Here is an 81102-nt window from a genome sequence, read left to right as displayed (position 1 = left end):
ACGGCGTTACGGCGTTTTTTCAGGACCTCGACATACCTGATGTATGCCTTCGCCCCTGAAAAACCACCATGCCTTAGCCATCCTCTGAGTTTTTGCGAGTGCATCAACCTTGGCTAAGTTATTTCCAATTTCCATCTCATTTGGAGGGCTCATGCAATGATGGCGCGGTCACTGCCGGGATATGCCTGTACCTTCCTGATCCTCTCGTCACTCCTTTTTTGCCTTCCGGCCTGCGGTACACGTTCCTACCGGCTGAAAAACATCGCTAAATCGGATGTCGACCTGGTAGCCGATGCCCATTTCCGCGAGGCTGACGAGCTGCTGCGCACCCTGATGATCAAGCTGTACAAACGCAATCCACGGGAGCTGGCGGGGACGCCCGGCAAGACGATCAAAAGTCGATTGCTGCAGGTTTTCGGGACATCTCCCATGCCGCCTTCGGCCGAACTGGGCAACCGCACCAGTATTGCCGCCATGGATCTCTGTTTCGATCCCGGCTTTGATGGCGACCGTGTTTTAGCCCTTGTGGCGGGCCTCAGGGGGATGATGCTGGAAGCCTACGACAATCGCCGTGAGCAGTTTCTTTTCGATTCTCTGGATGAACAGAAGCTCTATAACAGCGCCCGCAATATCGAAATCGTGGTCTGGAGGCTGAGCAATCGGTTGAATGAAGCGGGAGCACCCTTTTTGCGAACCAACAGTCTTCCCGGCGAGGAGGCGAACCTCAGTTTCGAGAGGCTCTTCGGCAAACTCATCGCCATCCAGGACATGATGGCTCACGTCACTGCCGATCGCGGTAATCGGACCATCAACAAGGTGGTGCATAGCATCGCCTCCTCAGCTCTCTTCCCCATCGGTCTTTAGCAAGATGTCTGTCAGCGAACCGATGACCCTCCTCACAGATTACCTGCTGGCGGCCCTGGTGCTGGTATTCGCTCTGCGGCTGGGCCGCAGCGGACATCCGGGGCAGATGTCGACCCGGATGTGGTCTCTGGCCTTTTACGCCTCGGCGGCGGCGGCTCTGGCCGGCGGCACCTATCACGGCTTCCTCCTTTATCTCTCCCCCCCGGCCGCTGTGCTGCTCTGGAAAGTCACGGTGTACGCGGTCGGCCTGGCCAGTCTCTTTCTCTTCGCAGGAGCGATTTTCGCCGCCGTGGCCGAAACCCAACGACGCGTGCTCCTTGTCCTTGCCGGCTCCAAATTCATCCTTTATGCCGCCTGGATGGCTACCCACAACGATTTCCGCTATGTCATCTACGATTATGTACCGACCCTGATATTTGTTCTCCTGCTGCAGGGGTTCGCATTTTGGAAGAGACGGGAAGAAAGCGCCCCCTGGATCGTCGGTGGAATCATGGTCTCGTTCGTCGGTGCCGGCGTTCAGGCGTCAGGGTTTGCCCTGCATGCCCACTTCAACCACAATGATCTCTATCATGTCATACAGATGGGGGCGTTCTGGCTGCTCTATCAAGGAGGACTTCTGCTGCGAGACCGATGAGAGGCCGATGAAAAACGCCCACCTGCGGCGTTCCCCTCATCCTTCTTCAACGACGTACCTTCGGTACGCCTTATTCAGAAGGATTTCGGGAGCCTTGCATCCGGGCATTTTTGATCGGCCTCGGCAACATGGCAGAAATGCCCGAAATTGGAGATTTTCTCCCTCTCCCGAAACCTTCAGTGGATCAGGCGCTTTCGCATCCGCGCAATCGCCAGGGGGAAGAAGATCAGGCAGAAGACGGCCAGATATGCGGCACTCCAGGGAAGCGATGGGTCCCAGTACCCCAGGACCACGGCCCGGCTGAGATCGACCAGGTGGGTGAGGGGAAGGAGGCGCGCCAGCATCCCGGCCCAGAGGGGGAGGTTCTCCAGGGGGAAGAAGGTGCCGCTGAAGAGGAACATGGGGGTGATGAAGAGAAATATCGGGATGTTGAAGGTCTCGATGTTCGGGACGATGCTGGTAAACACCATGCCGACGGCGGCGAAGGCCAGTCCTCCCAGAACGGCCAGGGGAATGAGCAGGAGTCCCGAGGGGTAGTGGACCAGGCCGAAAAGACTGACGACAAGCAGCATCAGGACGGCGGCGATGACCGACTTGGTCGAGGCCCAGACGATCTCGCCGGTGATGATCTCGGTGAGATTGAGTGGGGTGGCAAGCATGGCGTCGAAGGTCTTCTGATAGTACATGCGCACGAAGGAGGAGTAGCTGGTCTCGAAAAAGGCGTTGTACATGATGGTGATCGCCAGCAGGGACGGTGTGATGAAGGCGACGTAGGAGATCTCGGCGCCGCGAAAGGTGAAGGTCCCCACGAGGGCGGAGAGGCCGACTCCGAAGGCGGCCAGATAGAGGAGCGGTTCCAGGAGGGGAGGAAGGAAGCTGATCTTCCAGGTGCGGCGGTAGACGGAGAGATTGCGCTGCCATATCCGGATGAAGCGCCAGGAAAGGTCCGTTCTCTTCATTCGCGCAGCTCCCTTCCTGTCAGGCGCAGAAAGACGTCCTCGAGCGTCGCCTGCCGCAGAGTGCATCCCTCGCGGCAGAAATCATTGGTCAGCCGCTCGAAAAGGGTCTCATCGGCCCCCTGGTAGATCAGCAGGCGGTGCCCCAGATCCTCGAAGGCGATCTTGTGTTCCCGGAGAAAGTTCCGCACAGCGCCGTCCGGCGCGGCCGCTTCGATGACCTCCCCTCCGACATGCCGGCGGACCAGGTCGGCCGGTCTTCCTTCGACCAGCACCCGGCCATGGTCGATGATGATCAGACGATCGCAGAGACGTGCGGCCTCTTCCATGTAGTGAGTAGTGAGAAGGATGGTCATTCCCCGCCTTTTGAGCTCCTCGAGGCGGTCCCACACCTGGTGGCGGGACTGTGGGTCGAGGCCGGTGGTCGGCTCATCCAGAATCAGCAGCTCCGGCCGGTTGATCAGGGAACGGGCCAGGACCAAGCGCCGCTTCATCCCTCCGGAGAGTTCCTGGATGCTGGAGCCGGCGCGTCCTTCCAGGCCGAAGAATCGCAGCAGGGTGTCGGATTCGGCCGCGGCCTCGTCGGCGGGGAGATCGAAATAACGGGCGAATACCCGGAGGTTTTCAAAGACGGTCAGGTCGGGATCTAGATTGTCCTCCTGCTGGCAGATGCCGATCCGGTATTTGAGTTCTCGCAGGTTGGCTGTCAGGTCGCGGCCGAAAATCCGCAGATTGCCGTCGGAGGGAGGACTGTAGCCATAGAGCATGCGGATGGTAGAGGTTTTGCCGGCGCCGTTGGGGCCCAGCAGGCCGAAGCATTCTCCCGCCTGGACGCCGAAAGAGATGTCGTCGACGGCCGTTAAGGCGCCGAAGGTCTTGCGCAGGTTTTCGACCTCGACGACGGCCATGGGCTTCAGTCGCGGTAGCGTTTGAGCAGGTCGCCGTAGGCGTCGATGCGGCGGTCGCGCAGGAAAGGCCAGATACGGCGCACGGCTTCGCTGCGGGCTGGGTCGATCTCCGCGATCAGGATCTCTTCGGCCTCATCGCCCGCCCGGGCGAGAAGCTCTCCCTGGCAGCCGGCCACGAAGCTGCTCCCCCAGAACCGGGAGCCGGCGGTGTGGCCTGTGGGATCGGCCTCGAAGCCGATGCGGTTGGCGGCGACGACCGGAATGCCGTTCGCCACCGCGTGGGCGCGCTGGACGGTCATCCAGGCCTCGCGCTGGCGCTGCTGCTCTGACGCTTCGTCGTTGGGGTCCCAGCCGATGGCGGTGGGGTAGATCAGGATTTCGGCCCCGGCCATGGCCATCAGGCGCGCCGCTTCGGGATACCACTGGTCCCAGCAGACCAGCACCCCGAGTCGGCCGACGGAGGTGTCGATGGGATTGAAGCCGAGATCGCCGGGGGTGAAATAGAATTTCTCGTAATAGCCGGGGTCGTCTGGAATGTGCATCTTGCGGTAGACGCCGGCGATGGAGCCGTCCCTCTCCAGGACGACGGCGGTATTGTGGTAGAGTCCGGGCGCGCGTTTTTCGAAGAGTGAAGCGACGATCACCACCCCGAGCTCTTTAGCCAGTGCGCCGAAGATCTCGGTACCGGGGCCGGGGATCGGCTCGGCTTGGTTGAAGAGGTCAGTATTTTCGCTCTGGCAGAAGTAGAGACCGGCGTGCAGCTCCTGCAGGACGACGAGCCCGGCCCCCTTTGCGGCCGCTTCGCGGATGCCGGCGAGGCTCTTGACAATGTTCTCTTCACGGTTCGCCGTGCAACTCTGTTGGATCAATCCGACTTTCAGGTTATTCATTGTCTTTCCATTTTGTTCAGGATTCATTTCTAGTCAGCTTTGCAAACCTGAAACGCTCAACACGCCCTTCGGCAACTGCATGGTGACGCAGTGGAGCGAGCCGTGCTGGAGGATCAGGGGGAGGCAGTCGACACCAATGATAGCACGATCGGGAAAGGCCTGCCCGACCGCATCGAGGGCCGCGGCGTCCCGGGCATCCCGGTAGGTGGGGACGAGGACCGCACCGTTGATGATCAGGAAGTTGGCGTAGGTGGCGGGCAGGCGCTGCCCCTCCTCGTCGAACCGGGGAGCCGGCCAGGGGAGGGGAATGAGGCGGTAGGGGGCGCCGGTGGGGGTGCGGAAGGCCTTCAGCTCTTCGGCCATCTGGCGCAGGGCGGCGAAATGCTCATCCTTCTCGTCGTCGCAGACGACGTGAAGGATGGTGCCGCCGGGGCAGAGCCGGGCCAGGGTGTCGACGTGGGAGTCGGTGTCGTCGCCGGCCAGATAACCGCTCTCCAGCCACAGAATCCGCTCGGCGCCGAGGCGCTCATTCAATTCGCGTTCGATATCGGAGCGGGAGAGATGCGGGTTGCGGTTGGCGTCGAGCAGGCATTCGGCCGTCGTCAGAAGTGTCCCTTCTCCGTCGCTCTCGATGGCCCCCCCTTCGAGGATCAGACCCTGGGCCGTGCAGGGGAGGTCGCAGAAGACCCCCGCTTCGTGCAGGCGGCGGGTGATGCGGTTGTCGAGGTCGGCTGCAAACTTGAGTCCCCAGCCGTTGAAGCCGAAGTCGAGGAGCAGGGGGCGGCCGGACTCGAAGACGGTGATCGGGCCGAAATCGCGGCTCCAGGTGTCGTTGGTGGGAAGCTCGACGATGGAGATCCGTTCCATCCGGGCTCCGCTTCTCCGAAGCCGGTCGCGGACCCGCTCCTCCTCGGGAGCGACGATCAGCACCCACTCGAAGCGGCTGATCTCGCGGGCGATATCGATGAAGACCGGCTCCACCACTTCCAGTTGGGGGTGCCAGTCGCTGTGTTCGTGGGGCCAGGCGAGCAGGACGCCGTCCTGTTCTTCCCATTCGGCCGGCAATCTTCTTTTCATCTTTCCTCGGTTTCGAATTTCGTTGTTCTGCTGGCGCATCCTATTAAAAACCGCCGATTTTTGCAATTCTTTCCTGCCGTTCACATCCCGCTGAAGCGATCATAAAGGTAGGTCGCAATGCCCCCGAGTGCGGCTGCCGAGGCGAGCGCCATGATGGCTCCCCGGACGGCCGGCGACAGATGCAGCGGCTGCCATCCGGAGCGCCAGGGGAATTCACCGGCATACCGTCGGCGCATTTCCGAGGCGGTGATGAGAAAGGTGAGCCAGAGCGCCGCCAGGGCGAATCCACCCATGACGGAGCTGAACCAGTCGATGCCGAGGTAAATATGGGAAAATCCGATGAGAAGCGCAACAAAGGAGCCGCCTAGAACGAGGTTGAAGCGGGTTTTCCAGTTGTTCACTGTATCCAGAAGCATGTAGACGAGAAGACCATAAAAGACCAGGGAGAGAAAGGCGTGAGCGCTGGGAAAGCCGGCGGAAAAGGATTCCAGAGCCGACGAAGCGGCCTCTGGCCGGGAATAACCGAAAACGGCGGTCAGCACCAGCACGAGAAGTTTGCCCCCTGAGGTGCCGGCGATAACGATCACCGCAGAGAAATCACGGTTGTTGAGGACCAGCCAGAGAAGAAGGAGAAATCCGACCATGGCGATGACCGGAATGCTGCCGAAGTGGGCGATGACGGAAAAGATCGTATCGGCCAGGGGATGGTGAGCCTCCCGCAGCAGGGCGTAGATCTTCCGGTCCAGGAGAAGCAGGGGCTGATAAAGCTGAACGGCTCCGACCAGCCAGAGAAAGAGTGCGGCAAAAAGGGCGCTGAAGGCAAAGCCTGTGGTGAGATACAGTCCCGATCCCCTGCGCAGGGTAAATCGCTCGGCGAGAGCGTTCCAGACCCACGGATTCCTGCTCCGGAAGGCGGCGACCCGGGGCCTTGAGACAAAGCTCCCCCAGCTTCTCCGGCATCTGAACCAGACCCTGACGCCGAGATCGGCGAGGCGAGGTGCGATCCAGCGCCAGAAAAAGGCATCGATAGCGAAGAAGACGACGATCAGGGCGATGAAGAGACTGAACCGCCCGGTCCAGATCTGCACCATCTTCCAGCTGGCGCCGAAGAAATAACCCAGCCCCGGGTAGGCCAGCCCCCAGAGGATGCCGCTCACCAGCGCATAGAGAATGAAGGGGAGGGGCGGCATCCGGGTGCTGCCGGCGACGAAGGGAATGAAGGGGCGGAGAAAGCCGACGAACCGGCCGATGAAAACGCTTTTGCCGCCATGGCAGGCGAAGTAGAGCTCTGCTTTCTGCAACAGATGCAGCCGGCTTTGAAACAGCTTTTTCTGACGCAAAGCCTCGCCGAGGCGGCCTCCCAGCCAGTAGCTGAGAAGGTCCCCGAAAATAGCTCCCAGGGCGGAGGCGATCACCAGGAGGTGGTAGCTGCCTTTTCCATGGGCAGCCAGAAAACCGGCCACGACGATCAGGACGCTGCCCGGGACGAGGATGCCTACTCCGGCCAGGGATTCCAGAAAGGATATGAGCCCGACCAGCAGATAGTAGGGTCCCCCCGAAGGGAGCCATCCGAGAGTTTCCTGGAGCCATGATTCCATTTGCCATTCCGCACGATTGCTTCCATTTTAGCAGAGCCCGTCCGAAGCTCCGAACGATGAGCAAGGGGTACGGATTCACCCCGTAAAGCGCTGGTGCCAGGCGTCGAAAACGATCACCTTGTGTTCTCCATAACGGAAGAGACTGCTGCGGAGCTCGTCGACGGTGCGTTCGCGATTGCCGGCGGGAGTGGATTTGGAAAAGAAGAGGTCGGCATAGGCGACGATCTCTTCCTCCACGGTCCGGGGCAGCATCTCGCGCATTGGCAGGGGAATGCCCTGCTCTCGGATATCCTCGAGTGTCAGGCCGACGCCGATGTGCCTTTCGCAGACCAGGGCGTGGCGGGGCAGCCCCTCCCGCTCCAGAATCTCGCGGCCTAGAATGCCATGACAGATGTAAGGGTGATCGCCAAGACAGCCGATTCGCGGGGCAGAGGTGAGGAGGATGCCTATGTCATGGAGCAGGGCGGCCTCTTCCACGAAGGAGACGTCGATCGATCCGTGATTTTCAAGCCGGCGCGCGACGGCAACGGCTTTTTCGGCCACCTGGGTGCTGTGACGAAGCAGAATTCGATGGGAGTCGGTACCCGGCGGGTAGTATTTTTCGATCAGAGCTAGAGGATTCATGAGACCAGAATACAGAACACAGAATAGAGAATAAAGTCTAAATGCCACGAGCAAGCCTGCATTCTGTATTCTGTTTCCAGTATTCCAGCGTCCTTATCCAGCACCCTGAAGGAATCGGCCATTTCTACAAAAATGAATTGATAGGTGTCGAACCACTGTGGCGGAGCGGAAAACTCAACGGTAAAGGCTCGCAGGCGGGCGGTGATGAAATAGACAAGGATGACGCGGTCCGGGGTGCGGCCCATGACCCGAAGGGCGGGCGTTCCTCCAGGGCCTTCTATCTGCTCTTCGGAGGTGATGACGAACCCGGAATGTGCCGAAGCGAAGTCACGCAGCATCCGGTCGTACCCTCCGGGCACCTCCGAGGGTGAAAGGGAGGTGACCGTGGCCATGACCTCCGCCGCTCCGTCTTCTCCGGTGGGCGGTTTCCAGGCGACGGACGAGTATCCCCTCCGGATTTTAATCCAGGCGGCGGGGTACGCCATGGCGAAACCGTTCGGAGTGTCGATGTAGTAGGTTTCGACGTATTCCTGTCCGTTGTCTCCTCCGGATTTCGGCATGCAGCCCGTGAGGATGATGAGGATGGTAACGGCCAGAGTATACGGCGTGAGCCAGCGGACAGGTTTCATGATTCAATTATGCCATAACCGTGAAATCCTCTATAATTGGATCGAAAGGGAGGGCGCAGATGGATAGGGATATTCGCTTGTATGGACATCTCATCGACAACCAGGTCCTCTCGCGGGTCCTGGACGCGATTTCGGTCGCCGGCGCGACCCACGAGATTCTTTCCCTTCGTGTCGGCCGGACCCGACAGGATGCCAGCGAAGCGGTTCTCCGAATCTTCGCCGAGAACGCCCGGCTCATGGAAAAGGCCGTGAGTCTCGTCCGGGAGATGGGGGCCGAGCTGCTTGATTCAGCCCCCGCGGTTTGCCAAACCGCACCGGCCGACGGCGTTTTGCCGGAGAGGTTCTACGCCACCACCAATCTCCCCACAGAAGTGCTGGTGGATAAGGAATGGATCACCGTGGATGGCGAGGAGATGGATCTGGCGGTGGTGGTCTCACCGGAACGGCGCTCGGCACGCGGCATTCCCATGGCCGAGGTAAGAAAGGGAGAGCTGGTGGTGGTCGGAGAGCAGGGAGTGCGGGTGCGCACCCTGCCTCAGGAGTCCGCATCGCCGGAATTCCGATTCATGGCCAGTGAGGTGTCGGCCGAAAAGCCCAAAGGCCCCCTGCTTCACCGTGTCCTGCGCACCATGCGAAGGGTGAGGGAGGAAGGAAAAAAGATTCTTCTGGTCGGCGGTCCGGCCGTTGTCCACACCGGCGCCGCCCCGATTCTTGAGAAGCTGATCCACGACGGCTGGGTGGATATCCTCTTTGCCGGCAACGCCCTGGCCGCGCACGATATCGAACAGGCCCTTCTCGGCACCTCGCTGGGCGTGCCCGTGGACAGCTCTTCCCCTCTTCCTGCGGGCCATGCCCATCACCTGTGGGCCATCAACGCGATCCGCCGGGAGGGCTCCATTGCCCGGGCGGTGGAGTCGGGGCTGCTCAAGAAAGGGGTGATGCATGCCTGCGTCAGCCGCGGGGTGCCTTTCGTTCTGGCGGGATCGATCCGCGACGACGGTCCCCTTCCCGACGTCATCACCGACGTTCTCGCCGCCCAGCAGGCCATGCGCCGGTACGTCCCCGCCGTCGGCATGGCGATCATGGTGGGGACCACCCTTCACTCCGTCGCCACCGGCAACCTCCTCCCCGCCCGGGTTTTCACCGTCTGCGTCGACATCAATCCCGGGGCGGTCACCAAGCTGCAGGACCGCGGCAGCCGCCAATCGATAGGGATCGTCATGGACGCCGCCTCGTTCCTCGAGCAATTGGCCGCAGGGCTGAAAAACGAATAACCATTCTCACGCGAAGCCGCGAAGAACTCGAAAATTTCCAAAAAGATTCGGATTTATTTCGCGACTTCGCGTCTTCGCGTGAGATAAAAGAATTTGCCATTGGATCTGCCTATGGGATGAATAAGAAATATCGAAATTATCACTTGGACTACCGGCAGGAATTCTGTTATTTTCTGAGCCCAAATTGAGCTTCTATCTGGAGGAGTACCATGAAAAAATGTTTTGCCCTGTTGCCGGTCCTGCTGTTGACCTGTTCTCTCGCCGTTCCGCAAGCCGGTGCGGCAAGCCGTTCAGGACAGATTTCCATGGAGTTCGATCTCTCCGGCCACGCCAGTGGGGAGGAAGCCCGACTCTGGATCCCGTATCCGGTATCGGACAATGACCAGAAGATCGGCGAGATCCGGCTCTCCGGCGACTATGCCGAAGCAGCGGTCTATACCGACCGGACTTTTGGAACCCCCATGCTCTTTGCCCGTTGGGACGAAGGCGCCAAGAGCCGTCGACTGAATCTCTCCTTCGCCGTGGAGCGGCAGGAGGTGATCCGCCGCGATTTTCCGACCAGGGAAGCCGCCTGGGACCCGGCCGATTATGCCTTGTATCTGGCCCCCACCCGTCTTGGCCCCATCGACGGTCAGGTGAAAAAACTGGCCGACACCATCACTGCAGGACAGACCACGGTTCTCGGCAAGGCCCGAGCCATCTACGACTGGATCATCGAGAACATGTACCGGGACCCGGAAACCCGGGGATGCGGTAGCGGCGACGTCTGCGTCCTTCTGGAAAGGCCCGGCGGCAAGTGCGCCGACATCAGTTCCGTCTATATCGCCCTTGCCCGGGCGGCGGGAGTGCCGGCCCGAGAAGTTTTCGGAATCCGCCAGGGAAAAGAGCCCGTGCAGGATATCTCAGGATGGCAGCACTGCTGGGCCGAGTTCTATCTGCCCGGCTACGGCTGGGTCCCCGTCGACCCCGCCGACGTGAGGAAAAAGATGCTCGTGGAAAATCTCAAGCTCTCCGATGCTGCGGTCGCCGAAGCCAGGGCGTATTTCTGGGGCGGCGTTGATCCCTACCGGGTGAAATTGGGCGAGGGGAGGGATCTGATCCTTAATCCGCCGCAACAGGGCGAGCCGGTCAATTATCTGATGTATCCCTTTGCCCAGATGGGGGGGAAAACCCTCGACTGGCTGGACCCGGCAACCTTTAAATACATGATCACGTACCGGGAAAACTGAGACTCGCTATTTTGGCGGCAGGTTAAAAAAAGGGGACGGTTCCTTGGGGAGCCGTCCCCTTTTTTCGTGAGGCGTGAGGCGTTGTCAGGAAGTGATGTTTGTGCTTCTTTGGAATGGAAGGTTTTTAAGAAAAAGGATAGAAAGGGGCAGAAGGAGAAGGAGGAGCACGGCCGCCGTGAGCAGAAAGGTCGGCCGCAGTCCGGAAGTATCCGCCAGGTGGCCCACCAGCGGGCCGCTGATAACGAAGAGAAGGCGGAAGATCAGAGATTTCAGGGAGAGAAGGCTGGCCCTGTTTTTGCGCTGGCCGGCGATCTGGAGCTGATTCCTCAGCATCGGTCCCTGCAGGCCACGCATGGCGGTAAGAAGGTAGTAGAAGAGGAATCCCCAGACCCCCTCGACCAGCCCCAACCCCAAATATCCCGCCGCGATCAGGACCAGGAAGAGGATGGCCATTCCCCGGTTTCCGAGGTGAAAGCTAAAGCGGTGACTGACCAGGGAAAAAAGGGCGACGGTCAGATTGGCGCCGGCCCAGACGGGCCCGAACCAGGCCAGAGGCACGCCGCTCTGCTGCATGTAGGGCTGGATGAGCCATACGGGAAAGAAGGAGGATAGCCCGAGCACGGCGGCCAGCAGAATGGTGTAACGAAGGTGCCTGTTGTCGATGAAGGCCAGGCGGCAGGTCTGCAGAGCTTCGGCAAGGTGGGATTGGACGGCGGAAGATTTCTCCGCGGGCGCTTCGGCCAGGGTGCGGCAGATGCCCAGAGCGACCACCCAGACGCCGATCTGGATCAGAAAGGGGAGCAGAGGGGCGGCGGCATAGAGAACTCCGGCAAAAAGGGCCCCGGCCGCTTCGCCGCCCTGGGCATAGCCGGTCATGCGGCCGTCGTAGCGGGCGTAGAACTCCTCATTTCCTTCCGCGCGCAGGGTCTCGAAGAGCAGGGCGCTGTCGGAGCCGCTGATGAAGGCGTAGGAGATCCCCAGCAGGATCTCGGCAAAAAGCACCTCGGCAAAGGAGCCGGCCAGCGTGTAGGCCGTCCACCCAGCAATGCCCAGCACCGAGGCCAGATTGAGGGAAACGCGGTACCCCAGGCGGTCGCTGAGATAACCCGAAGGGTATTCCATCAGCAGGGTGGCCAGGGAGAAGATCCCCTGCAGCAGAAGGATCTGCGTCAGGCTCAGGCCGATGTGATCCTTCCAGAAGAGGGTGATAATGGCCATGGGAAACAGAGCCATCTTGAGGAAGGAGAAGGCGTAGAGCTTGGGGATGTTAGTCAAGGAAGGGACGCGGGATGCGGAACGCGGGACGCGAAAAAAACGGGCGCGAAGGCATTTCTCGTTCCGCGTCCCTCGTCCCTCGTCCCGGATTCATGCCCAATGAATGCAGGCCACGGGGCAATTGTCCATGGCTTCCTCGATCTTTTCCTCCGGGGCGCCGGCGGGATTGTGGACGCCCGACTTGCCGTCTGCCTGCATTTCAAAAACCTCGGGGCAGATGTGGGTGCAGACTTCACAGGAGATGCAGGCTTCTTTGTCGACGACGGGTATGCGGGGCATGGGATTCGGGTTCCTTTTCCATTCAAAAAGTGGCTGAATACTATCAGCTAGCGTAGGTCTTGACTACCCAGGATTCTACCTTCGACAAGTTTTTTTGTAAAACAATATACTTTCCTGTAAAATCCCAAGCAATTAAAAAAGCTTGGAGAAATATCTCCTCCGAATAACCGATTTCGGATGCAGGGCGAGGTCCGAAGTGACATAAAATGCCAACGTCTTTAGCCCTTTGACCACGACTTTTTCAATCAAGACAAGCAAGAGAGTGCCAGGTGCAAAAAGCGACCGGTCTTCGGATTGAGATCATTGTAAATATTTCGCTCCTTTTAGCCGCTGCACTTCTGTTTTCTGGATTTCTGCTGCTCAAGTTCGCCGAACAGGAACTGGTCACCCAGAGAATAACTGGTTTGACCGGAACGGTGGAAATCATCTCCCGCGCTCTCTCCGTTGCTCTTCGGAATGAACAGGATCTAAAACCCGAAGACTTGCTGCAATCCGGCTTAGCAGAAGGAGCGCTTGAGAGTTGGCAACTGGTGGATCGAAACTTGATTCCTCTTGCCGGGAGTTCCCGAAAAGAGAATCCACCCTTAGAGAAGAGTGAATTTCTCCGGATAAGGTACGCCGTTGAACCAGCAGTGCAAGCCCATTACCCGCTAGCCTGGTTTCCTTTTGTCGAAGCCCCGGAAAGTTATCTGCTCATAACGAGCCCTTTGCGGGATCGAGATGAATTTGTCGGCGCCCTTCAGGCTAAATTCTCCCTGACGGATCTGCGGCTGCGGATGATGTCCGCATACAAGCTGTTTTTTCTTTATTTCGCACTCTACGGTACGGTTCTGGTCCTTTTCGGTATCTATCTGCTGAGCCGAACGGTCGTCCGCCCTGTACTGAGTCTACAACGGGGAACGCAGCAGGTTGCCGCGGGTGATCTGGACCATTTCCTCTCGATGGATGGACCAAGGGAGATCGCAGATCTGGCCGCCTCCTTCAACGCGATGATCACGTCTCTCAAGGATAGCAGGGAAAAGACGGAGACCACCATTGTTTCTCTTCGCCAGGCGAATGAGGAGCTGCGGCGGACGAGAGACGATCTCATTCGGTCGGAGAAAATGGCTTCCGTCGGCCATCTGGCGGCGGGCATGGCTCATGAGATCGGCAATCCCCTCGGTGCGGTGGTCGGATATCTCGAGCTGTTGCGGAGCGAGCTCCCTCCGGGAAGGGAGAAGGAAATCCTGGTGCGTTCCCTGGCCGAGGCACAGCGAATCGACCGACTGGTCAGGGATCTTCTCGATTATGCCTCTCCCGTCGCCGCCCCGCCGGAATTGCTGGATCCGGTGACCGTGCTGGAAGAGGCCAGGGATATCCTGGTTCATCAGGGTGTTCTTGCCGACTTGAATCTCATCGACAATCTGCCCTCTTCGCTGCCTCTCGTATTCATTGCCCGTCATAAGCTGCTTCAAGTGTTCGTCAACCTGATTCTGAACGCCCGGGACGCCTCCTCCCCGGGAGGAACGATCCGCCTCGCGGCGGGGGTGGACGGTAATGAAGTCCGGCTCTCCATCGCCGACGAGGGGATGGGGATGAGCCCGGAGGTCATGACCCACATATTTGATCCCTTTTACACCACCAAACCACCTGACAAAGGAAAAGGCCTCGGGCTTTCGGTCTGCTACAGGATAGTTGAGGAAGCAGGGGGCCGGATAGATGTCCGTTCGGCAGAAGGAGAGGGGAGCACCTTCACTGTATGGTTGAGAAGGGCGGTGATTGATAATGACAAAGACTGATACCGCAAAAGTTCTGGTGGTGGATGACGAGTCACCGATGCGCCACATGCTGCGTCTGGTCCTGGAGAAGGGCGGATACAGGGTTTACGAAGCGGCGGACGGAGAGACGGCGCTCGGATTGATGGAACAGGAGCCCTTCGGCCTGATCCTTTGCGACATCCGCATGCCGGGGATGGACGGCCTCTCCTTCATTCGGGAATTCACCAAACGACAGAGTCCGGCCACCCTGATCATGATGAGCGCCTACGGGACGCTGGACACGGCCATCGAATGCATGAAGCTCGGAGCTTACGACTACATCTCCAAACCCTTCAAGCCCGACGAGGTGATCCTGACCCTGAAAAAAGCCGAGGAGCGGCTCGGCCTCAGGCGTGAGAATGCCCTTCTGAAGGAGGAATTGGCAAGAAGCGGTGCGATAAAAGGGATTGAGGCCATCGTTTTCCGAAGCGACGCCATGAAAGAGATCCTTGCGCTGGTCCGCAGACTGGCCGACTCCTCTTCTTCCGTCCTGATCACCGGGGAAACAGGTACCGGGAAGGAACTGATTGCCCGGGCGCTTCATGCCGAAGGGAACCGCAGGAAAAAACCGTTCTTTGCCGTCAACTGCAGCGCCATAACCGCCAGCCTGATGGAGAGCGAACTCTTCGGACACGCCCGGGGTGCCTTCACCGGCGCCGAACAGGAACAGCAGGGGCTCTTCGGGGCTGCCGACGGGGGAGTGATGTTCCTGGACGAGATCGGTGAGCTGCCGCTGGAGCTTCAGCCCAAGCTGCTGCGCGTTCTGCAGGAAGGGGAGGTGCGCCGCGTCGGCGAGACCCGACCCCGCAAAATCGATGTCAGGATGCTGGCTGCCACCGCCAGGGATTTGCGGGAGGAGGTTGACCATGGGCGATTCCGTGAGGATCTCTATTATCGTCTGAATGTCGTTGAACTGCACCTTCCTTCCCTGAGGGACAGGAGAGAGGATATCGCGCCTCTGGCCGAGCATTTCCTCCGCAAAATTGCCACTCGCGAGAAGCGTTCCGTTCCTTCCCTGGCCCCCGATGCCCTGGAAATCCTGCGGAGCTATCATTGGCCGGGGAATATCCGAGAGCTGGAAAACTTCCTGGAGAAAACTCTGATCTTCTGCCGCGATGCGGTGATCGAGAGCTCAGCACTTCCGTGGGAAGTCCGCCGGCGGGAGAGGGAAGCAAACGGAGAATACTCTCTCAAGCAGGCCTCCATGCGGCTGGAGCGGGAGTATATCCGTAAGGCTCTTTCGGTGACCGGCGGGAACAGGACCCAGGCGGCCAGGCTTCTTGAAGTCAGTCTCCGCGCTCTTTTGTACAAGATGAAGGAATATGGAATCGAATGAATCGATGGATTCTCTGAATCTGCGCAAAAATTGCGTGGTTCGCTGACTTTTGGTCCTGACCGGAATAAATAACTCTTATCATTCAAAACAGTTAGAGTCGCAAGTTATTCCGGCACATAATTTGCTGGGTCCCTTCTGTGACAGCATGATCCTTCAAAAGGATGAGGAAATGGGCAATCTCATAAAATGTGAAAAAGGTTTCACTCTGGCTGAAATGCTGGTGGCGATTACGATCTTGGCCATCAGTCTGCTTGCGGTGGCCGGGATGCAAATTACCGCTATCGGGACCAACTCGGACTCGAATACCCTTACCGCCGCGACCGCCCTGACAGAAGGAATCATGGAGGAGATTCTGGCCTGGGATGTCGATACCCCGGTTCTGAATAGCTCCTCATCCGGAAATCTGTGGGATTTCTTCCCCGAAACCGCCGGGGTGCAGAGCACAAGAACATTTGGCACCGCCGGCACCTACAGCGCTACCTATTCCGTCGTGGCCAATGCCAATGGCGTGACCAACCTGACTCAGATTACCGTTGTCGTCACCGGAATAGATTCGGGAAACAGTAATCGTTCGATTACCCTCGTCGGGTTCAAGAGGCTGGTATGAAAAGGAATTCTCAAAAAAGGGAGGAGCGAGGATTCACTCTGGTCGAGATTCTCATCGTAATGGCAATGATGGGCCTGGTGACTATGGCCATCATGAGTCTCTATCGAAATACCAGAGACTCCGCTTACACACAGGATGAGGTCGTGGAGCTGCAGCAGAACCTCCGCATCGCCATGGACCACATCGCCAGGGATATCCGGATGGCAGGGTTCATGGTCCCCATGGGCAACACTCCTATTTCCAATGCCCCAAGTAATCCGGTTACGGGCGACCGCTTCACGATCCGGACGGCCTCGGCCGCCGGCCGGTCGCTCCGGATCGACGATGATACGACCGTGACCCCTGCGAGCGAGGAGTACGTCATCCCCCAGCCCTCGCCTCCCGGCGGCGATGCGAACAAGGCCCGATTCACCGTGGGCTCGGCGGCCATGGTCGATCTCTTCGAGGCCGGTGATTTCGTGCGCATCATACGTCCTCCCAATCAGAGCCAGCCTCTTTCATCCCAATTCGTTGTGACAAATAGAGATACGGTCAACGGCAGAATCATCCTCTCGGGATTTTCCGCAGCCTTGACAGCCGAATCCAAGGCCAATGAGACCTTCAAGTCAGGCGACGTCATCGTCCTGACAGATGACACTGTTAATGTCCCGAACACCATCGAGTATTTCCTCGAGGCTGGAGAAGTCAATAGAAGGGAAAACAGCCAAGGGGCTCAGGTAGTGGCCTCCGGGATCACGAGTCTGGTCCTTACTTATCTCATGGACGATTCCCCTGAAGCAACCGCTGGCGTCGCTTCGAACAGGGATGAGATCAAGGCGGTGCGGGTGACGATCACGGGGACGGCTGACAGCTTCCGCGAGGGGCAGTTCTTCGCGGGAGACAAGACCAGGAGTATCACGAACGTGATCATGCTGAGGAACAGATAGGGGGCAATAATGCGTCATCAGGCGGAATCTGAAGAATTTAAAAAAAGAGAGCCTTCGGCCGTTTGCCGGTGCCTTGGGAATCAGAGAGGAATCGCGCTGGTGCTGGCTCTCACCATGCTGGCGGTGATGAGCATCCTCGGCGCTCTCGCCCTGTCGACGTCGACTTCGGAGATCGGGATATCAGGGAATTACCGGACGGCCAAGGAGGCTTTTTTTGCGGCCGAGAGGGCCGTGGAGTACGGATACACCAATAAGGATATTTTCGACCGCCCGACAACGGATTTTCCCGTTGCCCTGACTGGCGATTACGCGACCCACATCGCCGTTGGAAACAGCGGCTTGAAAAGCGGGGAAATCAACCAGGTTGATTACCTCACCAGCGGCGCACTGCCGCCGGGAACCGGCTCGGATCCCACCATTTTTCAGGCCCGCTACTACATTGTCACGGTGACGGCCCAAGGTCCAAGAAATTCAACGGTCCGCGTCGAATCCCAGGTTTCGCGAATTGTTCCAAAATAAACCCGAGCAGACGGAGTATATCGATGAAACGCTATTCAATGATCTTTTTGCTGTGCCTCGGCAGCGTCTTGTCCGCTCCGGTTTCCGCACTGGCGTCGCTCGATCAATTCGTGGGTGATTCGGCCATTTATAGCGCCACCACCGAATATCTTCGGCCCAATGTTCTGTTCGTAGTCGATAACAGCGCGGGAATGGAACAGTCCGGCAGCCGAGAGGTGTATGATCCGGTTCAAACCTATCCGGGCAGCTATGTCAACAATAAGGTTTATGAGCGCAAGACGGCCACCGGGGGCGTCATCAATTATGTACAGTATATCGATGACGTGACCACCGATGTCACTTGCAGCGACGCCCAGACCGCATTGCAGACGACCGGATATTTCGCCGGTCCGTTGAAGAAGAACGATGGCAGCTGTACCGCCAGTCAGTCGGGGAACTTTTTCCTGGGAAACCTCCTCAACTATATCAATACGCCCACCGGCGCATGGCAGGCTGAGACGGTTTACGCCGTCGGCGATTTAATCCGGCGGGTTGAGAGTGGTACTCACTACATCTATGAATGCACCGTGGGAGGCACTTCCGGTTCGACCGAGCCGACCTGGCCGACCACTTCCGGAGCCACGGTCACAGACAACGAGGTTACCTGGCAGGTGGCGAATCCCGCCTGGACGGCCGACACTGCTTATGAGGTCGGCGACCTGATAAGGAAGGCTATCGACGGGACCGATTATATCTTTGAATGCTCCGTCGCCGGCACTTCAGGTTCGACTGAACCGACATGGCCCACTTCACCGGGCTCTTCCGTCACGGACGGAGGGGTGACCTGGGCTCTCCCCGGCGATATTATCGACATGGTCAAGGACACCCTCGCCCAAGTGGTGCAGGGGGCCCGTCCAAGCGTGAATTTCGGGCTGATGGTTTTCGGCGACAACAACGCAGGGGGCAAGGTGCTTCGGCCCATTCAAAAGATTGCACTCACCGACCCTGATGACCCCGGCACCGTGCCGGTGGACGACGGTCCGACCAATTATTCCGCACTGCAGACCGCGATTGCCGGCATCACTCTTCTGGGTTCCAACAACCAGCCGGTAAACGAACTCTTTCACGACGTCTCCTATTATTTCACCGGCCATAACGACAGCAGCAACAAGATCGCCAGCGACAACGTGTCTTATCCCTACCCTGTCGGATATACCTGCCAGAAGAATTTCATCATCGTCCTGACCACCGGGGCCACCGATACCAACAACCCGAAGACTCGGGCGATAGGGGATCTCGACGGCGACGGAAATCAGGGCTTCGTCGACGACCTCACCAAGTATCTTTACGAAACCGACTTGGACATTAGTACCGATTATACCGAGCGCATACAGACCCATATCATTCAGCTCCTAACCCCCGAGGTGATGCGCCTTAAAAGGGCTACCGATGCCTCGCACGGTCGGGGTGACTATTTTCACGTCAATAACTCAAACGAACTGACCGAGGCGCTGCTCAATGCAATGGCCAATATCGTAAATGAGTCGGATACCTCCTTTGTCGCTCCGGTCGTTCCCACCAGCCCCGAAAACCGCACTTACAGCGGCGAGCGCGTCTACCTCGGGTTTTTCAAGCCGATCTCACAGCGCCCCTGGCACGGGAACCTGAAGAAATACGGCATCGACGACCAGAACCGCATCGTCGATAAGAACGGAGTCGAAGCGACTCTCGCAGATGGAAGCTTCAATGCCTCGGCCGTTTCCTTCTGGAGCACCACCACCGACGCCGGGATCGTGGAGGAAGGAGGCGCCGGCGAGATTCTGCTCCTGCGCAATCCTTCCACGCGCCTGATCTATACTAATACGGGAACCTCCACAGACCTGACCGACAGCTCCAATCTCTTCAACAGCACCAATGTCAGCGCCGGGGACCTGGGGGTGGCCGGTGACGCGGCAAGGGATTCCCTCATCGACTTCATCTACGGCTATGATGCCTACGACGATGACGGTGACGGAACGTACGGCGATCAGATCAATGGCGAGAAGCTGGACTGGATACTGGGCGACATCCTCCACTCGAAACCGCAGATCATCAACTACAATCATTATGCTTTTACCACGGCCAACGAAAACAACTGCTCCGTCAACAAGACCATGATCTACGTCGGGACCAATGACGGCATGCTTCATGCTTTTCGCGACTGCGACGGCGGTGAGGCGTGGGCCTTCATTCCCGACAATGTGGTTCCCAACTTAAAGGAGCTTGGCGAGCGGCCGACCCAGCACACCTATTTTGTCGATTCCTCGCCGGTCTCCTACATCTTCGACAAGGATAATGACGGAAATATCGGCCCTTCCGAGGCGGCCGACGGCGACAGCGACAACGGCTCCGACGACAAGGTGATAATTTTGTTCGGACTGAGGCGGGGAGGGGATGCCTATTACGCTCTGGACGTCAGCAATCCAGCTTCGCCTTCCCTGCAATGGCACATCCATTCAGGCACTTCTGGCTTCGAACGGCTCGGTGAAACCTGGAGCGAGCCGCAGCTCGGCAAGATGAAGATAGGAACGGCTCAGAAGGTCGTCGCCTTCTTCGGCGGAGGATACGACACCTATGAGGACAGCCGCTTCGGTAATCGCTGGATGTTCCCTTTAGCCTATGACGTTCCCGAACAGGGAAGCGGCAGCGTCGGAAGCCTGTCGACCTATAATCCCTCTGACATTCCGACTGGAACGACGCGGACGACTGGCAGGGCCGTCTATGCCCTGGAGGTCGCCGATGTGACCAGCGGAGTTCCGGTTGTCCCATCATCCCCCACGCTGGTGAAGGCCTTTCATCCGCTTTATCATGCCGCTTTGAAGTACGACTACGCGTTTGCTTCCGATATCGCGGTGCTGGACACGGACTTTAATGGTTTAATCGATCGTCTCTATGTCGGCAACACGGGCGGACAGATATGGCGTTTTGATGTGGGTAACACCGATAAAACCACTTGGACCCAGAAACCGATCTTCTGGGACTACTCAGGCGCAAAGTTCTTCTACCGGCCCTCAGTCACCTTTGAGCACGGCTACACTTTTCTTTTCTTCGGAACTGGCGATCGGGAGCACCCCCTCAATACCGGAACGGTCAACCGTTTCTACGCCTTCAAGGACAGAAATTACGCTGACATGAAATGGTACACCGATTCGAATTTCAAGGACGTCACCCTAAATGAATTGCAAATCGATACGACCTCCGCGGAAACAATTGACGATATACTCAATGGGAACGATGGCTTGAATAACGCAACCAATCTTGGCTGGTACATCCGTCTCAACCGGCGCCCCGGAGAAAAGGTTCTCGCCTCCCCCCTGGCGTTCAACAAGGTGGCCTATTTCACCACCTATACCCCCAACAGCAGCCTTTCGGTCGACCCCTGTGAGCCGGGGAACCTGGGGGTATCGCGTCTGTATGCGGTGGATTACAAGACTGGCGAAGCTGTGTTGAACTTCGCGAATGCCGATACTCCCGATACCAACAATGATCTTGAAGACACCGACAATAACCGTCGAGCCCTCAGCAAAGACGGAAAGGTGCTCCGCCGGGATGACCGGGAAATTACCCTGGGTGTGGGGATCCCTTCCGGACTTGTGGTGCTCATGCCCCCGAGCGGCGATGCCAAACTGCTGATCGGTTGCGGTGGCGGCCTCTGCAGCGAGGATCCTGTCACCGGAGGGACCATTGTCCCCATCTACTGGTTATCGTGGTGATTTTGATGCTGAACAGCCTGAAAAATAGAAACTCTGCCGCACTGCTTCTGATTGCCTTTTTTCTTTTCAGCGGCGGATGCAGTGGCCAGGAGGAATCCCCCATTCAGGGAGCAATCTCGAGAGGGCAGCAATCCGAAGCTGTCGTTGTTTCCCCTGAAAAAGGGGAGCCAGCGAGAATACTTTCAGTCGCCTTGTTTCCCACTAACCCTCGGGTCGGCGATGCCCTGCAGGCGGTGATCTCGGGGAAAGAGAAGGGAGTGACAATTCGGTGGATGCGCAATGGTGAACTCCTAGAAGGGCAGATGCAGGCCATTCTTCCCGCGCACAATTTCGTGAAGGGAGATACGATTGCGGTGGCGGTTGAATCGGAAGACCGTCAGTCTCAGGCTTCCATAACAATTCTCAACAGCCCGCCGGAGGTGATTTCGATTCCCTTTGCGAATCCATTTGTCGTTTGCGGCACGGATATCGTCGCCGAACCGGAAGCTGTAGACGAAGACGGCGATTCCGTCTATTTTAGGTACGCCTGGTCGATCAACGGTGAAGAGGTCATCGGAAATGACTCCCCTCTGCTATCGGCTGATAGCTTCTGCAAAGGAGACCGGATTGCCCTCGAGGTCGTCCCCTACGACGAGGATGGACCCGGGAAGGCCTTCCGGGGAAAAGGATTCGTGATTCCCAACTCACCGCCGGCTTTCGTCTCGACCCCCCCTCTTCAGTTCAAGGAAAGGATCTATGCCTATGAGGCGCGGGCGGCAGACCCCGACGGCGACCGGCTGGCCTATTCTCTCGAATCCGCCCCTTCGGGCATGACCATCGACAATGCAATCGGCGACATCCGATGGCCGATCGAAGCAGGCTCCGCCGGAGAACACCATGTGAGAATAGCGGCCCGGGACGAGGAGGGGATGAACGCTTTTCAGGAGTTCACGCTTTCCCTTGAGATCGCCGCCCAGGAGGAAAATTGAAAAAGCAGGTTGGCTTTACCCTTATAGAAGTCATCATCGCCATGGCGATTATCGGTATTTTGGCGGCGCTGGCCACCCCTCCTTTCCTGGACTGGATGCGAAACGCCCAATACAAGGAGGCGGCCCGGAATGTCGCTTCCATGCTGCGGGATGCCAGGGCAAGGGCGATCAGTCAGAACCTGGAACATGAAGTCGCTTTCGATCTGGCATCGAACAACTACATGTTGCGGAGAGGGAATAAGGCATACGGTACGCGCATCTATGCCTCGTATCCCGGTGACTGGACAATCATTTTCAGCGGTATCGAAGTTCCGGAAGTGGTTGATTTGAAAGGTGAGATCGGGTGTACAGAAGACGCGAGTACCAATTACAAGTTGCAGTTCAATCCCAACGGTTCAGCGGGGGGCACCGGTTGGTATGTTTGCATTCTGGATAATAACGGAAACAATAAATTCAGGACCGGTATCGCCTCGACTACAACCGGGAGGATCACCATAGAGAGATGGCAGGGCAGCAGTTGGCAATGAGAAGAAGCACTTACGGCAAGCCAGTCGCAATAGCCTACTCGCCTCAATTAAAAAGGGCCGGTAAATGCCGGCCCTTTTTAACGCAAATAAGAGAGATGAATGGAGGCGTATCAGTCAGGCATCTGCGGTGACGGCGGCATGGGCGGAGCTGGTTCTGTTGGTTCGGCCACGAGAACATCGCCGTCCAATTGCACGAAAACCGCATTGCCTCCCTGCCCTTTGAGGGTGATCTTGATCTCGTTTTCAGGCTGAAGCGTGATTTGCTTCATGGCCATGGGAGTGGGGCGTAAATCCGATGAAGATATGACTTCCGTGCCATTGATCATGATGGAAAGATTCTTGACTTCGCCGGAATCACCTTCGCCATTCTTGACAAGCAGTCGGAAATTTCCCGCTCCAGGCGGAACTATGAAGCGGTCAGTGTAGGCGACCGGAGCACCCTTTTCCTTTTTGAAAACCTTTGGTCCAAAGAGAGCAATGGTTTCGGAAAAAGCCTGTCCAGCAAAAACCATCATCAAGGAAACTAGGAAAATGGGGATGATCTTCATCTTGGCGGTTTTCATCATGCCTCCTGGTCAGTGGGTGTGAAAAAATATGATCTATTTGGGCATTCTATCTTGCATTCATCGCTTTAATTATTCAGCAATTCTAGTGCCATACTCAAACGGACTCATTGGATTCCAAGATTACTCCTCAATTTAAAAGGATTTATCAGTAGGCACTCAGTAATTGTCGGGATACACCATAAAGGAATTAACATCAGCTTTTTCTTTGCGTGTGTAAGTAGGTGGCGATTTAGCGGTTTCGTGTGCCCTTATTTGTCACGAGGGTCATTAGGGCTTCCAATCACGATTCATTCTCACCCCCCTGGTTTTATAGCTGCATGTCTTGCTTCCCCCTGTGTTCAGATTCATTCTACTTAGCTTTTCCCTTGCAACCCCTCCATTGATTTGGCATAGTAACTCTCTCTATTTCCAGTAAAAAGAGGGAGTTTTAGCATGGCCAAAATCGTTCCTTTTCGTGCTTTGCGTTACAATCCCGCCAAAATCGGGAACCCTGAGCGCGTCATGGCGCCCCCCTACGATGTGATTTCTCCGACGCTGCAGGAGGAGCTTTACCGGCGTGACCCTCATAATGTCGTGCGGCTCATCCTGGGCAAGACCGGTGAGGGGGACAGCGAGACGGACAACAGGTATACACGCGCCGCCGCCGATTTCCGGAAATGGCAGGAGGAAGGGGTGCTGGTGCGCGATTCCGAGCCCTCCCTCTATCTTTACGACCAGGAATATCCCCTCGAGGATGGCGAGACGGTGGTGCGCAAGGGGTTCATGGCTCTGACCCGCATCGAGGACTTCTCCTCAGGGGTGGTCAAGCCTCACGAGAAGACGCTCGCCGGTCCCAAGACAGACCGCCTGCACCTGACCAAGGCCTGCTCCGCCAATTTCAGCCCCATATTCTCCCTCTATTCCGATCCCTGCTGCGTCCTCGAGTCGCTGACCCGCAAGGAGAAGGAGCGCGGTCCGGACCTGGAGGTCACCGACGACGACGGGGTGAAGCACCGGCTATGGCGGGTAACCGATTCTGGTATCCAGCAGAAGGCGCAGGACCTCCTCGACAGCAAGCCGCTTTTCATTGCCGACGGCCACCACCGCTATGAAACCGCCATCAACTACCGCAATCACATGCGGGAGAATCATCCGGGTTACACGGGAAAAGAACTGTTCAATTATGTCCTGATGTATTTTGCCAATATGGAAGACCAGGGAATGCTTATTTTTCCCACTCACCGCCTCCTTTTCAATCTGACGGACTTCAGCCTCCCACCCTTTCTTAACGCACTGGAGGAATTTTTCGAGGTGGAGACGTGGACGATCGATCCCCGGGATCCCGAAGCCCGCCGGGAGGCTCGCCGGATTCTGCAGGAGAAGGGGGAGGGAAGGCACGTCCTGTCTCTTTTCGCCGGCGGGGAGACTTTGTACTTCCTGATTTTGCGGGACGAGAGCATCATGGACCGCTTTTTTGACGAGAAGGCTCCCAAGGCTCTGCGCACTCTCGACGTCTCAATTCTGCACCGTCTCATTCTCGAGAATCTGCTGAATATCACCCCCGAAGCCCAGGAACAGCAGACCAATCTGAAATACGTCAAGAATTTCGACGATCCTTTCGAGCTGGTTCAGGACGGAGAGTTCCAGCTTGCTTTTCTGATGAATGCCACCCGCATGAGCGAAGTGCGCGACGTGGCCAACGCCGGGGAAAAAATGCCCCAGAAGTCGACCTATTTCTATCCCAAGCTTCTCACCGGCCTGGTCATCAACAAGATCGCCGAAGGAGAGAAGGCGGAGTAAAATCAGATAAAGGGTAAAAGGCTGAAACCTTGAACCTTGAACCTTCGCGGAGGGTTAAATGGAAATCATCGGTATCGATATCGGTTTCGGTTTTACGAAGGCGACGAACGGCAGGGAGTCCCTGGTTTTCAAGTCGGTGCTGGGAGAAGCGACGGAGCTGCAGTTTCGTGAGCAGATTCTTGTCGATGCCGCCGACGAGGAGCATTTGCAGGTGGAGGTGGACGGTAAGTCCTACTTCGTGGGAGAATTGGCGGAGAGGCAGAGCAACGTCCGTTTTTTCACCCTGGACCAGGCCCAGTTCATCAGCTCCTTCGCCAAGAGCCTGGCCCTCAGTGCCGCCGCCCGGTTGGTCGGCGGGTATATTCCCGTCAATCTGGTGACCGGTCTTCCCATCGGTCATTACCGCCAGCACAAGGACGAACTGGCCAGGATCCTCCAGGGCGAACACAAGGTGGCCGTCACCGGGGCCGACGGCAAGCGCGAGGAAAAGACCGTCAACGTCAACAAGGTGCGGGTGATTCCCCAACCCTTCGGCTCACTGTTCAATATGATGCTTAACGATCTGGGAGACCTCGGCGACAAACGGCTGGTGCGGGAGAAAATCGGGATCATTGATGTGGGTTTTCGCACGAGCGATTATACCGTTTCCGACAAGATGCGCTATTCGGAGAGAGGGAGTCGCACCACCGATTCCGGCATCGCCCGGGCTTTTACGGTCATCGCCACCAAGCTCCGGGAAAAGAGCGGGGTCAATGTCGAGCTCTACAGGCTCTATGAAGCCGTGGATCGCGGCAGCATCAAGATCCGAGGCAAGGAGTACGATCTCAAGGGAATCACCGAGCAGGTCTTCGGACAGCTCGCTTCGGCCGTGGCCAATGAAGTCGACCGATTGTGGGTGGATGATTGGGACATGGACACCGTGGTCATCACCGGCGGCGGCGGGGCGGTTCTGGCCAAATATCTGCAGCCCCTGCTGCATGGCCATGTGACACCCGTTGATCCGGCCAAGGACGCCCGGCTATTCAACGTGCAGGGCTACTGGAAGTTCGGCAAACACCTCTGGGCCAAAGGCCAGGTCCCGGCACCGCAAGGGAGTTGACGGTTTCACGAAGTCCGCTGATCTGAACATCATCCATGAGGGTCTGTTCGCCATGCCTGTCTCCCCGGTCGACCTTCTCAAGTTTCTCGAAAAACACGCCCGCCGCCCTCTCTCCCTCCGGGAAATACTGGATCAGTTCCCCGTTTCCAGAAAAGAGCGTCAGGCCGCAGTCCGGATGCTGGATGCTCTCGTCCATGAAGGAGCGGTCGTCCGCAATCGTACAGGGCGTTATTCCCTGCCCCGGCAGATAAACGTAGCCGTCGGAACGATCTCTGCGCACCGCGACGGCTACGGCTTTGTCTCCGTTCCTTCCGGGGAGGGAAGCGATGTGTTCATCCCGGCCCGTTTTATGGGGGAGGCGATGCACGGCGACAAGGTCATGGCGCGGGTGGAGCGTCGGGGGCCGGGAGGCAAATCTGAAGGGCGCATTCTTGAGGTGCTGGAACGGGCGCATCTTACCGTGGTCGGCCGCTTCGAACCGGGTCGCCGGTTCGGTTACGTCGTGCCGCTAGATCCCCGTATCACCCACGATATCTTCATCGCCGAGGATTCCCAGGCCCAGGCCGGCCAGATCGTGATCGTTTGTATCGATGTTTATCCGAGCAGAACCCGCAATCCCGAAGGAACGATCGTAGAAATCCTGGGTGATCCCGATGATCCCGAGGTGGAGATCCTCACCATCGTCCACAAATACGGATTGCCCTACCGTTTTCCGCAGGAGGTCCTGGACATTCCCGTTCCCGATCAGGTTGCGCCAGGAGATCGTCGGGGTCGGGAGGATCTGAGACAGCTCCCTCTTGTGACCATCGATGGAGAAACGGCCAGGGATTTCGACGACGCGGTCGCGGTCCGCCGCGAATCGGAAGGACAAATACGCCTCTGGGTCGCCATTGCCGATGTCGCCCATTACGTCGCGGAGGGGACACCGACGGACCTCGAAGCCGTAGAGAGGGCCACCAGCGTCTATTTTCCCGGCCGCTGCATCCCCATGCTCCCCGAGGCCCTGAGCAACGGCATTTGCTCCCTGAATCCCGGGGTGGAGCGGCTGGCCATGACTGCCGAAATGCTCTTTGACCGGCATGGGAAGAGACTGGAGAGTCGCTTCTATCCAGCGGTCATGCGCAGTGCGGCGCGCCTGACCTATACCGAAGTGCGGAACATGGTAGTCATGGAGGACCGGGAAGTCATCGGGCGCTATCCCGCCATTTATCCAGATCTGAAGGTAATGGAAGACCTGGCCCTGCGGCTGACGGGGATGCGCCGGAATCGCGGAAGTCTTGATTTCGACCTACCCGAGGCCGAGGTGGTTCTTGATCTGCGCGGCCGGCCCGAGGACATCGTGCGTTCGGAGCGGAATCTCGCCCATCGCATCATTGAGGAGTTCATGCTGGCGGCCAACGAGGCCGTCGCCTCCTTCCTCACCGAACATGAAGCCCCCCTCCTGTACCGGGTTCACGAGCCTCCCGAGATGGAGAAGCTGCTGGCGTATCAGGAGTTCATCGCCCATTTCAACTACGGCCTCGACCTCAGTCGCGGAAGTGTGATGCCGGCCCAGCTGCAGAAACTTCTTGCGGAGGCGGAGGGGAAGCCCGAAGAAAAATTGCTCAACCGGGTTCTGCTTCGGAGTATGAAACAGGCCCGTTACGCTCCCGAAAATGCGGGACATTTCGGGCTGGCAGCGGATCTCTACTGCCATTTTACGTCACCCATCCGCCGGTATCCCGATCTGCTGGTTCACCGCGTCTTGCGGGAAGTCCTGCAGAAGGACCATCTTCCCGCTCGGCGACGGACACACCTGCAGCGGGTCCTTCCGCGCCTGGGAGAGCATACTTCCCAGCGCGAGCGCCGCGCCATGGAGGCCGAACGGGAGATCATCGATCTGAAGAAGTGCCAGTTCATGGAGCACCGGACCGGGGAGGAATTTGCGGGATTGGTCTCGGGCGTACAGCCGTTCGGGTTGTTCGTTGAACTGGAAGACATCTTTGTTGAGGGGTTGGTGCATATCTCCACTCTGGCCGACGATTTTTACCATTACGAGGAAGATCGCCACCGGATGGTCGGGCAGAACCGCCGCCGGATCTTTCAGGTCGGAGACGCGGTGAGAGTCAGGGTCGTCAAAGTAAATCTGGAACGCCGGGAAATCGATTTTCATCTGGCGGGGGAAGAACCCGGAGAAAAGGAAAAAGGAAAAAGACAAGAGGAAAAAGTTAAAAGGAAAACGGCTAAAGGTAAAAGGCCCGAGACTAAAGGCAAAAGGCTCAGGTCCAAAGGTAAAACTTCGAACCTCGAACCTTGAACCTTGGACGCCTAATCATGCGAATCATTCACAATTTAAACGAACTCACTACTCCCCTGCCAAATGCCGTTGTCACTATCGGAAACTTTGACGGCGTGCATCTCGGGCACCGGGAGATTTTCCGCCGGGTCGTGCGCCGGGCGAGGGAGTGCAGCGGGACGGCGGTGGTCTTCACGTTTTCGCCCCATCCTCTCAAGCTGCTTGCTCCGGAGAAAGCGCCCCGTCTGATCAATACCGATGCCGAGAAGGAGGTGTTGATCGAGGCGTCCTGCATCGACGTGCTGATTTGCGTCCCTTTCACACGCGAGATGGCGGACCTGCCCGCCTCCCGTTTCGTCGAAGAAATTCTGGTGAAGAAGATAGGGGTGCATCATCTCATCGTCGGTCATGACTACGCTTTCGGGAAGGGCCGTGAAGGGGATGTCCGTTTCCTGCGCCGGAAGGGAGAATCTCTTGGATTTAATATGGAAATTCTCGATCCGATTGCCAGAAACGGAATCGTATTCAGCTCCACCCGCATTCGTCGGCACCTTCTCGAAGGGGATGTGACTCGGATGGTGGATCTTCTCGGGCGGCACTTTACCCTGGAAGGGGAGGTGGTTCATGGCGCCAAACGAGGGAAAAAACTCGGCTTTCCCACGGCCAACCTGCGGACCGATAAGGAACTGCTGCCTAAACCAGGCGTCTATGCCGTCAAGGTCCGACGTGGTGAAGAAGTGCTGAACGGGGTAGTAAACATCGGCTGCAATCCGACGTTCCGCACCGAAGGACTTTCCGTGGAGGTCCACATCCTTGATTTTCACCAGGAGATTTACGGCGAATGCCTGCGCCTCTATTTCGTGGAGCGTCTGAGGGATGAGATGCTCTTTCCGGATACCTCCGCGCTCGTAACCGCTATTGCCGCCGATATCGAGCGCGCCCGGCATATCCTTGAGCATGCAAGGATCGTTGAATACCGTGAATATCTCGACTGTGGTATGAATGCAGATGGAAGGTGAAAGAAAAAAGGTAAAAGGTTGAACCTTGAACCGGTGTTTGCAGGCATGTCCTTTGCACACGTGGACAGGACCCGGGGAGCATCAACCGCCGGGCAGGGGGTCCCCCTGCCGGCACGTGCATCTTGACAGAGTCCTCGGCCTTTTTATAAGATGATAGATTGAATTAATTCTTCAGGAGAAATCCCCCTTTTCATGACAAGTAACCGACTCGGAGAACTGCTTCTTCGGAACAAGCTGATTAATGAGGTTCAACTCTCAAAGGCCCTGGAGGAGCAAAAGGTCCAGGGAGGGCGCCTGGGCGCCAGCCTCGTCAAGCTGGGCTTCATCAAGGAAGAAGACCTCGCGGCCTTTCTTTCCCGGCAGTACGGCGTTCCCTCCATCAATCTTTCCGAGTTCGAGATCGATCCCGCCGTCATTCAACTGATTCCCGCCGAGGTTTCTCAGAAGTATCAGATCGTCCCCATCAACCGGGCCGGTTCGACCCTGATCATCGCCATGAGCGATCCGTCGAACATCTTCGCCATCGACGACATCAAGTTCATGACCGGGTACAACGTCGAGGTGGTCGTCGCCGCCGAGGCTTCCATCAAGGCCGCCATCGACAAGTACTACGACCAGAGCGCATCCCTCGCCGATGTCATGGAAGATCTCGAGGATATCGACCTGGAAATCGTGGAAGAGGGGGACGATGTCGATGTCAGCGACCTGGCGAAGGCCAGCGAAGACGCTCCGGTCGTCAAACTCTGCAACCTGATTCTGACGGACGCCATCAAGAAAAAGGCCTCCGACATTCATATTGAACCCTATGAGAAAACGTTCCGTGTTCGCTACCGCATCGACGGGGTACTTTATGAGGTGATGAAACCGCCGATGAAGCTCAAAAACGCCATTACCTCCCGGATCAAGATCATGGCGGAGATGGATATCGCCGAGCGGCGGCTCCCCCAGGACGGGCGAATCAAGATCAAGCTCCCGGGCGGCAAGGATATGGATTACCGGGTCAACTGCCTGCCTACCCTGTTCGGGGAAAAAATCTGCTGCCGTCTTCTGGACAAGTCCAACCTGCAGCTCGATATGACCAAGCTCGGGTATGAGGAGGAGGCGCTCAAATTCTTCAAGGCGGAGATCAGCAAGCCCTTTGGAATGGTCCTCGTCACCGGTCCCACCGGATCGGGGAAAACCGTTTCCCTCTATTCGGCCCTCTCCGAGCTCAACAAGACCACCGAAAACATCTCCACCGCCGAAGATCCGGTCGAGTTCAATTTCGCCGGAATCAATCAGGTGCAGATGCACGAGGAGATCGGCCTCAACTTCGCCTCGGCTCTGCGCGCCTTTCTGCGCCAGGATCCCGACATCATCATGATCGGTGAAATTCGCGATTTCGAGACGGCGGAGATCGGGGTCAAGGCGGCCCTGACCGGCCACCTGGTCCTCTCGACGCTGCACACCAACGATGCGCCCAGTACCATCAACCGCCTGCTCAACATGGGAATCGAACCCTTCCTGGTCGCCTCGGCGGTCAACCTGATCACCGCCCAGCGGCTGGGCCGGCGGGTCTGCTCCGAATGCAAGTCGCCGGAAGATGTACCCAAACAGGCTCTCATCGATGCCGGAGTTTCGCCGGAAGAGGTCGATGAGTTCGTCTGCTACAAGGGTGCGGGGTGCCCCGCCTGCAACGGCACCGGCTACAAGGGGCGGATAGGCATTTATCAGGTCATGCCCATGTTCGAGGAGATTCGTGAACTTGTCCTGGCGGGTGCCAATACCGCCGAAATCAAGCGGGAATCGATGCGCCTGGGGATCAAGACCATGCGTCAGTCGGCCTTGACCAAGCTCAAGGAAGGAGCCACTTCTTTCGAAGAGGTGCTGCGCAGCACGGTGGGGGATGATTAAAACCTGACTTCGTGAGGATTACACCTCACCCCTCACGCCTCACGCATTTAAAAGGACTTAATTGAATGGCCGATATCCACCAGCTCCTGAAAACCATGGTTGAACAGGGAGCATCCGATCTCCATATCACGACGGGCACTCCGCCTCAGCTTCGCATCGACGGCAAAATGGCGCCCCTGAAGCTTCCGCCCCTTCAGGCCATGGAGACCAAGCAGCTGTGCTACAGCATCCTGACCGATGCCCAGAAGCGCAAGTTCGAAGAAGAGAACGAGCTCGACCTCTCTTTCGGCGTCAAGGGGTTGGCTCGGTTCCGCGGCAACATCTTCATCCAGCGTGGAGCCATGGCCGGCGTTTTCCGGCGCATTCCCTTCGAGATCCTTACCTTTGAACAGCTGGGCCTGCCGCCGGTCATAAAAACGATTTCCAATAAGCCCAATGGACTGGTGCTGGTGACCGGCCCTACGGGGAGCGGCAAGTCGACGACCCTCGCCTCCATGATCGATGCGATCAACCGGGAGCGCCGCGAGCATATCGTCACCATCGAGGATCCCATCGAGTATATTCATCCGCACAAGAACTGCGTCGTCAACCAGCGCGAAGTCGGAGCCGATACCCAATCCTTCAAGAAAGCCCTCAAATACATCCTGCGCCAGGACCCCGATGTCGTTCTGCTCGGAGAACTTCGCGACATGGAGACCATCGAGGCGGCGCTTACCATCGCCGAAACCGGCCACCTCTGTTTCGCCACCCTGCACACCAACTCCTGCGTCCAGACCATCAACCGGATCGTCGACGTTTTTCCGACCAATCAGCAGCAGCAGATCCGGACCCAGCTCTCCTTCGTGCTGGAGGGGGTTCTCTCCCAGACTCTCATTCCCAAGCTGCAGGGGCGGGGGAGGGCACTGGCCCTGGAAGTGATGGTCCCCAATATGGCGATTCGGGCTCTTATCCGGGACGACAAGATCCATCAGATCTATTCCCAGATGCAGATGGGGCAGGATAAGTACGGCATGTTGACCATGAACCAGTGTCTGTTCATGCTTTATCACAAGAAGCAGATCTCCCTGGAGTCGGCCATGCTTCGCTCCCCGGAGGTTGAAGAACTGAAGCAGATGATCGCCAACCCGGCCTCGGTGCTGCGACGCCCGACCCCTGCGGCACCGGGCCGGGGCTGAATAATCCGTGAAGGGTGAGTAGACCAATCACCTATCACCGCTCTAGAAGTTGAGGTGACAGATGCCCAAGTTTTCCTGGGAAGGTAAGACCCGCACCGGCGCAATACAGAAAGGCGACATGGAGGCAGCCAGCGAGGCCGTGGTCACAGCCCAACTGAGGCGCCAGGGGATCATGCCATCCAAGATCAAGGCTCGGGGCAAGGGGCTGGACGTGGAGATAAAGATCCCCGGCATGCAGCCCAAAGTCACTACCAAGGACCTGGTTGTCTTCACCCGCCAGTTCGCCACCATGATCGATGCGGGACTGCCGCTGGTGCAATGCCTCGACATCCTGGGCAAGCAGCAGGACAACAAGACATTCAAAAAAATTCTCACCACAGTGAAGGAGAGCGTGGAGTCGGGCTCCACCTTCGCCGACGCTCTGAAAAAGCATCCTAAAGCTTTCGACGAACTTTATGTCAACCTGGTGGCGGCGGGGGAAGTGGGGGGAATTCTCGATACCATCTTGAATCGCCTGGCAGCCTATATCGAGAAGGCCCTCAAGCTGAAGAAGCAGGTCAAGAGCGCCATGACCTATCCGGCCACGATCGTTGCAATTGCCGTCCTCGTCATCTCGGTCATTCTGGTCTTCGTCATTCCTCAGTTCTCTAAGATGTTTGAGGATTTCGGCAGTGCCCTGCCGACACCGACTGTCATCGTTATAAATCTCAGCAATTTCATCCAGGATTATATCCTGGCGATCATAGGTGCCATCGTAGCATTAATCGTCGGATTCAAGCGCATCTACCGGACCAAGAAAGGTCGGGAGGTCATTGATGACTTTGCTCTTAAACTTCCTGTCTTCGGTGTCCTGATCCGTAAGGTGGCGGTCGCAAAATTCACCCGCACTCTGGGGACGATGATGTCCAGCGGCGTGCCGATCCTCGACGGCCTCGATATCGTGGCCAAGACGGCCGGCAACAAGACGGTGGAAAAAGCTATCTACAAGGTCAAGCAGAGCATCAGTGAAGGCAAGACGATCGCGGAGCCCTTGACCAGTTCCGGGGTTTTCCCTCCCATGGTTTGTCAGATGATCTCCGTCGGTGAACAGGCCGGCGCGCTCGACACCATGCTCAACAAGATCGCCGACTTCTATGACGACGAAGTCGATGACGCCGTGGGCAATCTTACCGCCATGATGGAGCCGCTGCTCATGCTCTTCCTCGGTACAACAGTCGGTGGGCTGGTTATCGCGATGTACCTCCCGATATTCAAACTTGCCGGCGCGGTCGGCGGGTAATGACTTCGGCATGGGGAAAGACTCGGGTTCAAAGTTCAAGATAGATCCTTCTCGCAGGCAATTGAGGTGGTTCCTCTTTTTCAGGGTTCTGATCATTACCCTTTTCCTGGGGGGAGCCATTGTCTATCAGCTGCGCAGCGGCTTGCAGAAGCCCCACCCGGTATTGCCCTTTCTCTATCTGCTGGTCGGCATCTCCTATCTGTATGCGCTGCTATCAGCTTCGGTTCTCCCTCTAACCCGTCGCCTGCGTCTATTCACCCAGGCCCAAATTGTATGGGACCTGCTCTTCGTTTCTTCCTTGATTTACGTGACCGGCGGAATTGAGAGTCTCTTCTCTTTTCTCTTTATTCTGGTCATCATCAGCTCCAGTGTTTTTTTAACCCGCAAAGAGGTTCTGCTCGTCGCCTCGGCTTCGGCCATTCTCTATGGCAGTATCCTGGATCTTCAGTATTACGGGTACCTTCCCCTGGTCGGAGGGTTGTATTTCCCCGAGCAGATCAGTGATCGGGACGTTTTCTTCGCGGTCTTCGTAAACGTCCTGGCCTTTCTCCTTACCGCTCTTTTAAGCGGTACCCTGGCGGAGCGTTTGCGTAGAAGCGAACTTGCTCTGGAAAAAAAGGAAATCGATTACGAGGAGCTGGAAAATCTCAACCAAACCATCCTGTCCAATATCAGCAGCGGCCTGATGATCGTCAACTCGCGGGGGCGAATCCGGTCCTGGAATGCCGCCGCTGAAAAGATCACCGGCTACTCTCTGCAGGACGTCTATGACCGGGAGGTGCGGGAGGTTTTTCCCCATCTAGCGGTGTATAATGGTGAGTTCAGGGTCATCAGCCGGGGTGAGGGCCGTTTTCCCGATCAGCGCGGAACTCAGAGGGTTCTCGGCTACGCGTCCTCCCTGATCAAGAATCCACAGGATGAGACCCTCGGTCTCCTGATCACGTTTCAGGATCTCACCCATGTGAAACAACTCGAGGAGCAGCTCCATCGGGCCGACCGACTCGCCGCCGTCGGACAGCTGGCGTCCGGCATGGCCCATGAGATACGCAATCCCCTGGCAGCCATCAGCGGTTCGGTTCAACTGCTCATGGAAGGAGATCACCTCACCGACGAAAACCGCCGTCTAAAGGGGATCGTCGTCAAGGAAGCGAACAGGCTCAGCGATCTGCTCACCGATTTTTTGCTTTTCGCCCGGCCCTCGCCTCCCCGTTTCGAGTCGGTGGACGTTTCGATTCTATTGGATGAACTGGCCGATATGATAACTGCTGATTCCCGTTTCTCGGGTTTAAAAATTTCCCGGGAATATCCGCCTGGGAGAAGGATGCATCTCGATCACCGCCTGTTCAGCCAGGCCCTGTGGAATCTGGTCATCAATGGCGCCGAGGCGATGGAGGGAGAGGGCACGATGCACCTCGGCATCTCGCCGGATGCGAGGACGGTCTATGTGGAGGATTCCGGACCGGGCATCCCCGGGGAAATCCGTGACAGGATATTTGATCCCTTTTTTACCACGAAAGAGCGGGGAACGGGATTGGGCCTGGCCACAGTGTACTCCATTGTTGAAGCGCACGGCGGCAGAATCGAGGTTGCGACGGCGCCCGCCGGCGGAGCCCGGTTCTCCATTCATTTGCCGGATGCGACGACTGAGTTCAAGGATAAAACTGGTTCGTAACTAATCTTCAGCTCGTGCATCGAGTCGCAGGAATCAGGCCTAAGGCAATAGATTTTCTGAAGATCTGCACTAATAAATGGATTGGACAAATGGCCAATGATCAGTGACCGGAAAAAATATCATATTCTTCTGGTGGACGATGAAGAGAGCATGCGGGAATTTCTCTCCATCATGCTGCACCGGGAAGGGTATCGCGTCGATGCCGCCGCCGATGGAGCCCAGGCGATTGCGCGCCTGAAGGAGCAGGATTACGACCTGATCATCAGTGATATCAAAATGCCCCGGGTCGGTGGTCTTGAACTTCTGGCCCATGTCAGGGAACGTGCTCCCGAAACGGTCATGATCATGATCACCGCCTTTTCCACCACCGAAGAGGCGGTGGAGGCGATGAAGCAGGGGGCCTACGATTACATCACCAAGCCCTTCAAGAATGAAGAGATCCGGCTGATCATCAAAAATGCACTTGAGCGCAAGGCCCTTCGTCAGGAGAATATCGCTCTGAAAAAAGAGCTGGGCCTGCGCTACTCCTTCGCCGGGCTGGTCGGGAAGAGCAAGAGCATGCAGGTGGTCTACGACCTCATCCAGAAGGTCGCTGCGAGCAGCGCCAATGTATTGGTGACAGGGGAAAGCGGCACCGGGAAGGAGCTGGCGGCCCGGGCGATCCACTACAACAGCGGGCGGCGCGACAGGCCCTTCGTCCCCATCAACTGCGGAGCGATCCCCGAGAATCTCCTCGAAAGCGAGCTGTTCGGCCACGAAAAGGGGTCGTTTACCGGCGCCATCCAGCAGAAGTCCGGTCTCTTCGAAGTGGCCGACGGAGGCACCCTGTTTCTGGATGAGATCGGCGAACTTCCCCAGATGATGCAGGTGAAATTGCTGCGCGTGCTGCAGGAGAGGGAGTTCCGCCGTGTGGGCGGGACGAAGAACATCCAGGTCGATATCCGTCTTGTCGCTGCCACCAATAAGGATCTGCAGGACGAGGTGGCTTCCGGTGATTTTCGCGAAGACCTTTTTTACAGATTGAACGTCATCCAGGTCGCGCTGCCCCCTCTGCGGGAGCGGCGCGAGGATATTCCCCTCCTCGTTGAGCACTTCTGCCGGAAAATATCGGGCAAGGATTCCGTGACGGTCACCGAAAAAGCGATGCGTCGCCTGCTTGATTATCCCTGGCCCGGCAACATCCGGGAGCTGGAAAACGCCATCGAGCGCTGCCTGGTCCTGAGCCACTCCGAGGAGCTGACCGAAGAGTGCCTGCCCCTCTCCCTGCAGCGGCAGGCTCCGGAGTCTGGCGGCCCCATGACCGAACTCCCTGAAACCGGCCTGGACTTGGATGCCTACCTCGGCGATATTGAAAAAGACATCCTCCTCAAGGCTCTGGACAGGACAGGAGGGGTGCGCAAGAGAGCGGCCGAGCTGCTGGGGATCACCTTTCGTTCGATTCGGTACCGGCTGGCGAAGTTCGGGATTGATGCGGATGGGGAGGATGAGTGACAATTATTGTCAGGCCAGGTTGACATTCTTGGGACAAGGCGAAGTGAACTTCTTTTTTCCATATTGAACTCTTTGCTAACAACTTAATTTAAAATCTTTTTTAGCAACAAGTTGGGCATGAATGGCCTGGCACGCCTATTGCTTAAACATGGAGCGACATGACGGAATGTTCAGCCCGAAATCCTGGACGAGATTCGTCCACAATACAAGGAGGAAAAAACATGCTTAAAAAGTTTCGTAAGAACGAAAAAGGTTTCACTCTGATCGAGCTGCTGATCGTTGTGGCGATCATCGGCATCCTGGCGGCCATCGCCATCCCGCAGTTCTCCAGCTATCGGCAGAAGGCGTTCAACTCCGCCGGCAACAGTGATCTGAAGAACACCAAGACCGGTTTTGAAGCATTCATGGCGGAAACCCAGGTATACCCCGCCGCCCTTGACGCCCGATAAATTTCGTCAATACTTTCTCAAGTCGGAGGATAAAGTGAAAAAAATATCCATTCTTGCCGTTCTCTTCGTATTCATCGCCTGCAACGTCTCCTTTGCGGCGGCTCTCGCATCGGGTGGTACTACCACCACAACCGGCCTTCAGGTTTTCGGCGGTGTTGATGCCGATGATGCAGCCGGCTCTTCCAGCGTCCTTCTCGGCAAGATGTCGAAAGGAGTTTACTTCGGGGCCGCCTACACTACTGGAGGGTATGCTTGTGCGACCAAGCACACCAGCGGCAGCAAGGCTTACGGCACCGCCCACGACTCCACCGCCATCTATTTCCAGGATATCGGCACGGCTGCGCTCTCCACTGTGACCCCGAGTGCTGCCTCAAACACTGCCTTCGGTTCCGCCTGGACCGCGATGTAATCTCGTTACGCAGCATCATAAAGACCGGCGGAAGATTGACTTCCGCCGGTCTTTTTTGTTAGGTTAAAAAATGCGTCAAGTTGCGGTCCTTGTTCAAAACCATTTGCGTGCCATCATGCGCGACCGGGTGCTGTATGCCGTCCTCGGGGTCGCCTTGGCCATGATTCTCCTGGTGCCGGCGCTGAGCAGCTTTTCCATGCGCCAGGTCCAGGAGTTGGCAGTTACCCTGTCCCTTTCGACGGTCTCCGGAGTTCTCCTGGTCGTCACCCTGCTTCTTGGCGCCTCCTCGATCTGGCGGGACATCGAGCGACGCTACACGACCTCGGTTCTTACTCTTCCCATCAGTCGGGCGGCCTTTCTACTTAGTAAATTCACCAGCATCGCCTTCTTTCTTGTTCTCTGCACGATCGTGCTCGGATGTGGGAGCGCTGTGGTCATCCTGATCGCGGCGAATTCCTACCCCTCCGATATCCCGCTCCATTGGGGCAATATCACTGTAGTCCTCGCTGGCGATATTTTTAAATATCTTCTGCTTGCGGCGTTCGCCCTTTTGCTATCTTCTGTCAGTACCTCTTTTTATCTCCCCTTTTTCGGTACGCTGATCATCTACTTCTGCGGCAGTGCCTCTCAGGAGGTCTTCGAATATGTCTCCGCCGAATTCGGCCAGGGGATGAGCCCCATCGCCGCCAAGGTGGTCACCGTGGCCTATTACCTGCTGCCTAATCTATCCGCCTTCGATTTTCAGGTGGAGGCAGTTTACGGCCTTCCCATATCTTTTGAGGGGGTATCGTTTGCTTTTCTTTATGCCCTGGTCTATACAGGTATCCTGCTGGGACTTGCGGTGTTTGCCTTCGGTCGACGGGAACTGCCATGAGGTGGCGTCTCGCCTTCGCCGCTCTGGTTGTGGCGTATGCGCTATTGATTTCACCCTTTACCCAATATCTTAAAAATCGCCCGGTGGAGGTGAAACTCGGCTATCTACCCCATCCTCAGTTGCTTAGAGTCGCGAGCGGGGAGCATCGCCCCACGGTCGCTGGACTGGCAGTTGTGCGGGTTCTTTTTTATTTCGGCACGATCCTGCAGAAGCTTCAGGAAAACGTCGTTATTCAACCCGAATTCTACAACATGTACAAAACGCTTCAGGGGGCGGTGCATGTCGATCCCTACAATATGGATGCCTATTATTTTGCCCAGGCGGCCTTTACCTGGGAGGTAGGGCGCGTGAACGAGGTGAACCACCTCCTGGAAAAAGGTGTGGCGCATCGTACATGGGACCCCTGGCTGCCGTTCTACCTGGGCTTCAATTATGCATATTTCCTGAACGATTATTCGAAGGCCGCCTCCTACATGCAGCATGCTGCTGAGATTTCCGGCAATCCGTTGTTTGCTCAACTCGCGGCCCGCTACTTTTATGAGTCGGAGCAATCCGCTATGGGCCTGGCATTTCTAGAAACCATGATCCGCACCTCCAAGGACAAAGTGGTGCGACAGGCCTATGAGCTGAGGTATGAAGCCTTAACAGCGGTCACGGTTATCGAGGGAGCTTTGGAAGTGTTCCGCACGCGTTTCGGAGAGCTCCCATCCGAGTTGTCCCTGCTGGTTCGGTCCGGGCTGCTGTCTGAGTTGCCGGCCGACCCTTACGGCGGAACGTTCTATCTCGATGAACAGGGAAAGGTGCGGAGCACAAGCCAGTTCGTCACCTCATCCAATGATGGCTGATCAGGAACTTAAAATGAAGCCGATCGAAATCGAAGAGTTATCGAAGACCTTTCGCGGGAAAAAAGGACGAAGAGTAGAAGCTCTGAAAGGCGTAAGCCTTTCGGTCGCCGAAGGGGAGGTTTTCGGTTTTCTTGGTCCCAACGGCGCGGGGAAAAGCACCCTGATCAAAGCTTTGCTCGGGCAGATCCGCCCGAGCGGCGGGGTTGCCCGCCTCTTCGGCCGACCGACCGGGACAGCGGAGGCCCGTGTGTGCGTCGGCTATCTGCCGGAAAACCCGTCATTTTACGATTTTCTGACCGCTCGGGAATACCTCGACCTCGTTGGACGCGCCTTCGGGCTGCCGCCCGCCGTCCTTCGCCGCGAGTCGGAACAGGTTCTTGAGACCATGTCCCTTACGGAGGCGGCCAACCGTCCGATCCGTGGCTATAGCAAGGGAATGGTGCAGCGGCTCGGGCTGGCGCAGACGCTCTTTCATGATCCGGACCTCTTTATTCTCGACGAGCCGATGAGCGGCCTCGACCCTGTCGGTCGGGCGCTCGTCAAGGAGATTATTCTCGATCTCAAGAAGAAGGGAAAAACGGTCTTCTTCAGCACGCATGTCATTGCCGATGTGGAAGCAGTCTGCGACCACGTGGCGATCATCGCCGCCGGCACCCTGCAGGCCATCCATGACGTCGAACAGGTGCTTCAGAGCGGCATCGAAGGATACACGGTACGGGTCGGCGGAGTTTCACCCGGCGCCATGTCCGAGTTTATCGTCACCGAAATAAGCGAAGGGCGTATCGATGCCTCCGTGCCAAGAGAGCATTTCCAGGAGTTCATGGAGCAGCTTTTCATCTGCGGTGGGCATGTCCTGCTCATCGAACCACAGCGTCGGAGCCTAGAGGCCCTTTTCCTGGAGATCGTAGGCCGGACATCATGAAAGCCCCTCGTACCGGCATACAGGCCCTAGGGCTTGCTGCCCTGGTCATTGTAATTTTTTATCCCGTGATTTCGGCTCCACTCAATCCCGTTGACGACCGGGCCATCGTCCAATGGCTGCATGACACGGAAGGTTCCGGTGCATGGAAAATCCTCACCCATGCGACGGATTATTTCTACCGGCCGGTTCTGCTGGCTACCTATCTGCTCGACATGAAACTCTGGGGGGCGGAAACCAGCTTCCTGCATCTGGAGAATATCCTTCTTCATGCCGCCAATACCCTTCTTCTCTTTGCCTGTGCACGCATCGTGGTTAACCGGTTCTTTGACGAGGCGATCTGGCCCCCTTTTCTGGCGGCCCTTCTCTTTTCCATCCATCCGGTCAACACGGAGGCGGTTAACTGGATTGCCGCCAGAAGCGATCTACTGGCCGGCTTCTTCGTCCTTATCGCCGCGATGCTCCTGCTATACGGGCTTGCGACCATCCGTCCCCTCTATGCGTATCTGTCCGTGCTGCCCTTGGCTCCCGGTTTCTTTTCCAAGGAAACGGCCGTATTTTTTGTTCCGGCGGCTTTGGCTATTATCCTGCTTTTTGAGGAACCACGTCCCGCCTCACCTCGGCCCAAGCTTATCGAGCGGGTGAAAGAACGACTTCCGTTTCTTTTTCCCTTTTTGATCCTCCCACTCTTTTATATCGCCGTGCGGGGTGGTTTAGCCCGGGATGCCGGAGCAGGACTGGTGCGCCAATTTATCGGTGAACGGGAACTGGGCCTGACGACTGTTCTGCAGACCATTTTTACAGGTTTCGGCTTCTATTTCAAAAAGCTGCTGATCCCCTGGCCACTCAATTTCACAATTTTTGAAGTGCCCGGATACTATTTCTGGGTGGGACTGGCTGTTTTCTTGCTGCTGGTGTACTGCGTTTTTAAGTGGAATATCATCGGTGGCCTTTTTCTTGCATCTGCATGTGTGGGAACTTCGGCGATCGTGGTCATGCTGCTTAGTCCGGCCTGGACCCCGGCAGCGGAACGCTACCTTTATCTCCCTTCGGCCTTTTTCTGTCTCGCGCTGGTGATCGTCGGACACCGGCTGGTCCTCCGTTTCTCGTTCCCGCGGGCCGTTCCGTTGGTGCTGACCATCTTCTTCGCGGCCACTGCCTCTGCCACCGTGCATCGAAACCTGGTCTGGCAGGACAATGTGCATCTGTTTGAGGATTCGGTGAGGAAATCCCCTAATTTCCCCTTTGCCCGCTCGGTATTGGCCAGTCTGCTCATGGAGTCGAGGAGAGAAGCGGAAGGAGTGGCCATCATCCGATCCAATACGGCCCCGGAAGGGTTGCGAAATGCCGATTTCCTCGACCTGAAGCGGGCCGAACTCCTCCTTCATGAAAGAAAATATGAAGAAGCCCGAGCGCTGATCATGGATAAGCGCCAGAGAAAAGGACAGCTCTACTACAATTTTCAGAAGCTACTGATTACGGTGGACCGCCAGTTGCTGGAGAGCCGCACTGGCCGGGAGCGACAGGAAATCGTGGAAGAAATCATCCTGCTCCTCCGGGAACTCATTCAGGTAACTCGGGACCCACATTACTATTATCAGCTCGGACGACTTCATCTGCAGGAATCCGATAAGGCGAATGCCGCGCTGAATTTCCGTCTTGCCGCCGAGCAGGCGCCCGAGGGCTCTTCCTACAAGGACGCCGCGGCCAAGCTTGCCGCGAGACTGTCGGTACCATGAATATTATCGATTTTGTCAGACTGCTGAGACCATGGCAGTGGCTGAAGAACCTGATGATCTTTTTCCCGCCACTGCTGAGCGGCGCGTTAATTCATTCCGGTGTTGCCGAACGCGGCATTCTGCCCTTTGCCGCGTTCTGTTGCGCATCCAGTGCATCATACGTCTTCAACGATCTGGCCGACCAGGATCGCGATGCCCACCACCCTGACAAGAAGAGCCGACCGCTTCCGTCCGGTAGGGTGTCTAGAACGGCGGCGGCGCTCCTCTGCTGCGTCTTGTTGGCTTTGGCAGTTGTAATCAGCTGGCGCATATCCTCTGCGTTCATCGCCTATATCATTGTATATCTGATGGTGTCGGCATGTTACAGTATGTATCTGAAGAATCTGCCGATAATTGATCTTTTCTGTATCTCGCTGGGATTCGTTTTGCGTCTTTACGGCGGCGGCGAGGCCTTCGATGTCTATATTTCCGACTGGCTTTTTCTTACCGTTTTTCTCCTGTCGATTTTCCTGAGCGTGGGTAAGCGCTACAGTGAGAGGCGCCACTTGGGAACCGCGGCGGGAGATCACCGCCGCACCCTTGAGGAGTACCCCGATGGTTTCCTGGAAAGCGCCATGTACCTTTCCGGCGCGGCGGTACTGGTAACCTATTCCATTTATGCCATTTCCACACCTCTTCTGGTTTATACTGTGCCCCTTTGCATGTTTGGGCTTTTGCGATATCTGATGCGCATCAAATCCGGACAAAGTGGAGACCCCACCGAGGCTCTTATAAAGGATGTTCCTCTACTGGCCACCGGCACTCTCTGGATATTGATGGTGGGATGGAGCGTTTATCAATGAGTACCTACATACTCCTGCTCAATTGGAACGGCTGGAAGGATACCATTGAATGCCTGGAGAGCATCTTCCGGAATGTGCCGGCGGAAACCCGGGTCATCGTTTGTGATAACGAGTCGACGGATGGCTCCCTGGAAAGGATCCAAGCGTGGGCTAATGGGAATATGAATGTCCTCGTCCCTGTTGAGCATCACTTCAAGGCTTTGTCGTGGCCCCCAATACCTAAACCGATCAGGTATCGGATCTACGAACGTGATGAGGCCGAGCGGGGAGGGGATTCCTATGACGAAGCCAAGTTGGTGCTTATTCGAACGGGAGGCAATCTAGGGTTTGCCGGAGGAAACAACGTCGGTCTTCGTTATTTCTTGTCCCGGGAGGATTCGGATTATATCTGGCTGCTGAACAATGACACTGTCATCGCGCCAGGTGCGCTGGATGCTTTGCTCATCCGGATGTCTGAGCGCCCCGATGCCGGCATATGTGGTTCGACCCTGCTGCGTTACGATGTTCCTGAGCAGGTGCAGGCACGCGGTGGTGGCTGGTATTGCAAGTGGATCGGCCTTCCTTGGCATCTAGGGCAGCTCGGACGGGCAGGAGACCGGGTGGATGTGGGACGGATAGAGCGCCGGATGAATTATGTGGTAGGCGCATCTTTATTCGTGTCTCGTTCCATGCTGGAGAAGGTGGGTCTCATGTGCGAAGACTATTTCCTTTTTTTTGAGGATACCGACTGGTCCCTGCGCATTCGCGGACGGTTCGCACTGGCCTATGCGATCGAAAGCCGTGTTTATCACAAGGTGGGACGAAGCATCGGGACGAGCAGCCTGCCGAGCCGAAAGAGCTATATCTGCGATTATTACAACATGAGGAATCGTTTGCTGTTCACTCGGCGTTATTTTCCCGCGGTGCTCCCTTCCATCTACTTCTCGCTGATGATCGCCATGCTGATTCGTGCACTGTGCTGTAAATGGGAGCGGGTAAGGTTAATCTGGCAGATTATTACAGGCCAAAAGGTTAACCCCTGTCATCCGGTAAGATGAAAAAGATGAAGATCACCATCGTTACAGTTAATCTCAATGGTAATCGTTTCCTCGCTCAGGCTATCGACAGCGTGCTGCGGCAGGATTACCCTGAACTCGAGCATATTATCATCGATGGGGGTTCAACGGACGGTAGCCTCGCCACGATTGAGCAGGCAGCCGGTCGCGACCAGAGGATTTCATGGACATCCGGATCCGATCAGGGGATCGCAGATGCGATGAACAAGGGGATTAGCCTGGCGTCGGGTGATGTTGTCGGTTTTCTTCATAGTGACGATTGTTATCCTACCGCAGATGTCATCACATCCGTTGTGGCAGGTTTTGAAGGCAGCCCGGGCGCAATCTGGCTGACCGGCGGCATCGATTTTATCAACGCCCAGGGGTATTGCTTTCGAAGTTTCCCGGTGCGGACCTACAACTATAATCGCCTGCTTCGGTCGAACCAGCTCTTTCACCCCGCCACCTTCGTCCGAACGGACATCCTACGCCAAAATCAATTCGATCCGAATTTGAAACTGGCGATGGACTATGATCTCTGGCTACGTATTGGATCTTTATCGGCACCGGTTCTGCTGGATCGTTCCCTGGCCTGCTTTCGGGTGCATAGTGGGAGTTGCTCGATCCACTATTCGGATGCCGCCCTTGTTGAGGAGTATGCCATTCGACGCCATTATTTGCGTGCAATGGGGCAAGTAGCTTTTCCGCATTACCTGGCGTGTCTAGTCAAGCGGGTTCTCAATCGAGCCTTTGTTCACGGCCTGCTGAAGGCGGGTTCGCTTGAGAGACGATCATGCCCAAGGTGAGTGTAGTCATCCCTTGCTACAATCTGGGACTCTATCTGGATCAGGCGATCAGGTCGGTTCTGGCCCAAACTTTTGCTGACTTTGAAATCATTGTGGTAAATGACGGATCGACCGATGCGGAAACCCAACGGATTCTTCAGGAGGGGGAATGGCCCCGGACCCGTGTTATCCACACACCTAACCGAGGGGTGTCCGCGGCACGCAACTTCGGTATCGCCCAAGCCTACGGTGAATATGTACTGCCCCTCGATGCCGACGACCGGATCGGTCCGAATTACCTGCGGCAGGCTCTCGAAATCCTTGATGAACAGGCCGAGGTCGGAATCGTCTATTGCGGTGCGGAGCTGTTAGGGGAGTTGAATGGACATTGGATGCTCCCGGAATTTTCCCTGTCGCATCAGCTCCTCGACAATCTGATATTTTCGGCCGCCCTGTTCCGTCGTGCCGATTGGCAGGCAGTCGGCGGCTACGCGGAAGGCATGCAAGCTGGCTGGGAAGACTGGGATTTCTGGAACCGTCTGCTGGGACTCGGTCGCGAGGTCGTGAAGCTGCCCGGCGTACAATTTTACTATCGTATTCGCCGTGATTCGCGTGAACGTTCCTTGAGCCCGATGGCCAAATCTCGGCTGTTACTAAAGATGCTTTCCCGGCATCGGAAGCTTTATTGGCGGCATGTCATAGATATCGTGAAGATATTGCGCGCCGGGGAGCGGCGGCGCCCCGGTTCGATAAAGGTAGAGTAATGCAGCAGCAGGAATGGACGATTGAAATCCCTGTACGCAGACGAGTATTCTCACTGGGCCTGCGGGAACTCTGGAGATATCGCGATCTGATCATGCTATTGGTTCGGCGGGATTTTGTAGCGGTCTATAAACAGACTATTCTCGGGCCATTCTGGTTTTTGTTGCAGCCGTTGATGACCACTCTGATTTTTACGATCGTCTTTGGCAATATCATTGGCATTTCGACCGGCAGTGTCCCAAAGGTCCTTTTTTATTTGTCCGGGGTGACCATCTGGAACTTTTTTGCCTCCAGTCTTACCAAGAATTCGGAGATGTTCATTGCCAATGCGGGCATTTTCAAGAAGGTTTATTTTCCTCGACTGGCTGTGTCGGCGGCGGCATTAATCGTCCATAGCGCCACCTTTCTGCTGCAATTTATTTTATTTGCACTGTTCTGCTGCTATTTTTGGCTCGAAGGGATGCCGATCCGTCTGACGGCGGCGACCCTGCTGTTGCCGCTGCTTTTGATGCAAGTGGCCGCCCTGAGCTTTTCGGTCGGCATTCTTGTTTCGTCCCTGACCATCAAATACCGGGATCTGACCTTCCTTACCGGATTCGCCGTGCAGCTCTGGATGTACGCAACTCCAATCATCTATCCCGTAAGTCTGGTTCCGGAGAACTGGCAATGGCTCTACGCGATCAACCCGATGGTCTTCATCGTCGAGTTCTTTCGGCATGCCTTCTGGGACACCGGCCCGGTCGATTTCACCAGAATGGCATTCAGCCTGCTCGAGACGATCATCCTGTTTTTTGTCGCCATCAAAGTCTTCACCCGCGTCGAGCGGACCTTCGTCGATATGGTCTGAGCCATGAGTGATCCGGTCATCCGCGTGGAACATCTGACCAAGGCCTACCGGCTGGGGGTCATCAATCACGGCACCCTCCGGCATGACTTGGAGAGTTGGTGGGCCCGCCTGCGCGGCAAGGATGACCCGCACACCAAGCTGGGAAGCGAAAACAAATCTAGTCCCATCGGGACCTTTCTGGCCCTCGACAATATCAGCTTCGACGTTCAGCGCGGCGAAACCCTCGGTATCATTGGCTGCAATGGTGCCGGAAAATCGACTCTGTTGAAGATTTTATCACGGATTACCGATCCAACCAGCGGCCGAATCAGGCTCAAGGGAAGAGTGGCCAGCCTGCTCGAAGTGGGAACGGGTTTTCATCCCGAATTGACCGGTCGCGAGAATGTCTTTCTCAACGGTGCGGTGCTGGGGATGACCAAGGCCGAAATCGTCCGATGCTTTGATGAGATTTTGGCCTTCTCCGGAGTGGAGAAGTTCATCGATACTCCGGTGAAACGCTATTCGTCTGGGATGTATGTACGCCTGGCGTTCGCGGTCGCGGCTCATCTCGAACCGGAGATCCTGATTGTCGACGAGGTGCTCGCCGTCGGGGATGCTGAATTCCAGAAGAAGTGCCTGGGCAAGATGGCTGAGGTCGGTCGGGCAGGGCGCACAGTGCTGTTTGTCAGTCACAACATGAACGCAGTCAACCGGCTCTGCCAGCGGGCCATCCTGCTGTGTGACGGCCGGATCGTCGACCATGGCCCTACGGAGAACATCACCTTCCGCTACCTGCAGCAGGGGGGGGGCGAGGAACATGCCAGCGCGGACTTCCCAGACGATCCCGCCAACCCCCACCAGGTACTGTCGGTCCGCCTGACCCATGCAGACGGCCGTCCCCTTGACCGGCCGCTTCAGGTGCATGAACCATTCGCAGTTCACCTGGTCTATCGGTGCCGGGAGCCCCTCCCGGGCGGCTACGCCGTTCTGCTGCTCAAGAACCACCTTGGCGAGATCGTCATGCTCTCGGACAACCGCGACAGTAAGGATTCGGTCAGCCTGGAAGGGAAGGGGACCACCAGCCTCGAAGTTGTCTTCCCTGCGCCGTTGCTAACCCCTGGAAGCTACACGATTTCAGCCTCGGTAGCCCGGCCGCCGCTCGGCACCATCAATGTCCGGGAGCATGCAGTATCGTTCAAGGTGGTGGACACTGATGGAATCCGGCAGAGCCGCTCCGGCACTATTTATCAGCCACTGATCTGGCGTAGTGAGGGTTGACCACCGGGCATGCCTAATTGCATCAATAGGACAGCACATGATCTGGAACAAGCTTTTTGAACAATCCGGAAGCGGGGCTGCAGAGGCCCTGGTGATTGCAGAAGCGGGGGTCAACCACAACGGCGACCTCAATCTGGCCCTGCGGCTCATCGAGGCTGCACACGCTGCGGGAGCCGATGCGGTCAAGTTTCAGACCTTCCGCGCAGCCGAGGTGGCGACCGCCGGAGCGCCGAAGGCTCGCTACCAACTGGTGGTCACGGACATGGCCGAGAGCCAATTGGCGATGCTGCAGAAGCTGGAGCTGGATTTGGCCAACCATCGCGAGTTAAAAGCCTGCTGCGACCGTCTCGGTATAGAGTTCCTTTCAACTCCCTACAGCCTGCGGGACATTGAACTGCTCGAAGATCTGGGAGTGTCGGCGTTCAAGGTCGCCTCGGGGCAGATAGTCGAGCCTGATTTCTTAAGCGCGGTGGCCCGGACCGGCAAGCCGATCCTTCTCTCGACCGGGATGGCGACCTTGGCCGAAGTCGATGCGGCGGTGCGTACCCTCCGCGCGGCCGGTAATGATCGCCTGGTGCTGTTGCAGTGCACGACCAATTATCCCTCGCGGCTCGAAGATGCCAACCTCCGTGCTATTCCGACAATGGCTGCGGCCTTCGGCACGGTCATGGGCTATTCCGATCATACCTGCTCGGACACGGCCTGCCTGGTCGCCGTAGGCCTCGGTGCCCGAGTGTTCGAGAAGCATTTAACCCTCGATAAGACCATGCCCGGACCGGACCATGCCGCCTCTGCCACTCCGGACGAACTGCTGAGGCTGATATCAGCCATTCGGGAGGCCAGCCAAGCCCTAGGCTCTGGACGCAAGGAACCGTGCCCCGCCGAGGCGGAAAATGCCCGCAATATGCGCCGCAGTTTGGTCGCTGTGCGTCGCATTCGCGCGGGCGAGGTCTTTACCGCCGATATGCTGGCCTGCAAACGGCCGGCCACCGGGATCCCGCCGATGCTGGCCGGTGAACTGCTCGGCCGGGTTGCCGTCTGCGATATCGAAGCGGATACTCAGCTCGACTGGAGCATGTGCGGGGGGCGCTCATGAAGGATCTGCAAATCCGCCCGCTCGGTCTGGAGGATGCCGAAACACTCTCGGCTTTGATGACCTCCGGCGATGTCGGCTACAGCGGCTATTTCCTCCCGTTCGAAACTTCCGCGGACAGTCTTGCCCGTCGGCTGGCCGAAGCCCGTAAGGACCGTTACTGGGGGGTCTGGTTCGATCGAAATCTTGCCGCTTTTTTCATGCTGCGGGGGTTCGATGAAGGGTATCACCGGCCCTCCTTCGGGGTCTATATCGGCCAGACATACGCCGACCGTGGTCTGTCGCGGCTGGCGATCAATTATGCCATCAGCTGGTGCCAGCTTAATGGGGTCGCGGCTCTGATGCTGAAAGTGCACCCGGACAACCGTTTTGCACGGCGCTCATATGAGAAGGCCGGCTTCAAGGATATCGGCATCTGCCTGAACACCGGTCACCTTGTCATGGAACTGCGCTGGGCTGAATGATGGCTTGTTATCTGTCGACGGCTGCGTTCCCAACCCGCGACTTGCGCAAGGTCCTGACCACGAAGATCGGCCGCATCGGTCTGGAGCTCTCTTCGGGCCTCGATCCTATAGAGGATCCTTTCGCCCTCTTGCAGGCGGCCGGCGACAGGCGATTTCTGGTCCACAACTATTTTCCTCCGACTGTCGAGCCCTTCGTGCTCAATCTGGCTTCTGTTGATGCTGTGATCCACACTCGCAGCGTTCAACTCTGCCGGACAGCCATTGACCTCTGTCGCGAGCTTGGGGCGCCGTTCTACAGCGTTCATGCCGGCTTCGCCATGCACATGGCCCCCGATGATCTGGGACGTCCCGCCCGGCAGAGGCAGTTGGGTCCGGCGGCGTTTTTCGATCGAGATGCGGCTTACCAGACCTTCGTCGCAACCGTCCGTGATCTAGCAGAATATGCCCGAAGGCAGGGTCTGATGCTGCTGATTGAAAACAATGTGGCTGCGTTGAACAATCTCGATTCCTTTGGCACCTGTCCCCTGCTGCTGGCCGAGGTCGACGAACTTGAACGGTTTTTTCAAGACATTGATCATTCGCAGGTGCGGCTTCTACTCGATGTCGGCCATGCCAAGGTCTCTGCGCGGACCTTCGGCATCAGCCCGGAAAGCTATTTCGAGCGGCTCGGTCCTTGGATCGAGGCGCTCCACCTGAGCGACAACGATGGAAAGTCCGACACCAACCTGCCGTTCGACGCCTCGGCCTGGTTCTTTCCTTATCTGGCTGGATGCCGGGGCCGAACAATGGTCATTGAAGTGACATCACAGCCCCTGTCGCGGTTGCAACTGCTGGCAGGTCAACTCGAGCCCTTTCTTGTTTGATGGTGCATACACGTTTATGACGCGGGATCTCAGCAAAACAATTATCAAGGTCGGCGCAACCATCCGTGATGCAATGGCATCCATCGACCTGACGGCCCATGGGGTCGTCTTCGTCCTTGGGGGTAATACCTTGGTCGGCATTCTGACCGACGGCGACATCCGCCGCGCCCTGCTGGGCGGTGCCAGTCTGACCGACCCGGTCGAACGCTACATGAACCGGGATTTCGTCTCAGGCTCGGTCGCTACGGGGAACCAGGCCAACCTCAAACTGCTGAACGAGCGGATTCGGACCCTTCCGGTAATCGATGCACAGGGGCAGCTGGTCGAAATCCTGCACTGGGCCGACCTGTATCGGCTTCCGATCATGGAACCGGATCTGCAGGGGAAGGAACTGGAATACGTGGTCGATTGCCTGACCAGCAACTGGATCTCCTCGCAGGGGCAGTATGTTGAGGACTTCCAGCAGGCGTTCCGGAGCTATCTCGGTGGCTGTCATGCCCTCTGCGTCAGCAATGGTACCGTTGCCATCCACCTGGCCCTGGTGGCTCTCGGCATCGGTTCTGGCGATGAGGTGATCGTCCCCGATCTGACCTTCGTCGCTCCGGCCAGTATGATTCTTCACACGGGGGCTAAGCCGGTACTAGTGGATGTTGATCGTCGAACATGGACTATCGATCCATCTGCTGTCGAGGCGGCTATCACCAGCCGGACCCGGGCAATCCTTCCAGTTCATCTCTATGGCCACCCCTGCGACATGGACCCGCTCCTTGAGATTGCTCGAAAGCACGACCTTTATGTCATCGAGGATTGCGCAGAGGCTTTGGGCGCCGAATACAAGGGGCGAAAAGTCGGTACCTTCGGCGATATCGGGACCTTCAGCTTCTTTGCAAATAAGGTGATCACTACCGGTGAGGGTGGAATGGTCGTCACGCGGAATCCGGAACTTCACCATCGGATGATGCTGCTGCGTGACCACGGCATGTCGCGGGAGAGGCGCTACTGGCATCTGCAGGCTGGCTTCAACTACCGGCTCACCAATATTCAGGCGGCCATCGGCCTGGCCCAGATGGAGCGGATCGAAAAATTCCTAGCCTACCGAGACAAGGTGATCAAACGCTACGACATGCAGTTGGGCGGCCTGCCGGGGATCGTCCTGCCGCCTCGGGAAGCCTGGGGCCGGAACATCTTCTGGCTCTACTCGATACTTGTCGACGAGACGGCCTCCGGCATTGATCGCGACAGTCTAATGTCCCAGCTCGCCGTCTATGGCATCGATACCCGGCCGTTCTTCCATCCGGTGCATCAGCAGCCGCCGTATGCCGACGGCGCGGCGGTGAATTGCCCTAATTCCACTTGGCTGGCGGCAAGCGGCATGAGTCTGCCGACGTCCAACAACATCAGCCTAGACGATGTCGATCGGGTCTGCAAGGCAGTCCGCTCTATTTTGGATAGTTCCACAGTTTTCCGGCACCATGAGCGGGGCTGAGAGGCTTATGCAATTTGAGGAGAAGGTAAGCGCATGATCAACGGCCTTAAAGTTCTCGCTATCATCCCCGCCAGGGGCGGCAGCAAAGGGCTCCTCGGCAAAAACATTCGTCCACTCGGCGAAAAGCCGCTGCTTGCCTGGACCATTGAGACGGCCCGCCAGTCGCGGTATATCGACCGTCTGGTGCTTTCTTCGGAGGACGCGGAGATCATTCGAATCGCCCGGGCATGGGACTGCGAGGTGCCATTCGTGCGCCCGGCCGAATTGTCCCGGGATGAAACTCCGGGAATTTTGCCGATTCTACATACACTCGCCCGCCTGCCGGGATACGACCTGGTCGTCAAACTGCAGCCGACATCGCCGCTACGGAGCGCCGACGACATCGACGCCTGCATCGAGCGCTGTACCCGTTCCGATGTGCCCGCCTGTGTATCGGTGGTGGAGGCGGTCCAAAGCCCCTACTGGATGTACGGCCTCGATATCGCGGGCCGACTGGAGCCGCTGCTGCCGCGTCCGGAGGGTTTCGAATGCCGGCAGACTCTGCCGAAAGCCTACGCCCTTAACGGGGCCGTTTACGTCGCCTCGATTCCCTGGCTGATAGAGAGCGAGAGCTTCCTGGCCAGCCATACCGAGGGTTATGTGATGCCGGTCACACGGTCGGTGGATGTCGATACGGAACTCGATTTCCTGGTTTGCGAAGCAATCTTGCGTTACCAGGTCCTGGGTCTTTCTATTGAGTGAGGCCAATAATTTTCATCATGAGGACATGGATTTGGAACGCGCACTAGGCAATCTAAGCACTTCTGAAGAGGTAAGACTGGTCATATGGGATCTGGACGATACCTTTTGGAAGGGAACTCTAGCCGAGGGGCCAATTGAATATGTTCAAGCCAACCATGATCTTGTTATCGAATTGTCGAAGCGTGGGATAGTCAATTCAATCTGTTCAAAAAACATTTTTGAAAATGCAAAGGCTGTTCTGGAGGATGCCGAAATTTGGCCGTACTTCATCTTCCCCCTTATCAATTGGGAGCCGAAGGGACCAGTAATTGAAAAATTGATCAAAGAAATACAACTCCGTCCAGAGAATGTTTTATTTATCGATGACAATCCTTTGAATCTGGAGGATGCAAAATTCTATGTACCCGGTATTCAAGTCGCTTCTCCCTTGAATATTGATGGAATGCTTGGCCTTACCTCATTTCAAGGCAAATATGATCCTGATCTTTCTAGACTTCACCATTATAAGATACTTGAAACTAAACAATCAGACAAAAATCTGGCTGTCAATAGCAATGCCGATTTTCTTCGACAATGTGATATTAAGGTGACTATCAAAGAAAATTGCTTATCCGAAAAGGACAGGATTCTGGAGTTGATCAACCGCACCAATCAATTGAACTTTACCAAGGTTAGGCTTGATGAAGAAAATTTATTGAGTTTGTTTAACGACATAAATATTGAAACAAGATATCTTCATGTCGTTGATCGGTATGGTGATTATGGCGTTTGTGGTTTTTATTCTTTACAAGGGGGTCAGTTACAGCATTTTTTATTCTCCTGTCGCGTCATGAATATGGGAATAGAAGATTGGATCTATCACAAACTTGGAAAACCTCATATCAGCATTCAAGGAGAAGTCGCCTCGTCCCTTGAAAATAAAATGCCCCCAGACTGGATCCGGGAAGTTGCTGAAATATCACCCTCTGTTAAGACACGTCGCAGTTTCCCAAAGCATAGAATACTCATCAAAGGGGGATGCGACCTAGAGCAATTATCAACTTATCTGACTGATTCATTCCGAATAGAAACGGAATACAATTATCCCTCCGAAACAGGTTTTCCCATTCATACGGAGCATACTGAAATTCTAAAACGTTGCAATTCTGGGACACTTGAATGTTTCGCTGAGGTTATTGACAGACTGCCTTTCCTCAACCGTAATGCTTATAGGACAAATTTTTTTCAACGCCGTTGGGGAATACGAGTTTACAGCATATTAATGGATTATACCCAAGGGTTGTATCGATACCAGAATACCAGTCTGATTGTGCCGTTCGGCGATTTTCTTATCGATATCACGCAATCCACCCATTGGATGCGTTATCTGCAGAAGTATGAAGATAAGGGGATAGATGAGAACTTTTTCTATTGGTTTGCGGAGAATTTCGTTTTCATGGGAGGAATGTCGGCCCAGGAATTGAGCGAAAATCTAGAATGGATGAGAAGAAGGATTCCTCAAGATCGTCAACTTATAATATTAAATGCCTCTGAAGTTAAAATCATGCATGATTTTGAGACGAATCGTTGGCAACATCACCATGCACTTAATCAGGTTGTTGACAATTTTGTGAAAACGCACGAAGAAAATACAAAATTGTGTGATGTTCGTAAACATGTCAGATTCTGCCAAGATGTAACAGATAATATCCGCCATTATAATCGTGAAAGATATCTCGATATTGCCGATGAGCTTATTGCCATACTGATGGATTGCAGTGTTGTCGAGGAAAGTCAGGTGTCTAAAATAATCAGAAGCTTAGGATTAGGGCGTCGATCTGGGTAAATATTTCGAACAGGGGATTCGTTTGCAGCGAGCAGAAATTTTATATATATTGACCAAATATGAAAGAGCACATGCCGTTGACACGTACAAGGCTTTCGGATGGCATGCGTGGCCCCTGATGCGAATTCTGGCGGCATACCGAGCGTTGCAGACCCCCTTCCCTGCGGGGATGGATAGGGGGCCTGTATCTTCACCAACTCCCGCGCCGCCGATTGCGACCAGGATCAGACAGTATTTCGATCGTTTCCAGGAGGGGGGGGCCGATGCCCTGGCGGATGCCGTCATATTGACTTCATCCGGTTACCGGATTCGCACCGACCGCTGTTACTATGATGTGTTCAGCGACCCGCTTCGTGAACTACTGCGGCGCCACGATATGAACACTATTGTATGGGAGCATGGGGGCACGTCGGTCCCACGCTGTTCGTCTTCGGCCCGGATATCCCCGATTCTCGGTACCCTGATGTCTTCGACGGCTGCGCGCGGGCCGCTGCAGCAGCCGGTTTGGTTTGGAGATTATCAGGAACTGACCGGATGTCTCTGCAATGAACCGCTCGACTGGCCTTCTCTGGAACAACAGATTCTCCACCTGCAGCAACGCAGCTTGTTGTTTGAGCAATGGCTTCGCCGGGCCGGTGCAAGACTGCTGGTCAACGTCTGCTGGTATGACCCTATTGCCATGGCAGCGACCTTGGCCGCCCGGCGCTGTGGCATTCCCGCCATTGACTATCAGCATGGCCTCCAGGACGAAAGTCATATCGCCTATGTCGGCTGGGATCGGGCTCCAGCGGGCGGATTCGAATTGGTCCCGGATTTTTTCTGGTGTTGGGGCGAAAACCAGGCCGAGCGCTTGCACCGTGCCAACCCGGCGTTTGAGCGACATAGCGCCACTCTGGCTGGAGGCTTCCAGTGGTTCAATCTCTGCCGCGCCGGAGAAATGCCATTTCTCTCCAAGGAGTTCAAGGAGGCTCGCCGCCACTTTGCCAATGATTCTCGAATAATCCTTGTCACTCTGCAGAAGAATACCGATTTCCACGCCCCGATCATTGCGGCGATGGCTTTCAGCCCCCCTGAATGGCGATGGCTGGTACGTTTTCACCGGGGTAGTGATGAAGCCGAAAAAGCCGCACTTCGTATCCTGTATAGGAAGGAAGGAGGGGGGCGGGCCGAGTTCGGATTGGCGAATGAATGCGCCCTCTATACCCTTCTTCGATTTGCCGATGTGCATGTGACCGGCCATTCGACCTGTTGCTTGGAAGCGCTCGGTTTTGGTGTGCCGACCGTAACGGTAAGCAAGGAGGGGCGGCGGGCATTCCGGTCCCTGATCGAACAGGGGGTTGTTTTCCATGCCGAAAACGAAGGCGCGCTGCTGGCGGGAATCAATGCTTTGGCGGCGGTCGCTGCACAGCGCTGTCGGGACACTGTCGAGACAACCTTTGCACCGGCATCGGCCGGTGATGCCGCGCTACGGACTCTGCTGGCGGCGGTGCGGGACAGGCGGGGGACAGCATGATGCGCGTCTGTTTTGTAACCCACTATCATACTCTTTACGGTGCCAACCGCTCCCTGCTCGACTTGATAGATGGACTGACGCCATTAGGAGTCGCTTGTCATGTCATTGCCCCATGTCATGGTCCGATAACCGAGGAGTTGGCAAAGCGTGAAATCCCTTGTGTTATTGCACCCATGGAGTGCTGGGTTTCGTTGCCTGGAATTGCCGTCTTCAGTGGGATTGGCCGGAAATTTAAGTTATTTCGCGCGTCAATTCAAAAATTGTATAAAAATCGAAATTTACTGCCAAGGCTTGTTCATCAGTTGAAAAACTGGCAGATTGATCTGGTTTATACAAACAGTTCGGTTACGCCACTGGGTGCTATGCTCGCCTCACAACTCAAGTGCCGGCATGTGTGGCACCTTCGTGAATTTTGTGATTTGCATTACGGTTTTCAATATGATTTTGGCAAGTGGTGGACGCAGGCGGTCATTCGTCGCGCGGATGCACTCGTTGCGATCAGTAAGGCCATGGCACATTACTACACCGGTGGAGCAGAGTGGTCCCACATGCACCTCATCTATAATGGAGTGCTAAGCAGGGACGGGTTTGATATTTTGTACAAAGAGTGCCGAGCGAAGCCTTCGTCAACAGGGCAATATTCCTTCGCCATGATCGGCAAGCTATGCGCCGCCAAGGGACAGGAGACTGCAGTTCGTGCCCTGGCGCTGCTCAAACATGATTTTCCGCAGGCGCGTCTGTCGATTGCCGGCGAAGGAGAGATGGAGCCGCTGATCCGCCTGGCCAATGAACTGGGCATCGGGGATAAGGTTAGCTTCCTCGGCTACGTCAGTGACCCTTACCAGGTTTACCGACAAGCTGATGCACTCCTCATGTGCTCCAGGTATGAAGCAATGGGAAGGGTGACGGCCGAGGCGATGTCGGCCTGTTTGCCGGTGATCGGCTATGACCAGGCCGGAACTTCCGAAATCATTGAACACGAGAGGACCGGTTTGCTCTATCGTGGCGGTCCTGCCGAACTTGCCAGCTGCATGAGGCGGCTTCTGGAACAACCGGAGTGGGCCGAGCAGTTGGGTAAGAACGGCTGGGACGTCGCCCGGTCCCGTTTTTGCATTGAGGATTATGCCGAACGCATACACAATGTCTTGCTCAACCTGTTGCAGCGGAGGGCCTCCTCATGAGGACCTGGAAAGTGTGTGCCGTATGGGCGTGAGCCCCGAACTTTCCATCGTCATCGGTTCGTTCAACCGCAGACCATTCCTGGTTGCCGCTATCGAGAGCGTCCGGCGGGAATTGACGCGCGGCGGCTTGGCCGCTGAGATCATTGTTGTCGATGGCGGCTCGGTAGATGGTTCGCTGCAGTGGCTCATCCGGCAGAAGGACATTGTCACCATCTCCCAGCACAACCACGGCGAGTGGCGGGGGCGACCGATTGTCCGCCGCTCCTGGGGCTACTTTATGAATCTCGCCTTCAAGGCGGCCCAGGGGCGCTACGTATGCATGCTGAGTGACGACTGCATGGTGGTCCCGGGGGCGATTCGCAACGGCTATGAACTTGCCGAGAGCGAGCGTCGATCTGGACGAAAGCTCGGAGGTGTGGCCTTCTACTGGCGCAATTGGCCAGAACAGCAGAAGTACTCCGTGTTCCGGTTCTATGGCGTTCTCAATGTCAATCACGGACTCTACCTGCGCGAGGCTCTTGCTGAGGTCGGCCATGCCGAGGAGGAGCTCTATCGTTTCTATTATGGCGACGTCGACTTGGCTTTTAAGCTCGACCGGGCCGGTTACGCCATCATCCCATCGCCGACCTCGTTTATCGAGCACTACATGCATGTCGACAAGCAGGGACGCGCGGAGAACTTTCGCTTCGACGACGAGGACGGCCGGAACTTCATCGACAGGTGGCAGAAGGTCCATGGACTAGGCCGCTTTGCCGCTGAGAACCGTGCACAGGTCGACAGCATTGAATTCAGTGACCCGCAGCAGACATCCCGGGCTTTTACCCGACCGGGCATGCTTGCCCGCCTGCTGGGTCGGTTCAAGTGTGAGAAATGAAGAACAAACCGAAAATAGGGATTTTCCCAAACCCTTATCATGAGGATAAATGGGCCGCGGAGTATAACCCGGTCTTGCGCAGTTGGGCCGATGCTATCGCCAGTGAAGGCTACGAAATCATCGGTCTGTCGTTGGACGAACTCATCGATTGCCGAAGATTACTGGACCTGGACATCAAGATTCTGCACCTGCACTGGCCGGAGTCGATCCTCTCCCGATTTCTTGGCTTGGCCTTCTATGATCGCAAAAAGCTGCTGCTCGATTATCTGCTGATCAAATGGCGGCTTCATGTTTGGCTGCGAAAGGTCGAGAGGTTAGGTATTCCGGTAGTCGTGCAGATTCATGAACTGGTTTCCCACCAGTACCACGGCAATACTTTGTTGAAGCGGCTCGACAGCTACTTTCGCCGAAAAATCTATAATTTGAGCCGGGCGGCCCTGACTCAGGAGTATTCCAGTTTGCCGTGCATTGAAGCGTTCTACGGCAAAAAGCTATTCGGCGTCACCTTCTTGGGCGACTATAAGGAATTCCACGGCCCACCGGTCGCACGGTCCGCGGCGCGAGCATTTCTAAAGATCCCTTTGGAGCCGAAACTGTTCGTTTATCTCGGTACGGCCCGGCCGAACCGGAACCCGAAAAGGATCATCGAGCTGTTCAACCGCCTTGATCAGGAGAATGCCATCCTGGTGGTGGCGGGGATGCATGACGAGAGTTACAGAAGTCTCGGCACTTCGGCGAAGATTCGTTTCTTAACCGGGATGCTCGACAACGATGCAATCAGAAACATCCTCTCCGCCGCCGACTTTTTGGTCAATGACGCCGACGAGTACCTGACCTCGGGAGTCTTGCGTTGCTCCATGAGCTACGGCGTACCGGTGATTGCATATCGCTACGGTGCCTCCATCGACATGGTGGCCGGTGCCGTGATCGATATTGATCGGACCCCCCGCGGCCTTGATCGGAGCATCGCCACTGCCTTGCAGATGGAAGAGGCTGCTTGGGCCGGGCTGCACGAACAGGCCCTGCAGCGCGACCGGGAGCGTGCCTGGCAGCAGTGCGGCCCGGAGTGCCATCGCATCTACACGGCCATTCTCAGTCTGGAATGGACCGGTAGAGAGGTGTCCGGGGATGACTGACCAGCACTGCCGGGCCTGCCGGCACCCCCTGGAGACGGGTCTCGACCGCTACCTGTTCTGCAGCAACTGCGGCAGTGCGAACTACTTTTCGGCCGCCGGCGCCGAGTCCGACAACTGCGCCTATTTCAACGCGTTGCACGGAGATACCGGGCGCCGGCCGCTGTTCCAGCGACAACAATTTTATCACGCTTGCGAGGCTCGCTACGTCCGCTGGTTCGCCGCCGGAGAGAGGGAAGGGTTCACGGCGCTGCTAGAGGAGATCGAAAAACGCATTCTTGCCGCCGGCATCGCGGTTGAGGTCGGCTTCGGTAGCGGCGCCGAACTGAAACGGCTGCTCGATGCCGGGGCCAATCTCTATGGTCTCGACCTCGCCGACACGGCGGTCGACGCCTTTCGGCGCCGGCATCCCGACTATGCCGGGCGGGTTGCCTGCGGAACCCGACTCGACCGCCCGGTCGACCTGGTCTATTCAAATGCCCTGTTTGAGCATCTCGACCGGCCCGACCATTTCCTGACCAATCTCGCAGCGACGCTCTCCCCAAATGGCGTACTGGTGCTCCGTCTACCAGTGATCACGGCCAGAAATGTGACGCTGGATGCGACCGCCGTCGACATCAATTTCTGGCGGCCGTGCCATCGTGTCCTTTATACGATGAGAGGGTTGGCGCAGTTGCTGGAACGATATGGTTTTAGAATTATCCGGCATGCCGCCTTCCATTACTATGGCTATCGGGTGATGAACCGCATGCTCCAAGCTGGTTATGACGATATCCGGCAGGTGCGCAACCCCTATCACTCCATGCGGGGTCTTCAGTCCGATAAAACCTACCGTTTGCTGCTGCTGAAGGCGTTCTTCACCCGGACGCTCTGCGCTGAAATGGCGATCATCGCGCAACACGGCGCCGATGACAGGGAACGAGGCCCCGATGATGCTTGACCAACGAAAGGATCGGCGACCTAGGGTCAGCGTGCTGCTGCCGTGTTACAATGCCGCCCCCTACCTGGCGGCTGCACTGCACAGCCTACTTGCCCAGACCTTCGACGATTTTGAACTGATTGTCATCGATGACGGATCGACCGATGACACCCCCGCGATCATCGCAAGCTTCACCGATCCGCGCCTGCGCTGCTACCACCATGCAAACCGGGGGTTGGCCGCAACCCTCAACCGTGGACTTGAACTGGTCGGTGGCGACTACATAGCGCGCATGGACGCCGACGACGTCTCCGCACCCGAGCGTTTTGCCCGGCAGGTCGCCTACCTCGATACGCACCCGGAATGTGGCATGGTCGGCACCTGGGCTCGGATCATCGAGGGGGAACGCTTGACCTCCCGCTGCTTAAGACCTCCGCCTGAGGATGCCCTGATAAAATTCGACCTGCTTTTCTATAACCCGCTGGTGCACAGCTCGATGATGATCCGCCGCGAGGTTTTCGACCGGGTCGGCCCCTACGCCACCGTGGAACAGCGGCAGCCTCAGGACTACGAACTCTGGTCGAGGATCATGCCTCACTACCGTCTGGCCAATCTCCCGGAACTGCTGCACGATTACCGGGAAGTGCCGACCAGCATTTCGCGGAGCCGTAAGCGCGACCTGACCACGCAGTTGGAGATGCTCAATCGGGCGAACCTGGCCTGGGCCGCAGACCGGGCGGCGGACGACGCCGCCGTAACCGCGTTGGCGCAACTGGCCCGTGGCCACCGGCCGCCGGTGATGCCCTCTATCCGGGAGCTGACGGTGCTGATGCAGGCTGTTGTCGCTCGGCTGCGCGGGTCGGACGAGGCGGTTAATGCCCGTCTAGCCGAGTTGGCCATGCAGCGACTGGAGAATGCCCGCTTCCTGCACTACACGTATTGCTACGGCAATGGCCCGGGCCGCCTGCTGCGCCTGTTCGATACCGTATTCCGCAAGCCTGGGCGGATCCGTGAGGGACTCTGACAATGAAGATCCTGCACACTGTCGAATCCTACCCTCCTGCTGTCGGGGGCATGCCTGAGGTGGTGCGCCAGCTTTCCGAACGCTTGGTGGGTTTAGGCCATGCCGTGACAGTCGCCACAGGACGTCACGCCAGCCGCGAAGGGACGACCCGCAATGGTGTCACCATCGCCGAGTTCAACGTCTCCGGCAGCCTCGTGCGCGGCCTACAGGGGGAGGTCGCGACCTATCGTGAGTTCGTGATCGGCGGCGATTTCGACATCGTCACCAATTTCGCAGCCCAGCAGTGGGCCACCGACGCCCTGCTGCCGGTGCTGGATAAAATCCCGGTCCCCAAGGTTTTCGTACCGACCGGCTTCTCCTACCTGCACGACGCGCGTTACCTCGAATACTATCGCGCCATGCCTGACTGGCTGCGGCAGTATGACATGAACATCTTCCTCTCGGACCGCTACCACGACGTCGATTTTGCCCGTAGCCACCACATCGACAACCGGGTGCTGATCCCAAACGGCGCTGCCGCCGACGAATTCCTGCCCGCACCACAGGTGGATATCCGGACCGAACTTGGCATTCCTCGCGAACACGCCCTGATCCTGCATGTCGGTGCCCACACTGGGCTGAAGGGGCACGCCGAGGCGATCGGTATTTTCGGCAAAAGCCGCCTGCGCCATGCCACGCTACTGCTGGTCGGTAGTGACAAAGGCACGGGAACCGGCTGCATTGATGAGTGCCGCAGGTCGGGTTGGCACGCACGGCTCAACCCGCTCTGGCGTATCACCGACCGACGGCTTCAACTTCGCGTCCTGGACCGGGCCGCGACAATCAACGCATTTAAGGCCGCGGATCTGCTGCTCTTCCCGTCGCGGATTGAATGCTCGCCCGTGGTCTTGTTTGAGGCGTTGGCGGCGCGAACGCCGTTTCTGACCACCGACGTCGGCAACGCCGCCGAGATCATCGAATGGTCGCAGGGCGGCGTGCTGCTCCCCACGCGCCCTGATGAAGACGGTTTCCGACGTGCCGATATCAGCGGCTCGGCCTTGCAGCTCGAATCTTTGTGGTACGACCCAGCGCGCCGGCAACGTCTTGGCGAGTCCGGCTTTGCCGCCTGGCGGGAGCGGTTCACCTGGGAGAGAATCGCCCTGCGCTACGAGGAGCTGTACAGAGCACTTCTCCAGGGGCGGACACGGGAGGGGGGACAATGAAGATTCTCGTCGTCATCGGTACCCGCCCCGAGGCCATCAAGATGGCTCCAGTGATCAAAGAGATTGTATCCCGGCCCGGCTTTGCCTGCCGGGTCTGCACCACCGGGCAACACCAGGAAATGCTGCAGCAGGTCTTGCAAGTGTTCGACATTGTCCCGGACAATGCCCTGGACCTGATGCAGCCAGATCAGTCGCTCTCCGCGCTGACCGCCTCGGTGCTGAACGCCCTCGATCGGGTACTTCTGGAGAACACTCCCGATCTGGTGCTGGTCCAAGGCGACACGACCTCGGTCTTGGCGGCGGCACTGGCAGCTCGGCACCGTCACATCCGGGTCGGCCATGTTGAGGCGGGGTTGAGGACTTGGGACTGCGAGAACCCTTTTCCGGAAGAGATTAACCGCCAGTTGGTCACCCGCCTGAGCGCGCTGCACTTCGCGCCGACCTGGCAATCCGCCGACAACCTGCTCAGGGAGGGGATCGAACCAACGAGCATTCACGTCACCGGCAACCCGGTGATCGACGCCCTGCACGTCATTCTGGCGCAGTCGCCCCCGCCCTGCTTTGACGAACTGCTCGAAGCGGACCGGCGGCTGATCCTGATCACCGCCCACCGGCGCGAGAACTTCGGCCACCCGCTTGAGGAGATTTGCAATGCCGTGGCGGAACTGGCCCGCCGTCACCCTGATCTGCAGTTCGTCTATCCTGTACACCTCAACCCGAATGTCCAGAAGACGGTAAAGAGTATTCTCCACGAGCGACCGGGGGTAAAATTGCTTCCCCCGGTCGATTATGTCACACTTGTCCATCTCGTGCGGCGCAGCACGCTGATTCTGACTGATTCAGGGGGAATCCAAGAGGAGGCGCCCAGTCTCGGCGTGCCGGTACTGGTGCTGCGCGAAACCACCGAACGCCCTGAAGGGGTGGCGGCAGGGACGGCCCGCTTGGTCGGCACCGACCGCGCGAACATCATCGTGCAGGTGGAGAGCCTTCTGCACGATGCGCAGGCCTTGCGCGCGATCCGCGCCATTCCCAACCCGTACGGTGACGGCTGCGCCGCCCGGCGCATCGTCGATGTACTGGCCGGGATGACGACGTCAGAAGCGGGGGAGGGGCTGAGCTCCGGCAATGGAACGACGACTGGCGACCTGGCACCGTACATTGCTGGACCTGAAGGATCTAAGCGAATATGAGACGCTGGGCCGTGACCGATCTGCGCTGGGCGAACTGGCGCGACATGGAACTGCCGCTTTGGCGGCAGTGGAACAGTCGAAACCCGCTACCGCCGAACTTCTGGCAGCGGATCTGGGAGTACCCCTATCTGGTCAGCCGGGTTCCCGCAGCGACCCACTGTCTCGATGTCGGCGGCACCTATCCGTTCGTGCTGTTCAAGAGTTTCCCCGCAGCCTGTTCGGTTGACTGCCGGGACCTGAACCGCCTCGATCACCCTTTGCATCACCAGAAGTGGCCTGATGGACGACTGATCATCAGCGACGCCACGGCGATCCCGCTGGAGGACGACGCCTTCCCCTACACCTTCAGCATCTCCGCCATAGAGGAGATGCCCGACCCGATTGCGGTGCTGCGCGAGATGCTGCGTCTTGCCCGCCACCGTGTCGTTGTCACCATGGATGTCAGCGAGAATCTAGGCCTGTCCCGCACTCAGACCCGCGAGTTGGAGCAGTTCTTGGGAGTCACCATTCCCAGCCTGCCGAATGACAGCCTGACCTCGGTTGATCCCCAACTGGCCCGCTTCGGGCAGCGACAGACTGACGTGTACCGCCACATCCGCGTGCTAGGCATGACCTTGGATGCGCGTGACGAACCGAAAAGTATGGCCATCCTGCTTCCGCACTGGGAGAGCTGGACCTTTCTGCGGCCTTGTCTGGAAAGGATGCAAGCCCGGCGTAATAAGAATCTTGACGAACGCATCTATGTGCTGGACGATGCCAGTGGTGACGGCAGTTACGAGAAGGCCCGCGCATACTTTGCCGGTGACGAGAGGATCATCTTCAACAGGTTCGAGCGTCCAAATAAAAATCATGATGCCGATGTGGGATTATTGCTCGATTACGGCCTTGATTTGGTGCAGGAGCAATACGTAGCTATGACCGATGCCGATGCCATGCCGTTGATTGATGAATGGCTCTCCTTCCCGATCTGGCTGATTGAGAAATACGGTTGCAGTTCGGTCGGTCTCGACACGGGGCTGTCCACCGGTTATGCACGTCGCGATACAGCCCGGAACTGGTGGCAACCGGCCACAGGTTACACTCCGTCTGCTGGTCTTTACGATAATGAGTCGTTCACCTGCACCAACAACCTTTACCGAGTCATGCCGACCGCTCTGGCACGGGTGGCTTCTGAACAAATCGGCTTCACTCGGGCGACCCCCGGGGGTGAAATGCCAATTGGCGACCGCCTGCGGCGGCGACTCCGCCGGATGCGGGGTCTTCCTGAGCCGAATCCGCGCCATCCCTACCTGCCCGGAGGATGCGACAATGGGGTAGCGGCTAACCATTTCCTGGACATCAACCACATGGGGCCCAAGTTTAACCTCCCCCTGACCAGCTACATCGGCTTGACTCCGAAAGACGGGGCTTTCGGCCAGAACATCTGCGGCCTGCTATTCCACTTCGCCTTGAGTACTCGGGCACTTTCCCGTGAACGGCGTGAGGTCTGCGACCCCGGCGGCAGTTTTAACTACTGGGTAGATCAACTGCAAAGGGCGGCGGATGGGGATTCCCAAGTCATCAACGATATGATTGCTGCCAGCAGCCGGTTTCAGCCGGGCGGTTATGACCGATCGGTACCTAAGGCCTGGTACGAAAAGGAGTTCGAGATTATTCAGAAACTGCTGCAGCAGTTTCGCGATGAACAGAGGGAAACGGTGTGACAACATTTCTGTACAGACTAATGGCAGCGCATCGGGGGCGGTTATGATCATTGTCCGACTGATGGGCGGACTTGGCAACCAGATGTTCCAATACGCTGCGGCCAGGCGATTGGCATTGCAGCACGATGCCGAACTGGCCTTTGACTCCGGATATTTCGCTCAGGCGCCACCGGAGGATACGCCGCGCCGTTATGAGCTCGGCCATCTAGGGATTCGCGCTCGGTTCGCCGGCCCCGACGAGGTCGCTGAGCTGAGCGGCCGCTGCCGCGACTGCTGGCAAAGGATGCGGCTGCACCTGCGACGGTTGTCTGGTTTCTCCCATTACCGATCACACATTGTCAAAGAGCGGACGGGGCGGTTCGACCCAGAGGTGCTGACCCTCCCGGATAATGTCTACCTGCAGGGATACTGGCACTCAGAACGTTACTTCAACGATCAGGCCGAGATCATCCGGCGGGAACTGGCCGTCCGCACTCCGCTGGTTGGCCAGAATCTTGAGCTATCCAAACATATCGGGCGTGTCGATGCAGTGGCTGTCCATGTCCGCCGAGGTGATTACGCCACCAGCGGCAAGACCAGAGCCTTCCACGGACTCCTCTCGCCTTCTTACTATGCCAACGCAATGTCTGCGCTTCGTGCCCAGGTCACAGACCCGCACATTTTCGTTTTTTCAGACGATTCTGAGTGGGTTGCCAACCACCTGCGGCTGGATGTTCCGACCACATACGTAAATCATAACCCTCCCGATCGGGGCCACCTCGATATGCAACTCATGAGTCTCTGTCGACATGCCATCATTGCCAACAGCTCGTTCAGTTGGTGGGGGGCCTGGCTTATTGACAATCCCGATAAGGTCGTAGTCGCCCCGCAACGTTGGTTCGCAGAGCCTGACCGGCAGACGGCGGACCTCCTTCCGGCTGGCTGGCTGCAGGTTGCCAATGACTGAGCAGAAGTCGCAGGCGCCGGTGCGCGTGACAGTCCTGATGCCGGTCTACCAAGGCGCGGCTCATCTGGATGCCGCTCTCGACAGCATCCTTGACCAGACCTTCGCCAATTTCGAGCTGCTTGTGGTTGACGACGGCTCCACCGACGATAGCACCACCCGGGTTACGGCCCGCAGGGACGAGCGTATCCGACTGCTTCGGCAGCCGTACAATCTCGGGCTGGTGGCGGCTCTCAATCGGGGTCTCGATGAGGCGCGCGGTGAATACGTCGCCCGCATGGACGCCGATGACATTAGCCTGCCGCAACGCCTGGAAAAACAACTGGCCTTCATGGATGCCAATCCGGATGTGGGTATCTGCGGGACTTGGATGGAGGCGTTCTCTCAGGAATCGAAAATCCAGTGGCAGTCACCGGGAACTCATGACGAGATCCTGTGCCGTTTGCTTTTTGAATCGGTGCTTTACCATCCGACCGTTATGTTACGCAAAGCGCTGGTCGATAAATATGGCCTGCGATATAACAAGCATTATCCTTATGCAGAGGACTACGAACTCTGGAGCCGCTGTGCCCGGTTATTCAGGACAGCGAATATGGGGGAGGTGCTGCTCCGCTACCGGATTCATGGCGAGAGCATCGGTGGTCGCAGACGGCAGGAAAAGCTTGCGACCGCAAGCAGGGTACGAAAGCGATCGTTGGAAGAATTGGGCCTGACTCCAAGTGTCGATGAAATGGCCATCCATGATACTCTAGCGCTTTGGGATACGCAAACCGACCGGAAGTTCCTCGAGCGGGTTCATGCCTGGTTATTGCGTTTGCAGGCAGCCAATCAGAAGCAGGCGATCTATACCGAACCTGCGTTTAGTGCTATGCTGGCCCAACGTTGGTTCTATACCTGTGAGCAGTCGATCACCCTTGGTGCGGTGGCTTATCGTGCCTGGCATAATTCCCCGTTTAAACAAGTTTATCGCGCCCCATGGCAGCAACGGTTGCAGTTCTGGCGTCGATGTTTGCTGGGAGCTAGATGATGTCAGCGACAACGCCGATGAATCCTGCATGCCGTTATAAGGTTGCAATCGCAGCGCCATCAGCGCCCCCCGCCCGGATTGGTGGGGTGGCCAGCGCCCACTATAACCTTTATAGTGCACTGGCAGGGGTTGGCTGTCTTGCAACTCTGTTGACATATAACGAGCCTGAACAGCGTCCGGACGAACCGGGCATCATCCGTGCCGGGGCGTCGGCGAGGATGAGGTCACTACTCGGTCTGGGTGTCACGGCTTATCTGAGGTTGCACGGTTCGCGGCAGATCGCCTACCAACTAAATGACATCATCGGCTCGATCCCCGGTGCCCTGCGGATGAAGCGGCATCTCCGACACATTGATCCCGATATTCTGATTATCCCCGATCGCGGAGCTCCCGGGCTGTGCCTTCCCAAAGCCTGGGCAACTGTAATCCAGGTTGTCCACCATGTGCCGATGCGTTTTGTTGCGGAGCCGTCTTTTGGAGCCTTCTGTAAAGTTGATGCGGTCAAAGCCACGGCCCTCGAGCAGAAGGCCTTGAAGACTGTTGACCTTGTTGTCTGCCCGTCGGACTACATCCGTAAAATCTTTCGGGAGGTTTATCGATTCGAAGGGGAAGCTGTAGTCATTCCCAATGCAGTCGATGTCGCCCTGATCCAGTCTATCGAAGTAAACGATGTTCGCCGACATTTACGGCTTGCTCCGGAGGCTCCGGTAGTATACATCCCTTCCGCTGGCAGTCCCTTGAAAGGGTCAGGCTTTATACCGGAGATCATCCGTTCCCTCGCCAGTGATTTCGCTGGTCCGATTGGATTTTACCTGTCCGGGAATATCGATGCCAAGCTTGTATCGGAACTGGAAAGAGTTCCCGAACATGCACGAATTTATATGCCCGGCCAGACCAGTCATTGCGAGACGATCGCTTTGCTTAAATCCTGCTCTTTCGGGGTATCGCCGACGCTGATCGAAAATTTTAGCATGGCGCTCCTGGAAGCCGGTTGCTGCGGGGTGCCGATGGTCACGTTTGATGTCGGTGGTAATCGCGAACTTATTGCAGACGGCCTGAGCGGCTTTCTGGTACAATGTCAGGATTTGAGGAGTCTTCTGTGGCGATCCAGCAGTTTGCTCCAGCGGGGTCTGTGTGAGCGCATGCAAGCATCCACAATGCAACATGTGACACAACATTTCAGCACGGAAGTGATCGCTAAGCAGTATCTGATCCTATTTGATTCCGTAACCAGAATCACCGGTGAGTCGTGACAGGTATGGATCTATCCATCGAAAGAGTATTTCAGGTACTTGATCTGGCAGTGTCGGATTTGCAGGAACACCCGATTGATCTCCTGAACATTGGCGATCATGACGGTGAGCGGGCATACTTGGAGAATGCGCGCCCTTCTTATCGCAGAACATTGCTCGATGTGACCAAGGTATGCGCAAGAGAAAAGACTCAAAACCGGCCTATACGAGTTCTGGAAATCGGCGCATTTCTCGGTGTGGTCAGTTTCTCTCTTGCACGGCTCGGCATGCAGGTGACGGCCTTGGATATTCCTGAATTTATGACGAACGAGCGCTTGCAGGAGCGTTACCGTCAATTTGCCATCGGACCGGTCGCCTTCAATCTGAAGGACTATGAGCTCCCCTTCGATTCTGGCAGCTTTGATGTTGTGATTATGTGCGAAACCCTCGAGCATCTGAACTTTAATCCGCTGCCGGTGATTGCCGAGATCAACCGCGTTTTGCACACTGATGGACACCTGTATCTGGCTTTGCCGAACCTGGTTTCGTTGCCCAACCGGATTAATTTGCTGCGCGGGCGATCAATCCACAATCCAATTTCGGATTTTGCCGTTCAGCTCTCTGCTCGGGCGAACATGATCGTTGGTCTTCACTGGCGGGAATATACCCGGAGCGAACTTCTGGAGATGCTTTCGATGACTGGTTTCAAATGCATCAGTCACGTCTACGAAATGCCTGTCAGGGCTAGCCGCCTTGCCTCATTGTTATATCGCTTGTTTCCGACCTTGCGCCCGGGGCAAAACCTGTTGGCAAAAAAATGGCAGAGCACACGATGTCTTTTCTCTACACAGAGACGACCATGGCCTGATGGTGGGATGATGGAATGACTTTGCCCCAACTGCAGACCCCGATCGTGCTGATAATTTTTAACCGCCCAGAGACCACCATGCGGGTTTTCGACGCGGTCCGCCAAGTCCGCCCGGAGCGTTTACTGGTCATAGCCGATGGGCCGCGTCCCGATCGCCCGGGAGAGGCGGCCCTTTGCGAGCAGGCAAGAGCGATTCTAAATACGATTGACTGGCCCTGCCAAGTGGATACCAATTATGCGGCCGCCAATATGGGCTGCGGGCACCGGGTCTCGAGCGGTCTGGACTGGGTCTTCAGCCTGGTCGAAGAAGCGATTATCCTCGAAGATGATTGTCTGCCGGCTCCTACTTTCTTCCCGTTTTGTGTGGAACTGCTCAACCATTATCGCGAAGAACCACGGATTGCTCAGATCAGCGGATCAAACTTTCAGTTTGGTCGCAAGCGAGGAGAAGATAGTTATTTTTTCTCACGCTTCAATCATGTGTGGGGATGGGCCACATGGCGCAGGGCATGGTTGATGAATGACAACGCCATGGGGGACTGGCCTGTTTGGCGTGCCGAGGGGAAGCTGGCGAGCGTTCTGCCGGGTCAGGCGGAAGTCCGGTACTGGACGGATGTCCTTGACAAAGTCGCGGCCGGGGAGATTGACAGCTGGGCCTGTCAGTGGACTCTGGCCTGCTGGAGTCACGGCTTGCTGACTGTTTTGCCGAATTTTAATCTTATCTCAAATATTGGTTTCGGCCCCGCCGCCACACACACAACGGAAGAGAGCCGCTTTGCCGAGATCCCAACTTCGGAGATGCTGTTCCCACTCAACCATCCTGCGGACATTCAGGTTAATAGACAAGCTGATGCCTTCACAGGGCGTATTATGTTCAGAAAGCTCACATTCTTCCGCAAGCTGATGATTGTGTTTCGAGGTCTTGGATAATGCATTGTCCGATCTGTAATGCCGAAACTGAGGACTTTGGCAGCATGCAGGTTCTCGGCCGTCATTGGGCAGTCTATAGGCATTGTCCGCAGTGTGCATTCATTTACGTAAACGAGCCTTGCTGGCTTGAAGAAGCTTATGCGAGACCGATTACCTGTAGTGACGTCGGCATGGTGGATCGCAACCTCCGGTTCGCAAAAACCACACGAGTAGTGATTGAATGTTTGTTTGGCCGGAACGGCCGATTCCTCGACTTTGGCGGCGGGTCGGGTCTCTTCACCCGCCTGATGAGGGATGCAGGTTACGAATTCTTCTGGTATGACCGGCATTGCCAAAACCTTTACGCTGACGGATTTGCCGCAGATCTCAATAGTGGCGAACGATATGAACTCCTGACAGCAGCCGAAGTCTTTGAACATTTTCCGGATCCACTTGCAAGCGTGCGGAAGATGGCCGAACTTTCTCGCAATATCCTATTTACTACTCAGCTCCTTCCAGACCCGCCCCCGCCACTTGGCACGTGGTGGTACTATGGCGCAGAACATGGCCAGCATATTTCGTTTTTTACTCGAAAAACCTTGCAGATCATTGCCGATAAACTGGATTTGCATTATGCCACCAACGGTCACAACCTCCATTTGTTCAGCGCGAGACCGGTCTCAGATACCACGTTTAAAATACTTATCTGCATTCCTGTTGTATCCCTGCTAGGCTTTATTTTTCGTCGCCGTTCGTTGCTCCCGCAAGACTTTCAGACCAGCGGTGGTAAGGGAGAGTGATGATGCGGGTCGCTCTAAACCTGCTTGGCTATACTCCAGGGCGCGGAGGGGTCGAAACCTACTTGGTCAACCTGTTTCGAGCTCTGCAGGAGGTGGATACGCACAATGAATATCTGGTGCTATGTGATCCTATGGCCGCAGCCGGTTTCCGCTCTTCTCTCCCCAACTTCAAACTGCAACTGCACGCCATTGAGAAACCGAGCCTAAACTGGTTTCTGCGCGGCTTGGGACGACATCTTGGAGGTTTTGATCTGCTGACCCGGCATTTACAAGGGCTGCCTGTGGATGTCATGCACCATCCCCTGACGACCCTGAATCCCCAAGGATTGCCATACCCTGCCGTATTGACATTCCACGATATGCAGCATGAATTCTTTCCCATGCTGTTCTCCACCATGGAACTCAATCGCCGGCATAGAGAATACCGCGCCTCCGTCGAGCAGGCCCAGGCTGTCATTGCCATCTCGCAGCATGTCAAGGATAGCCTTGTTGAACGTTATGACGCTTCTGCCGAAAAAATCCATGTAGTCCATCACGGCTGTTCCAGCCGGTTCGAGCGGATCGGTGATCCGGAACGCTTGGCTGTTGTGGTTGAGAAATACTCACTCCAGCGGCCATTTATGATTTTTCCGGCCGCGACCTGGGCACACAAGAATCACCTCCTACTCCTTAACGCGGTATATATCATGGTTCAGCAGAGTCGTTTCGATGGTGAACTTATACTGACCGGTGTGCCCATGGATTTCCATGGCCAAGTTTTAAGCGAAATTCTCCGATTGGGTTTGGAACGGCAGGTGCGTTGGCTTGGCTATGTCCCGGATGAAGACTTACCGTGTATGTACAGCCTGGCCAGGCTCATGGTATTTCCGTCCTTGTTTGAAGGCTTCGGTTTGCCGGTGATTGAGGCAATGGGATGTGGCTGCCCTGTTGCGGTGGCCCGGGCCACCGCCTTGCCTGAAATCGCCGGCGAGGCCGCGTTCTATTTTGATCCCTATTCTGCAGAGGATATTGCAGCTACCTTGCTTGAAGTCTGGGGGGATGAGGCGCAACGGAACCATATGGCTATATCGGGTTTGCAGCGTGCCAGTGATTTCAGTTGGTATAACGCGGCTCGAAAGACCATTGATATTTATCAGAGGGTATATAAGGGTAAGTAGATTAATGTCGCGATGGTATTCTCGATATTTCCGAATACAAAATCCTCAAAAGCAAATTTGGGGAGGAGGGAATTGATTATCCTTGCCTGTAAAAATGGACAGCTTGGCAATCGCCTGGCTTATTTGAGAGCATTTATGGCCATTTCGCTCGAATACAATATCCCAATTGTTAATTTGACATTCGATGAATATGCTGAATCTTTCGAGGGCTCCAACGGAAATGCTCTTTGCGGATGTCCGGGAATACTTCTTCCTCGGATTGTTAATAGAATTTCCTATGTGATTCTTAATGCCCTGGAACCGTTCCTGAAAAAAATCGGAGTCTATTTTGGCCTTAAGGTGGCCCAGCCAGACGAGCGCGGATGTTTCTCTTTTCTCGATGAAGCACTCCGGCAAGAAATAAAAAAACACTCCGTCCTCTTTTATGCTGGGTGGCCTGTAGTAAATTCGCAGGTTTTGGAACGGCATGCGGATACGATAAGGGATTATTTCTCTCTCATCAAGGGTAAAGCTCACGTGGTTGAGGATTTTGTTTCGGCCGCACGGGAGAAATGTGATTTTTTGGTCGGGATTCATATCCGGCAGGGTGATTACAGGATTTGGCAAAACGGAAAGTTTTTTTTTGAAACCCATCGTTATTTAGAACTTATGAGGAAAATAAGGCAAAATCATCTAGGGAAGAAGATCTTATTCATAATCTGCAGCAATGAATCACAGGATTGGGACCGTTTCGGTGAGTTTGAGTATCTGAGAGGTCATGGCGGCGAAGTTGAAGATATGTATATTCTTGCGCGATGCGATGAAATATATGGACCACAAAGCTCTTTTTCTGGTTGGGCCTCTTTTTATGGCAAGACTCGTCTTTTCTGGGTTAAAAATCCTGAGACCTTCGATGTGGTTGAAGTATAAAGTATTAGTGTATTTTCCATGTAGTGATATCGCCACCTTACCGCAAGCAGGATTAAAGGAATTTTTGTGTCGATTAAAACCGGTCTGCTCAAGTTAGTTGATAACTTTTTCGGTCGATTTCTGACTTCTTGTCTTCCGCCACCGAACAGTCTTATTCCAGGCAGTCTGTCTTCGATCCTGTTAATCCGTCCCGGGGGTATCGGCGACGCCCTGCTCCTGTCTATGACTGTTGCCGCCCTGCATAAGTATTTTAGGGACGCCACCATTGATGTGCTTGCGGAAAAGCGAAACGCCAGAGCATTTGCCCTGATGCCCGGCATTCGTGAAGTTTTCACTTACGACGATCCCTCTGACCTTTGTACTATCCTACGCCGCCGGTACGATATCGCTGTAGATACGGAACAATGGCATCGCTTATCCGCTGTAGTCTGCCGTCTTGTACGCTCGTCAATAAAGGTCGGTTTTGATACCAATGAGCGACGCCGTATGTTCACGCACCCGATCCCATATCTGCCAGATCAATTTGAGTCGGAAAGTTTCTTTAATCTACTTGGGCCTCTTGGGATTGCAGATGATTTTTTAACGAACAACGACCTTCTTATAGTGCCGGAGGCTGCTCAGCAGAAGGTAGCCTCAATTCTTAGTGATATTAAGCAATTACCGCTTTTGGCACTTTTCCCTGCTGCCAGTATTCAAGAAAAACGTTGGGATCCCAGGAAATTCCGGGAGTTTGTCTGGTGGTGTAATGAAAACGAATTACAGGTGGTGATATTGGGAGGGAAGCATGATCGGGCTTTGGGTGAATATGTTGCCGCCAGAAATGCCTTAAATCTAGCGGGGCTGACCAGTCTTGAAGAATCAGCAGCTGTAATGGAGAAGGCGGCAATTGTTGTCAGTGGCGATTCAGGGATGCTGCACTTAGCTTTTTGTCTGGATCGACCCACTGTATCTATCTTCGGTCCCAGTAATGATATTAAATGGGCACCTCGTGGAAGCAAACATATCATTGTAAAACGTGGATTATCTTGCTCCCCATGCAGCAGGTTCGGAAATACGCCGAAATGTCTCAAGGGAGTGCAATGTCTTCAGGAGATTTCAGTCGAAGAGGTAATCGCTGCCACTGAAGCTCTCCTAGCGCGCAATATGCAAGGAAATAGATTCTGATGTTCCTGTATTTTTTACTGGTTTCCTTTCTATTCGGGAGCATCATCGGCTCCTTCCTCAACGTCTGCATCTACCGCATCCCGGCCGGCGAGTCGATCGTCCATCCTCCTTCGCGCTGCCCTGCCTGCGCGGCGACCATCCGCTGGTATCAGAATATTCCCATCTTCAGCTACATTCTGCTGCGGGGCAGATGCGCCGGATGCAAGGTTCGGATCTCCCCACGCTACCCGATGGTGGAAGCCCTGACAGGACTGCTCTTCGCCCTGATCGTCTATCGTTTCGGACCGCAGCACTTCGTGCCGGTTCTGTGGCTCTTCGCCGCCGCCCTGGTGGTCATCACCTTCATCGATCTCGATCATCAGATCATCCCCGACGTCATCAGCCTGCCCGGCATCATCATCGGCTTTCTATGCTCCTTCCTCATCCCCTGGGTCTCCTGGACCGATTCTCTCCTCGGCATCCTTCTCGGAGGAGGCAGTCTCTTTGCCGTCGCCGCAGGTTATGAGCTGCTGACCAAAAAAGAAGGGATGGGCGGGGGGGACATCAAGCTTCTGGCCATGCTGGGGGCGTTTCTCGGATGGAAGGCCGTTTTGCCGACCATCTTCATCAGCTCCCTCCTGGGATCGCTGGTCGGTATTCCGCTGATGATGATAAAAAAGGCCGACCGCAGGCTCGCCATTCCCTTCGGCCCTTTTCTGGTGACGGGAGCAATGGTCTATCTTCTCTGGGGACCTGCACTGATCCACTGGTATCTGTCTCTTTTCCGATGATCATTTCCGATTTTTCGCGAAAATAAAATCTTTTGGCATCTCTATATATTGGGGGGTGGCTTTTATTTATTCCACTATATGATGTGATCTTTCCTTTCTTTAAGAATTATAAGAGCTTATGCTCCTATAATTAGTTGACACATCATTTAATTTACATATAATTAGGTCTAATTTCCCTTAATATTAAATATTGGAATGTGAAATGGAACAGAACAGGGTCAGGAAAATCCGTGAATCCCTTTTGATGAGCAAGGCGGAACTGGCCCGCAAGGCGGGCATCTCACCTCTTACGGTTGATCGCATCGAGAAGGGGGCAGCCTGTCGTCTGGCGACCATGCGCAAGATAATTCTTGCTCTCGGCCTGGACCTGGAGGACCGCGAGAAAGTCTTTCCGGAGCAGGGTGAGTAAATGGTACGTCCCTTGCTGGTATGACGGGACACCTTGCCGCACATTCCTTTTTGTCAACGCTCCAGGCAGGATTTCATAGATGCTATTTAAGACGAAAAAAGACATCATCGGCATCGACATCGGATCGAGTTCGGCCAAGCTGGTTCAGCTGCGGGAGGCGAAAGGGGTTTACCATCTGGTAAATCTCGGCCTGGCCCCTCTGCCCCCTGAGGCCATTGTCGACAATGCCATTATGGATTCGAGTTCGGTCGTCGAGGTGGTCATTGGCTTGGTGAAAAGCCTGAAGGTAAAGACGCAAAATGTCGCCACCTCCATCTCCGGTCATTCAGTGATCATCCGCAAGATTCTGCTTCCCATCATGACCGAGGAGGAAATGGAGGCGTCCATTCAGTGGGAAGCCGAACAGTACATTCCATTCGAGATTTCCGAGGTCAATCTCGACTTTCAGATCCTCGGTCCCGACGTCAACGATCCTTCCCAGATGAATGTCATCCTGGTGGCCGCGAAGAAGGATTTCGTCAACGATTATGTGGCGGTGTTCAAGGAATCCGGCCTAAACCCTCAGGTCATGGATGTCGACTGCTTCGCTCTGGAGAACGCGTTCGAGATCAATTACGGCTTTGAAACCGAGGAGAATGTCGCCTTGATCAACATGGGGGCGAGCGCCATGAATATCAATATTCTCAAAGGCGGAGAATCGGTCTTCACCCGAGATATCCAGGTCGGCGGAAACATGTTCAACGAGGAAATTCAGAAACGACTCGGTTTAGGGAGCGAGGATGCCGAAGCGGTCAAGCTGGGTTTAGAGATTGAAGATGTCGACCACGCTTCCGTCACGGAAGTCATCACGGACGCTGCCGAAACCCTGGCCCAGGAAGTGCAGCGGTCTCTTGATTTCTTTTCCGCGACCTCCGCGGATGAAAAGGTCCAGAAACTCTACCTTGCCGGCGGGGTTTCCAAAACGCCGCAGGTGCAGGCTGCCCTTGAACGTCGGTTGGGCATGTCGGTGGAGGTGCTCGACCCCTTCCGTCAAGTCGTGGTGAATGAAAAGGAGTTCGACCCGGAATACATCCGCTCCGTCGGCCCCCTCTTTCCCGTCGCGGTCGGACTTGCAATGAGGAGGATGGGCGACAAATGATTCGTATCAATCTTTTGCCCGTAAAGGCCGCCCAGAAGAAGGAGATGCTGCGAGGGCAGTTGATCATCCTTCTGGTAGCTGTTGTTGTGGTTCTGGCCGGCTGCATAGGCGTCTATGCTTCCCTTCTTGGCAAGATAGACGATGAGAAAGTGGAAATTGCTAAAATCGAAGCCGAAATCAACACTCTCAAGAAAAAAATAGGGGAAGTGGGGCGCATCAAGAAACTGCAGAAAGAGCTGCAAGGGAAACTCGATGTGCTCGGCAAGATCAAAGAAGGACAAACGGGTCCGGTTCACCTGCTGGATGAATTAAGGAATGCTTTGCCGGACAAATTATGGATAACTACTTTCAAGGAATCGGGGGGGAATATTTCTCTCCAAGGTGTAGGATTGAATGAACCGGCGGTTGCGCAATTTTTACAAAATCTCGAATCCTCCCCGTATTATCAGAACGTCGAGCTTAAAGTGATTGAGCAAATTTCCGCTTCAGGTAGTAAATTGCAGCGCTTTGATGTGACCTGTAGTGTACAAACGCCTCCTAAAGAGGATGCAAATCAATAATATAGGGCGTTGAAATATGAATCCTCGTATTGAAAAAATTCTAAAGTTTCCCGCCTATCAGCGTATTATAATCCTGGTTGCGTTTTTACTTGTTATCGTCGGTGGTTTCGTTTATCTGCTTTATTTGCCTAAACTGGAAGAGCATCACAACTTACAGGACCAGCGTGCAGCGCTCCAGGCAAAGCTCCAACAGGACCAGCGCATTGCCAACGATCTGCCAAAATTCCAGGCAGAATACAAAAAAATGCAAGAACAGCTAGCGCAAACCCTCTCCGAACTTCCGAATGAGAAAGAAATTCCTTCGCTGTTGACCAGCATCTCTTCTCTGGCCAAGGACAACGGATTGGATGTTCTTCGTTTCAGACCAGGGGGAGAAGTAAAAAAGGGGTTTTATGCAGAAGTGCCTGTTTCTCTTCAACTGGTCGGTTCCTATCATGATGTAGCTTTGTTTTTTCAGGCAGTGAGTGATTTATCCAGGATCGTTAACATCAATAATCTGAGTATGGGCAGCCCGAAAACCGTCGGAGGACAGACGATCCTTTCGATTGACTGTTTGGCTACGACTTTCCGCTTCCTTGAAGGCTCCTAGGAATGCAAAGGAAAGGGAAATTTCCGATAATGAAACGCACTTTACCTTTCTTCGCCGTCCTTCTGTCGATGCTTTTATGCGCTGGTTGTGGTGAAGAGATACCGGAGACCTCTCCTGTTCCTCCTCCGACCAAGAAGGCTATATCCTCTCCCCAGAAACCGGTGGAGAATTCTGCGCCCTCTGAAAAGATTTCTGAACCAGCGCCTCCGAGATACAGATACGATCCGACGGGACGCGATCCTTTTGAATCTCTGCTCAACGTAAAACAACCTATATTGCCGGAGCGAGCACTTACACCTCTTCAGAAATTCGATATCGGCCAATTGAGGCTGATTGGCGTGATCATAGGCAAAGGGGAGCCAAGAGCCATGGTAGTGGCCCCCGATGGTAAATCGTATATCCTGAAAAAAGGTATCAAGGTTGGCAAAAACGATGGAACCGTTATCGGAGTAACTCGAGATGCCGTCGTCGTTCAGGAACGTTATATTGATTTTTCTGGAGAGGTCAGGACTGTTGTCCAGGAAATCATGCTTCCTAAGAGGGAAGGAGTTGAATAAGATGTGTTTTTTTCTCAAGCAGTGTGGAGGGCGGCTGTTGGCCTTTAGATTGAGTTCTTTGCTGCTGCTTTTGGTTTTATCTTCCTCCCAAGGTTATGCTCAGCAGGAGCAAAATCGAATCCTGTCCATTTCAGTGGACGCGGAAACTGCCCGAAGGACCGTGGATATCCATTCTCAGGACCCCGTGGGGTACCGCTACACCGTTTACGATTCCCTGGACCCAGTTCGGATCGTCCTCGACTTTCCCGGGATGGATGTTTCGGAACTGGACGACTCCATTCAGGTCGATGCCCCGCCTCTTCAGGAGATTCGAGTCTCATCCCTTGATCTGACCTCGGGAAAGTTGGGTCGAATCGAGTTGCTGCTGGCCAAGGTGGCGGACTACGATATCCGCTTGGAGGGAAATCATTTTCAGGTTGTTCTGGCTTCCGATTCGCCTCTTGTTGAAAACAGTAGAACCGCTCCCCCGCAGGACACAGATCTGTCTTCAGGGAAGGCCCTGGTAAAACCGGCTCCCGAATCTGCCACTGTATCTCCGGCTCCTCTCGCCTCCGCCGGACGGATTGAATCCGTCGATATGCGGGAAGGTGGTGCTTCTCTGTTGGCGGACGGGCCGATCAAAAGCCATCGCTACTTCAATCTCGGGGCACCTCCCCGCCTTGTAGTCGATGTGTATGGGGTGGAACCGGTTTTTAAGGAGCGGGCTTTCAGCCCCTCGCATGGATTCAGTAAAATACGCGTCGGGACTTACAAGGATAAGACCCGATTCGTGTTTGACGCCGAAAATGAAGAACTGCCGGACTATGCGGTGAATGAGGAAGGAAATTCGATTGTCGTTTCCTGGGGAGGAAATGCCGGCAAGGCGTCCATGCCTCCTTCTCCTCCGCCCGGCGTACCGATGACCGTAGAAGCGGTCGATTTCCGAAGTGAGGATGGAAAGTCATTTCTTTCCGTAGAGCTTTCGAGCCCAGCTGAATTAATCGAGACGACCTCCGAGGGGGATATCGTCCGGTTCGGGGTGAAAAACGCCAACATCAGTCGGGCGCTTCGCCGTTCGATCGATGCTTCGGTTTTCCCGAGTGCCGTAAAACTGGTGACCCCTTATACGGTTCTGGCCGAGAATCGGCAGGATGTTCTATTTGCCGTCGAACTTAAAGGACCCGTTCCCTATACTCTGCGAAGAGAGGGGGACATGGTGCTTTTCGTGGTCGAGGATGGCCCGTTTGCCGAAGCCGCCCCGGCAGCCGTCGAAAAGGTATCCGTGCTTGCGCCTCCTCCGGCTCAGGCAGCAAAGCAGCCTTCCGCAGACATTAAGGCGCCGGCGGCCCCTCGGCCTGCGGTTAAAGGCGAACCGGCAGAACCTGTTCTATCCGCGGCAGGGATTGTAGAGGTTGAGAAGAAGGGAGTACCATACAGAGGTGAAAAGATAACTCTTGTTTTCGATGATGCGGATATCCGCCGCATCTTCCAGCTCATCGGCGAAGTAAGCGATCTCAACGTTCTGGTCGGAGATGAAGTCAAGGGGACCATCACTCTCCGCCTGATCGATGTCCCCTGGGATCAGGCCCTCGATCTCATCCTCGACATCAAGAATCTCGGCATGCTAAAAGAGGGGAATGTGGTTCGCATTCTTCCCAGGGACAGAATCCGGTCCATGCGACAGGCCGAGCTGACGGCGGTAAAAGAGGAGCGGGAGCTTGAACCGCTGGTGACCGAGGTCATCAGCGTCAGCTACACCGCCTTGGGCAATATTGCCGGACCCGCCGGCGAACTGTTGACGGATCGGGGAAAGATCACGCCGGACAATCGCAACAAACAACTGATCGTAACGGACATACCGTCCGTCATCGAGGAAGTCAAGAAACTGGTAGCGATTCTCGATACCCCCGAGAAGCAGGTGATGATCGAGGCCCGGATCGTCGAGGCTCGGACGAATTTCACCCGAGATCTCGGAGTCAGCTGGAATTTCAGCTATGATGACGACGGGGTGGACGATGTGAGCGACCTCTCCAATGCCGGGATCTCCGGTGGCGGAAGTTTTGTCATCAACCCCACGGTGGGAGCCGCGGGGCTCGGCAGCTCCTTCACCTTCGGGCAGTTGGGTGTCAGCAGCTCCGTTCTCGACCTGCGGTTGTCCGCTGCGGAGACGGCTGGCAACAGCAAGGTTATTTCGAAGCCGAGGGTGTCCACCTTGAACGGGGAAACCGCCGTCATCTCCCAGGGGACACAGATCCCTTATCAGTCGATCAGTGATCAGGGAACCAAGACCGAATTCGTCGATGCCACGCTCGAGTTGAACGTCACACCGATCATCAATCCCGATAATTCCATCATTCTGGAGATCAAGGCCAGCAACAATACGCCGACCACCGTAAGCGGCGCAAGCGCCCCCGGTATCGACAAGAAGGAAGCCACCACAAAGGTGCTGGTCAAAAACGGAGAAACCACCGTCATCGGCGGCATCTTCACGGAAAATGACAGCAGAAGCGAAACGGGTATTCCCTGGCTGCGGAAACTCCCCTTTATCGGTTATCTGTTCAAGTCGACAAACAGATCGAATGATCGTTCTGAATTGCTGATTTTCATCACCCCGCGTATTCTTGACTGATCATTCGAAATCGGACCGAGACGTAGAAGAGGGACAGGCTCGGGCCTGTCCCTCTTCTACTTAATTTCAGACACAGGAAGAAAGATGAAACTTCGTTATCTCACGGCCGGAGAATCCCATGGTCCCTCCCTGACCGCCATCGTAGAGGGAATGCCCGCCAACCTTTCGATCTGCGAGGAGAACATCAACATTCATCTGGGCCGCCGTCAGCAGGGGTACGGCCGGGGTGGGCGAATGAGGATCGAGCAGGATCAGGTGACCTTTCTTTCCGGGGTCCGATGGGGCAGAACGCTCGGATCTCCCATTACCCTCTCCATCCAGAACCGGGACTGGTCGAACTGGAAAGATCAGATGTCGCCCCGAGCCGAAGACCGCATGGAAGAGATCGCTGTCACCCATCCGCGCCCCGGGCACGCCGATCTCAGCGGGGTCATCAAATACCGCCAGGATGATGCCAGGAATATCCTTGAGCGCTCCAGCGCGCGTGAAACCGCCGCCAGGGTTGCCGTGGGGGGGCTCTGCATAGCTTTCCTCCGGGAACTCGGCATTCAGGTCTGCGGGTACGTGAAAGAGATCGGAGGAGTCGCGGCCCAG

At 56.1% G+C, this 81102-nt stretch carries 75 protein-coding genes; 65 read left to right on the top strand and 10 right to left on the bottom strand.

Annotated elements, in window-relative coordinates; translation table 11 throughout:
- Window positions 1–156: 156 nt before the first annotated feature.
- On the top strand, window positions 157–864 hold the full coding sequence (locus DTF_RS0107200; RefSeq protein WP_027714778.1) for a hypothetical protein: 708 nt from the start codon (window positions 157–159) through the stop codon (window positions 862–864).
- A gap of 22 nt (window positions 865–886) precedes the next feature.
- Window positions 887–1498 (top strand): hypothetical protein, encoded by a 612-nt coding sequence (locus DTF_RS0107195; protein WP_027714777.1) that lies wholly within the window; start codon window positions 887–889, stop codon window positions 1496–1498.
- 176 nt (window positions 1499–1674) lie between these two features.
- Here DTF_RS0107195 and DTF_RS0107190 read toward each other — a convergent pair whose 3' ends face one another.
- The 7 genes from DTF_RS0107190 to DTF_RS0107160 all read right to left on the bottom strand — a co-directional run bounded on the left by DTF_RS0107190 (window position 1675) and on the right by DTF_RS0107160 (window position 8180).
- Complete coding sequence (locus DTF_RS0107190) at window positions 1675–2457, bottom strand: ABC transporter permease (RefSeq protein ID WP_027714776.1); 783 nt, start codon at window positions 2455–2457, stop codon at window positions 1675–1677.
- Window positions 2454–3362 carry an ATP-binding cassette domain-containing protein gene (locus tag DTF_RS0107185; protein WP_035056090.1) on the bottom strand — a complete coding sequence of 303 codons (909 nt, stop codon included), beginning with the start codon at window positions 3360–3362 and terminating at the stop codon, window positions 2454–2456. The genes DTF_RS0107190 and DTF_RS0107185 overlap by 4 nt, the downstream gene beginning before the upstream one ends.
- A 5-nt stretch (window positions 3363–3367) precedes the next feature.
- Complete coding sequence (locus DTF_RS0107180; protein ID WP_027714774.1) at window positions 3368–4252, bottom strand: carbon-nitrogen hydrolase; 885 nt, start codon at window positions 4250–4252, stop codon at window positions 3368–3370.
- A 33-nt stretch (window positions 4253–4285) separates the two neighbouring features.
- A complete protein-coding gene (locus DTF_RS0107175; RefSeq protein ID WP_027714773.1) occupies window positions 4286–5329 on the bottom strand; it encodes an agmatine/peptidylarginine deiminase in 1044 nt (347 codons plus the stop codon).
- 80 nt (window positions 5330–5409) lie between these two features.
- On the bottom strand, window positions 5410–6927 hold the full coding sequence (locus tag DTF_RS0107170) for a bifunctional DedA family/phosphatase PAP2 family protein (RefSeq protein WP_027714772.1): 1518 nt from the start codon (window positions 6925–6927) through the stop codon (window positions 5410–5412).
- Window positions 6928–7002: 75 nt separating this feature from the next.
- The gene (locus DTF_RS0107165; RefSeq protein ID WP_027714771.1) at window positions 7003–7551 is read right to left on the bottom strand and encodes an HDIG domain-containing metalloprotein; all 549 of its coding nucleotides are present in this window, start codon (window positions 7549–7551) and stop codon (window positions 7003–7005) included.
- Window positions 7548–8180: a hypothetical protein gene (locus DTF_RS0107160; protein ID WP_027714770.1), complete on the bottom strand. Its 633-nt coding sequence runs from the start codon at window positions 8178–8180 to the stop codon at window positions 7548–7550. The genes DTF_RS0107165 and DTF_RS0107160 overlap by 4 nt, the downstream gene beginning before the upstream one ends.
- A gap of 59 nt (window positions 8181–8239) precedes the next feature.
- On the opposite strand from DTF_RS0107160, the gene DTF_RS0107155 reads away from it, so the two are divergent.
- Both DTF_RS0107155 and DTF_RS0107150 read left to right on the top strand, forming a co-directional pair.
- A complete protein-coding gene (locus tag DTF_RS0107155; RefSeq protein ID WP_027714769.1) occupies window positions 8240–9454 on the top strand; it encodes a TIGR00300 family protein in 1215 nt (404 codons plus the stop codon).
- 209 nt (window positions 9455–9663) lie between these two features.
- A complete protein-coding gene (locus DTF_RS0107150; protein WP_027714768.1) occupies window positions 9664–10683 on the top strand; it encodes a transglutaminase family protein in 1020 nt (339 codons plus the stop codon).
- Window positions 10684–10767: 84 nt separating this feature from the next.
- Here DTF_RS0107150 and DTF_RS0107145 read toward each other — a convergent pair whose 3' ends face one another.
- Window positions 10768–11958: an MFS transporter gene (locus DTF_RS0107145; protein ID WP_027714767.1), complete on the bottom strand. Its 1191-nt coding sequence runs from the start codon at window positions 11956–11958 to the stop codon at window positions 10768–10770.
- Window positions 11959–12048: 90 nt separating this feature from the next.
- Entirely contained in the window at window positions 12049–12237 is a 189-nt protein-coding gene (locus DTF_RS0107140; RefSeq protein WP_027714766.1) for a ferredoxin, read from the bottom strand.
- A 269-nt stretch (window positions 12238–12506) separates the two neighbouring features.
- Between DTF_RS0107140 and DTF_RS22415 the strand changes: the two genes are divergently transcribed.
- The 8 genes from DTF_RS22415 (at window position 12507) to DTF_RS25325 (ending at window position 22647) form a co-directional block, all read left to right on the top strand.
- Complete coding sequence (locus DTF_RS22415) at window positions 12507–14015, top strand: sensor histidine kinase (RefSeq protein WP_051361091.1); 1509 nt, start codon at window positions 12507–12509, stop codon at window positions 14013–14015.
- Complete coding sequence (locus DTF_RS0107130) at window positions 14002–15369, top strand: sigma-54 dependent transcriptional regulator (protein ID WP_035056087.1); 1368 nt, start codon at window positions 14002–14004, stop codon at window positions 15367–15369. Before DTF_RS22415 ends, DTF_RS0107130 begins: the two co-directional genes overlap by 14 nt.
- 169 nt (window positions 15370–15538) lie before the next feature.
- A complete protein-coding gene (locus tag DTF_RS22410) occupies window positions 15539–15976 on the top strand; it encodes a prepilin-type N-terminal cleavage/methylation domain-containing protein (protein ID WP_035056084.1) in 438 nt (145 codons plus the stop codon).
- Window positions 15973–16902: a PilW family protein gene (locus DTF_RS0107120; RefSeq protein ID WP_027714764.1), complete on the top strand. Its 930-nt coding sequence runs from the start codon at window positions 15973–15975 to the stop codon at window positions 16900–16902. The genes DTF_RS22410 and DTF_RS0107120 overlap by 4 nt, the downstream gene beginning before the upstream one ends.
- Before the next feature lie 9 nt (window positions 16903–16911).
- Window positions 16912–17421 carry a PilX N-terminal domain-containing pilus assembly protein gene (locus DTF_RS0107115; RefSeq protein ID WP_027714763.1) on the top strand — a complete coding sequence of 170 codons (510 nt, stop codon included), beginning with the start codon at window positions 16912–16914 and terminating at the stop codon, window positions 17419–17421.
- Between the two features lie 23 nt (window positions 17422–17444).
- Complete coding sequence (locus DTF_RS0107110; protein WP_027714762.1) at window positions 17445–21152, top strand: pilus assembly protein; 3708 nt, start codon at window positions 17445–17447, stop codon at window positions 21150–21152.
- A gap of 257 nt (window positions 21153–21409) precedes the next feature.
- The gene (locus DTF_RS0107105; protein WP_155890744.1) at window positions 21410–22120 is read left to right on the top strand and encodes an Ig domain-containing protein; all 711 of its coding nucleotides are present in this window, start codon (window positions 21410–21412) and stop codon (window positions 22118–22120) included.
- Window positions 22117–22647, top strand: coding sequence for a prepilin-type N-terminal cleavage/methylation domain-containing protein (locus DTF_RS25325; protein WP_027714760.1), 531 nt, complete (start codon window positions 22117–22119; stop codon window positions 22645–22647). The genes DTF_RS0107105 and DTF_RS25325 overlap by 4 nt, the downstream gene beginning before the upstream one ends.
- Before the next feature lie 110 nt (window positions 22648–22757).
- On the opposite strand, the gene DTF_RS0107095 is transcribed toward DTF_RS25325, so the two are convergent.
- Entirely contained in the window at window positions 22758–23210 is a 453-nt protein-coding gene (locus tag DTF_RS0107095) for a hypothetical protein (RefSeq protein WP_027714759.1), read from the bottom strand.
- A 435-nt stretch (window positions 23211–23645) separates the two neighbouring features.
- Here DTF_RS0107095 and DTF_RS0107090 point away from each other — a divergent pair, with 435 nt between their 5' ends.
- The 53 genes from DTF_RS0107090 to DTF_RS27120 all read left to right on the top strand — a co-directional run.
- Entirely contained in the window at window positions 23646–24992 is a 1347-nt protein-coding gene (locus tag DTF_RS0107090; protein ID WP_027714758.1) for a DUF1015 domain-containing protein, read from the top strand.
- Window positions 24993–25050: 58 nt separating this feature from the next.
- Window positions 25051–26091: a ParM/StbA family protein gene (locus DTF_RS0107085; protein ID WP_027714757.1), complete on the top strand. Its 1041-nt coding sequence runs from the start codon at window positions 25051–25053 to the stop codon at window positions 26089–26091.
- Between the two features lie 52 nt (window positions 26092–26143).
- A complete protein-coding gene (gene rnr / locus DTF_RS22400; RefSeq protein WP_051361089.1) occupies window positions 26144–28387 on the top strand; it encodes a ribonuclease R in 2244 nt (747 codons plus the stop codon).
- Window positions 28388–28404: 17 nt separating this feature from the next.
- The gene (locus DTF_RS0107075) at window positions 28405–29385 is read left to right on the top strand and encodes a bifunctional riboflavin kinase/FAD synthetase (RefSeq protein ID WP_027714756.1); all 981 of its coding nucleotides are present in this window, start codon (window positions 28405–28407) and stop codon (window positions 29383–29385) included.
- Window positions 29386–29577: 192 nt separating this feature from the next.
- Entirely contained in the window at window positions 29578–31278 is a 1701-nt protein-coding gene (gene pilB, locus DTF_RS0107070; protein WP_027714755.1) for a type IV-A pilus assembly ATPase PilB, read from the top strand.
- A gap of 65 nt (window positions 31279–31343) precedes the next feature.
- Entirely contained in the window at window positions 31344–32453 is a 1110-nt protein-coding gene (locus DTF_RS0107065) for a type IV pilus twitching motility protein PilT (protein WP_027714754.1), read from the top strand.
- Between the two features lie 61 nt (window positions 32454–32514).
- Window positions 32515–33732, top strand: coding sequence for a type II secretion system F family protein (locus DTF_RS0107060; protein WP_027714753.1), 1218 nt, complete (start codon window positions 32515–32517; stop codon window positions 33730–33732).
- A gap of 61 nt (window positions 33733–33793) precedes the next feature.
- On the top strand, window positions 33794–35404 hold the full coding sequence (locus DTF_RS0107055; protein WP_162148611.1) for an ATP-binding protein: 1611 nt from the start codon (window positions 33794–33796) through the stop codon (window positions 35402–35404).
- A 96-nt stretch (window positions 35405–35500) separates the two neighbouring features.
- Complete coding sequence (locus DTF_RS0107050; RefSeq protein WP_027714751.1) at window positions 35501–36895, top strand: sigma-54 dependent transcriptional regulator; 1395 nt, start codon at window positions 35501–35503, stop codon at window positions 36893–36895.
- A 221-nt stretch (window positions 36896–37116) separates the two neighbouring features.
- Window positions 37117–37344, top strand: a complete 228-nt coding sequence (locus DTF_RS27665; protein WP_027714750.1) for a type IV pilin protein — start codon at window positions 37117–37119, stop codon at window positions 37342–37344.
- A gap of 34 nt (window positions 37345–37378) precedes the next feature.
- Window positions 37379–37753 (top strand): hypothetical protein, encoded by a 375-nt coding sequence (locus DTF_RS0107040; RefSeq protein WP_027714749.1) that lies wholly within the window; start codon window positions 37379–37381, stop codon window positions 37751–37753.
- Between the two features lie 70 nt (window positions 37754–37823).
- On the top strand, window positions 37824–38627 hold the full coding sequence (locus DTF_RS0107035) for an ABC transporter permease (protein WP_027714748.1): 804 nt from the start codon (window positions 37824–37826) through the stop codon (window positions 38625–38627).
- Entirely contained in the window at window positions 38624–39472 is an 849-nt protein-coding gene (locus DTF_RS0107030) for a hypothetical protein (protein WP_027714747.1), read from the top strand. The genes DTF_RS0107035 and DTF_RS0107030 overlap by 4 nt, the downstream gene beginning before the upstream one ends.
- A gap of 13 nt (window positions 39473–39485) precedes the next feature.
- On the top strand, window positions 39486–40394 hold the full coding sequence (locus DTF_RS0107025) for an ABC transporter ATP-binding protein (RefSeq protein ID WP_027714746.1): 909 nt from the start codon (window positions 39486–39488) through the stop codon (window positions 40392–40394).
- Window positions 40391–42130 (top strand): hypothetical protein, encoded by a 1740-nt coding sequence (locus DTF_RS0107020; protein WP_027714745.1) that lies wholly within the window; start codon window positions 40391–40393, stop codon window positions 42128–42130. Before DTF_RS0107025 ends, DTF_RS0107020 begins: the two co-directional genes overlap by 4 nt.
- Window positions 42127–42972, top strand: a complete 846-nt coding sequence (locus DTF_RS0107015; protein ID WP_035056081.1) for a decaprenyl-phosphate phosphoribosyltransferase — start codon at window positions 42127–42129, stop codon at window positions 42970–42972. Before DTF_RS0107020 ends, DTF_RS0107015 begins: the two co-directional genes overlap by 4 nt.
- On the top strand, window positions 42969–44009 hold the full coding sequence (locus DTF_RS0107010) for a glycosyltransferase family 2 protein (protein WP_051361086.1): 1041 nt from the start codon (window positions 42969–42971) through the stop codon (window positions 44007–44009). Before DTF_RS0107015 ends, DTF_RS0107010 begins: the two co-directional genes overlap by 4 nt.
- A gap of 5 nt (window positions 44010–44014) precedes the next feature.
- Complete coding sequence (locus DTF_RS22395) at window positions 44015–44812, top strand: glycosyltransferase family 2 protein (protein ID WP_162148610.1); 798 nt, start codon at window positions 44015–44017, stop codon at window positions 44810–44812.
- Complete coding sequence (locus DTF_RS22390) at window positions 44800–45555, top strand: glycosyltransferase family A protein (RefSeq protein WP_035056166.1); 756 nt, start codon at window positions 44800–44802, stop codon at window positions 45553–45555. Before DTF_RS22395 ends, DTF_RS22390 begins: the two co-directional genes overlap by 13 nt.
- A complete protein-coding gene (locus tag DTF_RS0106995; protein ID WP_027714742.1) occupies window positions 45555–46400 on the top strand; it encodes an ABC transporter permease in 846 nt (281 codons plus the stop codon). The genes DTF_RS22390 and DTF_RS0106995 overlap by 1 nt, the downstream gene beginning before the upstream one ends.
- A 3-nt stretch (window positions 46401–46403) precedes the next feature.
- On the top strand, window positions 46404–47657 hold the full coding sequence (locus DTF_RS0106990) for an ABC transporter ATP-binding protein (protein WP_027714741.1): 1254 nt from the start codon (window positions 46404–46406) through the stop codon (window positions 47655–47657).
- 37 nt (window positions 47658–47694) lie between these two features.
- Window positions 47695–48753: an N-acetylneuraminate synthase gene (gene neuB, locus DTF_RS22385; RefSeq protein WP_051361082.1), complete on the top strand. Its 1059-nt coding sequence runs from the start codon at window positions 47695–47697 to the stop codon at window positions 48751–48753.
- Entirely contained in the window at window positions 48750–49214 is a 465-nt protein-coding gene (locus DTF_RS0106980; RefSeq protein ID WP_027714740.1) for a GNAT family N-acetyltransferase, read from the top strand. The genes neuB and DTF_RS0106980 overlap by 4 nt, the downstream gene beginning before the upstream one ends.
- Window positions 49211–50077 carry a sugar phosphate isomerase/epimerase gene (locus DTF_RS0106975; protein WP_027714739.1) on the top strand — a complete coding sequence of 289 codons (867 nt, stop codon included), beginning with the start codon at window positions 49211–49213 and terminating at the stop codon, window positions 50075–50077. The genes DTF_RS0106980 and DTF_RS0106975 overlap by 4 nt, the downstream gene beginning before the upstream one ends.
- 16 nt (window positions 50078–50093) lie before the next feature.
- Window positions 50094–51563 (top strand): aminotransferase class I/II-fold pyridoxal phosphate-dependent enzyme, encoded by a 1470-nt coding sequence (locus DTF_RS22380; RefSeq protein WP_035056078.1) that lies wholly within the window; start codon window positions 50094–50096, stop codon window positions 51561–51563.
- 33 nt (window positions 51564–51596) lie between these two features.
- The gene (locus DTF_RS0106965) at window positions 51597–52304 is read left to right on the top strand and encodes a cytidylyltransferase domain-containing protein (RefSeq protein ID WP_027714738.1); all 708 of its coding nucleotides are present in this window, start codon (window positions 51597–51599) and stop codon (window positions 52302–52304) included.
- 25 nt (window positions 52305–52329) lie between these two features.
- Window positions 52330–54129, top strand: a complete 1800-nt coding sequence (locus DTF_RS25320) for an HAD-IIIC family phosphatase (protein WP_051361079.1) — start codon at window positions 52330–52332, stop codon at window positions 54127–54129.
- A 286-nt stretch (window positions 54130–54415) separates the two neighbouring features.
- Window positions 54416–55642 (top strand): glycosyltransferase family 4 protein, encoded by a 1227-nt coding sequence (locus DTF_RS0106955; RefSeq protein ID WP_162148609.1) that lies wholly within the window; start codon window positions 54416–54418, stop codon window positions 55640–55642.
- Complete coding sequence (locus DTF_RS0106950; RefSeq protein ID WP_081702846.1) at window positions 55639–56823, top strand: glycosyltransferase family 4 protein; 1185 nt, start codon at window positions 55639–55641, stop codon at window positions 56821–56823. Before DTF_RS0106955 ends, DTF_RS0106950 begins: the two co-directional genes overlap by 4 nt.
- Before the next feature lie 22 nt (window positions 56824–56845).
- A complete protein-coding gene (locus DTF_RS22370; RefSeq protein ID WP_051361074.1) occupies window positions 56846–57697 on the top strand; it encodes a glycosyltransferase family 2 protein in 852 nt (283 codons plus the stop codon).
- Window positions 57694–58833: a glycosyltransferase gene (locus DTF_RS0106940; RefSeq protein ID WP_027714735.1), complete on the top strand. Its 1140-nt coding sequence runs from the start codon at window positions 57694–57696 to the stop codon at window positions 58831–58833. The genes DTF_RS22370 and DTF_RS0106940 overlap by 4 nt, the downstream gene beginning before the upstream one ends.
- Window positions 58826–59770 (top strand): bifunctional 2-polyprenyl-6-hydroxyphenol methylase/3-demethylubiquinol 3-O-methyltransferase UbiG, encoded by a 945-nt coding sequence (locus DTF_RS0106935; protein ID WP_027714734.1) that lies wholly within the window; start codon window positions 58826–58828, stop codon window positions 59768–59770. Before DTF_RS0106940 ends, DTF_RS0106935 begins: the two co-directional genes overlap by 8 nt.
- Window positions 59760–60773 (top strand): glycosyltransferase family A protein, encoded by a 1014-nt coding sequence (locus DTF_RS22365; RefSeq protein WP_162148608.1) that lies wholly within the window; start codon window positions 59760–59762, stop codon window positions 60771–60773. Before DTF_RS0106935 ends, DTF_RS22365 begins: the two co-directional genes overlap by 11 nt.
- A 2-nt stretch (window positions 60774–60775) precedes the next feature.
- On the top strand, window positions 60776–61975 hold the full coding sequence (locus DTF_RS25315; protein ID WP_027714733.1) for a glycosyltransferase family 4 protein: 1200 nt from the start codon (window positions 60776–60778) through the stop codon (window positions 61973–61975).
- Window positions 61972–63165, top strand: coding sequence for a non-hydrolyzing UDP-N-acetylglucosamine 2-epimerase (gene wecB / locus DTF_RS22355; RefSeq protein ID WP_081702843.1), 1194 nt, complete (start codon window positions 61972–61974; stop codon window positions 63163–63165). Before DTF_RS25315 ends, wecB begins: the two co-directional genes overlap by 4 nt.
- Window positions 63166–63176: 11 nt before the next feature.
- The gene (locus DTF_RS0106915; protein WP_162148607.1) at window positions 63177–64868 is read left to right on the top strand and encodes a glycosyltransferase; all 1692 of its coding nucleotides are present in this window, start codon (window positions 63177–63179) and stop codon (window positions 64866–64868) included.
- Window positions 64869–64911: 43 nt separating this feature from the next.
- Window positions 64912–65814, top strand: coding sequence for an alpha-1,2-fucosyltransferase (locus DTF_RS0106910; protein WP_027714731.1), 903 nt, complete (start codon window positions 64912–64914; stop codon window positions 65812–65814).
- Window positions 65807–66838 carry a glycosyltransferase gene (locus DTF_RS22350; protein WP_051361071.1) on the top strand — a complete coding sequence of 344 codons (1032 nt, stop codon included), beginning with the start codon at window positions 65807–65809 and terminating at the stop codon, window positions 66836–66838. The genes DTF_RS0106910 and DTF_RS22350 overlap by 8 nt, the downstream gene beginning before the upstream one ends.
- Window positions 66835–68091 carry a glycosyltransferase family 4 protein gene (locus tag DTF_RS0106900; protein WP_081702841.1) on the top strand — a complete coding sequence of 419 codons (1257 nt, stop codon included), beginning with the start codon at window positions 66835–66837 and terminating at the stop codon, window positions 68089–68091. Before DTF_RS22350 ends, DTF_RS0106900 begins: the two co-directional genes overlap by 4 nt.
- A gap of 5 nt (window positions 68092–68096) precedes the next feature.
- Window positions 68097–68957, top strand: a complete 861-nt coding sequence (locus tag DTF_RS22345; RefSeq protein WP_081702840.1) for a bifunctional 2-polyprenyl-6-hydroxyphenol methylase/3-demethylubiquinol 3-O-methyltransferase UbiG — start codon at window positions 68097–68099, stop codon at window positions 68955–68957.
- Window positions 68954–69868, top strand: coding sequence for a hypothetical protein (locus tag DTF_RS0106890; RefSeq protein ID WP_027714729.1), 915 nt, complete (start codon window positions 68954–68956; stop codon window positions 69866–69868). The genes DTF_RS22345 and DTF_RS0106890 overlap by 4 nt, the downstream gene beginning before the upstream one ends.
- 170 nt (window positions 69869–70038) lie before the next feature.
- Entirely contained in the window at window positions 70039–70647 is a 609-nt protein-coding gene (locus DTF_RS0106885) for a class I SAM-dependent methyltransferase (RefSeq protein WP_162148606.1), read from the top strand.
- Window positions 70647–71804 (top strand): glycosyltransferase family 1 protein, encoded by a 1158-nt coding sequence (locus tag DTF_RS0106880; protein WP_027714727.1) that lies wholly within the window; start codon window positions 70647–70649, stop codon window positions 71802–71804. The genes DTF_RS0106885 and DTF_RS0106880 overlap by 1 nt, the downstream gene beginning before the upstream one ends.
- Before the next feature lie 72 nt (window positions 71805–71876).
- Window positions 71877–72713 (top strand): hypothetical protein, encoded by an 837-nt coding sequence (locus DTF_RS0106875; RefSeq protein WP_027714726.1) that lies wholly within the window; start codon window positions 71877–71879, stop codon window positions 72711–72713.
- A gap of 66 nt (window positions 72714–72779) precedes the next feature.
- On the top strand, window positions 72780–73877 hold the full coding sequence (locus tag DTF_RS0106870; protein ID WP_051361067.1) for a glycosyltransferase family 9 protein: 1098 nt from the start codon (window positions 72780–72782) through the stop codon (window positions 73875–73877).
- Window positions 73877–74647 carry an A24 family peptidase gene (locus DTF_RS0106865; protein WP_035056061.1) on the top strand — a complete coding sequence of 257 codons (771 nt, stop codon included), beginning with the start codon at window positions 73877–73879 and terminating at the stop codon, window positions 74645–74647. The genes DTF_RS0106870 and DTF_RS0106865 overlap by 1 nt, the downstream gene beginning before the upstream one ends.
- Window positions 74648–74849: 202 nt before the next feature.
- Window positions 74850–75056, top strand: a complete 207-nt coding sequence (locus DTF_RS0106860) for a helix-turn-helix transcriptional regulator (protein WP_027714723.1) — start codon at window positions 74850–74852, stop codon at window positions 75054–75056.
- A 79-nt stretch (window positions 75057–75135) separates the two neighbouring features.
- On the top strand, window positions 75136–76194 hold the full coding sequence (pilM, locus tag DTF_RS0106855; RefSeq protein ID WP_027714722.1) for a type IV pilus biogenesis protein PilM: 1059 nt from the start codon (window positions 75136–75138) through the stop codon (window positions 76192–76194).
- Complete coding sequence (locus DTF_RS0106850) at window positions 76191–76754, top strand: PilN domain-containing protein (RefSeq protein ID WP_027714721.1); 564 nt, start codon at window positions 76191–76193, stop codon at window positions 76752–76754. The genes pilM and DTF_RS0106850 overlap by 4 nt, the downstream gene beginning before the upstream one ends.
- 16 nt (window positions 76755–76770) lie before the next feature.
- The gene (locus tag DTF_RS0106845; RefSeq protein ID WP_027714720.1) at window positions 76771–77343 is read left to right on the top strand and encodes a type 4a pilus biogenesis protein PilO; all 573 of its coding nucleotides are present in this window, start codon (window positions 76771–76773) and stop codon (window positions 77341–77343) included.
- A gap of 29 nt (window positions 77344–77372) precedes the next feature.
- On the top strand, window positions 77373–77900 hold the full coding sequence (locus DTF_RS25310; protein WP_162148605.1) for a pilus assembly protein PilP: 528 nt from the start codon (window positions 77373–77375) through the stop codon (window positions 77898–77900).
- Between the two features lie 160 nt (window positions 77901–78060).
- Window positions 78061–80508, top strand: a complete 2448-nt coding sequence (gene pilQ, locus DTF_RS22335) for a type IV pilus secretin family protein (protein ID WP_162148604.1) — start codon at window positions 78061–78063, stop codon at window positions 80506–80508.
- Window positions 80509–80592: 84 nt separating this feature from the next.
- On the top strand, window positions 80593–81102 hold a 510-nt coding region (locus DTF_RS27120; RefSeq protein WP_226989206.1), incomplete at its 3' end, for a chorismate synthase.

Origin of the sequence: Desulfuromonas sp. TF (assembly GCF_000472285.1) — a bacterium.
Classification (GTDB): domain Bacteria; phylum Desulfobacterota; class Desulfuromonadia; order Desulfuromonadales; family ATBO01; genus ATBO01.
Note: the sequence above shows the minus strand (reverse complement) of the source record. Positions and strands in the feature narration are given on the sequence as shown.

What these genes read in the sequence shown, in the direction of transcription:
- DTF_RS0107020 (WP_027714745.1), top strand. Translation starts at nt 40,391, where the DNA reads ATGAAAGCCCCTCGTACCGGCATACAGGCCCTAGGGCTTGCTGCCCTG.
- DTF_RS0106990 (WP_027714741.1), top strand. Translation starts at nt 46,404, where the DNA reads ATGAGTGATCCGGTCATCCGCGTGGAACATCTGACCAAGGCCTACCGG.
- DTF_RS22350 (WP_051361071.1), top strand. Translation starts at nt 65,807, where the DNA reads ATGACTGAGCAGAAGTCGCAGGCGCCGGTGCGCGTGACAGTCCTGATG.
- DTF_RS0107140 (WP_027714766.1), bottom strand. Translation starts at nt 12,237, where the DNA reads ATGCCCCGCATACCCGTCGTCGACAAAGAAGCCTGCATCTCCTGTGAA.
- DTF_RS27665 (WP_027714750.1), top strand. Translation starts at nt 37,117, where the DNA reads ATGCTTAAAAAGTTTCGTAAGAACGAAAAAGGTTTCACTCTGATCGAG.
- DTF_RS0107030 (WP_027714747.1), top strand. Translation starts at nt 38,624, where the DNA reads ATGAGGTGGCGTCTCGCCTTCGCCGCTCTGGTTGTGGCGTATGCGCTA.
- DTF_RS22380 (WP_035056078.1), top strand. Translation starts at nt 50,094, where the DNA reads ATGACGCGGGATCTCAGCAAAACAATTATCAAGGTCGGCGCAACCATC.
- DTF_RS0107155 (WP_027714769.1), top strand. Translation starts at nt 8,240, where the DNA reads ATGGATAGGGATATTCGCTTGTATGGACATCTCATCGACAACCAGGTC.
- DTF_RS0107075 (WP_027714756.1), top strand. Translation starts at nt 28,405, where the DNA reads ATGCGAATCATTCACAATTTAAACGAACTCACTACTCCCCTGCCAAAT.
- DTF_RS0107170 (WP_027714772.1), bottom strand. Translation starts at nt 6,927, where the DNA reads ATGGAATCATGGCTCCAGGAAACTCTCGGATGGCTCCCTTCGGGGGGA.
- DTF_RS0107110 (WP_027714762.1), top strand. Translation starts at nt 17,445, where the DNA reads ATGAAACGCTATTCAATGATCTTTTTGCTGTGCCTCGGCAGCGTCTTG.
- DTF_RS0107195 (WP_027714777.1), top strand. Translation starts at nt 887, where the DNA reads ATGACCCTCCTCACAGATTACCTGCTGGCGGCCCTGGTGCTGGTATTC.
- DTF_RS0107175 (WP_027714773.1), bottom strand. Translation starts at nt 5,329, where the DNA reads ATGAAAAGAAGATTGCCGGCCGAATGGGAAGAACAGGACGGCGTCCTG.
- pilB (WP_027714755.1), top strand. Translation starts at nt 29,578, where the DNA reads ATGACAAGTAACCGACTCGGAGAACTGCTTCTTCGGAACAAGCTGATT.
- DTF_RS0106975 (WP_027714739.1), top strand. Translation starts at nt 49,211, where the DNA reads ATGATGGCTTGTTATCTGTCGACGGCTGCGTTCCCAACCCGCGACTTG.
- rnr (WP_051361089.1), top strand. Translation starts at nt 26,144, where the DNA reads ATGCCTGTCTCCCCGGTCGACCTTCTCAAGTTTCTCGAAAAACACGCC.
- DTF_RS0107165 (WP_027714771.1), bottom strand. Translation starts at nt 7,551, where the DNA reads ATGAATCCTCTAGCTCTGATCGAAAAATACTACCCGCCGGGTACCGAC.
- DTF_RS0107185 (WP_035056090.1), bottom strand. Translation starts at nt 3,362, where the DNA reads ATGGCCGTCGTCGAGGTCGAAAACCTGCGCAAGACCTTCGGCGCCTTA.
- DTF_RS22345 (WP_081702840.1), top strand. Translation starts at nt 68,097, where the DNA reads ATGGATCTATCCATCGAAAGAGTATTTCAGGTACTTGATCTGGCAGTG.
- DTF_RS0107160 (WP_027714770.1), bottom strand. Translation starts at nt 8,180, where the DNA reads ATGAAACCTGTCCGCTGGCTCACGCCGTATACTCTGGCCGTTACCATC.
- DTF_RS22390 (WP_035056166.1), top strand. Translation starts at nt 44,800, where the DNA reads ATGCCCAAGGTGAGTGTAGTCATCCCTTGCTACAATCTGGGACTCTAT.
- DTF_RS0107180 (WP_027714774.1), bottom strand. Translation starts at nt 4,252, where the DNA reads ATGAATAACCTGAAAGTCGGATTGATCCAACAGAGTTGCACGGCGAAC.
- DTF_RS0107130 (WP_035056087.1), top strand. Translation starts at nt 14,002, where the DNA reads ATGACAAAGACTGATACCGCAAAAGTTCTGGTGGTGGATGACGAGTCA.
- DTF_RS0107015 (WP_035056081.1), top strand. Translation starts at nt 42,127, where the DNA reads ATGAATATTATCGATTTTGTCAGACTGCTGAGACCATGGCAGTGGCTG.
- pilM (WP_027714722.1), top strand. Translation starts at nt 75,136, where the DNA reads ATGCTATTTAAGACGAAAAAAGACATCATCGGCATCGACATCGGATCG.
- DTF_RS0107120 (WP_027714764.1), top strand. Translation starts at nt 15,973, where the DNA reads ATGAAAAGGAATTCTCAAAAAAGGGAGGAGCGAGGATTCACTCTGGTC.
- DTF_RS0106980 (WP_027714740.1), top strand. Translation starts at nt 48,750, where the DNA reads ATGAAGGATCTGCAAATCCGCCCGCTCGGTCTGGAGGATGCCGAAACA.
- DTF_RS0106995 (WP_027714742.1), top strand. Translation starts at nt 45,555, where the DNA reads ATGCAGCAGCAGGAATGGACGATTGAAATCCCTGTACGCAGACGAGTA.
- DTF_RS0107025 (WP_027714746.1), top strand. Translation starts at nt 39,486, where the DNA reads ATGAAGCCGATCGAAATCGAAGAGTTATCGAAGACCTTTCGCGGGAAA.
- DTF_RS0107085 (WP_027714757.1), top strand. Translation starts at nt 25,051, where the DNA reads ATGGAAATCATCGGTATCGATATCGGTTTCGGTTTTACGAAGGCGACG.
- DTF_RS25310 (WP_162148605.1), top strand. Translation starts at nt 77,373, where the DNA reads ATGAAACGCACTTTACCTTTCTTCGCCGTCCTTCTGTCGATGCTTTTA.
- DTF_RS22370 (WP_051361074.1), top strand. Translation starts at nt 56,846, where the DNA reads ATGGGCGTGAGCCCCGAACTTTCCATCGTCATCGGTTCGTTCAACCGC.
- DTF_RS25315 (WP_027714733.1), top strand. Translation starts at nt 60,776, where the DNA reads ATGAAGATCCTGCACACTGTCGAATCCTACCCTCCTGCTGTCGGGGGC.
- DTF_RS0106940 (WP_027714735.1), top strand. Translation starts at nt 57,694, where the DNA reads ATGAAGAACAAACCGAAAATAGGGATTTTCCCAAACCCTTATCATGAG.
- DTF_RS0106950 (WP_081702846.1), top strand. Translation starts at nt 55,639, where the DNA reads ATGATGCGCGTCTGTTTTGTAACCCACTATCATACTCTTTACGGTGCC.
- DTF_RS22365 (WP_162148608.1), top strand. Translation starts at nt 59,760, where the DNA reads ATGATGCTTGACCAACGAAAGGATCGGCGACCTAGGGTCAGCGTGCTG.
- DTF_RS0106860 (WP_027714723.1), top strand. Translation starts at nt 74,850, where the DNA reads ATGGAACAGAACAGGGTCAGGAAAATCCGTGAATCCCTTTTGATGAGC.
- DTF_RS0106935 (WP_027714734.1), top strand. Translation starts at nt 58,826, where the DNA reads ATGACTGACCAGCACTGCCGGGCCTGCCGGCACCCCCTGGAGACGGGT.
- DTF_RS22395 (WP_162148610.1), top strand. Translation starts at nt 44,015, where the DNA reads ATGAAGATCACCATCGTTACAGTTAATCTCAATGGTAATCGTTTCCTC.
- neuB (WP_051361082.1), top strand. Translation starts at nt 47,695, where the DNA reads ATGATCTGGAACAAGCTTTTTGAACAATCCGGAAGCGGGGCTGCAGAG.
- DTF_RS0106890 (WP_027714729.1), top strand. Translation starts at nt 68,954, where the DNA reads ATGACTTTGCCCCAACTGCAGACCCCGATCGTGCTGATAATTTTTAAC.
- DTF_RS0107115 (WP_027714763.1), top strand. Translation starts at nt 16,912, where the DNA reads ATGCGTCATCAGGCGGAATCTGAAGAATTTAAAAAAAGAGAGCCTTCG.
- DTF_RS0106865 (WP_035056061.1), top strand. Translation starts at nt 73,877, where the DNA reads ATGTTCCTGTATTTTTTACTGGTTTCCTTTCTATTCGGGAGCATCATC.
- DTF_RS0107050 (WP_027714751.1), top strand. Translation starts at nt 35,501, where the DNA reads ATGATCAGTGACCGGAAAAAATATCATATTCTTCTGGTGGACGATGAA.
- DTF_RS0107065 (WP_027714754.1), top strand. Translation starts at nt 31,344, where the DNA reads ATGGCCGATATCCACCAGCTCCTGAAAACCATGGTTGAACAGGGAGCA.
- DTF_RS0106900 (WP_081702841.1), top strand. Translation starts at nt 66,835, where the DNA reads ATGATGTCAGCGACAACGCCGATGAATCCTGCATGCCGTTATAAGGTT.
- DTF_RS22410 (WP_035056084.1), top strand. Translation starts at nt 15,539, where the DNA reads ATGGGCAATCTCATAAAATGTGAAAAAGGTTTCACTCTGGCTGAAATG.
- DTF_RS0107010 (WP_051361086.1), top strand. Translation starts at nt 42,969, where the DNA reads ATGAGTACCTACATACTCCTGCTCAATTGGAACGGCTGGAAGGATACC.
- DTF_RS0106885 (WP_162148606.1), top strand. Translation starts at nt 70,039, where the DNA reads ATGGTGGATCGCAACCTCCGGTTCGCAAAAACCACACGAGTAGTGATT.
- DTF_RS0107095 (WP_027714759.1), bottom strand. Translation starts at nt 23,210, where the DNA reads ATGAAAACCGCCAAGATGAAGATCATCCCCATTTTCCTAGTTTCCTTG.
- DTF_RS0106880 (WP_027714727.1), top strand. Translation starts at nt 70,647, where the DNA reads ATGATGCGGGTCGCTCTAAACCTGCTTGGCTATACTCCAGGGCGCGGA.
- DTF_RS25320 (WP_051361079.1), top strand. Translation starts at nt 52,330, where the DNA reads ATGGATTTGGAACGCGCACTAGGCAATCTAAGCACTTCTGAAGAGGTA.
- DTF_RS0106850 (WP_027714721.1), top strand. Translation starts at nt 76,191, where the DNA reads ATGATTCGTATCAATCTTTTGCCCGTAAAGGCCGCCCAGAAGAAGGAG.
- DTF_RS0107190 (WP_027714776.1), bottom strand. Translation starts at nt 2,457, where the DNA reads ATGAAGAGAACGGACCTTTCCTGGCGCTTCATCCGGATATGGCAGCGC.
- DTF_RS0106910 (WP_027714731.1), top strand. Translation starts at nt 64,912, where the DNA reads ATGATCATTGTCCGACTGATGGGCGGACTTGGCAACCAGATGTTCCAA.
- wecB (WP_081702843.1), top strand. Translation starts at nt 61,972, where the DNA reads ATGAAGATTCTCGTCGTCATCGGTACCCGCCCCGAGGCCATCAAGATG.
- DTF_RS0107200 (WP_027714778.1), top strand. Translation starts at nt 157, where the DNA reads ATGATGGCGCGGTCACTGCCGGGATATGCCTGTACCTTCCTGATCCTC.
- DTF_RS0107090 (WP_027714758.1), top strand. Translation starts at nt 23,646, where the DNA reads ATGGCCAAAATCGTTCCTTTTCGTGCTTTGCGTTACAATCCCGCCAAA.
- DTF_RS0106965 (WP_027714738.1), top strand. Translation starts at nt 51,597, where the DNA reads ATGATCAACGGCCTTAAAGTTCTCGCTATCATCCCCGCCAGGGGCGGC.
- DTF_RS0107035 (WP_027714748.1), top strand. Translation starts at nt 37,824, where the DNA reads ATGCGTCAAGTTGCGGTCCTTGTTCAAAACCATTTGCGTGCCATCATG.
- DTF_RS0107150 (WP_027714768.1), top strand. Translation starts at nt 9,664, where the DNA reads ATGAAAAAATGTTTTGCCCTGTTGCCGGTCCTGCTGTTGACCTGTTCT.
- DTF_RS0106845 (WP_027714720.1), top strand. Translation starts at nt 76,771, where the DNA reads ATGAATCCTCGTATTGAAAAAATTCTAAAGTTTCCCGCCTATCAGCGT.
- DTF_RS0107060 (WP_027714753.1), top strand. Translation starts at nt 32,515, where the DNA reads ATGCCCAAGTTTTCCTGGGAAGGTAAGACCCGCACCGGCGCAATACAG.